Origin of the sequence: Nocardia sp. NPDC058480 (assembly GCF_042720495.1) — a bacterium.
In the GTDB taxonomy this organism is placed as follows: domain Bacteria; phylum Actinomycetota; class Actinomycetes; order Mycobacteriales; family Mycobacteriaceae; genus Nocardia.
This window is the reverse complement of the sequence record NZ_JBHXMN010000008.1, coordinates 112,468-227,810: the sequence shown is the minus strand read 5'-3', so window position 1 is coordinate 227,810 and position 115,343 is coordinate 112,468. Positions and strand designations below refer to the sequence as shown.

95 protein-coding genes and 1 pseudogene (2 of these 96 only partly in view) are annotated in these 115,343 nt (G+C 67.4%); 46 read left to right on the top strand and 50 right to left on the bottom strand.

All coding sequences use genetic code 11. From position 1 onward, the window contains the following. Positions 1–736 carry the 5' end (the start) of an aldehyde dehydrogenase family protein gene (locus tag ACFWO8_RS20815; protein WP_378953409.1) on the bottom strand. It extends 980 nt beyond the left edge of the window, so only the first 736 of its 1,716 coding nucleotides appear in the window; its start codon is at positions 734–736; its stop codon lies off the left edge, out of view. Between the two features lie 279 nt (positions 737–1,015). Here ACFWO8_RS20815 and ACFWO8_RS20810 point away from each other — a divergent pair, with 279 nt between their 5' ends. Then, the gene (locus ACFWO8_RS20810) at positions 1,016–2,203 is read left to right on the top strand and encodes a PucR family transcriptional regulator (protein ID WP_378953407.1); all 1,188 of its coding nucleotides are present in this window, start codon (positions 1,016–1,018) and stop codon (positions 2,201–2,203) included. Positions 2,204–2,298: 95 nt separating this feature from the next. Then, a complete protein-coding gene (locus tag ACFWO8_RS20805) occupies positions 2,299–2,877 on the top strand; it encodes a dihydrofolate reductase family protein (RefSeq protein ID WP_378953405.1) in 579 nt (192 codons plus the stop codon). A gap of 88 nt (positions 2,878–2,965) precedes the next feature. Here ACFWO8_RS20805 and ACFWO8_RS20800 read toward each other — a convergent pair whose 3' ends face one another. The 3 genes from ACFWO8_RS20800 to ACFWO8_RS20790 all read right to left on the bottom strand — a co-directional run bounded on the left by ACFWO8_RS20800 (position 2,966) and on the right by ACFWO8_RS20790 (position 5,627). Continuing rightward, positions 2,966–3,721, bottom strand: coding sequence for a phosphotransferase family protein (locus tag ACFWO8_RS20800; RefSeq protein WP_378953403.1), 756 nt, complete (start codon positions 3,719–3,721; stop codon positions 2,966–2,968). Positions 3,722–3,836: 115 nt separating this feature from the next. After that, the gene (locus ACFWO8_RS20795; protein ID WP_378953401.1) at positions 3,837–5,084 is read right to left on the bottom strand and encodes an MFS transporter; all 1,248 of its coding nucleotides are present in this window, start codon (positions 5,082–5,084) and stop codon (positions 3,837–3,839) included. A 69-nt stretch (positions 5,085–5,153) separates the two neighbouring features. After that, entirely contained in the window at positions 5,154–5,627 is a 474-nt protein-coding gene (locus tag ACFWO8_RS20790; RefSeq protein WP_378953399.1) for an RrF2 family transcriptional regulator, read from the bottom strand. A gap of 202 nt (positions 5,628–5,829) precedes the next feature. Here ACFWO8_RS20790 and ACFWO8_RS20785 point away from each other — a divergent pair, with 202 nt between their 5' ends. From ACFWO8_RS20785 to ACFWO8_RS20775, 3 genes are all read left to right on the top strand, one after another. Continuing rightward, the gene (locus tag ACFWO8_RS20785; protein ID WP_378953397.1) at positions 5,830–6,009 is read left to right on the top strand and encodes a hypothetical protein; all 180 of its coding nucleotides are present in this window, start codon (positions 5,830–5,832) and stop codon (positions 6,007–6,009) included. Between the two features lie 120 nt (positions 6,010–6,129). Continuing rightward, positions 6,130–6,819 (top strand): isochorismatase family protein, encoded by a 690-nt coding sequence (locus tag ACFWO8_RS20780; protein WP_378953395.1) that lies wholly within the window; start codon positions 6,130–6,132, stop codon positions 6,817–6,819. A gap of 79 nt (positions 6,820–6,898) precedes the next feature. Next, the gene (locus tag ACFWO8_RS20775) at positions 6,899–7,123 is read left to right on the top strand and encodes a hypothetical protein (protein WP_378953393.1); all 225 of its coding nucleotides are present in this window, start codon (positions 6,899–6,901) and stop codon (positions 7,121–7,123) included. Here ACFWO8_RS20775 and ACFWO8_RS20770 read toward each other — a convergent pair. Beyond that, a complete protein-coding gene (locus tag ACFWO8_RS20770; RefSeq protein ID WP_378953391.1) occupies positions 7,105–8,151 on the bottom strand; it encodes an NADPH:quinone reductase in 1,047 nt (348 codons plus the stop codon). The genes ACFWO8_RS20775 and ACFWO8_RS20770 overlap by 19 nt on opposite strands. After that, on the bottom strand, positions 8,148–9,086 hold the full coding sequence (locus ACFWO8_RS20765) for an aldo/keto reductase (RefSeq protein WP_378953389.1): 939 nt from the start codon (positions 9,084–9,086) through the stop codon (positions 8,148–8,150). The genes ACFWO8_RS20770 and ACFWO8_RS20765 overlap by 4 nt, the downstream gene beginning before the upstream one ends. Before the next feature lie 124 nt (positions 9,087–9,210). Between ACFWO8_RS20765 and ACFWO8_RS20760 the strand changes: the two genes are divergently transcribed. The 4 genes from ACFWO8_RS20760 (at position 9,211) to tnpB (ACFWO8_RS20745) (ending at position 16,138) form a co-directional block, all read left to right on the top strand. Next, positions 9,211–9,798, top strand: a complete 588-nt coding sequence (locus ACFWO8_RS20760; RefSeq protein WP_378953387.1) for a TetR family transcriptional regulator — start codon at positions 9,211–9,213, stop codon at positions 9,796–9,798. Between the two features lie 120 nt (positions 9,799–9,918). Next, positions 9,919–10,404, top strand: coding sequence for an Lrp/AsnC family transcriptional regulator (locus tag ACFWO8_RS20755; RefSeq protein WP_378953385.1), 486 nt, complete (start codon positions 9,919–9,921; stop codon positions 10,402–10,404). A gap of 157 nt (positions 10,405–10,561) precedes the next feature. Further along, entirely contained in the window at positions 10,562–14,035 is a 3,474-nt protein-coding gene (locus ACFWO8_RS20750) for an indolepyruvate ferredoxin oxidoreductase family protein (RefSeq protein WP_378953383.1), read from the top strand. A gap of 633 nt (positions 14,036–14,668) precedes the next feature. Further along, positions 14,669–16,138: an IS607 family element RNA-guided endonuclease TnpB gene (gene tnpB / locus ACFWO8_RS20745; protein WP_378953381.1), complete on the top strand. Its 1,470-nt coding sequence runs from the start codon at positions 14,669–14,671 to the stop codon at positions 16,136–16,138. 43 nt (positions 16,139–16,181) lie between these two features. Here the strand turns inward: tnpB (ACFWO8_RS20745) and ACFWO8_RS20740 are convergent, their stop codons facing one another. After that, positions 16,182–16,493, bottom strand: coding sequence for a hypothetical protein (locus ACFWO8_RS20740; protein ID WP_378953564.1), 312 nt, complete (start codon positions 16,491–16,493; stop codon positions 16,182–16,184). A 116-nt stretch (positions 16,494–16,609) separates the two neighbouring features. Between ACFWO8_RS20740 and ACFWO8_RS20735 the strand changes: the two are divergent. Together ACFWO8_RS20735 and ACFWO8_RS20730 are read left to right on the top strand one after the other, a co-directional pair. Next, positions 16,610–16,801: pseudogene (locus tag ACFWO8_RS20735) on the top strand (amino acid permease C-terminal domain-containing protein); the annotation flags it as partial. 154 nt (positions 16,802–16,955) lie between these two features. Beyond that, entirely contained in the window at positions 16,956–17,807 is an 852-nt protein-coding gene (locus ACFWO8_RS20730; protein ID WP_378953379.1) for a 3-hydroxybutyryl-CoA dehydrogenase, read from the top strand. A 49-nt stretch (positions 17,808–17,856) separates the two neighbouring features. Here the strand turns inward: ACFWO8_RS20730 and ACFWO8_RS20725 are convergent, their stop codons facing one another. From ACFWO8_RS20725 to ACFWO8_RS20710, 4 genes are all read right to left on the bottom strand, one after another. Next, a complete protein-coding gene (locus tag ACFWO8_RS20725) occupies positions 17,857–23,949 on the bottom strand; it encodes an amino acid adenylation domain-containing protein (RefSeq protein WP_378953377.1) in 6,093 nt (2,030 codons plus the stop codon). A 439-nt stretch (positions 23,950–24,388) separates the two neighbouring features. Next, positions 24,389–25,303, bottom strand: coding sequence for a lysophospholipid acyltransferase family protein (locus tag ACFWO8_RS20720; protein ID WP_378953375.1), 915 nt, complete (start codon positions 25,301–25,303; stop codon positions 24,389–24,391). Between the two features lie 46 nt (positions 25,304–25,349). Then, complete coding sequence (locus ACFWO8_RS20715; protein ID WP_378953373.1) at positions 25,350–26,168, bottom strand: GNAT family N-acetyltransferase; 819 nt, start codon at positions 26,166–26,168, stop codon at positions 25,350–25,352. Positions 26,169–26,416: 248 nt separating this feature from the next. Then, entirely contained in the window at positions 26,417–27,754 is a 1,338-nt protein-coding gene (locus ACFWO8_RS20710) for an NAD(P)/FAD-dependent oxidoreductase (RefSeq protein ID WP_378953371.1), read from the bottom strand. 145 nt (positions 27,755–27,899) lie between these two features. Between ACFWO8_RS20710 and ACFWO8_RS20705 the strand changes: the two genes are divergently transcribed. Then, positions 27,900–28,751: a LysR family transcriptional regulator gene (locus ACFWO8_RS20705; protein ID WP_378953369.1), complete on the top strand. Its 852-nt coding sequence runs from the start codon at positions 27,900–27,902 to the stop codon at positions 28,749–28,751. Between the two features lie 43 nt (positions 28,752–28,794). Here ACFWO8_RS20705 and ACFWO8_RS20700 read toward each other — a convergent pair whose 3' ends face one another. The 5 genes from ACFWO8_RS20700 to ACFWO8_RS20680 all read right to left on the bottom strand — a co-directional run bounded on the left by ACFWO8_RS20700 (position 28,795) and on the right by ACFWO8_RS20680 (position 34,153). Next, complete coding sequence (locus tag ACFWO8_RS20700; protein WP_378953366.1) at positions 28,795–30,399, bottom strand: protein kinase; 1,605 nt, start codon at positions 30,397–30,399, stop codon at positions 28,795–28,797. Between the two features lie 111 nt (positions 30,400–30,510). After that, positions 30,511–31,491, bottom strand: a complete 981-nt coding sequence (locus tag ACFWO8_RS20695) for an aminoglycoside phosphotransferase family protein (RefSeq protein ID WP_378953364.1) — start codon at positions 31,489–31,491, stop codon at positions 30,511–30,513. A gap of 39 nt (positions 31,492–31,530) precedes the next feature. Continuing rightward, on the bottom strand, positions 31,531–32,181 hold the full coding sequence (locus ACFWO8_RS20690; protein WP_378953362.1) for a hypothetical protein: 651 nt from the start codon (positions 32,179–32,181) through the stop codon (positions 31,531–31,533). 192 nt (positions 32,182–32,373) lie between these two features. Then, positions 32,374–33,330 (bottom strand): electron transfer flavoprotein subunit alpha/FixB family protein, encoded by a 957-nt coding sequence (locus tag ACFWO8_RS20685; protein ID WP_378953360.1) that lies wholly within the window; start codon positions 33,328–33,330, stop codon positions 32,374–32,376. A 37-nt stretch (positions 33,331–33,367) separates the two neighbouring features. Next, positions 33,368–34,153 carry an electron transfer flavoprotein subunit beta/FixA family protein gene (locus tag ACFWO8_RS20680; RefSeq protein ID WP_067449214.1) on the bottom strand — a complete coding sequence of 262 codons (786 nt, stop codon included), beginning with the start codon at positions 34,151–34,153 and terminating at the stop codon, positions 33,368–33,370. A 187-nt stretch (positions 34,154–34,340) separates the two neighbouring features. Between ACFWO8_RS20680 and ACFWO8_RS20675 the strand changes: the two genes are divergently transcribed. From ACFWO8_RS20675 to ACFWO8_RS20650, 6 genes are all read left to right on the top strand, one after another. Then, the gene (locus tag ACFWO8_RS20675) at positions 34,341–35,129 is read left to right on the top strand and encodes a class I SAM-dependent methyltransferase (RefSeq protein WP_378953358.1); all 789 of its coding nucleotides are present in this window, start codon (positions 34,341–34,343) and stop codon (positions 35,127–35,129) included. Continuing rightward, entirely contained in the window at positions 35,126–36,670 is a 1,545-nt protein-coding gene (locus ACFWO8_RS20670) for a 1,4-alpha-glucan branching protein domain-containing protein (protein ID WP_378953355.1), read from the top strand. Before ACFWO8_RS20675 ends, ACFWO8_RS20670 begins: the two co-directional genes overlap by 4 nt. Further along, on the top strand, positions 36,667–37,920 hold the full coding sequence (locus tag ACFWO8_RS20665) for a glycosyltransferase family 4 protein (RefSeq protein WP_378953353.1): 1,254 nt from the start codon (positions 36,667–36,669) through the stop codon (positions 37,918–37,920). The genes ACFWO8_RS20670 and ACFWO8_RS20665 overlap by 4 nt, the downstream gene beginning before the upstream one ends. Before the next feature lie 11 nt (positions 37,921–37,931). Beyond that, positions 37,932–38,477, top strand: coding sequence for a GNAT family N-acetyltransferase (locus ACFWO8_RS20660; protein ID WP_378953349.1), 546 nt, complete (start codon positions 37,932–37,934; stop codon positions 38,475–38,477). A gap of 155 nt (positions 38,478–38,632) precedes the next feature. Further along, complete coding sequence (locus ACFWO8_RS20655; RefSeq protein ID WP_378953347.1) at positions 38,633–40,570, top strand: TerD family protein; 1,938 nt, start codon at positions 38,633–38,635, stop codon at positions 40,568–40,570. A 124-nt stretch (positions 40,571–40,694) separates the two neighbouring features. After that, on the top strand, positions 40,695–41,057 hold the full coding sequence (locus ACFWO8_RS20650) for an STAS/SEC14 domain-containing protein (RefSeq protein ID WP_378953345.1): 363 nt from the start codon (positions 40,695–40,697) through the stop codon (positions 41,055–41,057). A gap of 48 nt (positions 41,058–41,105) precedes the next feature. Here the strand turns inward: ACFWO8_RS20650 and ACFWO8_RS20645 are convergent, their stop codons facing one another. After that, entirely contained in the window at positions 41,106–42,455 is a 1,350-nt protein-coding gene (locus ACFWO8_RS20645) for a putative glycoside hydrolase (RefSeq protein WP_378953343.1), read from the bottom strand. Between the two features lie 115 nt (positions 42,456–42,570). Here ACFWO8_RS20645 and ACFWO8_RS20640 point away from each other — a divergent pair, with 115 nt between their 5' ends. Further along, positions 42,571–43,584 carry a polysaccharide deacetylase family protein gene (locus ACFWO8_RS20640; protein ID WP_378953341.1) on the top strand — a complete coding sequence of 338 codons (1,014 nt, stop codon included), beginning with the start codon at positions 42,571–42,573 and terminating at the stop codon, positions 43,582–43,584. Between the two features lie 53 nt (positions 43,585–43,637). Here ACFWO8_RS20640 and ACFWO8_RS20635 read toward each other — a convergent pair whose 3' ends face one another. After that, on the bottom strand, positions 43,638–44,930 hold the full coding sequence (locus ACFWO8_RS20635; RefSeq protein ID WP_378953339.1) for a PQQ-binding-like beta-propeller repeat protein: 1,293 nt from the start codon (positions 44,928–44,930) through the stop codon (positions 43,638–43,640). 134 nt (positions 44,931–45,064) lie between these two features. Here ACFWO8_RS20635 and ACFWO8_RS20630 point away from each other — a divergent pair, with 134 nt between their 5' ends. The 3 genes from ACFWO8_RS20630 (at position 45,065) to ACFWO8_RS20620 (ending at position 47,802) form a co-directional block, all read left to right on the top strand. Beyond that, positions 45,065–45,811 (top strand): acyltransferase, encoded by a 747-nt coding sequence (locus ACFWO8_RS20630; RefSeq protein ID WP_378953337.1) that lies wholly within the window; start codon positions 45,065–45,067, stop codon positions 45,809–45,811. Between the two features lie 918 nt (positions 45,812–46,729). After that, the gene (locus ACFWO8_RS20625; protein WP_378953335.1) at positions 46,730–47,272 is read left to right on the top strand and encodes a DUF1697 domain-containing protein; all 543 of its coding nucleotides are present in this window, start codon (positions 46,730–46,732) and stop codon (positions 47,270–47,272) included. Between the two features lie 77 nt (positions 47,273–47,349). Then, positions 47,350–47,802 carry a Uma2 family endonuclease gene (locus tag ACFWO8_RS20620; protein ID WP_378953333.1) on the top strand — a complete coding sequence of 151 codons (453 nt, stop codon included), beginning with the start codon at positions 47,350–47,352 and terminating at the stop codon, positions 47,800–47,802. Positions 47,803–47,863: 61 nt separating this feature from the next. Here the strand turns inward: ACFWO8_RS20620 and ACFWO8_RS20615 are convergent, their stop codons facing one another. From ACFWO8_RS20615 to ctaD, 10 genes are all read right to left on the bottom strand, one after another. Then, positions 47,864–49,177 (bottom strand): class I SAM-dependent methyltransferase, encoded by a 1,314-nt coding sequence (locus ACFWO8_RS20615; protein ID WP_378953331.1) that lies wholly within the window; start codon positions 49,175–49,177, stop codon positions 47,864–47,866. Beyond that, positions 49,178–50,155, bottom strand: a complete 978-nt coding sequence (locus ACFWO8_RS20610; protein WP_378953329.1) for a class I SAM-dependent methyltransferase — start codon at positions 50,153–50,155, stop codon at positions 49,178–49,180. A 215-nt stretch (positions 50,156–50,370) separates the two neighbouring features. Then, on the bottom strand, positions 50,371–51,147 hold the full coding sequence (locus tag ACFWO8_RS20605; protein WP_378953327.1) for an enoyl-CoA hydratase-related protein: 777 nt from the start codon (positions 51,145–51,147) through the stop codon (positions 50,371–50,373). A 10-nt stretch (positions 51,148–51,157) separates the two neighbouring features. Beyond that, positions 51,158–51,964: an NUDIX hydrolase gene (locus ACFWO8_RS20600; protein WP_378953325.1), complete on the bottom strand. Its 807-nt coding sequence runs from the start codon at positions 51,962–51,964 to the stop codon at positions 51,158–51,160. A gap of 200 nt (positions 51,965–52,164) precedes the next feature. Then, on the bottom strand, positions 52,165–53,001 hold the full coding sequence (locus ACFWO8_RS20595; RefSeq protein ID WP_378912610.1) for an ABC transporter ATP-binding protein: 837 nt from the start codon (positions 52,999–53,001) through the stop codon (positions 52,165–52,167). 18 nt (positions 53,002–53,019) lie between these two features. Next, positions 53,020–53,178, bottom strand: a complete 159-nt coding sequence (locus ACFWO8_RS20590) for a hypothetical protein (RefSeq protein WP_378953323.1) — start codon at positions 53,176–53,178, stop codon at positions 53,020–53,022. 85 nt (positions 53,179–53,263) lie between these two features. Further along, positions 53,264–54,730 (bottom strand): IS607 family element RNA-guided endonuclease TnpB, encoded by a 1,467-nt coding sequence (gene tnpB, locus ACFWO8_RS20585; RefSeq protein ID WP_378953321.1) that lies wholly within the window; start codon positions 54,728–54,730, stop codon positions 53,264–53,266. Positions 54,731–54,985: 255 nt separating this feature from the next. Continuing rightward, positions 54,986–55,768, bottom strand: a complete 783-nt coding sequence (locus ACFWO8_RS20580; protein ID WP_378953319.1) for a peptidyl-tRNA hydrolase — start codon at positions 55,766–55,768, stop codon at positions 54,986–54,988. 110 nt (positions 55,769–55,878) lie between these two features. Beyond that, the gene (serB, locus tag ACFWO8_RS20575) at positions 55,879–57,108 is read right to left on the bottom strand and encodes a phosphoserine phosphatase SerB (RefSeq protein WP_378953558.1); all 1,230 of its coding nucleotides are present in this window, start codon (positions 57,106–57,108) and stop codon (positions 55,879–55,881) included. Positions 57,109–57,190: 82 nt separating this feature from the next. Beyond that, positions 57,191–58,933, bottom strand: coding sequence for a cytochrome c oxidase subunit I (gene ctaD / locus ACFWO8_RS20570; protein ID WP_378953317.1), 1,743 nt, complete (start codon positions 58,931–58,933; stop codon positions 57,191–57,193). A 295-nt stretch (positions 58,934–59,228) separates the two neighbouring features. On the opposite strand from ctaD, the gene ACFWO8_RS20565 reads away from it, so the two are divergent. The 8 genes from ACFWO8_RS20565 (at position 59,229) to ACFWO8_RS20530 (ending at position 79,261) form a co-directional block, all read left to right on the top strand. Continuing rightward, a complete protein-coding gene (locus ACFWO8_RS20565; protein ID WP_378953315.1) occupies positions 59,229–60,032 on the top strand; it encodes a VOC family protein in 804 nt (267 codons plus the stop codon). 144 nt (positions 60,033–60,176) lie between these two features. Continuing rightward, positions 60,177–60,599, top strand: coding sequence for an AMP-binding protein (locus tag ACFWO8_RS20560; protein WP_378953313.1), 423 nt, complete (start codon positions 60,177–60,179; stop codon positions 60,597–60,599). 144 nt (positions 60,600–60,743) lie between these two features. After that, positions 60,744–74,516, top strand: coding sequence for an amino acid adenylation domain-containing protein (locus tag ACFWO8_RS20555; protein ID WP_378953311.1), 13,773 nt, complete (start codon positions 60,744–60,746; stop codon positions 74,514–74,516). Next, positions 74,513–75,523: an ATP-binding cassette domain-containing protein gene (locus tag ACFWO8_RS20550; RefSeq protein WP_378953308.1), complete on the top strand. Its 1,011-nt coding sequence runs from the start codon at positions 74,513–74,515 to the stop codon at positions 75,521–75,523. The genes ACFWO8_RS20555 and ACFWO8_RS20550 overlap by 4 nt, the downstream gene beginning before the upstream one ends. Then, positions 75,520–76,338 (top strand): ABC transporter permease, encoded by an 819-nt coding sequence (locus ACFWO8_RS20545; RefSeq protein WP_378953306.1) that lies wholly within the window; start codon positions 75,520–75,522, stop codon positions 76,336–76,338. Before ACFWO8_RS20550 ends, ACFWO8_RS20545 begins: the two co-directional genes overlap by 4 nt. Further along, positions 76,338–77,126: an ABC transporter permease gene (locus ACFWO8_RS20540; RefSeq protein ID WP_378953304.1), complete on the top strand. Its 789-nt coding sequence runs from the start codon at positions 76,338–76,340 to the stop codon at positions 77,124–77,126. Before ACFWO8_RS20545 ends, ACFWO8_RS20540 begins: the two co-directional genes overlap by 1 nt. Before the next feature lie 48 nt (positions 77,127–77,174). Then, positions 77,175–78,269 (top strand): ABC transporter substrate-binding protein, encoded by a 1,095-nt coding sequence (locus tag ACFWO8_RS20535; RefSeq protein ID WP_378953302.1) that lies wholly within the window; start codon positions 77,175–77,177, stop codon positions 78,267–78,269. Between the two features lie 86 nt (positions 78,270–78,355). Further along, on the top strand, positions 78,356–79,261 hold the full coding sequence (locus ACFWO8_RS20530) for a dioxygenase (RefSeq protein ID WP_378953300.1): 906 nt from the start codon (positions 78,356–78,358) through the stop codon (positions 79,259–79,261). A gap of 31 nt (positions 79,262–79,292) precedes the next feature. On the opposite strand, the gene ACFWO8_RS20525 is transcribed toward ACFWO8_RS20530, so the two are convergent. From ACFWO8_RS20525 to ACFWO8_RS20510, 4 genes are all read right to left on the bottom strand, one after another. Continuing rightward, complete coding sequence (locus ACFWO8_RS20525; RefSeq protein ID WP_378953298.1) at positions 79,293–79,415, bottom strand: hypothetical protein; 123 nt, start codon at positions 79,413–79,415, stop codon at positions 79,293–79,295. A 41-nt stretch (positions 79,416–79,456) separates the two neighbouring features. Beyond that, positions 79,457–80,134: a TetR/AcrR family transcriptional regulator gene (locus ACFWO8_RS20520; RefSeq protein ID WP_378953296.1), complete on the bottom strand. Its 678-nt coding sequence runs from the start codon at positions 80,132–80,134 to the stop codon at positions 79,457–79,459. Between the two features lie 62 nt (positions 80,135–80,196). Next, the gene (locus tag ACFWO8_RS20515; protein ID WP_378953294.1) at positions 80,197–80,577 is read right to left on the bottom strand and encodes a hypothetical protein; all 381 of its coding nucleotides are present in this window, start codon (positions 80,575–80,577) and stop codon (positions 80,197–80,199) included. Between the two features lie 94 nt (positions 80,578–80,671). After that, positions 80,672–81,820, bottom strand: a complete 1,149-nt coding sequence (locus tag ACFWO8_RS20510; protein ID WP_378953292.1) for an RNA-guided endonuclease InsQ/TnpB family protein — start codon at positions 81,818–81,820, stop codon at positions 80,672–80,674. A gap of 25 nt (positions 81,821–81,845) precedes the next feature. Between ACFWO8_RS20510 and tnpA the strand changes: the two genes are divergently transcribed. Continuing rightward, positions 81,846–82,292 carry an IS200/IS605 family transposase gene (tnpA, locus tag ACFWO8_RS20505; protein ID WP_378953290.1) on the top strand — a complete coding sequence of 149 codons (447 nt, stop codon included), beginning with the start codon at positions 81,846–81,848 and terminating at the stop codon, positions 82,290–82,292. 96 nt (positions 82,293–82,388) lie between these two features. Next, positions 82,389–82,667 (top strand): hypothetical protein, encoded by a 279-nt coding sequence (locus ACFWO8_RS20500; RefSeq protein WP_378953288.1) that lies wholly within the window; start codon positions 82,389–82,391, stop codon positions 82,665–82,667. Positions 82,668–82,714: 47 nt separating this feature from the next. Here ACFWO8_RS20500 and nrdF read toward each other — a convergent pair whose 3' ends face one another. After that, positions 82,715–83,677 carry a class 1b ribonucleoside-diphosphate reductase subunit beta gene (nrdF, locus tag ACFWO8_RS20495; protein WP_378953286.1) on the bottom strand — a complete coding sequence of 321 codons (963 nt, stop codon included), beginning with the start codon at positions 83,675–83,677 and terminating at the stop codon, positions 82,715–82,717. A 379-nt stretch (positions 83,678–84,056) separates the two neighbouring features. Between nrdF and ACFWO8_RS20490 the strand changes: the two genes are divergently transcribed. From ACFWO8_RS20490 to ACFWO8_RS20480, 3 genes are all read left to right on the top strand, one after another. Then, a complete protein-coding gene (locus tag ACFWO8_RS20490) occupies positions 84,057–85,043 on the top strand; it encodes a hypothetical protein (RefSeq protein ID WP_378953283.1) in 987 nt (328 codons plus the stop codon). 20 nt (positions 85,044–85,063) lie between these two features. Continuing rightward, entirely contained in the window at positions 85,064–86,008 is a 945-nt protein-coding gene (locus ACFWO8_RS20485; RefSeq protein ID WP_378953281.1) for a hypothetical protein, read from the top strand. 159 nt (positions 86,009–86,167) lie between these two features. Next, the gene (locus ACFWO8_RS20480) at positions 86,168–87,148 is read left to right on the top strand and encodes a peptidase (RefSeq protein WP_378953279.1); all 981 of its coding nucleotides are present in this window, start codon (positions 86,168–86,170) and stop codon (positions 87,146–87,148) included. 16 nt (positions 87,149–87,164) lie between these two features. Here ACFWO8_RS20480 and mgtE read toward each other — a convergent pair whose 3' ends face one another. Further along, positions 87,165–88,613: a magnesium transporter gene (gene mgtE, locus ACFWO8_RS20475; protein WP_378953277.1), complete on the bottom strand. Its 1,449-nt coding sequence runs from the start codon at positions 88,611–88,613 to the stop codon at positions 87,165–87,167. Positions 88,614–88,970: 357 nt separating this feature from the next. Then, on the bottom strand, positions 88,971–89,546 hold the full coding sequence (locus ACFWO8_RS20470; protein WP_378953275.1) for a TetR/AcrR family transcriptional regulator: 576 nt from the start codon (positions 89,544–89,546) through the stop codon (positions 88,971–88,973). 80 nt (positions 89,547–89,626) lie between these two features. Between ACFWO8_RS20470 and ACFWO8_RS20465 the strand changes: the two genes are divergently transcribed. Then, positions 89,627–90,313 carry a DUF899 family protein gene (locus tag ACFWO8_RS20465; RefSeq protein ID WP_378953273.1) on the top strand — a complete coding sequence of 229 codons (687 nt, stop codon included), beginning with the start codon at positions 89,627–89,629 and terminating at the stop codon, positions 90,311–90,313. Here the strand turns inward: ACFWO8_RS20465 and ACFWO8_RS20460 are convergent. Then, positions 90,292–90,819 (bottom strand): hypothetical protein, encoded by a 528-nt coding sequence (locus ACFWO8_RS20460; RefSeq protein ID WP_378953271.1) that lies wholly within the window; start codon positions 90,817–90,819, stop codon positions 90,292–90,294. The genes ACFWO8_RS20465 and ACFWO8_RS20460 overlap by 22 nt on opposite strands. Before the next feature lie 188 nt (positions 90,820–91,007). On the opposite strand from ACFWO8_RS20460, the gene ACFWO8_RS20455 reads away from it, so the two are divergent. The 3 genes from ACFWO8_RS20455 (at position 91,008) to ACFWO8_RS20445 (ending at position 94,165) form a co-directional block, all read left to right on the top strand. Next, positions 91,008–92,000 (top strand): LLM class F420-dependent oxidoreductase, encoded by a 993-nt coding sequence (locus tag ACFWO8_RS20455; RefSeq protein WP_378953269.1) that lies wholly within the window; start codon positions 91,008–91,010, stop codon positions 91,998–92,000. 169 nt (positions 92,001–92,169) lie between these two features. Continuing rightward, positions 92,170–93,633 carry a cellulase family glycosylhydrolase gene (locus ACFWO8_RS20450; RefSeq protein ID WP_378953267.1) on the top strand — a complete coding sequence of 488 codons (1,464 nt, stop codon included), beginning with the start codon at positions 92,170–92,172 and terminating at the stop codon, positions 93,631–93,633. Between the two features lie 79 nt (positions 93,634–93,712). After that, positions 93,713–94,165, top strand: coding sequence for an RDD family protein (locus ACFWO8_RS20445; protein WP_378953265.1), 453 nt, complete (start codon positions 93,713–93,715; stop codon positions 94,163–94,165). Between the two features lie 50 nt (positions 94,166–94,215). On the opposite strand, the gene nrdE is transcribed toward ACFWO8_RS20445, so the two are convergent. The 4 genes from nrdE to ACFWO8_RS20425 all read right to left on the bottom strand — a co-directional run bounded on the left by nrdE (position 94,216) and on the right by ACFWO8_RS20425 (position 98,051). Beyond that, positions 94,216–96,321, bottom strand: coding sequence for a class 1b ribonucleoside-diphosphate reductase subunit alpha (nrdE, locus tag ACFWO8_RS20440; RefSeq protein WP_378953556.1), 2,106 nt, complete (start codon positions 96,319–96,321; stop codon positions 94,216–94,218). A gap of 35 nt (positions 96,322–96,356) precedes the next feature. Next, positions 96,357–96,830 carry a class Ib ribonucleoside-diphosphate reductase assembly flavoprotein NrdI gene (gene nrdI / locus ACFWO8_RS20435; protein ID WP_378953263.1) on the bottom strand — a complete coding sequence of 158 codons (474 nt, stop codon included), beginning with the start codon at positions 96,828–96,830 and terminating at the stop codon, positions 96,357–96,359. A 31-nt stretch (positions 96,831–96,861) separates the two neighbouring features. Continuing rightward, positions 96,862–97,095: a glutaredoxin-like protein NrdH gene (nrdH, locus tag ACFWO8_RS20430; protein WP_378953261.1), complete on the bottom strand. Its 234-nt coding sequence runs from the start codon at positions 97,093–97,095 to the stop codon at positions 96,862–96,864. Between the two features lie 386 nt (positions 97,096–97,481). After that, on the bottom strand, positions 97,482–98,051 hold the full coding sequence (locus tag ACFWO8_RS20425) for an NAD(P)H-dependent oxidoreductase (RefSeq protein ID WP_378953259.1): 570 nt from the start codon (positions 98,049–98,051) through the stop codon (positions 97,482–97,484). Between the two features lie 132 nt (positions 98,052–98,183). Here ACFWO8_RS20425 and ACFWO8_RS20420 point away from each other — a divergent pair, with 132 nt between their 5' ends. Together ACFWO8_RS20420 and nadE are read left to right on the top strand one after the other, a co-directional pair. Beyond that, entirely contained in the window at positions 98,184–98,795 is a 612-nt protein-coding gene (locus ACFWO8_RS20420; protein WP_378953554.1) for a TetR/AcrR family transcriptional regulator, read from the top strand. Between the two features lie 6 nt (positions 98,796–98,801). After that, positions 98,802–99,629 (top strand): ammonia-dependent NAD(+) synthetase, encoded by an 828-nt coding sequence (nadE, locus tag ACFWO8_RS20415; protein ID WP_378953257.1) that lies wholly within the window; start codon positions 98,802–98,804, stop codon positions 99,627–99,629. A gap of 23 nt (positions 99,630–99,652) precedes the next feature. Here the strand turns inward: nadE and ACFWO8_RS20410 are convergent, their stop codons facing one another. From ACFWO8_RS20410 to moaA, 3 genes are read right to left on the bottom strand one after another with little or no spacing between them, the layout of a single operon-like run. Then, on the bottom strand, positions 99,653–100,012 hold the full coding sequence (locus ACFWO8_RS20410; RefSeq protein ID WP_378953254.1) for an iron chaperone: 360 nt from the start codon (positions 100,010–100,012) through the stop codon (positions 99,653–99,655). 4 nt (positions 100,013–100,016) lie between these two features. Then, complete coding sequence (locus ACFWO8_RS20405) at positions 100,017–100,259, bottom strand: MoaD/ThiS family protein (protein ID WP_378953252.1); 243 nt, start codon at positions 100,257–100,259, stop codon at positions 100,017–100,019. After that, positions 100,252–101,310: a GTP 3',8-cyclase MoaA gene (gene moaA / locus ACFWO8_RS20400; RefSeq protein ID WP_378953250.1), complete on the bottom strand. Its 1,059-nt coding sequence runs from the start codon at positions 101,308–101,310 to the stop codon at positions 100,252–100,254. The genes ACFWO8_RS20405 and moaA overlap by 8 nt, the downstream gene beginning before the upstream one ends. 142 nt (positions 101,311–101,452) lie before the next feature. Here moaA and glp point away from each other — a divergent pair, with 142 nt between their 5' ends. From glp to ACFWO8_RS20385, 3 genes are read left to right on the top strand one after another with little or no spacing between them, the layout of a single operon-like run. Further along, on the top strand, positions 101,453–102,658 hold the full coding sequence (glp, locus tag ACFWO8_RS20395; protein ID WP_378953248.1) for a gephyrin-like molybdotransferase Glp: 1,206 nt from the start codon (positions 101,453–101,455) through the stop codon (positions 102,656–102,658). Beyond that, the gene (gene moaCB, locus ACFWO8_RS20390) at positions 102,655–103,749 is read left to right on the top strand and encodes a bifunctional molybdenum cofactor biosynthesis protein MoaC/MoaB (protein ID WP_378953246.1); all 1,095 of its coding nucleotides are present in this window, start codon (positions 102,655–102,657) and stop codon (positions 103,747–103,749) included. Before glp ends, moaCB begins: the two co-directional genes overlap by 4 nt. After that, a complete protein-coding gene (locus tag ACFWO8_RS20385; protein ID WP_378953244.1) occupies positions 103,742–104,173 on the top strand; it encodes a molybdenum cofactor biosynthesis protein MoaE in 432 nt (143 codons plus the stop codon). Before moaCB ends, ACFWO8_RS20385 begins: the two co-directional genes overlap by 8 nt. 3 nt (positions 104,174–104,176) lie before the next feature. On the opposite strand, the gene ACFWO8_RS20380 is transcribed toward ACFWO8_RS20385, so the two are convergent. The 3 genes from ACFWO8_RS20380 to ACFWO8_RS20370 form a co-directional block, all read right to left on the bottom strand. Then, complete coding sequence (locus ACFWO8_RS20380) at positions 104,177–105,208, bottom strand: CobW family GTP-binding protein (RefSeq protein ID WP_378953242.1); 1,032 nt, start codon at positions 105,206–105,208, stop codon at positions 104,177–104,179. A gap of 77 nt (positions 105,209–105,285) precedes the next feature. Then, the gene (locus ACFWO8_RS20375) at positions 105,286–106,743 is read right to left on the bottom strand and encodes an N-acetylmuramoyl-L-alanine amidase (RefSeq protein ID WP_378953240.1); all 1,458 of its coding nucleotides are present in this window, start codon (positions 106,741–106,743) and stop codon (positions 105,286–105,288) included. Positions 106,744–106,929: 186 nt separating this feature from the next. Next, on the bottom strand, positions 106,930–107,466 hold the full coding sequence (locus tag ACFWO8_RS20370) for a sigma-70 family RNA polymerase sigma factor (protein WP_378953238.1): 537 nt from the start codon (positions 107,464–107,466) through the stop codon (positions 106,930–106,932). A 226-nt stretch (positions 107,467–107,692) separates the two neighbouring features. Here ACFWO8_RS20370 and ACFWO8_RS20365 point away from each other — a divergent pair, with 226 nt between their 5' ends. Next, positions 107,693–108,028, top strand: a complete 336-nt coding sequence (locus ACFWO8_RS20365; protein ID WP_378953236.1) for a hypothetical protein — start codon at positions 107,693–107,695, stop codon at positions 108,026–108,028. On the opposite strand, the gene ACFWO8_RS20360 is transcribed toward ACFWO8_RS20365, so the two are convergent. The 3 genes from ACFWO8_RS20360 to ACFWO8_RS20350 form a co-directional block, all read right to left on the bottom strand. Beyond that, the gene (locus ACFWO8_RS20360) at positions 108,019–109,569 is read right to left on the bottom strand and encodes a nitrilase-related carbon-nitrogen hydrolase (protein ID WP_378953234.1); all 1,551 of its coding nucleotides are present in this window, start codon (positions 109,567–109,569) and stop codon (positions 108,019–108,021) included. The genes ACFWO8_RS20365 and ACFWO8_RS20360 overlap by 10 nt on opposite strands. Positions 109,570–109,645: 76 nt before the next feature. Beyond that, on the bottom strand, positions 109,646–110,326 hold the full coding sequence (locus tag ACFWO8_RS20355; protein WP_378953232.1) for a response regulator: 681 nt from the start codon (positions 110,324–110,326) through the stop codon (positions 109,646–109,648). Continuing rightward, positions 110,323–111,420: a sensor histidine kinase gene (locus tag ACFWO8_RS20350; RefSeq protein WP_378953230.1), complete on the bottom strand. Its 1,098-nt coding sequence runs from the start codon at positions 111,418–111,420 to the stop codon at positions 110,323–110,325. Before ACFWO8_RS20350 ends, ACFWO8_RS20355 begins: the two co-directional genes overlap by 4 nt. A 214-nt stretch (positions 111,421–111,634) precedes the next feature. Here ACFWO8_RS20350 and ACFWO8_RS20345 point away from each other — a divergent pair, with 214 nt between their 5' ends. Next, a complete protein-coding gene (locus ACFWO8_RS20345; protein ID WP_378953227.1) occupies positions 111,635–112,603 on the top strand; it encodes a cation diffusion facilitator family transporter in 969 nt (322 codons plus the stop codon). Positions 112,604–113,110: 507 nt separating this feature from the next. Here the strand turns inward: ACFWO8_RS20345 and ACFWO8_RS20340 are convergent. Next, positions 113,111–115,343: the 3' portion of a WD40 repeat domain-containing protein gene (locus ACFWO8_RS20340; protein WP_378953225.1), read on the bottom strand. Its footprint extends 1,130 nt past the window's final position; the window shows 2,233 of its 3,363 coding nt (coding positions 1,131–3,363); its start codon lies off the right edge, out of view — the gene reads right to left on this strand; the stop codon is at positions 113,111–113,113.

The window sequence follows — 115,343 nt, the reverse complement described above, 5'->3', positions numbered from 1 at the left end:
CGGTCATGTGCACGTGGTCGACGAGGTCGTTGTCGATCAGATAGCCGCCCACCTCGGCGCCACCGGTCAGCAGCCGCACCGCGCCGAGCTCGATCAGCGGGGCCAGGATCTTGGCGAACACCGGCAGCATCGGATCGGTGATCGGGTTGAGCTTGAGCGCGACGACCCGGTTGTGCGCGATCAGCTCGTAGAGCACGTCCAGCGGAGCGATCGAGGTGATGTTGCCCGCACCGAGTACCGCGCCGATCCCCTGTGTTCGGCTCGGATCCAATTGGGCCAAACCGGCATTCGCTTTCGCGGCGGCACTGCTGACGCCGCGCTGCAACCACACCTGCGCGCTGAACCCGTTGAGCAGCAACGCGTCGAACGGGCTCGCGGGCAGCACATCCACGGTGACCCGGTCGCCCGCGATGCCGAAAGTGCCCTTGTCGAGCGGACTCTCGCCGCGTGCCAGGACATCGAGCGTCTTCGACAGCGCGCCGAGTGCTGCGGCCATCACATGCGGTCCCGAGATCCACTCCTCACCTACCAACGGCGAGGTCGACGCGAGACCCTTGATGCCGACGGCCGCGTCGACCCACTCCTGAGCATGGCGCCCGGTGAGCTCGCGCACCCGATCCAGCAGCGCACGCCTGCCGGACAACGAGGTGGCCGCCCACCTCTTCTCGCCTGCGACGAGTTCGGACAACGCGACATCAACCGCGGCACGGGCGGGCTCTGCCTTCTTGGTGACCACTTGCGATCCTCCACGACTCTGGGACGGTCCGCGGCGCGCGGCGGACGAGATGACTTGATTCTGTCGCGGCGGACCAGGCGAGCACCATGTGCGCCCGTTGCGGATCAGCCCCCCTTCCGATTGTGCTCGAGCACAACAACGGCGTGACGTGGCTCATGCCGGTTTTCGGACGATCCGGTTATCGATACCGAATATCGACCACAGTCACCAGGAGGCAGAGTGTGCTCGTGCACAACATCGAGGTGGCATGGATCACGTCGGATCCTCTAGCCTGTAGGGGTGACCGCACCACCACCGACCACCGCCGCGCCGCCCCTCGGGCTGGCCGAGCTACTGCTCGACTCGGTCGAGACGATGGCCGGGGAACTCGTTCATCGCATCGCGGGCGCGGACCGTTCCTATGCCGATCCGGGACTGCTGACGGCCGAGGAACTCCAGCAGGCGTGCCTGGCGAACCTCACCGCGATCATCAGCGCCCTGGCCGGAATCGGGCCGACGCGGCTGCACTCGGCGCGCGCGGTCGGTCGGCTCAAGGCCGAGCGCGGGGTCCCGATCGCCGCGCTGCTGCACGCCTACCGGCTCGGTGGCCGTTTGACCTGGGAGGAGCTCACAGCCCGATCCGCCGGTCCGGGCGATCCGCGACTACCCGATCTCGCCACCGACCTGTGGGAACTCATCGACACCTTCTCCGACGCGGCGGTCGAGGCCTATCGCGAGACCGAGATCATGCTCGCGCACGTCGATGCACAGGCCCAGAGCCGTTTGATCCGTACGCTTTTCGACGATCACTCCGATAATCCCGCCCACACGCTGACCGCGCTGCGCACATTGGGCCTGCCCGAGAACGGCACGTTCGCTGTCGTGGCGATCGAGACCACCGACCCCGGCGCCACCCTCCCCGGCCGTCTGATCGGCGCCTTACGAGATCTCGGCGCCGGGTCGGTGTGGGATTCACAGATCGACTCGCACACCGGGTTGCTGTCCTCGACGACAGCGGCGGCGGTCGAACGGGCGGCCGCCGCGCTGGCCGAGCTCGTCGACGGACGGATCGGCCTCAGCGCCATCTTCACCAGCCCGACCGCCATACCCGGCGCGCTGACCGAAGCCCGCCTCGCCGCTCGCAGCGCGCGCCCTGGCACGCACACCGTCGTCCGGTTCGGGAGCGAGCCCGTCGCCCACCTGCTCGTCACCGTGCCCGAGGCCAGTCGGCGCGCCGCCGCCCAGATCCTCGGGCCCGTGCTTCGACTGCGCGCGCCCGAGCGAGACGATCTGATCGCCGCGCTCGACGCGTGGTATCGATGCCGCGGGTCGACCGCCGCTGCCGCCGAGCAGCTGCATTGTCACCGCAATACGGTGCGCTATCGCCTGCGCAAGATTCGCGACCTCACCGGACGCGACACCGCCGACCCGGTGCACTCCGCGGAGCTGCATCTCGCATTGCAAGCAGTCACACTCCTCGGGCTGTAGCGCCCGAATCCGTCGGTAGCCCGCCACCGAGCGATGAGTTTCCCCGTGTGACCTCGTCTGCATCGATACACCCAGCAGACGACAAGGAGAACATGATGGCGACCACCTACACCTTCGACGTTTTTTCCAGCCTGGACGGCTACGGCAGCGTCAGCGGCGGTGATTGGGGTGGGTACTGGGGTAAGCAGGGTCCCGAACTGCTCGACCACCGCTTGGCCCTGTTCGAGGTGGAGCAGCGAATGGTCTTCGGGCCCAACACTTATCGGGAATTCGCGGAGATGGTGGCTTCGGGCGACGTGGCGGAGGTGCGCGACCCATGGGTCACGCGGATGCGGAACCTCCCGGCGACGGTGGTGTCGACCACGCTGAAGGGGCCGCTCGACTGGCCGGACGCGACCATCGCCCACGGTGACGCCGTCGATGTCGTAGCCCGGCTCAAGGAGGAGTCCCCGGTGCCGTTGCGCTCACACGGCAGCCTGTCGATGAACCGGGCGCTGATGGCCGCGGGGCTCGTCGACCGTGTCCAGGTGACACTGTTCCCGGTGATCACCGGACAGACCGGTGACGCCCCGATCTTCCGGGGTGCCGCCGATTTCGACCTCGAGTTGCTCGAGAGCCGAACGCTCGACGGCAATATCCAGGAACTCGTCTACCGGCCGACCCTGCACGGCTGAGCCCTCGTGCTCACCCCTTCCTGACCGGGGCCGGAATCTCGATCGACGGGGAGGGGGCCGGGTGCAGATCGCGTTTGTTTCGTTCTTGTCAGTCTCGCATCGCCCCGGCTCTCAGCACGTCGCCCTCGCAGCCTGGCGAGTTCGGGTCGAAGCCGTGCTCAACCAGCCAGCGGATCCCACGCAGACTTCGCAACGACCACCATGCCCGGATCACGTCGAGGTCGACATCGGTGCCGTAGCCCGCGACGACCTCACCGAGGCGCTCCTCGTGTCCGAGTGTCAACGTGGCCAGGTCGTACAGTGCATCGCCAGGTGCCGCCTCGGACCAGTCGATCACGCCCGTGATCTCGTCCCCGGCGACGAAAACATGGGCGACCTGGAGGTCGCCGTGGGTGAATACCGGTGCCCAGGGCCGCAGCGCAGCCTCGGCAATCCGGCGGTTTCGCGTAACCATGTCGGCGGAAAGAATGCCGTTGCTGATAAGCCAAGCGCACGCGACATCGAGTTCCACTGCGAGTTCGTCGAGGCTCCGGCCGCGCCACGGCGGCAGCGCCGCGCTGTGCAGCTTCCGCACCGCGGCACCCGCCGCAGCCCACGCCCCCGACGGCGAGGTCGACGGCTCGCCGAGACGGCCGAGCGCGGTCCCCGGAAGAGCGGCAAGCGCGAGCACAGGCGGTGTACGCCACAGGATCTGCGGAGTCGGGATCGGAGCCAAAGCCATCGCCTCGATCTCGATATCGGTACGCCCCTGATCAATGTCAATTTTCAAGAACACGTCGCCGACGCGCAAGGTCGCGCGCTCGTGATGGGCAACGACAACCTCGACCGGTTCCACGTCGGCCATTATTGTGACTCGTAGCCATAGTTGGCGGTGTTCTCGTACTACCAGGTGGCGCAGCAGGTGGACGCCGGGTCCAGATCGACCACACCCCAGCGGATGTGATCCTGGTCGACGACTTTCACCGGCTGCCGATCGGGCGCCCGTTTCGGCCACGATGTTGCTGCTCGCCGCGGGCGGTGACGCGCAGGTAGATCAGTGCCACCAGTGCCAGGCCAGCGCCGACGGCGTACATGGTGGTCGCGCCGTGCTCGACGGTGAAGCCGCCGAGCAGGGTGCCGGCGCCGATGCCCAGGTAGATGCAGGAGGCGTTGAGTGCCACCACCAGTCCCGTGTCCTGCGGGGCCGCGTCGATGAGGCGGTGCTGCTGGGCCGGGGTCTGGCACCAGCTGGCCGCACCCCACGCCGCGGCGAGCGCGCCGACCAGCCACGCCGCGCTCGTGTGGGTGGCCGCCAGCGCGCCCATGAGTCCCAGCGCGATCGCCATCACGAGGTAGCCGCCGGTGAGCACTCGTGTCGCGTCCCACCGGTCGGTGGCATATCCGGATGCCAGATTGCCTGCCACCGCGCCGAACCCGTACAGTGCCAGCACCCAGGCCGTCGCGGGCGCGTCGATGCCAACAGCCGCCAGCGCGGGCACGCTGTAGGCGTAGACCACATAGGCCGCGCCCATGCCCAGTACCGTCAGCGGCAACACCTTCGCCACCGATCGATTCCGCACCACTGCCAGGCGCGTGGACAGCCGCACCGGTGGATTGCCGGGCAGGAACGGCACCCAGGCCACCACCCCGGCCGCGGACAGCACGCATACGATCGCGACCGCGACCAATGCCGAGCGCCAGCCCAGCCACTGCCCGATCGCATCACCGAGCGGCACACCCAGCGCGGTCGCGATCGTCAACCCGCCCACGACCACCGCCAACGCGCGCGCCCGCGCTTCGGGCCGCACCAGGGCCGAGGCCACCGCACCGGCATTCGGGGTGAACGCGGCCGCGCCGACCGCCGCCAGCACTCGGGTGACCAGCAGCACCGCGAAGCTCGGAGCCGCCGCCGACCCCAGATTGGCCAGGCCGAGCACGACCAGCGCTGTCACCAGCAGGGCACGGCGTGGCAGTTGTGCGGTGAGCGTGGCCAGCACCGGCGACAAGAGTGCGTAGGCCGCGGCGAACACCGTCACCGCCGCACCGGCGGCCCCCGTGGACACACTCAGCTCCGCGGCCATGTCGGGCAGGAATCCCGCCAGGATGAACGCATCGGTACCGACGGCGAAGGTGCCCAGCGCCAGAATCAACGTGCGCCGCAACCCATTCGGCGACCCGACCAGCTGGGGCGAGATCCCTTCCGGACGATCTTTAATCGGGACATTCATTATCCCTATTCTCCTTCCAAGAAACCCGGCCCGAAGGCCGGGTGGTTTTCGCGGGCGAGGTGCCCGCTGCTAGGCGGTAGGGCTCTCGTAGAAGCGGCGCGCCCGTGCCGCCGCGTTGACTGGAGCGTCGGCGATCAGATCGGCGATGGTCTGATTCGCCAACTCGCGCCGCCACGCCAACTCCGCGCGCCGCATTGCCGTGGCGATACCACACGGCTCGGCGAACTCCGACCTCGCCGCCGCCGCACCGGCGCCGCGGCGGCGGATCTCGGTGCACCGGAACGCGTCTGTCCTGCCCTCGACCGCGCCGACGACATCCATCAACGTGATGCGCTCCGGCATCCGCGCCAACCGGTACCCCCCACGTGATCCCGGAGCGGATTCGAGAATCCCCTCGCGCACCAGCGGCTGCAGCCGCTTCTTCAGATACTCCGGTGGCAACTCGAACATCTCCGCCAGCCTGGCCGTCGAGATCGGCGCCCGGTCATCGAGCCACGCCAGCACCATGCAGCAGTGCAAGCCCCACTCGACTCCCTCGCTCATCAACATGAACAGGGATACTACATATCCCGAATAATGCCGGATAGGGGTAGCCGTACGAATCGTGTCACCTGGTACATGAGCGCTGATGAGCTCGAGCAGCCGGACTGTTTCGGGGTGAAACGAATCCGCATGTTAGGAGCGCCGCACCCTCGAAGGCCACGAATCCGCCCGCCGGCGCGGCAAAACCATCGGCGGCGCCGCCGTGGTCGATGACGCCATGCTCTCCATGGCGCTGCACCTGCGCAGCAACAACCACAGCCTGCGCGACATCGCCGCCCGCTTGGTTATCACCAAGGGCAAGAAGAAAGGCCAGCACCCCTCACCGGCCACCGTCCTACGGCTGCTGCGCGAGCACGATCGGACCAGCGCACCGATTGGTTGATCACCTCCGAGTCGACACGGGATTCCGGCACTTCCCGTGCTGGCCCTTCCACACGAGGCGGGTTGTGCCTGCAATGATCGTTTGTCGACAACCGCCCAGGTCGTGACAGACTGTGCCCCCGTGGATACCGAGAACAGCATCCAAAGGATCGAAACGCACCGGTGGCGGATCGACTCCCGCGAGTACGCTCGCCACGAAGCACGCCGCGGGCGACGGTTCGCCTTTCCCGAACTCGACCCCTGCCGTACAGCGCTGGTGGTGATCGACATGGTGCCGTTCCATGTAGCGGACAGCGCCTACTGCCGCGCGATCGTGCCCAATCTCAACCTCATGGCCGAAGCCCTGCGCACCGCGGGTGGAGTGGTGGCCTGGGTTACACCCGCATTCACCACACCGACCCCTCGCGAGATCGAGTTCTTCGGCCCGCGGATTGCTGAGATCTACAGCAGTACAGGCGGTTCTGGTCCGGTTCACACGCGTATGTGGCCGGCGATGAGCACCCACAGCACCGATTTGTTCGTGGAGAAGTCGGCCTTCAGCGCCTTCTTTCCCGATCGGTGTGTGCTGCCGGATCTGCTCGTCCAGCGAGACATCGACACCGTACTGATCACCGGAACCGTCACCAACGTGTGCTGTGAGTCATCGGCGCGCGACGCCGCCACCCTCGGGTTCCGGGTCATCCTGGTCGCCGACGCCAATGCCGCCCGCCGCGACCAGGACCACAACGCCGCCCTACACACCATCTACCGCTCATTCGGTGACGTGCGGCCCACCGCGGACGTGCTCGAAATGCTCTCCACCACGACCTGACGGCTCTGCCACCAGCCCAAAGGCACCTATTCGCAGTGCAGTTAGGTTCGTTTCATGACCGCAACCGACAAGGTCCCACATGGCGTTGATGCTGATGGCTGATGTCGAACAAGTCCTGACCGAATCGGCACGAGTGCTGAAACCCGCTGGCGCGCTTGCTATCTCTGTCGGTCTGCGACCCGCGCCAGCAAGTGGACGCGGGTTGTTCCTGAAGCTGGCCCAACCGATCTTTGCCGCCGCCCAGCAGCAGGGGGCGATGCCCTCACTCGGCGACCGCTCGCACCATCAGATGGCGTGCCGATGACGAGGACCATCACGACGTGACGTGACGTCGACCAGGACCTTGCCGACCGCGCCGCCTTCGACCGCTCGGTGGGCATCCGCGGTGCGGTGAAGGGGAAAACGGACCAGGGGCAGGCCGTGCTCCTCGCCGACCGGCAGGGCGCCGTCACCGACAGCGGCGGCGACGTCTGCGACGGCCGCGGCGCGGACGTCAGGACCGGCGGTGTAGAGCACTATGAACTGCATGCGGGTGTTGCGCACCATGTGTTGCCCCACGTTCAATTCGACCGGATGACCGCCGTCGTTGGCGTAGGTCGAGATGGTGCCGGCAGGCCGCAGCACGGCCAGGTCCAGGGCGAGGTTCGCGCCGAGCGCCACCTCGGCGATGATGTCCACGCCGTCAGCAGCGATCGCGCGGATCTCGGCGCCAGGGTCGCCCTCGCGGTAGTTGACCACATGGTGGGCGCCGGCGGCGGTGGCGAGCCGCGCCTTCTCGGGGTTGCTGACCGTGGTGATCACGGTGGCACCAGCCCAGCGGGCGAGCTGGATCACCGCGTGCCCGACCGCCCCCGCCCCGCCGGCAGCGAGTACCACTTTGTCCGCCAGCGCACCGGGCCGCAGCCGGCGCGGCCCGTCTTCGGCGACGGTAAGTGCGCGGTGCGCGGTCAGTGCGGGAACACCGAGGGCGGCGCCAACGTCGAAACCGGCCTCGTCCGGCAGTGGCACGGCTTGCCCGGCCGGTACGACGGTGAACTCCGCGGCGGTGCCGGTGGGCCGTCCCGCGGCGGCCATGAACAGCCACACCCGCTGGCCGACCCGACGCTGATCGATTCCCGCGCCGACGGCGTCGATCACACCGGCGCCGTCCAGGTGCGGCGTGATCTCTGAGAACGCCATGGCCTGGCCGGCGCGGGCCTGCCAGTCGGTGGGGTTGACCCCGGACACGGCCACCCGGACGCGGACCTCGCCGGGGGCGGGCACGGGCGGTTTTCGGTCGACCAGTTGGAGTACGTCGGGACGGCCGTTGTCGCGGTAGACGACGGCCTTCACGACGCCGCGCCGATCGCGACGTTGCTGGTGCGGGACTCGACGGCGTCGAGAGTGGTCAGTGTGTGCGCGTCGAAGGTGATCTCGCCGACCGCGATATTGGCCGCCAGGTGGGTGGGGTCAACGGTGCCGGGGATGAGCAGAATATTCGGTGCGTGGTGCAGCAGCCAGGCCAGGCCGATCTGGGACGTGGTCACGTTCAGGGACTCGGCCACTGCGTGCACGGCCGACTCGTCGGTGACGTTGGGCAGGCTCGGGAATCCTCCGCCGAGCGGGAAGAACGGTACCCACGCGATGCCCTCGGCTGTGCATAGCCGCAGCGTGTCCTCATCGTCACGGGAGACGAGGCTGTAGGCGTTCTGCACGCAGACGATGTCGGCCGCCAGGGCGCGGCGCAGCACATCGAGGGTGACGCTGCTCAAGCCGATTGCGCCGATCTTGCCCTCGTCACGCAGGGCGGTCATGGTCGCCAGCTGGTCGTCGAGGTCGACCACCTGGTTGCCCTCCGGACGCAGTCCGGGGCCGGTATCCAGGCGTCGCAGATTGACAACGGGGAGTTGTTCGACGCCGAGGCTGCGCAGGTTGTCCTCGACGCTGGCCCGCAGCTGTTCGGGCCGCTGTGCGATCCGCAGCGGCACAGGCCCGCCCGGGTTGGCGTCGGCGCCGACCTTGGTGACGACCAGCACGTCGTCCCCGGTGCGCAGGGCCTGGCGGATCACCGCGTTGGCGAAGCCGAAGCCGTAGAACTCGGCGGTGTCGATGTGGTTGACGCCGAGCTCGACGGCACGTCGGAGCAGGGCGACGGCCTCGTCATGGCGGTCGTGTAGCCGGGGGAGTTGGGCCGCGCCGTAGCCGATCCGGGATACGGAGCGACCGGCGATGGAAGCGGTGGAGGTGTTGATGACGAGTCTCCTCGGTCGGTGGTGGTGCGATGCCATCACCCTATAGACTTGTGATGACAGATTTCAATAGTTGTCAGTCAGATGCCAGGGTTTGACCGCTGACTCGGTGGCGACATAGGTTCGCGTGGCCGATGACGTGACCAACAGGCAAGGAGGCTCGATGCGCGGGGAACCGCTCGACGCGGAGACGATCGTGTCGGCCACCGAGGAGATGCTGCGCCGACACGGTCCAGACAAGACCACGGTGCTCGACGTCGCACGGCAGCTGGGCGTAAGCCACGGCAGCGTGTACCGGCACTTCGCGTCCAAGGCCGCGCTCCGCGAGGCCGTGATCAGGCGCTGGCTCGACCAGGTGCGCAACGAACTCGCTACCGTGGCGCAGAACTCCGAACTACCCCCGGCCGAGCGGTTGCGAGCATTGCTCGTCACCATGTTCGCCATCAAATGGACGAAAGCCGGGGCGGACCCGGAGCTGTTCGCCACCTTCCGGGTGCTGGCGGCCGAGCACAGCGCCGTTTCTTCCGACCATGTCGGCTTCCTGGTCGCCCAACTGCGGGACATCATCATCGACGGTGTCGCCGCCGGCGACTTCGTTGCGGGCGAGCCGGAAGTGATTGCACGGGCCGTGCTGAACGCGACGAGCCGCTTCCATGACCCGACACACGCCGCGGAATGGCACTTCCCCGAGACCGAAGCGGACTCCACGGCGGTCGTCTCGCTCATCCTCGACGGCCTCCGGGCCCGGTGACGTCCTCGGCGTGACGCCGGGTCGAGCAAAGGGAGGATGAGCCGGCAACCGCGAGTACATCTTCTGCAGTCCGATTGGGGAGTGGCCGAGCAGGAGCGGGAGCCGTGTGAGAATTCGGCCATGACCATCAAGTTCGATGCGCTCGATGCCGCGTTGCTCGCTGAACTGGCCAGTGACCCGCGGCGGCCGATTCTCGAGCTGGCGCAGCGGCTCGGGGTTGCCCGCAATACCGTGCAGGCGCGGATGCGGCGGCTCGAGTCCTCGGGCGCGGTGCGGGGTTATCCGCCCGATATCGATGTGCAGGCGATCGGGTTCGCGGTGCACGCGTTCCTCGGCATCGAACTCGATCAGAACAAGATGGATCCGATCATCGAGACGCTGCGTGGGTTCCCGCACGTGCTCGAGGTGCACGCCACCACCGGACGCGCCGACCTGCTGGTCCGCATCGCCGCCCGATCCCAGCAGGATCTGCTCGAGATCATCCAGCGGGTTCACGCCATCGAAGGCGTGAAACACACCGAGACGATGCTCGCGCTGGCCACCCCGATCGGGTATCGGAGCCTGCCGCTGGTCGAGCATCTGACCAGCACTGGCGATGTGACCTAGGTCTCCGCGCCTCGAGCAGATTGACGCAATCCACTCAGTGGTCTAGATCACTTTTGAGCAGTCTGATCAACTTTTCGGCTGACTGTTGACACAGATCACCCCTCCCCGGCACATTTCGCGGCACCGATAGCAAGTTCCTTCGCGCAGTGAGGTGACCATGACCAGCGTCGTCTGTTCCACCGCCCGACCGCTGGCCGACCCGGCCGCTCCCTACGACCTCGCCGATCGCTACCGCTCCGGCGCGGGCCCGGTGCTGCTGACCGGGGTCCAGGCCATCGCCCGGCTGCTGGTCGAACAGCACGTGCGCGATATCCGCGCCGGTCGCCGCGTCGCGACGTTCGTCTCCGGCTACCAGGGCAGCCCGCTGGGCGGGGTGGACAAGATGCTGCTCGGCATGTCGGAGGTGCTCACCGAGCACGACATCACCTTCGTGCCCGGATTCAACGAGGAGCTGGCCGCCACCTCGGTCTGGGGCAGCCAGGCCGACCTGCCCGCCGGGCAGGCGACCCACGACGGCGTGGTCGGTGTCTGGTACGGCAAGGGTCCCGGCGTCGACCGCGCGACCGACGCCATCCGGCACGCCAACATGTACGGCGTGAACCCGCGTGGCGGCGTCCTGCTGCTGGTGGGCGATGATCCGGCCTCGAAATCGTCGACGGTGCCCGCGGTGAGCGAACGTTCGCTGGCCGCCATGGGCGTGCCGGTGCTGTTCCCGCGCAATGCCGAGGAGATCATCACCCTCGGTATGCAGGGCATCGCGATGTCGCGGGCCTCGGGCTGTGTGGTGGCGTTGAAGATCGTCGCCGATGTCGCCGACGGGGCATGGACGGTCGACGCCGCGGTCGCGGAACTCGCCGTGACCGTTCCCGAAATCCCGTGGGAGGGAACGCCTTTCGTCTACCGGCAGCGGCCGATGGCGGCACCGACCGACAGCGTGCTCGCCGAGGCCGACCTGTACGGGCCGCGCTGGGCGACGGTGCACGCCTACGGCGCGGCCAACGCCCTCGACGTGATCGAGGTGGACCCGGCCGAGGCGAAGGTGGGGATCGCGGCCACCGGCACCACCTTCGACGCCGTCCGGCAAGCACTGCTCGACCTCGGTGTCGACGAGGCGACCATGCACCGGGCCGGAATCCGTTTGCTGCGCATCGGTATGCCGTATCCGCTCGGCGCGACCGCGCTCACCGAGTTCGCCCGCGGGCTCGAGCAGTTGATCGTCGTCGAGGACAAGACCGCGTTCATCGAAACCCAGGTCCGCGAGATCCTCTACGGCACCCCGGACGCGCCGCGCGTGCTCGGCAAGCAGGACGAGCGCGGCGCGCGGCTGATGCCGGTCGACGGCGAACTCACCGCCGGACGCCTGCTGGCCCCACTGCGCCGGGTGCTGCGCGGGAAGGTGGAGCTGAAACGGGCAGCGCCACCGGCACTTGCGCTGGAAGTCCTCGCCGCCAAGCGGACGCCCTACTTCTGCAGCGGCTGCCCGCACAACCGCTCCACCGCGCTGCCCGACGGCTCGATCGGCGGCGGCGGCATCGGCTGCCACACCCTGGTCACCATGTCCGGGCGCACCGACAGCGCGGTCACCGGGCTCACCCAGATGGGCGGTGAGGGCAGCCAGTGGATCGGGCAGGCACCGTTCACCGATGTACCGCACCTGTTCCAGAACATCGGCGACGGCACCTTCTTCCATTCCGGGCAGCTGGCCATCCAGGCCTGTGTCGCGGCCGGGGTGAATATCACTTACAAGCTGCTCTGGAACGAGGTCGTCGCGATGACCGGTGCCCAGGATGTGGAGGGCGGGCTCACCGTCGCGCAGCTCACCCACAAGCTCACCACCGAAGGCGTGCGGCAGATCATCATCTGCGCCGACGAACCGAAACGCCACACCAAGCGCGCGCTGGCCAAGGGCACTCTGCTGTGGCACCGCGACCGGCTCGACGAGGCACAGCGGCTGCTGCGCGAGGTCGAGGGCGTCACCGTGCTGATCTACGACCAGCACTGCGCCGCCGACGCGCGCAGGCAGCGCAAGCGCGGCACACTGCCGGTCCGCAATACCCGGGTCGTGATCAACGAGGCCGTCTGTGAGGGCTGCGGTGATTGCGGCGCCAAGTCGAATTGCCTGTCGGTGCAGCCGGTCGAGACCGAGTTCGGGCGCAAGACCCGTATCGATCAGACCTCGTGCAATACCGATTACAGCTGCTTGGACGGCGACTGCCCGTCCTTCGTGACGGTGGAGGTGGATCCGGACAATAGCAAGGCGCAGCGGCGCACAGCTGTCGTGCCGCCCGGCGTGCCCGATCCGGGTGTGGACGCACCACTGCGCACCCAGAACGTGCTGATCGCCGGGATCGGTGGCACCGGCATCGTGACGGTGAACCAGGTGCTGGCCACCGCCGCGCTGCGCGCCGGGTACGAGGTCGAGAGCCTGGACCAGATCGGCCTGAGTCAGAAGGCCGGCCCTGTGCTGTCGCACCTGCGGTTCTCCGCAACGGAATTGGAGCCTGCCAATCGGCTCACCCCGGGCAGTGCGGACTGCCTGCTCGCCGTCGATCTCCTGACCGCAACCGATCCCAAATACCTGCAGTACGGCGATGCGGCGAGCACCGTGGCCGTGGCGTCGACGAGTCAGACCCCGACCGGCGACATGGTCTTCGACAAGTCGGTGGACTACCCCGCGACGGACACGCTGCTGGATCGGCTTGCCACGGTGACGAATTCGATCAGTCACTTCGACGCGCTCGCGGCGGCGCTGACACTGTTCGGGAACACGGCGGCGGCCAACTTCCTGATCGTAGGCGCGGCCGTACAGAACGGCGGGCTGCGCCTACCGGCCGCGGCGATCGAGGAGGCCATCGGGATCAACGGTGTCGCGGTGGATGCCACCATCGCGGCCTTCCGCTGGGGTCGGGTCGCCGTCGCCGATCCGGCGGCCTTCGCCGCGGCGGTCGATGAGGGGCAGCCGCGGCGTACTGCACCGGTTGCGCCCGCGGAGTTGCTGGCGCACACCGGTTTCGATGGTGAGGTGCGTCGGCTCGTGGAACTGCGAGCGGCTCAGCTGATCGGCTACCAGAACGTGAAGGTGGCACGTCGCTATATCGAGACGGTCGAATCCGTCTGGGCGGCAGAACGTTCCGTCACCGAGCGCACTGATTTCAGCGAGGCGGTCGCGCGCGGACTGTTCAAGTTCACGGCCTACAAGGACGAGTACGAGGTGGCCCGGCTACTCGTGGATCCGGACTTCCTCGCCGACGTGCAAGCCCAGGTGCCAGGCGGTGAGAAGCTCACCTACAAGCTGCATCCGCCGGTGCTGCGCGCGATGGGCCGGGACAAGAAGATCGGGCTCAGGCCGAAATCGCATGTCGCGCTGAAGGTTCTAGCCAAGGGCAAATTCCTGCGCGGCACCAAGCTCGACCCCTTCGGCTACGCCCACGTCCGCAAGGTCGAGCGCGAACTGCTGGCCCACTACACCGAACTCGTGCGCCGACTGGCCGACGATCTGACCGCCGAGAACTACGAAACAGCCACCGAGGCAGCCGCACTGACCGATGTGGTACGCGGCTACGAGGACATCAAACTCGGCAATGTCGAGTTGTACCGCGCCCGGCTGCGCGAGCTCGGTATCGATTACTGACCGTCACCCCGCCTGGTGCCCGACTGTGCGTCAGCGGCCCAACAAGCCTGTGCGCCTCGAGGCCGCGGTGCCCCACACCGCCGAATCTCGGCCGCGCCCTGGAGATTCAAACATCATCGCACTGTGCGACGCCACAGCACAAGAACACCGCCGCACCCCGCGGCACAACACCGCCGCGCATCCGCGGCACACCAACACCGCCGCATCCGGGCACAACCCTGGTGCGCGGAAACCGGAAAGGAATCGACAGTGACCGTTGTGCACACCGAGGCAGGAGTCTTCGGCCGATCGCACGAGTTGAGCGCCCGCGCCCACGAGCAAGTGGTGTTCTGCGAGGACGACATGTTCGGCTGAAGGCGATCACCGCGATCCACTCGGCCGCGTTCGGCCCGGGTATGGGCAGAACTCGTTTTACCCATACCCCAACAAATCCATCACCTTGCAAGACGTGCTGCGACTGTCGTGGGGTATTCAGCTGCCAGGTGTTTCGTGAACGTAGCTGATCGAGCGTAAGCAACCAACAACATGGACGAGGCTCGACTACCTCCGATGGGTCGAACATGTCATACGGCTATGGCATGGTGGCCTGTGTTGGTGAGCGACAACGAGATGCGGGGAAGGAGTTGATCGCTGATGGCGAGGTTCGATATCCCTGACGGATGGACGATGCAGGCCTACCGATTCGCGCTCGACCCCACCCCGCGACAACAACCGGTACTCCGATCACATTGCGGTGCATCCAGGTTCGCGTTCAACCACATGCTCGCCTTGGTCAAAGCGGTGATCGATCAACGCACCGCTGAACGCAGCTACGGGATCTCCGAGACCGAACTGACCCCGTCGATCGGCTGGTCACTACCCGGACTCCGCAAAATATGGAACCAGCGTAAACACGAGCACGCGCCGTGGTGGGCGGAGAACTCGAAAGAGGCCTACAACACCGGACTCGATGGCCTCGCCCGGTCGCTCGATAACTGGACTGCCTCCCGAACCGGCCGGCGGGCCGGTAAACCGGTCGGGTTCCCGAGATTAAAAACCGCGGCCCGGTCACGGCGGTCCGTTCGCTTCACCACGGGGACTATCCGGGTCGAGCCCGACCGCCATCACATCGTCCTTCCACGGGTCGGGCGGCTCAAAACACATGAGTCGACCCGCAAACTCGCCCGCCGGGTCGAGGCCGGAACCGCACGCATCCTCTCCGCCACCCTCGCCCAGGATTCGCGTCGCCGCTGGTACGTCTCATTCCAAACCCTCGTCACAGTCAAAGCCCGTCCCGGGCATGCCCGCCGGTCACCTCACCCGGTGGTCGGGGTCGATATCGGGGTCAAAGCCGACGCGCTGCTGGTGATCGCGACCCCTGACGGTCACGAAGTAGGCCGAATTCCGGCGCCCAAACCCCTGACTGCCGCACAAGCCCGGTTGCGGGTGTTGCAACGGAGGGCAGCACGTCAGCAGGGTTCGTATGACCCCGTCACGAAAAACCGGCGGCGGCCATCGAAGCGGTGGCAGGCCACCACGGCACGGATCGCCCGCACGCACGGGCGGGCCGCCGCAGTCCGCCGCGACGTTCTCCACAAGACCACCACTGAACTGGCCCAGCGGTACCAGGTGATCACCGTGGAAACTCTGAACGCGGCTGGGATGCGGTCCGCGGGCGGTGCCCGGAAGAAGGGGTTGAACCGGGCGCTCGCTGACGCGGCCCTCGCTCAGGTCCGGCAGATGTTGGCCTATAAGACTCGCTGGTACGGGTCGGTTCTGGTGGAAGCGGACCGGTGGTTTCCGAGTTCGAAGACGTGTTCGGGGTGTGGTGGGCGAAAGCCAAGCCTGACCCTCGCCGACCGTGTCTATAGCTGTGAGTCTTGTGGTCTGTCGATTGATCGTGACCGTAATGCCGCGATCAACCTCGCCCGACTCGGCGAGACCCGCCTGTCCAGGGTGGGTGAACAGGGTTGTGCCGACAGTGGGTCGGTGCCAGGACGTGGAGCCATCCGCAAGTCCGAGCCTGCGCGTGCGGGTGAGGCAGGAGGCTGTGAAACGTCTACCCCGTCGCAGCGTCAGCTGGGTTCGGCGGGGACCGCTTCACCGCAAGGTGAGGCTGCCTGATGGAGCACACGCACGGTCGCTCACCAAAAGGCAACGGCATGACCTACAAGGCCGCCACGGCAGGCGCCCGCATCGGTGGCGGCAAGGCCGTGATCATCGGCGACGCGCAACAGCGAGGGCCTTCCCGCCGCGTACGCGCGCCGTCGACACGCTCGGCGGGCGCTACATCACGGCGGGCGATGTGGGTACCGACACCGACGATCTGGATGTCATCGGCAGGCACGCCCGCCATCGCCGACGCCAGCACCGTCGCCGTCGGCGGCAATCGGCACAGTGCCGGGCGGACCGCACTCGGCATATTCCATGCCGATGCGCGCCAGGCCCAAATACGTTTGGGGCGCAACGACGCTGTCATACGGTCGCCGTCGAGTCGTAGGCAAGTCGGCCGCGAAAACTACCGCCCTACCCCGGCGGCGTCGACGTCTGCATGACCGATGGGAACGAGGCGGTGTTGCGGCGCATCGCCGACGACCCGTGGTTCCGATCCTGGCCGCCCTGGCTTGCATATGGCTGATGGTCAACCTCTCGATCGAGACCTGGCTGCGCTTCGTGATCTGGATGGCCCTCGGTGTCATCGTCTACTTCGCGTACGGTCGCCGACACTCGATCCTCGGCCGCGGGCAACCACAACCCGCGCAACCGGAGTTGACACCGGTCCGCTAGCTCGAAACCCACTGGGCCGCCGTCTGCTCGACCAGCGAGCAGGCGGCGGCCGACCCCGCGAGCACTCACTTTTCACAGCCTGTGGCACTCAGTGCCAGGTCAGGTGAAATAATCCCCGGGACAACCAGGGCAATGCGATGTTGGGAGTACGGCAGTGGAGTTGATCGGTGTAATCGGTGGCGGCACGATGGGCGCGGGGATCGCGGAGGTGTGCGCCAAGGCGGGCAGCTCGGTGCTCGTGCTCGAAACGAAGCCGGAGTTCGCCGAGGCGGCGCAGAACCGGATCGCCACCTCGATCGCCCGTGGCGTCGCCAAGGGCAAGATCACCCAGGACGAGGCCGACGCCGTGCTCGCGCGGGTGCGCGTCACCCTGGACATGGACGAGTTCGCCGATCGTGACCTGGTGATCGAGGCCGCGCCGGAGATCGAGGCGCTGAAGTACGAGATCTTCGGCAAGCTGGACAAGATCGTCAAGCCCGAGGGCATCCTCGCCACCAACACCTCCTCGATCCCCGTGATCAAGGTGGCCGGGGCGACCGAGCGGCCCGAGCGGGTCGTCGGCGTGCACTTCTTCAACCCCGTCCCGGTGATGCCGCTGGTCGAGATCATCTCGACGCTGGTGACCGCGCCGGAAGCGGCCGTGGCCGTCACCGACTACGTGAAGAACACCCTCGGCAAGATGGCCGTGCAGGCCGGTGACCGCTCCGGGTTCATCGTCAACGCGCTGCTCATCCCCTACCTCTGTTCCGCGATCCGGATGCTCGAGTCGGGCTACGCCACCGCCGAGGACATCGACGCGGCGATGAAGGGCGGCTGCGGCTACCCGATGGGCCCGCTGACGCTGCTCGACACCGTCGGCCTCGACATCGCCCTCGCGGCGTCGGAGTCGCTGTACGCGGAGTTCGCCGAGCCGCACCTCGCCCCGCCCGCGCTGCTGCGCCGGATGGTGGACGCGGGCCGGCTGGGCCGCAAGACCGGGCGTGGGTTCTACGACTACGCGAAGTGATGTTCTGTCCCGCAGGAGCTCGTGCTCCTGCGGGACGGCCCGCCCGACCTCACGCCGACGTCAGATTCTCCGCTTCGGGCTTCGGGAAGAAGCCGATGTCGATGTAGTGATCGAAGTAGCGGGTGATGACCGCGGCGTCGACGGCGGGGAACTCGATCGGCAGGCCGCGGAACGGTTCGGCGGGAGCCGACTCCACACCGGTCAGCACCGCGGCCGGGTTCGCCTGGGCGATGGCGGCCGCGTAGTTGCCGCTCAGCGCGGAAGCCCGAGCCAGGATCGGGTCGGCGTCCGGCCGTTCGGCGGCAGTGGACAGCTGGAGACCGAATTCCATCGGGTCGATGAAGTCGAAACGGTAACCGCGGCTGCGGATCTCCTCGTAGACGACATGCAGCGGCACCTGCGCACCGGCGGCCCGGAAGACGTTGCCGATGGCCGCGGTGTCGCGTGATCGGCTGACGATCCCCGCCGCGACATGGTCGACGGGCGCCATTTCGATGCCGATCGCGCGTACATCCACCGCCACACCGAGCACCAACATGGCACGCAGCATCGTCCACCAGGCGTCTTCGGCCGGGGCGACGCCCGTGCGGGAATCGCCGGTGATCAGGCCGGGGCGGTAGACGGCGATGGGAACGCCACGCTCGATCGCGGCGTGCACGAGCTGCTCGGCGACCCACTTGGTCATCGCGTAACCGGGTAGACCGGCGGGCACCCCGTTGTCCTGCGGGATCCCCGCGAGCACCGACAGTGTCGACACATAGTGGATCGGCTTGACCCGTGTGGTGGTCGCCAGGCGCAGCACCTCGGTGGTGCCGCAGACGTTGGCCGCCCGCATCCGCGCATACGGCTCGAGATGGTTCACCAGCGCACCGTTGTGATAGATCGCGTCGGCCCTGGCCGCGAGTTCGGCGAAGCGCAGTGGGTCCATACCGAGGTTCGGTTGCGCGAGATCGCCTGGGACACCGACGATTCGGTCGAGGTAGGGCGTCAGGTCGATGCGGTACTTCGCGGCTGTCGACACCACGCGATCCACGGCGCCCTGATCATCGGTGGCGCGGACCAGGCAGTGGATGGTCGCGGTGGTCTGCTCGAGCAGTTCGCGCAGCAGGAAGCTACCGAGGAACCCGGTGGCACCGGTGAGCAGCAGCGTGGCCGGTTCGCCGGTGCGCTGTGGCGCGCAGCCGGTGAGGTCGATCGACGGGTCGAGGATCGCGTCGAGCGCCGGATCGGGGCCTGCGGCCGAGGCCGATGACTCGTCGCGCAGAGCCAGTGCCAGGTCGCTGACCAGCGGATAGCTGAACAGCAGGCGCAACGGCACCTCGATGCCGAGTTGCTCAGCGAGGGTAGCGCGCACCCGGATCGCCGCGAGCGAGGTGCCACCGAGGACGAAGAAGTCGTCGTCGCGGCCGACCCGTTCGAGGTCGAGCACTTCGGCGATCGCGGTGGCGACGATCTGCTCATCGGCGGTGGCCGGTGCCTGGTACTCGCGGATCTCCACAGCGGGCGCGGGCAGCGCCTTGCGGTCGAGCTTTCCGGTCGCGCCGAGCGGGAATTCGTCGAGCACCAGTAGGCGGTGCGGAATCATGTACGGGGGCAACAGGGTTCGGATCGTCGCCAACACCTCGGCGGTGTCCACAGAAGTATCGAGAGGTGTCACGTAGCCGACGAGCTGTTCGTGGTGCACCGCGACCGCCGCACCAGCGACCGCCGGATGCGTGCGCAGCGCCGCCTCGATCTCACCGGGCTCGATGCGCAGGCCGTGCAGTTTGAGCTGAACGTCGGTGCGGCCCAGGTAGGTCAGGTCACCGGACGGGAGCCTGCGCACCAGATCGCCGGTGCGGTACATGCGTTCGCCGACGGGACCGTACGGGTCGGCGACGAATCGTTCCATCGTCTTGTCGGGGCTGCCGAGGTAACCCCGAGCCAGTTGCGCACCGGCCAGGTACAGCTCGCCGGGCGTGCCGGCGGGTACCGGCCGCAGCCGCGCATCGAGGACGTAGGCGCGAGAGTTCCAGTGCGGCAAGCCGATCGGGACGATACCGGCACCCACGTCGGTCACATCGGCGCCGGTGATCGACACGGTGGCCTCGGTGGGGCCGTACAGGTTGTGCAGACGGCCCGCGGTGACGGTGGTGAAGCGTTCGATGGTGGCGTTCGGCAGTGCTTCACCGCCGACCCACACCGCCCGCAGCGAACGCAGGGCGCCCGTCGGTGCGGAATCCAGGAGCATCTGGAGTACCGAGGGCACGATGGTGGTGCCGGTAACGCGGTGGCGGGCAATGAGTTCGGCGAGGTAGGCCGGATCGGTGAGTCGCTGCGAGGCGGCCACGATCATGTGCGCGCCTGCCCGCAACGGGGTGGCGAAGCCGATCATCGAGGCGTCGAAGGTGAACGGAATCGACTGCAGGACAGTGTCGGACTCCCTCACCCCGTACTCGCCGACCATGAACGCGGCCTGGTTGACGATCGCCGAATGCGGCACGCCGACACCCTTCGGCTTGCCCGTCGAGCCGGAAGTGAAGATCACATAGGCCAGGTCGAGAGTGTGCAGCGGGCGCAACCGGTCGGCGTCGGTCAGCCAGGCGTCCGAGAAGTCCGACAACGCGACCCGGTCCACCGAGACGACCGGCAGCCCATCGGCTTCGATCGCATCGCCGGTGGTGGTCAGCAGGCACACCGGCTGTGCGGCGGCGAGGATGTCGGCGCGACGCTCGGCGGGGGAATCGGGATCGAGTGGCACGTAGGCGCCACCGGCCGCGAAGACCGCGTACATGGCGACGACGAGATCGATCGAGGGCCGAATCGCCACGCCCACAGTGCTTCCGGGGCCGACACCGTCGGCGACGAGCAGCCTGGCCAGTCGGTTGACGCGACCGGCCAGCTCCCCGTAGCTCAGCGTGACCTCGCCGAAGGTGACCGCGGGCGCGTCGCGACGATGCTGTGCGCGGGCCCGGAATTCGTCGAGCAACGTCGAGTCCGCGACGAGGCGCAGCTCGCCCGACGGCTCGGTGAGCTCGGCCTCGGTGAGCAACGGCAGGTCACCGACGGGCCGGTGCGGTGCGGCGACGGCCGCGGTCAGCAGCCCGGCCAGGCGCTCGCCGAGCGTAGCCATGGTCGACGCGTCGAACAGGTCGGTGGCATAGCGCCAGGAGCAACGCAGGCCAGCGGGCCCGTCGCTGTCCTCGAGCGGAACGACGGTGAGCTGCAGGTCGACGGGTGCGGCTTCCTCGCCCAGATCGACCGCCGTTACCGTCAACTCAGGCAGTTCGAGGCGCGTGGCGCCGAAGTTCTGGAACGACAGCGCCACCTGGTACAGCGGGTGGTGGGCCTGGGTGCGCGGCGGATCCAGTTCGGCGACAAGACGTTCGAACGGCACATCCGCATGGGCGAAGGCGGCCAGATCGATATCGCGGACCCGATCCAGCAGGGCCGCGAAGGATTCGGCGGCGTGGATGCGGGTGCGCAGGACGACGGTGTTGACGAACATGCCGACGAGATCGTCGAGCTCGGGTTCACCACGACCGGCGACGGGAGCACCGACGGTGACATCCTCGGTACCGGCGACCCGCGCCAGCAGCACCGACAGCGCGGCGCGCACCACCATGAACAGCGAGGCATTGTGTTCGCGCGCGAGGGTTTCCAGCGCGGAATGCACCTGCGCGGAAACAGCGAAGTCCTGTGCCGCACCACGGGTGCCCGCGACCGGTGGCCGCGGTCGGTCGGTGGGTAGCTCGAGCAGGGCAGGGGCACCGGCGAGCGCGGTGCGCCAGAACGCGAGCTGCTCCGCCAGCAGCGAGCTGGGATCGTCTGCCGCGCCGAGCATTTCCTGCTGCCAGAGCGTGTAGTCCGCGTACTGCACGGGCAACGGCGCCCAGCTCGGCGCCGCACCGGCGGCACGCGCGGCATAGGCGGTCATCAGATCGCGCGTCAGCGGACCAAGCGAGAAGCCGTCGGTGGCGATGTGGTGCACGACCACCGCCAGCACGTGGTCGGTCGCGGAGAGCTGGAATATGGCCGCGCGCACGGGAACTCGCCGGCACACGTCGAACCCGCCGAGCGTCAGCCGGGCCAGTTCGCGCGGCAGCTCGGATTCCGCGATCGGGTCGACCACCACGTCGAGACCCGCCTGGGCCACGGGCAGGATCTGCTGGAAGCCCGCACCGCCGTGCTCGGGGTACACCGTGCGCAGCACCTCGTGCCGTTCGAGCACGTCATCGAGTGCGGCGGTGAGCGCTGCGGTGTCGAGCGGCCCGGACAGACGCAGTGCCACCGGGATGTTGTAGGCGCTGGATTCGGGATCCAGTCGCGCCATGAACCACATGCGCTGCTGGGCGAGCGAAAGCGGTACGTGCACACCACGTTCGCGCCGGGTCAGCGGCACACGCGCCGACGCGGCACCGACCAGCGCATCGAGGGCGCTCGCCAGCTCGGCCACCGTGCCGTGCTCGAAAACGGTGCGGGCGGGCACCCGCACACCGACCGCGGCACCGAGGCGACCGGCCAGCTGGGTGGCGAGCAACGAGTTGCCACCGAGGGCGAAGAAGTCGTCGCCGCGCCCGATCGGGTCGGCGCCGAGCAGCTCGGCGAAGACCGCCGCCACCGCGCTTTCGGTGTCACCGCGCGGCTGTTCGAACTCGCGCGCGACGAGTTCCGGTGCCGGCAGCGCCCGGTGATCGAGCTTGCCGACCGGCGTCAACGGCACCTCGTCGAGCACCACGATCGCGGCGGGCACCGCGTGCTGGGGCAGGTGCCGTTCGGCCAGCCGGGTCAGCGCCGCCGCGTCGATCGTGGCACCCGAGGCCGCGACGAGGTAGGAGACGAGCGCGCTCGCACCGCTGGGCAGCGTCCGGATGAGAGTGGCCGAGAAACGGACAGTGTCGTCGGCGGCGAACAGCGCGTCGATCTCGCCGAGTTCGATGCGGAAGCCACGCAGTTTCACCTGCGCGTCGGTGCGACCGAGGAATTTCAAGCCGAACCCGCCGGGTACCGGTACCCATTGCACGAGGTCACCGGTGCGGTAGAGCCTGCCGCGACCGAGTGGGTCGGCGACGAACCGGCTAGCGGTGAGCCCGGCCCGGTCGTGATAGCCACGAGCCAGGCCGACACCGGCGAGGTAGAGCTCACCGGGCACGCGGTCCGGCACCGGACGCAGCCGGGCATCGAGGACCAGTGCCGTCATCCCGGGGATCGTGTCGCCCATGGTGATCACGTCGTCGGCGGTCAGCCGATCGCTCATCGCGCAGACGATGGTGGTCTCGGTCGGGCCGTACACATTGAAGAACTCGCGGCCGGGCGCCCACTGTGCGATCAGCTCGGGCGGATACGCCTCGCCACCGACGGCGAGTGCGGCCAGTTCCGGCAGCGCCGCCGCGTCGAGCCCGGCCAGGGCCGCGGGCGTGATGAAGGCATGGGTCACCCGTTCGGCGCGCAACAGTTCGGTCAGTTCGTCGCCGCCGTAGACATCGGGCGGCACGATGACCATGGTCGCGCTCGCCCCGATCGCGAGGAGCATCTCCAGCATGCTGGCGTCGAAGCTGGGCGAGGCGAAGTGCAGCGTGCGCGAGTCGCCGGTGATGCCGAAGCGGCGGACCTGCTCGGCGCACAGACCGGCCAGGCCGGTGTGGGTGACCGCGACGCCCTTGGGGACGCCGGTCGAGCCGGAGGTGTAGATGATGTAGGCGAGATCGTCCGGGGAGAGCCCGCGAACGCGTTCGCCCGCGCTCACTGGTTCGTCCGACATCGCGGCCGACTCGACACCGAACTCGTCGGAATCGAGGCACAGCCACTGGATTCCGGCGTCCAGCCGGGCCGCGTCCGCCGCCTTGGCCAGCCCGAACGCGGCACCGGAATCGGCGAGCATGTAGGCAACGCGCTCGGCCGGGTAGCGCGGATCGACGGGGACGAAGGTGGCGCCGGTCTTGGCCGCCGCCCAGACCGCGACCACGGACTCGATCGAGCGGGTGAGCGCGAGGACGAAGCGGTCGCCGGGACCGAGGCCGCGCGCGATCAGCACCCTGGCCAGGCGCGAGGACCACTGGTCGAGTTCGGTGTAGGTGAGGGTCTGCCCGTCGAATCGCAGCGCGGGCGCCTCTGGGGCACGCTCGACGGCGGCCAGCAGGAGCCGCGGCAGCGTAGACGACACGGGCGCACGACGATGTCGGCGTGCGGCGCGGCGGCGGACGCCAGAAGCTTGCTCTGTCACCGGAAAGGCTTCCCTTCACCATGGATCACCCACGCGATCGCACATCTGGAACGTCGCCTGGACTCTCGGCTACACGGGGTATCGGAAAAATCCTGCGTGACGGTACCGCAAATATCTCATCAATTTCGGTGCAGTGGCAATTTCGTAGTTTCACCGTGCACACCATTGGTTATAGCCGACCGGCCAGTTTGTTACACAGCTCATACGCAGGTCATACGCAGGGCGAACAACATTCGGGCGGACGCGAGATTTTCAGATTCACCCGATACGTCACCCTCGATACCGAACTGCGCATCTGTGACGTTTCGCCCAACGCATACGACAAAACCGGAGGCCGCGAACGCGGCCTCCGGTAGTCGATGAGTGCGACCGAGATCGGTTACCAGGCGGTAGCCCTTGCCGGTCGGCGAACCTGCTCCTGCTCCCCCACCGAGGGGTCCTGCACGCGGGTGTTGCCCGCTTCGATCCACTGGGTGTCGGCCACGCCGTGACGGGAACGGTCGGTGCCGCGCACCGCCGTCTCGCAGCGCCGGGCCAGATCCCGGCGATCCGTTCCTGGACGCTCGAGCGGCTCGAGCACGATCTCGGCGATCATGCCCTTACTGCGCAGCACCCGCTTCGCGGAATCGGCGAAGGTGTCGGTGCCGACGAAACCCGGTACGGTGCATGGCATTCCGTCGCTGTCCAGGTAGCGCAGACGCACCGGCTGGACCGGGGTGGTGGTATCGACGGCGGCCTGGAACATGGCCGGCCGCATCGAACCGTAGGCCCGGCCACACCACGTGGTGCCCTCGGGAAAGACCACGATCCGGTTACCGGCGGACAGCCGGTCTGCCACCTGCCCGACTACGCCGGGCAGTTCGCGCAGTCGGGCCCGCTCGATCGGGATGACGCGCGTGAGCTCGGCGAGTTTGCCGAGCAGCGGCCATTCGACCATGTCGGCACGGGCGACGAAACTGACCGGCTGCACCGCGGCCAGCGCCACCACATCCGCCCAGCCGATGTGCCCGGCCACGATCATCACCGCGGTGCCCGGATCGGCGAAGCCCTCCGCCGATCCGCCCTGCTCAGGCGAGCGGTTGTCGATGATGCGCAACCGCATCCCGAGGCAACCCAGTGCCGCCCTGGCGTAGCGGCGCTGCACCTGCTCACGCCGCGACTTCGGAGTGGCCATGGTCAGCACCGGGAAGCTGAGCACCAGTCCGGCGATACCGGCCAGTCGCGCGAACATCCTGACGGTGCCGACCTCGTCGATCGGCTCGATGCAGCCGGACCCACAGGGGCTCGACGGCATCCACGAATGAGAGTGAGTTGCGAGCGGCGCGTCGAACACCATGGGTTTACTTCCCGTCGAAATTGGCGGCCGCGCTCTGCAGCCGCTCCAGGTACCGGGTGTTGATGGTTTCCATGCCGAGCAGCGCAACGAAGTCGGCGACGGCGAATTCGGGGTCGTGGGCCGGTTCACCGCAGATCTCGGCGCCCAGGCGCAGGTAGCCGCGCAGCAACGGCGGCATCTTGGGACGGCTCGGCGGGGTCAGCTGATCGAGGGAGAGTCCGTCGACGACGACCGGGTTGTACGGGTGCACACGACGCTCGGGGTCGCAGGCGTGGCGGCCGAGGAGCTGGTCGCGCACGCCGCGCACGTTCGCCCCGGCCGGATCGGTGGGTGAATCCCGCATCGGCACCGACACACAGCCCATCACCCAGTCGTAGCCGGTGAGCTGGATGTAGTGCAGGATGCCCGCCCACATGAGGGTGAGCACCGAGCCGTTGCGGTGATCGGGCACCACACAGGCGCGGCCCATCTCGACGATCCGGTTGCCCGTGGGATCGAGCTGGGTCAGATCGAACTCGGTGGCGGTGTAGTACCCGCCCGCCGCGTCGACCTTGTCCGGCGGCAGCATGCGGTAGCAGCCGACGAACTGTCCGGCGAACTCGTCGCGAACCAGCAGGTGGTCGCAGTGCAGGTCGAACTTGTCGGCATCGAGGCCGGTGGCGTTCGCCGGCATCTGAAAACCGGGTTCGGAGGCGAACACCTGATAGCGCAGTCGCTGCGCGGCCTCCCGGTGCTCGGCATCAGACGCGACGACCAAGGAGTACCGAGATTTCCCCACCCCGGAGTCCGGCGCCGGGGCGGTCAACACGGACGAAATTGTCATACTGCTGATGAAGCCAGTCCGAGCTGGCATCGGGGCGACGCGTCAGTGTCGTGTCGATGCCAGCTCGGTGAACGAGACGGGAGTCACACCGGACGTTCACCGAGGCGCTGCCAATCGTTCGCCCACCTGCGGGTTTCTAGCCGAACACCACCGATTTCGGCGCTGAACCCGGTTCGCGATCGGGCATTTCGAGCGTTGCGGAACGACAACGGCCCGCCGATTCCTCGGCGGGCCGTCGCAGGGGTGGATCAGGCGTGCACCCGCTCCTCGATGGCCGCTGCGGCGGTGTCATCCGTGCGATCGACGTCCGCCGGCTCAGCCTTCGTCGGCGCAGCCTTCGCACGCTCGGCTTCCGCGCGCTCGGCCTCGTCGAAGCCGGGACGCGCCGTCCCGATGAACGCGACCAGCCACCCTGCCACCGCGGCGAAGCGGTTACGGAAGCCGACCAGATACATCAGGTGGACCGCCAGCCACATCCCCCAGGCGATGGTGCCCTTGAAGGTGATGCGTTCATTGAGCTTCACCACCGCGCTGAAGCGGCTGATCACGGCCATGCTGCCCTTGTCCCAATAGACGAACGGCGTGCCCGCGTCCTTCTTGCGACGGATGATGTCGGCGGCGTGGCGGCCCTCCTGCATGGCGACCGGCGACTGGCCGGGGTAGCCGTTGAGCGAGGTCATGTCGCCGATGGCGAAGATGTCGGCGTGGCCGCCGACGGTGAGGTCGGGGTTGATCAGGAGGCGGCCCGCGCGGTCGGTCTCGGCGCCGGTGGCCTCGGCCAGCAGTGTCGCGAAGCCGCCGACCTGCACGCCCGCCGACCACACCACGGTCTCAGCGGCGATCCGGCGCTCGATGCCCTCTTTGTCCTTGACCGTCACCTTGCCCTCTTCGATGTCGGTGACGAAGGTGCCGAGCAGCACCTCGACGCCGCTGTCGGTGAGCGAGCGCTTCGCATATTCCGAGAGCCCACCGCCGAAGGGCGGCAACACCGCATCGGCACCCTCGACCAGGGTTACCGAAACCTGCTGGTGGAAGTGCCTCTTCGCGAGTTCCTTGATCTGGCCGGCCACCTCGACGCCGGTCGCGCCCGCGCCGACCACCACGAAGCTGAGCAGCTTGTGCTTGGTGACCTCGTCGGCGCCCTCGGCCAGGGCGAACACGTGGGCGATCTGATCGCGTAGTCGCTGGGCGTCGTCGATGGTCTTGAGCGAATAGGTCTTCTCGGCGAAGTCGTCGCGGCCGAAGTAGCTCTGGCTGGCGCCGGTGGCGGCGATCAGCGAGGCGTAGGCGATCTGGCGGGGGCCGTCGGCGGTCTCGTAGGTGAGGACCGCGGCGGCGGCGTCGATTCCGGTGACCTTGCCAAGGCGCACATCGATCTCGGGATGGCGGCGCAGTACGTTCTTGATCGGCGGTGCGATCTCTTCGGGCGCGAGCACGCCGGTCGCCACCTGGTAGAGCAGCGGCTGGAACAAGTGTTCGGGCGTGCTCGAGATCAGCACGACACCGACTCGTGACTTGGCCAGTTGCTTGGCTGCGGCCAGGCCACCGAAGCCCGAGCCGACGATGACGACATCTGTGTGTTCCATGATCACTCGCTCCAAGATCGCGTTCCAGATCGGTAATAAATCCTTTCCTATGAGTAAACGCGATGCGGAACGAAGATGTTTCCACTGCCTGGGCGCATAATAGAGATGACTCTTATCTGTATAACTAATCAATGGGAGGTACCTGGTGGAACTTCGACAGTTGGCCTACTTCGTGGCCGTCTGCGAGGAGCTCAGTTTCAGCCGCGCGGCCAACCGCTGCTTCATCTCGCAATCCGCGATCAGCCATCAGATCGCGAGACTGGAACGTGACCTGGGCGCGCAACTTTTCGAGCGCACCACGCGCGCCGTCGTCCCCACCGACGCGACCCTGCGGCTGCTGCCATTGGCCAAGCAGATGCTGAGCCTGGAATCGGCGATTCGTGCCGCCGTGCGCACCACCGGACCGCGCATTCGCTTGGCCGCCAACATGTCTTTCGCCGCACCGGCACTCTCGGCGATCGCCACCGCCAGGGCCGCGCACCCCGACGCCGAGATCGAATACGTGATCAAACCGTTCCGGCAGCGGATCACGGCGGTGGCCGACGGTGACTGCGATCTGGCGCTGATCCGCGGCAGCGTCGAGCAGCCCGGTCTCGCGGTGGAACAGCTGTGGGTCGAGGACCTGGTGATCGCGATCTCCAGCAACCATCCGCTGGCCGAACGCGGCGCGGTCACCCTCGCCGACCTGAGCCCCTATCCCCTGCTGCTCCCACCCGAACAGGAACAGGTGCTATTGCACACACTGATCCGCTCGGCCTTCGCCGACCTCCCGACCGGCCCCACCTTCGGCCCGCCGATCCCGCCCGATCACACCGCCACGATGGAACTGCTCAACCGCCCCGAATCCTGGACCATCCTCTACGAGGGACCGACCAAGGGCCTGCTCACCCTCGACCTCACCGACCACCGTCTGCGCATCCCGGTGTCGGCCGTCCTGCGCGAGGACGCCCGCGAGAATCCGATCGTGCGGACCCTGCTGGATGCCCTGCACCACTGACTCCGGGTCGGCTCCGGAAAGCCGCGACGCTACGGGTGCCCCGTCATCGCCAGCGGTTCGCGCGCAATGCCTTGCGATAGCGGATCCACTGCCCGGTCGACGAGGAGGCCGCGCAGCCGACCATTGCCGCCGCGAGGATGAACACCGCGCTCGCCGCCGCGGTCCCGGCGTAGACCCCGCCTATCGCGGAGCCGATGACCGCGAAGAGCGCGAAGAGCCCGATCAGCACCGCCGTGATGATCGCGATGACACGACCGGCGGTGCGCGCGCAGAGCAGCAAGACGCCGCCACTGCCGGTGAAGGCGACGACGACGGTGAGAATCGCGATCGCGATGAACGACCCGGTCGGGTCGTCACCCTTGCGGATCTCGTCGAGCGTTTCGGTGATGCCGAAGATCAGGAAGGCCAAGATCGAAAGACTGAGCAGCAGCGTCACACTGCCTGCGAGGATCGCGGCGCCGTTCGACGGCGCGGGGCCACCCACCGGCTGGTGCCACGGACTTCCCACCGCCATCGGCCGCCTGAGCGGATCACTCACCGGCGCACCGTATTCCGCTCGTCCCCAGACCGGCTGCTGCACGTGCCCACCGGAACCGTGCGCCTGTTGTGCGGGTCCGATCCACGCCTGCTGCGGATGTCCACCGGAACCGTGCGCCTGTTGCGCCGGTCCGATCCACGCCTGCGCCGGATGTCCACCGGAACCGTTCTCCGGTCGTGGGAGATCGGTCCACGGTCGCTGCGCATGTTCGCCGGATCCCGCTGCCTCTCGCACGGGATCGGTCCACGGCTGGTGCACGGTGAGTGCGGCGACATGTCTGCCTTCGAGCGCGTCGCGAACCGCATCGGTGAATTCTGTCGCGCTGCCGAACCTCTCGTCGCGACGCTTGGCCATCGCACGGGCGATGACACCGTCGACCGTGGGTGGCAGATCGGTTCTGACCGCACTGAGTCGCGGCACCGGCTGGGACAGATGTCCCGCGACCACCTGTCCGGGGTTGGTCGCGGTGTAAGGCGGGTGCCCGGCGTACATGGCGAACAGCGTGCAGGCCAGCGAGTACTGGTCGCTGCGGTGGTCGACGATCTCGCCGGAGAGTTGTTCGGGTGAGGCGTAGGCGAGGGTGGCGGTGAACGTGCCCGTCGCCGTGAGCTGAGTGTTCGCGGTGGCGACCCGCGCGATCCCGAAATCGGTGAGTACCGCGCGGATCTCGCGGCCGTGTTCGGGATCGGCGATCAGGATATTGCCCGGCTTCACGTCGCGGTGCAGGACGCCGTGCTGGTTGGCGTAGTCGAGTGCCGAGGCCGTCTCGCCGATCAGGCGCGCGGTGACCGCGGGCTCGTGCGCGTGCGAATCCCAAGTCGCGGCGTCGGTTCCGCGGATGACCTGCATCGCGATCCACAGGTACCCGTCGTCGCTGCCGCGGTCGTACACCCCGACGATGCTCGGATGGTCCAGTTGTGCAACGACATCGGCTTCCCGTTCGAACCGCCGCTGCAATTCCTGATCGGCCGTGAACTCCCGGTTCAGCAGTTTCAGGGCGACACTGCGCGGCAGCCGCGGATGCTTGGCGAGGTAGACCGTGCCCATCCCGCCTTGTCCCAGTACACCTTCCACCTGGTACCCAGCGAAATCAGCCCCCGCCTGCAGCACAACAACTCCTCACTATCCCCACTCGCAGCCCGCACGCTACCCGCGCACACAGATTTCGGCCATATGCCGACAAGCTTCCGAACCCCTCGACCGCGAAAGCCGGGGACACGGTCACTGGTGAGCGCGCCGTTCCAGCGGCGTGCCCACCAGTGCGTCCGCCACGGCGGCATGCAATGTGAGCATGTCGTGGTCCTCGTCCTCGATCGTCCACGCCATCTCTTCCACGGCTCGGACCAGGGCCCAGCCGCGGGCACGTTCGGGGTCGACGTCCAGAGCCGCGGCGGTGGCCGCGATGACGGTCTCCGCGTGTTCTCGCGTCGGTTTCGACTGGATCTGGATCATCAACAGGAAGCCCGCGTCGAAGGCCGCCTCGCCGAGGCAGGGCTTGGGGTCGATCAGTAGCCACGGTTCACGTTCGGCGGCAACGATATTGCCGAGGTGGGTGTCGCGGTTGACGATCAGCAGCGGGCCGTCGGGTTCGGCCAGTTCACCGCACCAATAGTCGACACGCTCACGCAGTTGCGACGAAAGCAGTTCGGCCAGTGCCGAATTCGGTGCGTTCAGCAGACTACGCAGGCCCGCGACAAGGTCGGTAGCCAAGGTGAAGGCCGGGAGACCTGCGGGCACCGTAGTGACCGGCCGCCGCAGTCGGCGATACAGCCCGCACGCGAACGCGACCTTCTCGGCGTTCTCCGGGCGGCCCTCGAGACTCGGAAACCCCGGCTGGTGCAGCAATTCCGTGCCAGGCCGCGCCCATTCGAGCAACAGCGCACCACTGTCCGGGTCGAAGTCGAGCAGCCGGACAGAACCGTCACCCGCGTAGACGTGCAGTGCGGTGGCCTCGGCAAGGTTCTCCTCGTCCACCATCGGCACCTTCAACACCGCCCACGACCCATCCGCACGTCGCGCGGCCGCCACGTAGGCATGAGTGCCACCCCGAAACGGCGCGGAGAACTCCGACAACCCCCAGCGCGCGGCCAAACCCACCACCACGCCGGGCAATCCATCGATCCACCGCGCCCCGGCTTGCCCGAACACCTCCCGGACCGTCTCCTCGACCTCCGCAGGCAACACCACACGTCCCAACGACATCAGCCCAGCCTGCCGACCCCGACTGCGCAGGTCAAACTCCTAGACAAACCCTTTCTCGACGAGTTCGAAACCGTCCGGACGCACCCGATGTCGCTCGCCCGAGCCGCCGACCACCCGACACCAGCTTTCGACGATCAGTTCATCAGCGTCGGGAGCGAAGGTGATCGAGAAGCCGCCGTACATCCCGGGGATCGGACACCACATGACCGCAGCTGGGTATTCGAGCAGAGGCCCGACCTGCGGCGTGCGGATGCGATGCTCCCGACACAGGTCAAGGACACGACCGTAGATCACCGCCTGCAGTTGACATTCGAGCTGGGCAATAGTGGCTTCGGAAGTCTCGCGCAGCAATTCGGGTACCAACAGCGCCGAGAGATGATCGTTGCCGCGAGCTGCCGCGATATCCGCAGCCGTCTCGCCATCGGCGGTACGGAGTGTGCGCCAGGCACCAAAAGCCAACAGTCGCTTCACAACAGACTCCGGCGCCCCTGCCCACGCGGCCTGGTGCAGCGGCGCGAACAGCGACGAGCCACCCACCCGGACCGCGTTGACGCGGTTGTCTCCCGCGATCAAGCCGATGACCGCCTCCCAATCACCGGCCTTCGCCGCATCGGCAAGCCTGTCCCGGAGCTCTAACCCGTTCTCGTTGAGGGATTTACGGTTGTTCGATCCCAGCCAGGTCAACTGCACGGCGTCAGCCTAGCGAGACCTGCCGCGCGATGCGTCACGTGCACCTCGCCGACAGCGCCGCGCACAATCAGAAGGTCAATGCAGATCAGGCGATCTCGATCGTCGGCACAAAACACCAACGGCCCGCGAAACCTGTCTGCGCTGGCGCAGGAACAGGTTTCGCGGACCGAGGTCAACTCAACCGGGTGGCGATCAGCCCTTGTGGGACTTCACGGCCTCGGTCAGCTGCGGGGAGACGTTGAACAGGTCGCCCACGATGCCGTAGTCGGCGATCTCGAAGATGGGTGCTTCTTCGTCCTTGTTGACAGCGACGATCGTCTTCGAGGTCTGCATGCCGGCGCGGTGCTGGATGGCGCCGGAGATGCCGAGGGCGATGTAGAGCTGGGGGGAGACGGTCTTGCCGGTCTGACCCACCTGGAACTGGCCCGGGTAGTAGCCCGAGTCGACGGCGGCACGCGAGGCGCCGACAGCGGCACCCAGCGAGTCCGCGAGGGCCTCGACGACCGCGAAGTTGTCGGCGGAACCGACACCGCGGCCACCGGAGACGACAATGCTCGCCTCGGTGAGTTCGGGGCGGTCGCCACCGACGATCGGGTCACGCGAGATGACCTTCACGACGCCGTCTTCCTGCGCCGGAACCTCGACGACGACCTGCTCGCCCGCGCCGGCCTGCGGAGCGGCCTCGATGGCGCCCGGACGGACCGAGATCACCGGCAGGTCGCCGGTGGCCTTGGCCTCGACGGTGAACGCGCCACCGAAGATGGAGTGCACGACCGAACCATCGGCGTTGACGCCGATGACGTCGACGAGCAGGCCGGAGCCGATGCGCGCGGCAAGGCGGCCCGACACCTCCTTGCCCTCGGCGGTGGCGGCGACCAGCACGGCGGCGGGTGCGGCGGACTCGGCCAGACCGGCGAGCACGTCGACCTTCGGGGTGACCAGGAAGCCCTCGATGTCGTCGGACTCGGCGACATAGATCTTCTCGGCGCCACCGGCGGCCAGCGCGGCGGCCAGCTTGTCGGCGGTACCGGCCGGGCCGGTGACGACGGCGGCGGGCTCGCCCAGCGTGCGGGCGGCGGTGAGCAGTTCGGTGCTGACCTTCTTCACGGCACCGTCGGCGTGCTCGATGAGCACAAGTACTTCAGCCATTAGTTCTTTCTCCTTAGAAGTCTCGGACGGCGCCGGATCAGATGATCTTCTGACCGATGAGGTAGGACGCGATCTGGTTGCCGCCCTCGCCCTCGTCCGCGATCTTCTCGCCCGCGGTGCGAGCCGGCTTCGGGGTGGCACCGGTGACCTGGGTGCCCGCGTTGGCGACACCGACGGTCTCCGGGTCGACGCCCAGATCAGCCAGGGTGAAGACCAGAACTTCCTTCTTCTTCGCGGCCATGATGCCCTTGAAGGAGGGGAAGCGAGGCTCGTTGATCTTCTCGGTGACCGAGACGATCGCGGGCAGCGACGCCTCGAGCTTGAAGACACCCTCGTCGGTCTCCCGCTCGCCGGTGATCTTGTCGCCGTCGACGGTGAGCTTGCGCAGGTGCGTCAGCTGCGGGATGCCGATGTACTCCGCGATGATCGCGGGCACGGCACCTGCGCGGCCGTCGGTGGCCTCGTTACCGGCGATGACCAGCTCGACACCCTCGACCTGGCCGAGCGCGGCGGCCAGCACGTAGGCGGTCTGCACGGCGTCGGAGCCGTGGATCGCCGGGTCGTTGATGTGGATGGCCTTGTCGGCGCCCATGGACAGCGCCTTGCGGATGGCCTCGTTGGCGCGGTCGGGACCGGCGGCCAGCACGGTAACCTCGCCGCCCTGGGCCTCCTTGATCAGCAGCGCTTCCTCGACGGCGCGCTCGTTGATCTCGTCGAGGACCGCGTCGGCAGCCTCGCGATCGAGGGTGTAGTCACCATCGGTCAGCTTGCGCTCGGACCAGGTGTCGGGGACCTGCTTGATGAGTACGACGATGTTCGGCATCGGTCTTCGTCGACCTCCTTCTGGGGACACGTATGTGGTGGGACCGCACGAGCTCAGCCGTACGTCCGTGTGAGATATCTAGCTCAGATCGGAACACTACCCTACGCTAAGTTACTCGTGGGTAACCTACCTGCGCAAGAGGTCCCTGACTCCTGCGTGAACCGGCGGTACCAGTAACCTCGGAGCAATGAGCGAGGCTGTGATCCCTGCCGCACCCGTGGCCGCAACACATGAACCACTGCCGTTGACCGGCGAGCGGACGGTGCCCGGCATCGCCGAGGAGAACTACTGGTTCCGTCGGCACGAGATCGCCTACGCCCGCCTGCTCGACCGATGCACCGACAAGGTAGTGCTGGAGGCGGGTTCGGGCGAGGGCTACGGCGCCGACATGATCGCGGGCGTCGCCCGGCGTGTCACCGGTCTGGACTACGACGAGGGCGCCGTCGCGCACGTCCGCGCGCGCTACCCCCGCGTGGAAATGATCCAGGGCAACCTCGCCGCGCTGCCCCTCGACGACGAATCCGTCGACGTCGTGGTGAATTTCCAGGTCATCGAACACCTCTGGGACCAGGGACAGTTCCTGCGCGAATGCCTGCGCGTGCTTCGCCCCGGCGGGGTGCTGCTGATCAGCACACCGAACCGGATCACCTTCTCCCCCGGTCGCGACACCCCCCTCAATCCGTTCCACACCCGCGAACTCAATGCGGCCGAGCTGACCGAACTGCTGGTCGATGCCGGGTTCACCGTCGCCGAGATGCTCGGCGTGCACCACGGCGCGAGCCTGACAGCGTTGGACGCCAAGCACGGTGGGTCGTTCATCGACGCCCAGATCGAGCGCGCGCTGGCCGGTGAGCCGTGGCCCGCCGACCTCACCGCCGACGTCGCCGCCGTCACCATCGACGATTTCGACCTGCGTGCAGGCGATATCGACGCGAGCCTGGACCTGGTCGCGATCGCTGAGAAGGCAACGCGTTGACCGATTCCCGCTCCGCCGTGCCGGGCCAATTCACCCTGGTTCTGCACTCCCACTTGCCCTGGCTCGCCCATCACGGGCGCTGGCCGGTCGGCGAGGAATGGCTATACCAGTCCTGGGCCGCGTCGTATCTGCCGCTGGTTCGGGTACTGAAAAATCTTGCCGCCGAAGGGCGTTCACATCTGCTGAGCCTTGGCATCACCCCCGTGCTCGCCGCGCAGCTCGACGATCCGCACAGCCTCGCCGGCATGCATCACTGGCTGGGCAACTGGCAGTTGCGCGCCGACGAAGCGTCGATGTCGGGGAACGTCGCGCTGGGCCGTCACGAACATCGGCTCGCGGCAACAGCTCTGGCCGATTTCGAACAGAACTGGCAACACGGCGGTTCACCGGTGTGGCGTTCGCTGATCGACGCCGACGCGATCGAACTGCTCGGCGGACCCCTCGCGCACCCGTTCCAGCCGCTGCTCGATCCGCGCCTGCGCCAGTTCCAGCTCACCGAGGGCCTGGCCGACGCGGGACTGCGCTGGGGCACCACGCCGACGGGCATCTGGGCACCCGAATGCGGCTACACCCCCGGCATGGAACGGGGTTACGACGCCGCGGGCATCACCCACTTCATGGTCGACGGTCCGTCACTACGCGGTGACACCTCGCTCGGCAGGCCGGTGCGCGATTCCGAGGTTGTCGCCTTCGGGCGCGACCTCGCCGTGAGTTACCGGGTCTGGTCGCCGAAACAGGGCTACCCCGGCCAGAGCGCCTACCGTGATTTCCATCACTACGACCACGCGACCGGGCTCAAACCCTCGCGCGTCACCGGCAAAACCGTCGACGGTCCTGACAAGGCCCCTTACGATCCGGAATTGGCGGCCGAGGCGGTCACCCGCGACGTCACCGACTTCGTCGAAACGGTCCGCACCCGGCTGATCGAGGAGTCCGCGCGAATCGGCAGGCCCGCCCTCGTGGTGGCCGCGTTCGACACCGAACTGTTCGGGCACTGGTGGCACGAGGGGCCGCAGTGGCTGGAGCAGGTCCTGCGCGCGCTGCCCGAAGCGGGCGTGAATGTGGGCACCCTCGCCGACGCCCGCGAAAACGGCTTCGTCGGCGAACCTGTGCAGCTCAACGACTCCTCGTGGGGTTCGGGCAAGGACTGGCGGGTGTGGGCGGGCGACCAGGTCGCCGACCTCGTCGAGCTCAACGCCGACATCGTTCGCCTGGCGCTGGACACCCTCGACAAGGTGCGCCGCGACGGCTCCCTGCGCGATCCGGTCGCCGATCAGTTGCTGCGTGAGGCGATTCTCACCGTGTCCAGCGACTGGGCGTTCATGGTCAGCAAGGACTCCGCCGCCGGGTACGCCCGCGACCGGGCACACGAACACGCGCACGCCGTCCGCGAGCTCGCCGAGGCGATCGGCGCCGGACAGTTCGCCAAAGCGACCCGTCTCGCGGCAGGATGGGCGATGGCCGACGGATTCTTCCCTGGTCTGGACGCGCGGCGGTTGCCGACCGCTGTCCCGTCGGCCGCCGCTGAAGGATCCGTATGAAGATTTTGATGGTGTCGTGGGAGTACCCGCCGGTTGTGGTCGGTGGGCTCGGTCGGCATGTGCATCACCTGGCCGTCGAGCTGGCCGCGGCCGGCCACGAGGTCGTCGTCCTGGCACGTCGACCTACGGGGACCGATTCGGTCACCCATCCCACGCACTCCTACATCGCCGACGGCGTGCTCGTCGTCGCGGTGGCCGAGGACCCGCCGTGCTTCGACTTCGGCGAGGACATGCTCGCCTGGACCCTTGCCATGGGGCACGCGATGGTGCGTGCCGGGGTGGCACTCGGTAAGCCCGGCGTCGGCGAGGGCTGGACGCCCGATGTGGTGCACGCGCACGACTGGCTCGTCGCGCACCCATCCATCGCGCTCGCGGAATATTACGACGTGCCGCTGGTCTCGACGATCCACGCCACCGAGGCCGGACGGCACAGCGGCTGGGTGTCGGGCCGGGTCAACAAGCAGGTCCACTCGGTCGAGTGGTGGCTTACCAACGAATCCGATCAGCTCATCACCTGCTCGACCTCCATGCAGGACGAAGTCGAACGACTCTACGGACCGGAACTGGCCCCGATCACGGTGATCCGCAACGGTATCGACGTCGGCTCGTGGACCTTCCGTCCGCGCGCGCCGCGCTCGGGCCCGCCGCGACTGCTCTATGTCGGCCGCCTCGAATACGAGAAGGGCGTGCAGGACGCGATCGCCGCACTCCCCCGCATCCGCCGGGCCCACCCCGGCACCACCCTCACCGTCGCCGGTGTGGGCACCCAGTTCGAGTGGCTGCGTGAGCGCGCCCGCGTGCACCGCGTCGCCCGCGCCGTCCACTTCGTCGGCAGCCTCGGCCACGAGGAACTCCTCGGCTGGCTGCACGGCGCCGACGCCATCGTCCTGCCCAGCCGCTACGAACCCTTCGGCATCGTCGCCCTCGAGGCCGCCGCCGCGGGCGTCCCCCTGATCGCCTCGACCGCGGGCGGCCTCGGCGAAGCCGTCATCGACGGCGTCACCGGCGCCTCCTTCGACCCCGCCGACATCGACGGCCTGGTAGACGCCACCCGAGCCGTCCTCGACGACCCCGCCACCGCCCAAGCCCGCGCCCGCACGGCCCGAGAACGCCTCACCGCCGACTTCGCCTGGGACGTAGTAGCCGCCGAAACCGCCCAGGTCTACACCGCCGCCAAACGCCGGGTCCGCACCTCCCTCGGCCGCCCCGACATCGTGGAAAGACCACTGCCGGAACGGGATCCGAAGTAGGGCCGATCCCGATGAGCGCCCGGTGGACTGTCGAACCCGCCGAACCGCACACGCCGGAGGCCGCCGCACTCCTCCGGCTCTATTTGGCCGAAATGATCAGTCGCTACTACGGGCGTCCAACCGATGAAGCCGAGATCGACCGGCACCTTGCAGACGGCCACGACAGCGATGATCTGGCCCCGCCCACCGGGCTGCTACTGATCGTCCGCCGACACGGCGAGGCCGTCGGCTGTATCGGTGTGCGCCGCCTCGACGCGGAATCGGTGGAACTGACACGTATGTTCGTCCGCTCCGATACGCGCGGCGCGGGCGGAGCTGCGGCATTGCTTCGCTCGGCCGAAGCCGCCGCCCGCGAGACCCACACCCGCAGGATCCGGCTCACTACGCGCAAGGATCTCGTGGAGGCACGGACCCTCTACGCGAAACACGGCTACACCGCGATCCCGCCGTATGGCGACGACCCGCTGGCCGACCACTGGTTCGAGAAGAGGCTGGACAACCGTGGAAAAACAACTGCCGGAACGGGGTCCGAAGTAGATCTCTTTACCATTCGGTGAACCACTCAAACGTGATCCGTGTAACAGAGTAGTCCCCACCGCCGACACCCCTCGGCACCGTCACGCAATCGCGGTGTGCGGCAAGGGGGTCAGCGAGCGGGTCGGCTGCATCAGCCTTGCGACTGAATGCCGACTTCGAAGGGTGAACCGCCACTGTGTCGTCTCCGCTGCTGTCCAAGGGCCAGAACATTCCGCTTCCCGAGGATGTCGACCGTGTCGACATCGTGATCGGCTGGCCGGAACCCGACATCGAGGTCGACGCTTCCGCGCTACTACTCGGCGCGGACCGGCGCGTCGGATCCGATGCCGATTTCGTCTTCTATAACCAGACCGAATCGCCCGATGGCTCAGTGTGTTTCCTCGGAACGAGCGCCACCGAGGAAGGTAAGCAGGCCAGGATCTCGATCGATCTGTCGGCGGTTCCCGCGCACGTGCGCACCATCGCGCTGGCGGGCAGCGTCGGCGAGGGCACCTTCGGGGCGCTGGGCAAACTCGCGTTCCACGTCATCGATCCCGCCGGGCACTCACTGGCCGAGTATCTCACCGCCGACGCGGACACGGAGTCGGCGTTCGTCTTCGGCGAGGTATATCGACGCGACGGCAACTGGAAGGTGCGAGCTGTCGGACAGGGCTGGGAGTCCGGATTGTCGGGGCTAGCAACGGATTTCGGGGTCACTGTCGAGGACGCCGAACCTGCGACCGTAGAGGCGGAAGTCGTTGCATCCGAGGCACCGACGGTACCGGCGCCGTCGCGCGGAGTAGCGACCACCAGGCGCGTAGTACGCAAAACCAAGCCGATCGAATTCAGACAGGCCGAATCGGATACCTGGCAGCCCGCTCGCTTGTTCTCGGTCATCGGGGTGGGCGCGGGCGAGGAACAGGAACGGCGCACCACCTCCGCGCTCATCGCTACCATGCAGGCCGTCCGCCCTTTTGCCCGCGCCATCTGCGCCCGGATGGGGGCGCCCGCAGGGGCTTTCGAGGGCTACCTCGAGGTGCAGTACGAATCGGGCGATACCAAAGTCATCCCGGATGCGGTGTTGAAGGTGAGCCGCGGTGCCAAGCAGTGGACCGGTCTGCTGGAGGTGAAGACGGGCAACGGCAAGCTCCGGCGGGACCAGCTGGAGAGCTACCTCGACGTCGCGCGGCGAAAGAAGTACGATGCCGTCGTCAGCCTGTCCAACGACATACCCGCCGGGCCGGGAGAGCTGCCCGTCCAAGTGGACCGTCGCAAGCTGACGAAGGTCGCACTGCGCCATCTGTCGTGGGCCGAAGTGGCCCACGAGGCGCGCATGCTCACCGCGCACGGCGGTATCGACGACGCACTGCAAGCGTGGATTCTCGCCGAGTTCCTGCGCTTTCTCGACCATCCCCGTTCGGGCGCAGCCGAATTCGTCGACATGGGCAGGCACTGGGTCGCCGTTCGTGACGCCGTCACCCAGGGAACGCTACGTGCCGGCGATGCGAAAGCGCTGACGGTCGCCGACACGTGGGTGGCGCTGTGCAGGCATCTCGCGCTACGGCTCACCGCCGAACTCGGTGTCGAGGTCAAGCATGTCCTCGCCCGCAAGTTCCACTCCGATCCGGCGGTCCGCGCCGCCGCCGTCGCCGAACGGCTGGCCACGGACGGTTCGTTCGAGGCCATCCTGCGCATCCCCGACACCGCGGGCGATCTCACCGTCATCGCTGACGTGCGGACGAACAAGGTCCGCTGCCGCACCACCATCGCCGCACCCGACGAGGGCACCCAGGCCCGCCGCGTGTCCTGGCTGACCAAACAGCTCACCGAGGCACCCGGCCGCGTCCAGGTCGAAGCCGTCTTCGCCGAACGCGGCAACGAAACGTGCGAATTCCTCGACACCGTCCGCACCACCCCCAAGTCACTTATCGACGGCCGCACCAGCCCGATCGTCTCGTTCACCCTCGAACAGACCTTCCCCATGGCCAGCAAACGGTCCGGCACCGCGGCCGGCTTCATCGCCGGCGTCACCACGGCCACCGACGCCTTCTATGGCGCGGTGATGCAGCCTCTGCGCGAATGGGTACCCGCGGCTCCGAAGCAGGCCGATGTCACTCCAGAGCCGGTCGAGTAGTCCGATGACCGCTCAGCGGATTGCAGGATTCCGGGCAGTTCACCCGTGATGGGCGAGGTGGGAGCGACGGTTCGGATCTAGGGTCGCGGGGTCTGGACAATTGCCTTCGATTCGAGGAGAGCCGATGCCTCTGCAGCCGATATCCGATCTGCCCGCCGCGACCATCGGGTTCCGGGCCAGTGGGACGGTGACCGCCGACGACTACGCGAATGTGCTCGATCCGGCGATCAGGAAGGCCGTCGAGCGCGAGGAACCGATCAATATGGTCTATGTGCTCGGCGAGGAATTCGACGGGTATTCGTTGGGGGCGATGGCGAAGGATCTGGAGTTGGTGAAGGTGCCGCGGGACATGTGGGGGCGGATCGCGTTGGTCACCGATCACCGGGTGTTGGGCGAGGCTGTGCATCTGCTGGGGTTTCTGATTCCGGCGCAGGTGCGGGTGTTTCCGGTGGACGACGAGGGTGATGCACTCGCCTGGGTTCGGTGAATCGAACAGCGGTCAGGCTGACCCAGCCCTTGCCGACGATCGATTCGGCTACTTCGCCTCCGGGGCCGGCGAGATGCCGCCGCCGTGGTAGCGGGTGGCGGCGTTCCAGAGGAAGAAGCTGTCTATGCCCGCGTCTCGGGTGGCGTCGATCTGGGCGCGGAGTTCGGCGTCGCCGTAGGTGATGCCGAGGCTGAAGTCCTGGAGCCACGGGACCACTTTCGCGCCGGTGCCCGCTGTGGCCACTTGGAAGTCTCGTAGGGAGCGGAAGATGATGTCGTAGGGCTGGGCGTTGGGGTTGGCGACGCCGTACTCGCCGGGGCCCCAATGCGATGGGTAGACCATGGGCGCCACGAAGTCGACGCTGCGCGACATCAGGGGGATGTCCTGGGCGATCTCGTCGGGGCGGGTGGACGCGATTCCGTAGACCGCGGCGCTCAGATGCGCGCCCGCGAGGTGTACCGGGTAGCGGCTCTGGGCGAGGAAGTCCGCGACCGCGGTGGCGGGGGTGCCGGTGAGTCCGGCGAAATTCATGCTGGTCAGGCTGCCGTCGGGGCGGCGGACGTAGTCGTACATGATGCCGTCGAAACCGAGCTGTGCGGCTTCCACGGCGAGGTCGATGTTGTAGCGGCGTACGTCGGGGTGCGCGACATTGGTGAAGGCGATCGGGCCGTAGTGGCTGGAATAGGGCTGGCCGGACGGGTTCTGGACGACCCAGTCCGGCCTGCCGTTGTGCCAGGCCCACGCGGCCACGGTCGGATCGCGGAACGCGACGATGCGGCCGACCACCTGCAAACCCAGGTCGTGCAATTGCCGCAGGGCCGACGGTGCGTCGTAGATCGAAGCGACGGCACCGGATTCGCGGGCGAGAGACACTTGGGAGTCGTAGCCGACGACGCCGTCCTCGTCCTTGATATCGAGCTGCACCGTGTCGATGCGACCTTCGCGAGCGAGATCGAGAACGGCTTCGCGCAAGCCATCGTGCGCCCATGCGTGCGCGGTGACGTGCACGGCCCGCATCCGCGGCAGCGCGAGCGTGGTGACGGCGACGCTGCTGCTCTGATTGCCCGCGGCGTCCACCGCGACGACCTCGACAGCGGGCGCCCACGGCACCGAGATCTCGAAGGCACCGTCCGGAGCCGGGGTCACCGCCGCCTCGCCGATGGACACCCGTACCGCGTCGACAGCGTTACCGCGCACCACAACCGGCTCGCGATACGAACGGTTGGGATCGGCCGGTGTCAGCTGAAGGGTCGGTGGCACGGTGTCCGCCGATGGCAGTTCGCCGGATCTGCTCAGCGCGAACCCGGCCACCAGAGAGACGACCAGCGCCGCGAGGGCGACACCGATAACGGGAGTCGTCCATCGCCGTCGATCGGCCGATCGGAGTTGCAATCCCAACGTCAACACCGCCTTCCAAAACCATTGACACGCCAACTATTTCGTAGTCCCGACACGGCGTACTCGGTATCGATGAATCGACTGTAATCCGTCGCCGCGGCGTAATATCGCATTGATGATGGGCGGTTCGAACACAATGTTCCGGCTCGCGTCAGCGACAGCGCTGGCAGCCGCACTCACGGCCTGTGCCGCCGTGGAAAAGGAAGCGGCTTCGGCGCACCCGGCGGAGTCGGTGACGACAATCGCGAGACCGGCACCACCGAATCCGGCCGAGATCGCCGCCAACGAACTGGGACTCGTCCCGGTCCTGATGTATCACCAGATCGCACCGAACCCGGCGGGCGAATACGACCAGACCCCGGCGGAGTTCCGCGACGAACTGGAACGGCTGTACCGCGAGGGCTACCGCCCGGTCACCGCCGCGCAATACATCTCCGGCGACCTCGACCTGCCTGCGGGCACACACCCGGTGGTGCTCACCTTCGACGACTCCACCGGCAGCCAACTCAGCTTCACCGATTCCGGCGCGGTGGCCCCGGACAGTGCCGCCGGCATCCTCGCCGAGTTCGGCGCCCGCTACCCGGACTTCCGGCCGGTGGCCACCTTCTACGTCAACAACGAGCCCTTCGGCGGCGACCAGCGCGCGCTGCCATGGCTGCTCGCCCACGGCCACGAAATAGGCGCGCACACCGCCGATCACGCGAATCTCGCGAGCCTGGACGCCGACAACGTGCAACGCGAACTGGTGCAGAACGTGCGCGCGGTGACCACGGCGGCGCCCGGAGTCACCGTGCGCACCATGGCACTGCCACTCGGCGTGTATCCCCGCGATCACGCGCTGGCCACGGCGGGCACCTGGGACGGCACCCCCTACCGCTTCGATGCCGTCATGCTGGTGGGCTCCAACCCCGCGCCCGCCCCGTACGGCGCGGTCGACCCCGGCGGGGTGCCGCGGATCCGATCGGGCCGGGGTGCGGTCCCGTTCGATTCGGCCTATTGGCTGGACTGGCTCGCCGCGAACCCGGAAGAGCGCTACACCGCCGACGGCGACCCGGCGCGTATCTCCTTCACCCAGCAGCGCGCGACGGAACTCGACGTGCGCTGGCTGGACCGAGCCAACCCGTACTGACGTACGGCGTACCCGGTCAGGCGTACCTGCGGCAGTGCGCAGCTGTCGCGCCGTCAGATGTCCGGTGTGAAGGCGAAGATCTCACCCAGGCGGGTAGCCACGACGACTTCACCTTCGGGGCCGATGGAGGTGCCCGTGGTGGTGCCGGTCGCGGCCGGCAGCGGGTCGGAATCGATGGTGTTGCCGGTGGTGGTGTCGAAGGTGATGAGGTTCAGGCCGGCGCCGATGGCGGCGACGGTGTAGCCGATGTCACCCGCGGTTTGGGCCGGGGTGCCGCGGAGGGCGAGATCCTTACGCTCCCAGACTATTTCGGCCTTGTCATCGCTGTCGTGCAGTGCCATCAGGTAGCCGTCGTCACCCGCGGGGATGATCAGATCGCCTGCGACGGAGATGCCGCCACGGGGCGCCCAGGACAGTGGCTGAACCCAGCGGGTGGCGCCGTCGGCGGTGTTCAGGGCGATGAGGCGCTTGCTGTTGTCGCCGACGTAGACGGTGTCGCCGTCGGCGGAGAGGGTGGGGCTGGTCGCGCTGCCGCCGGTGAGGACCTCGGCGCTCCACTCCTGGGTCACGGCGCCGTCGGCGTAGCGCATCGCGCGCAGGGCGGCGGCCGGCTTGCCCGGCTCCCAGACGGTGACGAAGAAGCGGCCGGTCGACGGGTCGACGGCGGTGGTGTTGGCGACGGCGCAGCGGGGGCCGCCGGTCTGGCAGTCGTCGAGGCCGTCGCCGGAGGCGGGACGGGTGAGACCGGGGTACTTCAGGAAGTCGGGTTCGCCGAGCAACTGCACCGTCGGCACCTCACGACCGCCGGTCTGACGGCTGAGCACGTCGACCTGGCCGGACTGGGTCACCGTCAGCACATTGCCGTCGCCGGTGAACTGGATCGCCACCGGCACGCCCGCCACGGGGGTGCGCCACCGGGGCTGACCGAGGTAGTTGAACGAATTCACCGCGCCGTCGTCACCGACGTAGACATTGCTGACCCCGTCGAGCACGGTCGGCGCCGCGATCGTCGACGGACCGAGCGGGTTGCAGAAGCGTTTGCGGCCGGTGAGCATCTGGAAGGAGAAGATCGCGCAGTTGCCGGTGTTCGAGGTGACGAACATCTGCCCCTCGGCGCCGATCGTCAACGGCTGGGCGATCGGGCCACCCACCGGACGTGACCAGCTCAGCGATACCGAGTCCGCACCCGACACCGGGCTGCTGCTCGCATTGCTGCCGTCGTGATGCGTTGCGGGCCAGCCTTTTCCGGCGCCGACCTTGATGTCGTCCACATCCGTGCCGCACCCGGCCAGCGCCACCACACCGGCGGCAGCGAGCGAGGCGACGACGCGAGTCCGAGTTCGCACCTGCAGATCTCCCTGTGTTATCGGGGTATGGCACGGTAAGTGTGCCCTGCGAAAGTACTCTGTGTAGCCGACGACCGAATCCCCGGGGCAGGCCCGGCGGATCATTGTCCTCGGTCAATGAGGGAGAGTAGTTCGTGACGAGCATGTGGGGCGCGCCGCTGAGCGCGCGCTGGCGTGGATCACGCCGCCGCGATCCGCAGCAGGCCCGATTTCTGACCAGGGATTCGCTGCGCTGGGTGCTCGCCAACCGGGCCTACACCCCCTGGTATCTGGTGCGGTACTACCGCCTGGCCAAGTTCCGCCTGGCCAACCCGCATATCGTGCTGCGCGGAATGGTCTTCCTCGGCCGCAATGTGGAGATCCACGCGACCCCGGAACTCGCGCGCATGGAAATCGGCCGCTGGGTGCACATCGGCGACGGCAATGCCCTGCGCTGCCACGAGGGCTCGCTGCGCATCGGCGACAAGGTGGTGTTCGGCAAGGACAACGTCGTCAACACCTACCTCGACATCGAGATCGGTGAGTCGACCCTGGTCGCCGACTGGTGCTACATCTGCGACTTCGACCATCGCATGGACGACATCAACATGCCCATCAAGGACCAGGGCATCGTGAAGAGCCCCGTGCGCATCGGCCCCGACACCTGGATCGCGGCCAAGGTGACCGTCCTGCGCGATACCAGGGTGGGGCGCGGGTGTGTGCTCGGCGCACACGCGGTGGTGCGCGGAGATGTCCCCGATTACAGCATCGCCGTCGGCGCGCCCGCCAAGGTCGTGAAGAACCGCAAGGTCGCGTGGGATGCGAGCGCCGAGGAGCGCGAGGCCTACATGGCGGCGCTGGCCGATATCGAGCGAAAGAAGAACGCCGCCGCCCAGGGATAAATCGCCGTGCTGCGTGCGTCGAGGTCTGATGGATTTCAGCCCCGGGATGATGATAAAAAGGTTTCATTGACCGAACTCGACGGCCACGACCGACAACCGTTGAATCTCACCGGCGGTGTTCACTTCGGTTGCACGAACGATGTCTTGTGTGATCCCGTCGAGCGCGGGATAATAGTGCTGTCCTGAGCCGGGTGGAGTCAGAATGCCATTATCCGGCGGTCGGACGTTTATCTGCGCCCGGGACACTGACACTGATCATCAATCCCAGGAGGTTCATCATGAACAATAGATTGCGTGCGGCGGCAGCGGCCTTCGCGATTGCCCCCGTCATCGCCCTCGGTTCGGGCGTGGCCACAGCAGACCCTGTACCCGGACCCTCTGCGGGGCAACTCCACGAAGTCGCCGGCGGCGGTTTTTGCGGCCCCATGCCCATGCCATGGTTGGTCGGCTCATTCATCCTTTGGGTGTTCTGCGTGTAGTCATTTCACGTCCGACCGCTCGCGATTCCCGGGCCGATACTATGTCAATTTCCTTGGGCGAGGCTTCCGCGCCTCGTCCAGATTGGTCGGCGCGATGGCCGAGTGCCGTTTTTCCAGTTCGCTGCCGTCACTAATTCCTCCAGGACGTATTCTGCGCGTCGGACATCGAATTCCAAAACATGCGCTGGTCGGAATATCGGCGATTGTTTCGCCGGTCCCGGTCATGCTTTCGGAAACGAACGCTGATTGCCCGAACTGAATCGCGTCACCGGAATTCATTTCGCCGCGACCGCCGACACGCTTCCCGTTGACAGATCCCCTTCGTCGGCAAACCGTCACGCTGCGCGCGCCCGGTCGAGGAAGATTTCAGGACGTCCCGCTGCAGGAGCTGACGACCCGTCCGATATGGCGGGCTGTCGGGGGTGGTGGGTACGGTCGCATGGTGGAGAGTTATGCGGCGCTGCTGCGGGGGATCATGCCGACCAACCCGAACATGCGCAACGAGAAGTTGCGTGGGGTGTTCGAGGGGCTCGGCTTCGAGAAGGTCGCCTCGGTGCTGACCAGCGGCAACGTCGTCTTCCGCACCGCCGACGACCCCGCCGAGCTGGAAGACCGCATTCAGCAGGCGCTCAACGCCGAACTCGGCATCCCGGGCGGCACCATCATCCGCAGTCACCCTGAACTGCGCGCGCTCCTCGACCGCGACCCGTTCGAAGGACTCCCCCACGAGCGCGGCTCCTACCTCACCGTCACCTTCTTCAAAACGAAGATGCGCGAAGCCGACACCAAGGCCTTCGACGACGACCCCCTCACCCGCGTCATCGGCTACGACCACAAGGCCCGTGCCTTCCTCACCGTCGTCGACAACAGCACCGGCAAGACCCCTGACTTCATGGCCCGCCTGGAGAAGACCTACGGCAAGGACATCACCACCCGCACCTGGCTCACGGTGCAGCGGGTGGTGAAGAAGATCGAGAGCTGAGCCCTTCATCACGCACCGAGCCTCGAACGTACAGCAGGCGCTTCGCCAATGCCTTCGAGCGGGAAGCCAAGCGCCACATGACAGCTGAACCAGGTTGTTGCTGGCAGGTTGACCTCGAGACCAATGTCTTCTTCCGGCCCGACAAGTCCAGCTTCCTCACGCCCGAGTTCATGATCTTCCGTTGCCTGCGAGACGAATTCGGCTGGGTCTTCGCCGAGGATGTTCTCCTGGCCGGCGAAGTGCTCTCGCCCGCGAACACGCCGAAGAAGATCGAAGAGAAGAAGCGCCGCTATGCCGAGGGCGGCATCTCCTGGTATTGGGAGGCAGAGCTCGCATCACAACCCCGTCGAATCAGCGCAGTCCGCGCCTATGCGTTGTCGACCGATGCGCTCCACCTCCCGCAGGGCGTTACACCGCTGCGGCGGGCCAACTACATCCTGACCGGCGAATGGTTCGCCGAAGATCACGGCGGAGTGCACACAACCCATCCCTTCCCCATCGATATCCCCTGGTCAGATCTGGCCTTCTGAACTGCGAGGGCTGAGGCGAACCGCATGCGGTCAGTGCCACGGCAGCCGTCTCCCTGGTCCGTCAGTGGGTGGCTGCGACGGCTCGGCAGAGGAAGACGACGCCGGCTCGACCGATTCGGGTGATCACCAGGGTGTACGGGGTGGAGCCTCGTTGTTTGAGTTTCTTGCGGAGGGCGTCGGGGTCGATATCGACGCCGCGAATGAGGATTTCCAGGGAGCCGCAGTCGCGCCGGGAGAGTTCCTGGCGGAGGGTTTTCTCGCGGAGTTCGAAGCGGTCTTCGACGCGGAAGCCGCGCATGCCCGGGGGGACCGTGTCGCCGGTGAGGTAGGCGATGTGGGGGTCGAGTTGCCAGAGGTCGTGTTTCGCGGCGTAGTGGCGGACCAGGCCCGCGCGGACGACGGCGCCGTCGGGGTCGATGATCCAGTCACCGGGGGCTCGGTCGGGGATGTCGTCGGGGGCGGCGTCGGTGAGAGTTGTTGTGCCGCCGCGGGAGTCCAGGACGGTGGCGCGGCGAGTGACGCCGGGCTCGGTGAGGCCGGGTGACCACAGGCAGGCTTCGCGCACAGCGCCGTCGAGGGAGACGATCTCCACTTCGCCGTCCCAGCCGAGGCGGTCGAAATCCAGGCCGGGGGCGGATTTCACGGCGATGTCGCGGCCCGTGTACGCGGCCAGCAGATCCGGAAGTGGGGGCTGGAGTTTCGCTGGGTCGTAGGTGCGGCGGCCGTCGGCTCTGCGCGCCGGATCCGCGATGATCACGGTGTCGCGAGTGATCGGCGTGAGCGCATCTGCCATGGCCAGCACAATGTTTCGCGTCCCGATCGCGACGTTCGACTGTTCACCCGGCACGCCGCGGCGGAGGTCGTCCGCACGATCGTGGGCTGAGCCGGCCCGCTCCGCGCGGTCGCTCGGACTCGAGGCAATGGTGCCGGGGTCTGCCACCGATGGCGGCGAGACCTCGAGGTTGTGGGCGGCCATGGCGAGCCGCACATCGTCGAGATCGCTGCCGATCACGGCCGGACACCTCGCGGCCAGCTCGGCCAACTCCGCCCCGATCGAACAGGTCACGTCGTGCACCGCGCGACCGGCCAAACGGGCCGCCCGATGTCGGGCGACGAGCGTGGGCGTCGCCTGCTGCAGCGCGTCGTCGGTGAACAACCACTCGGCGGCATCAGGCAGCTTCACCACGGCCTTGCGACGCAATCGCACGGTCTCGATCAGCGCGGCGGCACGATCACCGTGCGAACGACGCACCTGCTCGATATCGCGCAGGTGCGTCGCGGGGATCAGCTCCAGCCGGTCGACCTCGGCGAGCGCGGCACGGCCTGCCGCGCTGCCGAGGTAGGCGACATCGTCGCGGCCGAAGCGGTAGCCCACCTACTTCTTCGCCGCGCCCGGCTTCACGCCGGTGATCATCGCGTTGTAGAAGAACTCACGCGGCACGACCTTGCGCAGCACGTTCTCGTCCAGCCAGCTCAGACCCAGCCACGCGCGGTACTGCGCCAGGCGGTACGGCATGGTCAGCTTCTCGTCGGGGACGGCGGCCTCGAAGGTGCGCACCGGCCAGCCCCACAGGGCGGCGGCGAGTTCCTCGGTGGTGGCCTTCACATCGACGGCACCCGCGGACTTGGCCATCTTCTCGAGATCGCTCGGGTCGAAGGTGTGCAGGTCGACGACGGCCTCGAGCGCGGCCGCGCGGGAGGACTCGTCCAGCTCGGTCTGCGGACGACGCCAGCCGGCCAGGAACGGCAGTTTGGTGATCTCGGTGGTCACCTTCCAGGTGGCCTGGCCGAGGCGGCGAGCGTAGATGTTGCCGATGGTGGTCGGCTCACCGGCGAACACGAAGCGCCCGCCCGGCTTGAGCACGCGCAGGCACTCCTTGAGCGCCAGCTCCACGTCGGGGATGTGGTGCAGCACGGCGTGGCCGCAGACCAGATCGAAGGTGTCGTCGTCGTACGGGATGGTCTCGGCGTCGGCGACGCGACCGTCGACATCCAGGCCGAGGTGCTCGGCGTTGCGCAGCGCGACCTTCACCATGCCGGGCGAGAGGTCGGTGACCGAACCGGACTTGGCGATGCCACCCTGCATCAGGTTGAGCAGGAAGAATCCGGTGCCACAGCCCAGCTCGAGCGCGCGCTCGTACGGCAGCGGAGCCGGGCCGACGGCGAGGTCGAACCGGCCGCGCGCATACGCGATACAGCGTTCGTCATAGGAGATCGACCACTTGTCGTCGTAGGTCTCCGCTTCCCAGTCGTGGTACAGGACCTGGGCGAGTTTGGTGTCTTTGCGCGCTGCTTCGACCTGGGCCTCGGTGGCGTGGGGGTTCGGCGCCGGGTCGTCGGGATGGACCGTCATGCAGGCCAGCCTAATATGTGCGCCCGGGCACGCTGCTGCTGGGACAAGCGACGGGCCTTTCCACCGCGCGGGACCGACCGTCGCGCGCCCGCGAGCGCGAGCCGACCCCGGTCCGAACGGACGCTTCGCACCCCACCGCCGCGGAGTCGCTGAGAGTTGCCCAGGTTGTCGCACGATCGGTATGCGCGAAGTTAACAAGGGTTCCGAACCGGTTGCTAGCGGCCCGTGAAGGTGGCGGCGTTGGGCCCCTCGGCCGCGAAGGTGCGAGTGCCGGTGCGGGCGTCGTCGGTGTCGAAGAGCGCCGACCATTCGGTGACGGCAGTGGAGTGACCGTGCGGGCCGGACTCGAAAACCGCCTTGGCCGCGGCGAGGGCGCGGGGCGCGGCGGTGACGAACTGAGCGGCCCACGCGCGGGCGGCGGTGAGGACATCGTCGGGCGCGACGACCTCGTCGACCAGGCCGAGCTTCGCGGCCTCTTCGGCGTCGACGAAACGACCGGTGTAGACGAGGTCCTTGGCCCGGCTCGCACCGATCAGCAGCGAGAGCCGACGGATGCCCGAGAGCGGGATCAGGCCAGCTTTGATCTGCGGCAGACCGAGTTTCACGTTGTCACCGACGATCCGGTGGTCGGCGCCGAGTGCGAGTTCGAGACCGGCGCCGAGGCAGTAGCCGGTGATCGCGGCGACCGTCGGCTGCGGAACCCGGGTGAGGCAGCCGAGCGCGGCCTGTAGATCGGCGGCCATGGCGGCGGCCTGGCCGGCGTCGAGTTCGGCCAGCTCCGACATCTCGTCACCCGCGCTGAACACCCGCTCGTCGCCGTAGACGATCAGGGCGCAGACCCCGGGATGCTGGGCCACCGTGGCCGCCGCGGCCGCCACCTCGCGGGCCAGCTGGGCGTCGACGAGGTTCAGCGGCGGACGATCGACGCGCAGCAGCGCGACGCCACGGGTGGTCGGCTCGGCGGGCAGCTCGAGGGTCACGAATTCGGCCATGCGCCTCAACCTACCGGCCGCCGAGTGCACCCAACTCCGGCAGCTCGTCGAAATACCGTTCGATGTCAGGGAAGTTCGACAGCGGTCGACCGCCCGCTCCCGGCGAGTACTTCGGCATGATCGGCTCGACGACACGGTCGGCGGCCAGCACGGCCGCGGTGTCGGCGAACTCGCACAGCGCGTCGAGCTGCGACCACGTCGGTGGCATCAGCACGTGTTCACCTGCTCGCCAGCTCGCCAGCGCGTCTTGCGGGGTCCGCCAGGTCACCTGGGCGGCCTCGGAGGTGGCGCCGTCGGCGATCTGCCCCTCGGGGAGCACCGCGACGAAGAAGCGGGTGTCGTAGCGGCGGGGTTCGGCCTCGGGCGTGATCCAGTTCGACCACGGGCGCAGTAGGTCGGCGCGCAACACCAAGCCCTCGGCCGCGAGGAAATCGGCGAGCGATAATTCGCGGCGCTCGAGCTTGCCCCGCGCTTCGCGGTAGCGCGCCGAGTCGTCGACGACAGAATCCGCGGTCGGCCCGGCGAGCAGCACTCCGCATTCCTCGAAGGTTTCCCGCACGGCAGCGGCGACGAGGGCCTGCGCGGTCTGTTCGTCGGTGGCGAAACGCTCGGCCCACCAGGCAGGTTCGGGGCCCGTCCAGGAGATGTCGGCCGTGCCGTCGGCAGCGTCGACGCCGCCGCCGGGAAACACCGTCACCCCTGCCGCGAACGCCATCGCCTTGACCCGGCGCTGCAGGAACACCTCGATACCCGCCTCGCCGTCACGCACCAGCATCACGGTCGACGCGTCCCGCGCGGGGACCCCGGACTCACTCATACCGTTCCTCTCCACCACCGAACCGACGGCCCGGCGACCAACACCGCACCGGCCTACCGACCGGTCCCGGCTGCCTACTTCGAGTGCGGGCAACCTTTTCAGCACCCTAACGCCCGCTTGGTCGACGGTGCGTCGAGATCCCCGACTGACCGACCCCTGCCAGCTCGGACAGCCGGAATCGGCGCACACCGCGCGAACGGTCAGTTCCGGCGCCGATGCCCGCCTGAACGACGAGCCCGCCGCGCGAACCAGCGCCCGTCGACCCGGTCCAGGGCGATCGACTGGCTGAAGGCATTGCTCAAATTCTCGGCGGTGAGCACGTCGCCGAGGAGCCCTTGGCCGACCACCTCGCCCTCCTTGAGGAGCAGCGCATGGGTGAAGCCGGGCGGGATCTCCTCGACGTGATGGGTCACCAGCACCATCGCGGGCGCGTCGGGGTCGGCGGCGAGATCGCCGAGACGTTCGACGAGTTCCTCACGACCACCCAGGTCGAGGCCCGCGGCCGGTTCGTCGAGCAGCAGCAGTTCCGGATCGGTCATCAGGGCGCGCGCGATCAGCACCCGCTTGCGTTCGCCTTCGGACAGGGTGCCGTAGGTGCGGTCGGAAAGATGTTCGGCGCCGAGGGTTTCCAGCATGTCGACGGCGCGTTCGGTGTCGATGTCCTCGTAGCGTTCGCGCCAGCGGCCGAGCACCGCGTAGCCGGCCGAGACCACCAGGTCGCTGACCTTCTCGTCCACCGGGATCCGGCTGGCCACCGCCGCCGAGGACAGTCCGATGCGCGGGCGCAATTCGCTGACGTCGACGCGACCGAGCGTCTCCCCCAGCAGATTCGCGTCACCGGAGGTCGGATGGAGTTCGGCGGCAGCCATTCTCAGCAGCGAGGTCTTGCCCGCGCCGTTCGGGCCGAGCACCACCCAGCGTTCGTCGAGCTCTACTTGCCATGAGACAGGGCCGACCAGAGTTCGGCCCGAGCGACGGATGGTCACGTCGGAGAAGTCGATGAGCAGATCGGGATCGGGTTGCGACACGCGCTCCATCTTGGCCCACGCGGGCTCTCAGCGCAGCGACCGGCCCGTACGAGATTCGTCGGTCCTGGTCGTCGACGGGTCCCGCGCGTTGCGAACCTCGCTACGCAACATCCGCGCGGCGACAAAAGAGACAGGCACCGACAGCACGATCCAGACGAGCAGGATCACCACAATCGTCGTCGTCATCGCGGAACCTCCGTGTGCCTCGATGTGTTCGGCTGTCGGTTACGGATACCGTTGCCGTTCGCTGCGAAAAGCTGCATGCGCTCCATCAGGCAGCCTCACCTTGCGGTGAAGCGGTCCCCGCCTGCCCCAGCCGCAGCCGGTGCGGGGTAGACGCTTCGCAGCCTCCTGCCTCGTCCGCTCGCGCAGGCTCGGTCTTCTGGATGGCTCCACGTCCTGGCACCGACCCACTGCCGGCACAACTCTGTTCACCCAACATGTAATGGGTCTCGCCGAGTCGGGCGAGGTTGATCGCGGCATTTCGATCACGATCGATCAATAAACCACAGAACCCACACTCATAAACGCGGTCGGCGAGGGTCAGGTTTGGCTTTCGCCCACCACACCCCGAACACGTCTTCGAACTCGGAAACCACCGATCAGCTTCCACCAGAACCGATCCGTACCAGCGAGTTTTATACGCCAACTGCTGCCGGATCTGGGCGAGGGCCGCGTCAGCAAGCGCCCGGTTCAACCCCTTCTTTCGAGCACCACCGGCAGATCGCATCCCTGCCGCGTTCAGTTTTTCCACCGTGATCACCTGGTATTGCTGGGCAAGCACAGTGGTTGCCTTATGGAGAACGTCCCGACGGACCGCCCCAGACCGTCCGTGGATACGGGCAATCCGTGCCGTGGTGTCCTGCCACCGCTTCGACGGACGGCGTCGGCTTTTCGTGACCCGGTCATACGGACCCTGCTGACGTGCCGCCTTTCGTTGTAACACCCGCAACCGGGCTTGTGCGGCACTCAAAGATTTAGGCGCCGGAACACGCGCGACCTCACAACCTTCAGCGGTCGCGATCACCAGCAGCGCATCAGCTTTGACCCCGACGTCGACGCCGACTACTGGATGTGGCGATCGACGGGCATGTGCTGGACGGGTTTTGGCCGCGACAAGGGTTTGGAACGATACGTGCCATCGGCGTCTCGAGTCCTGAGCGAGGGTGGCTGACAAGATCCGTGCGGATCCGGCCTCGATCCGACGGGCGAGTTTGCGGGTGGATTCGTGCGTTTTGAGCCGCCCGACCCGCGGCAAGACAACGTGGTGGCGGTCGGGTTCGACGCGGATCGGGCCGGTGGTGAACCGGACCGATCGCCGGGATCGGACCGCGGTTTTGAATCTCGGGAATCCGACCGGTTTTCCCACCCGCACACCGGAACTGGAGCTCGCCCAGTTGTCCAGGCCACGCGCTAGCGCGTCGAGCCCGCTATTGTAAGCCTCTTTCGAGTTCTCCGCCCACCACGGTGCGTGCTCATATTTGCGCTGGTTCCAGATTTTGCGAAGCTTCGGCAGTGACCAACCGAGCGACGGGGTCAGATCGGTGTCAGTGATCCCGTAGCTGCGTTCGGCGGCACGCTGATCCAACACCGCTTTGACCAGGGCAAGCATGTGGTTGAACGCGAATCGGGATGCACCGCAATGCGAACCGAACATCGAAATTTGTTGTGGCGTGGGGTCGAGCGCGAATCGATAGGCCTGAACCGTCCACCCCTCGGGGATCTCGAACCTGGTCACCAGCGATCACTCCTTCCCCCGAGTTTCGTTGCGAGCAGCCAACACGGCCACTATTCCATAGCCATACGACATATCTCGATCCGTCGCCAGTAGTCGAGAGCATCCCTATCGATGATCGCTCACGGTCGATCACATTCGTTCGCGAAACACCGAACCGCTGAGTACCCCCTGGGCAGGGGCGCTACACACAGCGACCGCGGCGCCTCACGAAAACCTCAACCGAACCGTCGAATTCGGATGCTTGTGTCGAGGAGATCAACCGTGCGCGGGCACCGCGATCACCGTCATCGAGCCGGGCGCCACCTCGGTGAAACCGGCATCGCGCACAGCCACCGCACGACCCGCGGCCACCTCGGCCACCAAGCTCGCCCACCGCGCTTCGTCGGCGTCGCGCACAGCGCACCGGAACTCGCGGGCTGCCCACGCGGCCGCCGCGTCCACGGGCAGCGCACCCGCCAGCAACATGCTCGCATGCCCGACCTGTGCGGCCGCCTTGCCCACCGACATCGCCAATACCGTGTTCACCCACAGCACCGGCAACGCCGGATCCGCGGGCCCCGGCTCGTCGTGCTCTAGATCGGTACCGCCGATCTGGAGTTTGCGGATGCGCTGATCGATCTCCCCCACCGGGCCGGGGACGAACGCACGAGCCTGCGCGCCATCGACATCGACAGTCATTCCGTCGACGTCACCCGCGGCCACCCACTGCGCACCACGCGCCCGCCGGGCCACCTTCCTGATCCGTGACCGCTTCCACGCGAGATACCGAGGCTCCCACTCCCCGCCGGGCCCCGAACGCGGGTCGAGGCACACCGCCACCGCCGCGGCTGCCGCGGCCTCCAGCAGTGCGCTGCGGGCAGGCGGATCGATCTTGGGTATGTGCAGCACCATCTGCATCGCCTGGACCATCGCCGGGTCGTCGGGGTCACCGTTGCCGCCGTAACCCTGCGCCAATTCCGCATGCCGAGCGGCGAATTCGGCCGCCTCGTCGCGGACCGTCGCCTCGGCCTGCTCCTCGGTTTCCAGCCCACTACCCATGCCACAACACCCGTTCGATCGACACCAGTCCGCCCGCCAGCCTAATAGCGCGGTCGCGGAGTGTTCGTCGGTCTTCGCACCCGGCGCCGCCGTCGGCGATCAGGATGGCCCTACCGGCCGAGCAGCGGAACCCGTCGCACGCCACCGTCGCGCGCGTCGGCCGCTTCCACCTCGTCGCGGGTGACGCCGAGGATGAACAGCACCGCGTCCAGGTAGGGATGCGACAGTGCCGTGTCGGCCACCTCGCGCAGTGCGGGCTTGGCGTTGAACGCCACACCGAGACCGGCCGCGTTGAGCATGTCGATGTCGTTGGCGCCGTCGCCGACCGCGACGGTCTGCTCCATCGGCACCCCCGCCTCGGCCGCGAACTTGCGCAGCGCGGTCGCCTTGAACGCCCGGTCGACGATCTCGCCGACGACCCGTCCGGTGAGTTTGCCGTCGATGATCTCCAGGGTGTTGGCCTGCACGAAATCGAGTTCCAGCTCGTGTGCGAGCGGCTCGATCACCTGCCGGAACCCACCCGAGACCACACCGCAGCGGAACCCGAGCCTGCGCAGGGTGCGAATCGTGGTGCGTGCGCCCGGAGTGAGCTCGATCCGGTCGGCGACCTCCTCGATCACCGACTCGTCGAGACCTTCGAGGGTGGCCACGCGCTGACGCAGCGATTCGGCGAAGTCGAGTTCGCCGCGCATGGCCGCCTCGGTGACCTCGCGGACCTGGTCCTCGACGCCGGCGTGCGCGGCCAGCATCTCGATCACCTCGCCCGTGATCAGCGTGGAGTCCACATCGAACACGATGAGGCGCTTGGCACGGCGTGCCAGCCCGGCCCGTTCCACCGCGATGTCGACCTGTTCGGCGACGGCCACCTCGGCCAGTGCGGTGCGCAGCCGCGCGTCGCCTTCGTCGCTGGTGTCGGTCGCGGTGACCATCAGTTCCATGCCGGTCACCGGGTAGTCGGCGATGCCTCGGATGGAGTCGATATTGGCGCCACCGGTGGCCAGTTCCCGCGAGATCGCGCTGAACGCCTTCGCGGTGACCGGGGCGCCGAGCACCACGACGGCGTGCGTGGACATCGGCGGCTTGCCGATCTGCGCGTCCACGGACACGTCGACCTGCATGCCGACGGTGTTCATCGCCTCTTCGAGGTCGTCCTGCAACGCCTCCGCGTCGTTGGGGCACGACACCAGCACACCCAGGGTGAGCCTGCCCCTGATGACGACCTGTTCCACGTCCAGCAGGCTCACCTGGTGCCGCGACAGCGCCGCCAGCAGCACCGAGGTGACGCCTGGTCGGTCGGGGCCGGTGACGGTCACGAGAACTGTGGTGTCGGCCAAGTCGATCTGCTCCGTTCGATTACCCACAAAAAGAGTGTGCACCTGCTGGTTCACCCAGCAGGTGCACACCCTGTCGTTCGGTGGTGTCTTACTTCTTCGCGAGCGCGTCTTCGGACACGTGCGTGCTGTGCTTACCCGAGCCCCAGCCGACGTGCGCCTCGGCCTTCATACGCTCGACCATGTGCGGGTAGTGCAGCTCGAATGCCGGGCGCTCCGAGCGGATGCGCGGCAGCTCGTAGAAGTTGTGGCGCGGCGGCGGGCAGGTGGTGGCCCACTCGAGGGAGTTGCCGTAGCCCCACGGGTCGTCGACCGTGACGACCTCGCCGTAGCGGTAGCTCTTGAAGACGTTCCAGATGAACGGCAGCATCGACGAGCCGAGGATGAACGCACCGATCGTCGAGATCGTGTTCAGCGTGGTGAAACCGTCCGACGGCAGGTAGTCGGCGTAGCGACGCGGCATGCCCTCGGCACCCAGCCAGTGCTGCACCAGGAAGGTGGTGTGGAAGCCGACGAAGGTGGTCCAGAAGTGCCACTTGCCCAGACGCTCGTCCATCATGCGGCCGGTGATCTTCGGGAACCAGAAGTAGATACCCGCGAAGGTGGCGAACACGATGGTGCCGAAGAGCACGTAGTGGAAGTGCGCGACGACGAAGTACGAGTCGGTGACGTGGAAGTCCAGCGGCGGCGAGGCCAGGATGACACCCGACAGACCACCGAAGAGGAAGGTCACCAGGAAGCCGATCGACCACAGCATCGGTGTCTCGAAGGTCAACTGCCCCTTCCACATGGTGCCGATCCAGTTGAAGAACTTCACACCGGTCGGAACCGCGATGAGGAAGGTCATGAAGGAGAAGTACGGCAGCAGCACCGCGCCGGTGGCGTACATGTGGTGCGCCCACACCGCGATCGACAGCGCCGCGATACCCAGCGTCGCGTAGACCAGTGTGGTGTAACCGAAGATCGGCTTACGGCTGAACACCGGGAAGATCTCCGACACGATGCCGAAGAACGGCAGCGCGATGATGTAGACCTCGGGGTGGCCGAAGAACCAGAACAGGTGCTGGTAGAGCAGGATGCCGCCGGTGGCCGGGTCGTAGATGTGACCACCCAGGTGGCGGTCGTAGGCCAGACCGAACAGCGCCGCGGTGAGCAGCGGGAACGCGAGCAGCACCAGTACCGAGGTGACCGCGATGTTCCAGGTGAAGATCGGCATGCGGAACATGGTCATACCGGGTGCGCGCAGGCAGACCACGGTGGTGAGCATGTTGACGCCACCGAGGATGGTGCCCAGACCGGACACGGCCAGACCCAGGATCCACAGGTCGGTGCCGACACCGGGCGAGTGCAGGATGTCGGTGAGCGGCACGTACGCCGTCCAGCCGAAGTCCGCCGCGCCGCCGGGGGTCACGAAGCCCGCGGTCGCCATGGTGCCGCCGAACAGGTACAGCCAGTAGCTGAACGCGTTCAGTCGCGGGAAGGCGACGTCGGGGGCGCCGATCTGCAGCGGCAGGATGATGTTGGCGAAGCCGAACACGATCGCCGTCGCGTAGAACAGCAGCATGATCGTGCCGTGCATGGTGAACAGCTGGTTGAACTGTTCCGGCGAGAGGAACTGCAGACCCGGTCGGGCCAACTCGGCGCGCATGAGCAGCGCCATGAGTCCACCGACCAGGAAGAAGCTGATCGCCGTCACCAAGTACATGGTGCCGAGCACCTTGGGGTCGGTGGTGGTGACCGCCTTGTAGAGGAACGAGCCCTTCGGACCGGTCCGTGCCGGATACGGTCGAGTCGCTTCCAACTGAGGGACTGGCCTGGGCTCTACCGCAGTCACTGATCCTCCTGAAGATGCCTGTACGTCACTCGCAGGCCAGCCGCGTCTCGGGAACGAACAGCAGCAGACATGCGTTGGAGTGAATCGTAAACCGTGCTGCCGCAGCATTCCGCGCGGGTCCTACTCTGTGTCGTATTCGGCGCGCCGTAGTTCGCGATCCTGATCTTCCTCCGCAGGTCGCGTGGGTGCAACGGTTGTCGGCGATGACTTTTCGACGGTCGGCGCGTCATGATCGATGCGACGCACGAACGTGTCAGCGTCTCTATCGCGCTACCCCTTCAGCCGAGGAGAAGTCATGTCGATGCACCCGAAACCCGGCGATCCCACCTGGGTCGATCTCTACACCACCGATCTCGACCGCGCGATCGCCTTCTACGGCGAACTGTTCGGCTGGACCGCCGAACGCGGCGGCGAGGAATTCGGCGGCTACACCACCTTGCGCAAGGACGGTCGGGCGGTGGCGGGCGCGATGGGCCGTCACGACGATCCCGGCGACCCGTATCCCGACCGCTGGACCGTCTATCTGAACTCCCCCGATGCCCTCGCGACGACGGCCGAGGCGAGCCGGGCGGGCGGCACTGTGATCGTCGAGCCGATGGCGGTCGCCGATCTCGGAGCGATGGCGGTACTCGCCGATGTGGGCGGCATCGGGGTCGGCGTCTGGCAGGCCGACACCTTCGCCGGCTTCGAGGCGGTCGGCATGGTCGCCGATGGCACCTGGACCGACCACGTCGGCGTCCCGTCCTGGTTCGAGCTGATGACCCGCGCCTACGACGAGTCCCTGGTCTTCTACCGCGAGGCCTTCGACTGGCGCGACACCCTGACGATCGCCGACACCGCGGATTTCCGCTACACCACCATCCACGCCGCACCACCCATGGGCGGCGGCATCATGGACGCGGCGGGCCATCTCGCCGAGGGCGTACCCGGCTCGTGGACGGTCTATTTCGGCGCCGACGACGTCGACAAGTCCGCCGAACAAGCGGTGGCCCTCGGCGGCACCATCGCCTTCGAACCCATGGACACCCCCTACGGCCGCCTGGCCGGGCTGATCGACCCGACCGGCGCGCATTTCAGCATCGGCGGAAACGCCCGCTGATCGAGGTTCGCCCACCTAGGGGTGGTAATCGATCCACCTTGGAGTCGGCGCATCAACGCTGGGGTTGCTGTCGGATTCCCCTCCTGACGGCGAGATTGGAGGAGTAGGAAAAACACCCGCCGCCGAGCCTTCGAGGGGAACCCGATGAGCACCATGGTCACCGCGCCCGCCGACAACGTCATCCAGCTGCGCCGCCGGTCCGGCGCGCCGATCGCCGCCGGTCAGCTCGCCGACGCCGACCTGGACCGTTGGGCGAACCGCCTGGCCCGCATGCTGCTCGCCCGTGGTGCCGAGGCGGGCGACCACATCGCCCTTGCCGTCGACCCCCGGATCGAGGCGGTCGTCGCCGAGGCGGCGGTGCGCAAGATCGGTGCGATCCCGGTGTCGCTCACGAACGGTGCGTCCACCGCCCCCGGCGCCGGATTCGGAATTACCACCAAGGCCCGCAGGGCCGAGCTCACCGACGGCGTCGACTGGCTGGTGCTCGACGACCGTTCCACCCTGCAGCGCTATCTGGTCAGTTCCGACGCGCCGCTGGCGGCCGCCGAACTGCGGGCAGTCTCCTGAACCCTTTCCGATGCGGTCCGCGCTGGTCCAGAATGAACATAGAGCGCAGTACGCAACGGCGGGTACTACCAACCAGGTAGCTGCCCGACGCTCGGGGACACCTCGTGAACGCCCAGCTCGAGACATGAGAACGCAGGTTCGCTCATGATCGCACCAGACGGCCCTTTTCCTCTGTCCGCCGCCCAGCGCGGCATCTGGTTCGCCCAGCACATCGCGGGCGATACCCCCATCTCCATCGCCCAGTACGTCGAACTGTCCGGCGCGATCGACCACACGCTGCTCACCGAGGCGGCCCGGCAGACCGGCCGCGAGTTCGGCACCGGCTACCTGCGCCTGGTCGATGTCGAGGGCCAGCCGCAGCAGATCGTCGACCTGACCCTCGACGACGACATCGCCCACGTGGATCTCCGGGACCGCCCCGACCCGGAAGCGGCCGCGCACGCCTGGATGCGGGCCGAGTACACCGCACCACTGGATGTGATGCGCGACCGATTGGTCTGCCTGGCCATGCTGCGGGTCGCCGAGGATCGCTGGTTCTGGTACTCGCGCATGCACCACATCGTGTTGGACGGAATGGGCGCGCTTGCCCTGGTCCAGCGCACCGGCGAGCTCTACAACGCCGCCTTCGACGGTCGCGAGCCGCCGCCGGCCAAGGCCGAGCCGTTGCAGAAGATCGTCGACGCCGATCTGGCCTACCGGACCTCCGACCGCTTCGCGACCGACCGCGAGTACTGGCGCGATCACTTGGCCGACCTGGCCGATCCGGTCACCCTCGCCGGCCGGGCCGCCGAGGTCGACGGCCATCCGAACCGGGTCTCCGGCGCACTGCCCGCGGCGACGACCGCGCTGCTGGATTCCGTTGCCGCGGCGGTGAACTCGGGGGTGGCGCCCACGGTGGTCGCCGCGTTCGGCGCCTATCTCGCCGCGATGACCGGCGCGCCGGAAGTGGTCTTGAGCCTGCCGGTGTCCGCGCGGACCTCGGCGACACTACGGCGTTCGGGCGGCATGCTCGCCAATGTCGTGCCGCTGCGGGTCACCCTCGATCCCACGACGACCGTCGGCGCGGTGATCCGCGCGGTCCAGAGCGAGCTGACCGGCGCGTTGCGACGTCAGCGCTATCGCCAGGAGGACATCGTCCGCGATCTCGGCTGGGCGATGGACGAGGCCGCGTCGTTCGGTCCTGCCGTGAATCTGATGATGGTGGACACCAGGATTGCCCTCGGCCCGGTCGTCGGGCGGCTCAATGTGCTCACCTCGGGCCTGATCGACGATCTGTTCGTCAACGTGTACCCCGGCGTGGGCGGCGAGAGCACCCACATCGATCTCCAAGGCAACGGAAACCTCTACAGCGACGCCGATCTGGCGGCCCACCACGATCGCTTCCTGATGTTCCTGCACCGGTTCCTCGTCGCCGGGCCCGATGCTCCCTTGTCGACGGTGCCCGTGCTCTCGGTCACCGAACAGGCCGCTTCGGTGCCCGCTCGCGGTCCAGCCGGGGTCGAGACGAAGACCCTGCCCGAGATCCTCACCGCGGGCGCCACGCTCGACCCGGACGCGGTGGCCCTGCGCTGGGGCACCGACGACACGCTGAGCTACCGCGAGGTCGACGACTACACGAATCGACTGGCCCGGCTCCTGATCTCCGCGGGCGCGGGCCCCGAACACGGTGTCGCACTGTCTATTCCGCGCTCCGCGGAGTCGGTGCTCGCCACCATCGCGGTGGCCGAGACGGGCGCGCCGTTCGTCCCGATCGATCCGACCTATCCCGATGACCGGATCGAGCACATGATCGACGACAGCGGCGTCGTCATCGGCGTGACCGTCACCCAGGTACGTAAGTCCTTGCCCGACAAGGTCGATTGGCTCTCCCTCGACGACGGAGCCACCGTCGCGCACCTCGCCGCACAGGATGCCGCCCCGATCACCGACTCCGAGCGAACCGCCGCGATCGAGCCCGATCAGGTCGCCTACATCATCTACACCTCCGGGTCGACCGGACTACCCAAGGGCGTCCTGGTCTCGCACCGTGGCCTGGCGAATCTCGTCGCGAGTTCGGGAGCCGGCTTCGGCGTCGACTCCGACTCTGTTGTCGCCCATGCCGTTTCACCGAGCTTCGACATCTCCGTCGAGGAGATTCTGGTGACCCTGTCCGCAGGCGCGGCCCTCGCGGTGGTCCCGCCGTCGGCCTACGCGGGCGAGGAGATGGCGCAGGTGCTGCGCACGCATCACGTCACTCATCTCAATGTCACCCCGGCCGTCGTCGGTTCCCTCGACCCCACGACCTTGCCCGACCTGCGCACGATCGTTGTCGGTGGTGACGCGTGCCCGCCGGAGCTGGTGTCGAAGTGGGCCGGGCGCGCCCTGATCAACGGCTATGGACCCACCGAGACCACCATCACCACGACCCTGAGCGAACCGCTGGTTCCCGGCGCCCCGGTGACTATCGGCAGCCTCGTCCGTGGCGTGTCCGGCCTGGTACTCGACCCGTGGCTGCGACCGGTCTCGGCGGGCACCGTGGGCGAGCTGTACCTCGCGGGCCCCGGCGTCGCGCGTGGCTATCACCGGCGCAGCGGCTTGACCGCGAGCCGGTTCGTCGCGAATCCGCATGCACCGGGCGAGCGGATGTATCGCACCGGCGACCTGGTGCGGTGGACCGACCGCGACGGCACGCTCACCCTGGAATACCAGGGCCGCAGCGATTTCCAGGTGAAGGTGCGCGGCTACCGGATCGAGCTGGGCGAGATCGATGCCGCCCTGCAGCAGCTTCCCGAGATCGATTTCGCGATCACCCTCGGCGTCGAGACCGCCACCGGCACGACCGCGCTCGTCTCCTATGTCACGACCGAGCCGGGCGCCGAGGCCCATCCCGAAGCCGTGAAAGCCGCGGTCGGCGAACGACTTCCGGCCTACATGGTGCCCGCCGTGGTGATGGTGCTGGACGAAGTTCCGCTCACCCCGCTCGGCAAGGTGGACAGAAAGGCCTTGCCCGCACCGGATTTCAGCGCCCGCGCCGTCACGAGCCGGGCGCCGTCGACGCCACGCGAGCAGGCACTGGCAGCCCTTTTCGCCGAGGTACTCGGACTCGACGCGGTAGGAGTCGACGAGAGCTTCTTCGCTCTCGGTGGCGACAGCATCGTTTCCATCCAGCTGGTCTCGCGCGCGAAGGCCGCCGGTATCTCGCTGCGCGCCCGCGATGTCTTCGAACGCAAGACGGTCGCCGCGCTGGCCGCGGTCGCCGGCGAGACCGAGGTCCACGTGGTGGAGGAACTGCCCGGTGGCGGTGTGGGCGAGGTGGAACTCACTGCGATCGTGCACGAGATGATCGAGCACGGCGATACCTGGGGCCGCTACGGGCAGGCCGTCCTGATCGGGCTGCCCGCCGACATCGACCGCCCGAGGATCGCCGCCGCGCTACAGGTCCTGCTCGACCATCACGATCTGCTCCGTTCTTCGCTGCGACGAGTCCCGGACGGCTGGGAATGGGTTGTGGCCGAACGTGGTTCGATCGACGCCGAGACCCTGATCGACGTGGTCAGCGCCGACACCGCGAACGCGGCCGAACGCGCCTTGCAGGACGCCGCGGATCTGCTCGATCCCACCGCGGGCACCGTTGCCCGGCTCGTCCTGATCGATCGCGCCGACGCCGCCCCGCTGTGCTGGCTGGTCCTGCACCACCTGGTCACCGACGGTGTCTCCTGGCGAATCCTGCTGCCGGACTTCGCCACTGCGGCCTACGGCGGCGCGCTCGACCCCGTCGGCACGTCCTTCCGACGCTGGGCGCACAGCCAGGCCGGCAACGCCACGACACGCATCGACGAACTGCCGATCTGGCAGCGAATCCTGGCCACACCCGACCCGTCGTTCGCCCGGACCAACGGTCAGGACGCCAGCAGAGCGAAGACCTCGTCTCCCTCGGCCACCTCCGGTCAGGAAGCCGACACTGAGACCGCCTCGCCGTCTGCCACCTCCGATCAACCCGACGAGATGGCGGAGACCGGCTCATCCTCGGTCCCTGCCTCATTCGATCCAGCCCTCGACGTGGTCGCCACCATGGCGCAGTGGCAGACAACGGTGCCCGCGGACGTCGCACACACCGTCTTGCACACCGTGCCCGAGCAATTCCATTGCGGCGCGGACGATGTGCTGCTCACCGCACTCGCCATGGCAGTGTGCCGGTGGCGCGACCGCACCGGCGCCCTGGTGACGCTGGAAGGCCACGGCCGCAGTGAGTCCCTGCTGCCCGGTGCCGATCTCGCGCGCACCGTCGGCTGGTTCACCAGCGTGTACCCGGTCGCACTCGACCTGGCGGAGATCGATCTCGGCGAGGCTTTCACCGGTGGTCGCGCGGCGGGTTCGGCGATCAAGGCGACCAAGGAGCAGCTGCGGTCGGTCCCCGATCGCGGTGTCGGCTTCGGCCTACTGCGCTACCTGAACGACGAGACCGCCGCGGCGCTCGCGAACGCGCCGACACCCCAGTTGAGCTTCAACTATCTCGGCAGAGCGGTGACCGGCGACGATCCCTGGGTACCCCGGCGCTTCGCCGCGACCAACGACGACCGCGCTCCGCTGGCCGCCGTCGTGGACATCAACGCGGTGCTGACCGACGCCGGACTGGAAGTCACCTGGGCCTACGCGAGCAGGCTGCTCGGCGAGGCCGAGGTGCGCGAATTGGCCGACCTGTGGTCGCAGGCACTGCGTGCGCTCGTCATCCATGCCGGATCCGGCGACGCGGGTGGCCGGACCCCCTCGGACTTCGAGCTCGTCACGGTCGATCAGCCGCAGATCGAGCGCTGGGAGCACACCTATCCGAAGCTCACCGACGTCTGGCCGCTCTCGCCGCTGCAATACGGCCTGCTCTTCCACTCGCTCTACGACTCCGATACCGCCGATGGTTACACCGTCCAATCGCTGCTCACCCTGGCGGGCACCGTCGACGCCACCCGGCTGCGCGGCGCGGCACAGGCGCTGATCGATCGGCACGAGAACCTGCGCGTCGCCTTCGTCGAGACCGACGACGGCCCCCGCCAACTGGTCCTGTCTGCCGCCGAGATCCCTTGGCAGGAAATTGATCTCACCGATATCGCCGACGACGACCAACGCGCGCGCGAACTCGACCGGGCGATCGAATTGGACGCGCTGACCCGCTTCGACCTCACCCGTCCCCCGCTGCTGCGCTTCACCCTGATCAGGACCGCACCGGAGACGTTCCGGCTCGTCATGACCAATCACCATCTGGTGCTGGACGGTTGGTCGACGCCGCTGCTGGTGCGGGAACTGCTCACCCTGTACGTCACCGCGGGCGACGCGTCGATATTGCCGCCCGCCCGGTCCTACCGCGAATTCCTGTCCTGGCTCGAAGACCAGGACGCACCAGCCTCGCTGGCCGCGTGGAAACAGGCGCTGGCCGGAATCGACACGCCGACCCGCGCCGTCCCCACGCTCGCCGGGATCGAGTCGACCGAAACCGCGATGCTCTCGCAGGATCTGTCCGCCGCCACGGTCGCCGTACTCGAGTCGGCCGCCCGGGAAGCGGGCGCGACCGTGAACACCCTGGTCCAGGCGGGCTGGTCGATGCTGCTTGCCATGCTCACCGGCCGCACCGATGTGGTGTTCGGCGCCACGGTGTCCGGTCGGCCGCCGGAGCTGCCCGGTGTCGAGGAGATGGTCGGGCTGTTCATCAACACCGTTCCGGTCCGGGTGACACTGGATCCGTCGGAGAAGGTTTCCGACCTACTGGCCCGCGTGCAAGCCGAGCAGGCCCGGCTCATGGACCATCAGCATGTCGGCCTCGCCGCCATCCACCGAGCTGTCGGTCTGGCCGAATTATTCGACACCCTCACCGTTTTCGAGTCCTACCCGATCGATCGCGAGGCACTGTCCCAAGCCCTGGACATCGCGGGCATGCGGGTGCTCGATGTCGAAGGCACCGACGCCACGCCATACCCGTTGAACCTCATGGTGATTCCGCTGCGTGGCGAGGACGGCGCGGGCGATGCACTGCGCATCACCGTGAAATTCATGGCCGACCAGCTGGAACACACTGCGGCGCAGTCACTCCTGGACCGGTTCGTCCGTCTGCTCTCCCAACTCGCCGAGAATCCGCATGCTGTGGTGTCCCAGCTGCGGTACTGCAGCGATACCGAATTGGCCTCGCTCGCACCGGTTCACGGCCCGCCACCGCTGCCGATGCGCACGCTGGCCGACATCCTGACGGCGGGTGCGCGCATCGATCCCGATGCGATCGCGGTCAGCGCGGGCGAGCTGCGGATGAGTTACGGCGAACTCGACGCCTGGTCCAATCGATTCGCCCGGGTGCTGCTCGGGCGCGGGATCGGCCCCGAGATATTCGTCGTGCTCGCGCTGACCCGGTCGCTGGAATCCGTTGTCGCCGTGTGGGCGCTGGCCAAGACCGGTGCGGCGTTCGTCCCGCTCGATCCGAGCTATCCGGTGGAGCGGATCGAGCACATGCTCACCGATTCGAAGGCCCCGATCGGCGTGACTGTGACGGCCACCGGCGAAGACCTGCCCGGGTCCATCGACTGGCTGCTGCTCGACGATCTGAACACCATGCGCCGCGCCATGCTGGTCTCCGATGCGCCGATCACCGACGCCGAACGCGGCGGCCCCGTCGATATCGACCACACCGCCTACCTGATCTACACCTCCGGTTCCACCGGCAAGCCGAAAGCGGTGCTGCTCAGTCACCGCGGTATCGCCAATCTCGTTGCTGCCCAGCGCGAAACCCTGGCCCTCGATCCGTCGGCCAGCGCACTACAGGTCGCCTCCCCCAGCTTCGACGCCTCCGTCTTCGAGATGCTGACCGCGCACGCGGCGGGTGGACGGCTGGTCGTGTCACCGCCGGAGGTGTACGGCGGCGCCGAACTCGAGACGCTGCTGCGCACCGAGCGGGTCACCCACGCGGTGATCACCCCGTCGGCACTGGCGACGATGGAACCCACCGACCTCACCGATCTGCGGGTGCTCTCGGTGGCCGGTGAGGCGGCCACGCCCGAGCTCATCGAGAAGTGGGCAGCGGGCAGGCGGATGGTGAACCTGTACGGCCCCACCGAGTTCAGCATCTGGGCCACCGGACCGGCCGAGCTGGTCGCGGGCGAGCCGGTGACCATCGGCGGACCGATTCGCGGTGCGGCGCTGGTGGTGCTGGACAGCTGGTTGCGGCCGGTGCCGGTCGGTATCGCGGGCGAGCTGTATCTGGCCGGGCCCGCGCTGGCGCGTGGCTACTTCAACCGGTTCGAGATGACCGCGAGCCGGTTCGTCGCCAACCCCTTCGGCGTCGCCGGGGAACGCATGTACCGAACCGGTGACATGGTGCGCTGGGTTACCGGCGAGAATGCCGCGCTCACCCTGGAATACCTGGGCCGCAGCGACTTCCAGGTCAAGATCCGCGGCCTGCGGATCGAGCTCGGTGAGATCGACGCGGTGCTCTCGCGTGCCGAGGAGGTCGACTACGCGGTAACGATCGGGCGCGAGGGACCGGCGGGCGCCACCGTGCTCGTGTCCTACGTACTCCCCGTGCCGGACATCGAACTCGACACCGAAACACTGCGCGCGCAGGTCGCGGCGGAACTGCCCGGATACATGGTGCCGGCCTATGTCGTTGTCCTGGAAGATATCCCGCTCACCCCGGTCGGCAAGCTGGATCGCAAAGCCCTCCCGATACCGGACTTCTCGGCGACTCAGCAGTCCTATCTCGCGCCGCGCACGCCGATCGAACAGGCCGTCGCCGAGGTGTTCGCCGATGTGCTCGGCAGTGAACGGGTGAGCGTCGACCAGTCCTTCTTCGAGCTCGGCGGCAATTCGTTGAGCGCGACAAAGGTTGTCGCCCGGGTCAATTCGGCGCTCGGCTCCACGATCGCGCTGCGTGATCTGTTCGACGCACCGAGCGTTGCCCAGCTGGCGTCGCGTGTCGTCCCCGCCGCCGAAGGCACTGCGGGCCGACCGGCACTGGCCCCACGCCTGCGCCCCGACCGCATTCCCCTGTCTCCCGCCCAGCAGCGCATGTGGGTACTCAACCAGCTCGATCCGGAGTCGTCGGCCTACAACATCGCGATCGCCCTTCGCCTCACCGGAACCCTGGATGTGGCTGCCATGCGCCGAGCACTCGCCGACGTGGTCGAACGCCAGGAAAGCCTGCGCACGCGCTACCCCGCCGATGTCGAAGGCCCACGCCAGGTCATCGTCGGCATCGACATCGCCATCCCCGCAATGCCCCTGATCGACACCGAAGACGGTGCGCCACTGCGGGATCAGATCAATGGCCTGGCGGCAACCGGATTCGACCTCACCCGCGAGCCCCCGCTTCGGGTCGGTCTTTTCCGCCTCAACGGCGGCCCACCCGACGGTTCGCGGGCCATCGACACTCGCCCGAGCCACAACGGCGCACGCAGCACGCCGGCCTCCGACGGTCACCCGGGTACCGAGGACACCAACAGCCCCAATGGCGGTGCCCCAGTGCATGTTGTCGTCCTCGTGGTGCACCACATCAGCGCGGACGGTGCGTCGATGGCACCATTGGCGGCCGACCTGGTGGCCGCCTACTCGGCACGGGTGGCGGGTGCGGCGCCCACTCAGCCCCCGCTCGCCGTGCAGTACGCCGACTTCGCGCAGTGGCATCGCGAGCTACTCGGCAGCGGGTCGGATGCGGAATCTGTTGCGGCACAGCAAATCAAATACTGGAGCGAGACACTCGCCGATGCACCGGACGCCCTGGAACTCCCCACCGATCGTCCCCGCCCCGCGGTACAGACGATGCGCAGCGACGACGTCGACTTCAGCATCGACGAACAGACGCACCGCGCGTTGATCGACTTCGCCGCCGCGAACAATGTCAGCGTTTTCATGGTGGTCCACGCCGCCCTCGCGGTACTACTGGCCCGGCTCGGCGGCACCGGCGATGTTGTCATCGGTACCCCGATCGCGGGGCGTGGTGAGGCCGCTCTCGACGACCTCGTCGGCATGTTCGTCAATACTCTCGCCCTGCGCACACCAGTCGATCCCGGCACCGGCTTCCGGCAGCTGCTAGCCACAGTCCGCACCACCGACCTCGACGCCTTCGCCCACGCCGACGTGCCGTTCGAGCAGCTCGTCGGCGCACTCGACCCCACCCGATCGACCGCCCACCACCCACTGTTCCAGGTGTCGCTCTCGCTGCAGAACTTCATCGAGCCAGTGCTCGAACTGCCCGGACTGCGCTTCGAAGTGGAGGATTTCGACCGCCGCTCCTCGGCCTTCGACCTCACCCTCGACCTGCGCGAACGGTTCGGCGAAGCAGGACCCGACGGCATCGAAGGCGTCCTGACCTACGCGACGGACCTGTTCGACGCGAGCACGGTCACCACCTTCGCGACCCGGTGGCGACAGGTGCTCACCACCGTCCTCACCGACATCGACATTCGCCTCGCCGATATCGACATCCTCGCCGAAGACGAACGCGCGGAACTGATCCCGGTCCGCGGCCCCGCCACCGCCGGAACGACCACCTTGGCCGACCTGATCACCACCACCGCTGCAACCTTCCCAGACCGGCCCGCGCTGGTCACCGACACCACGACCGCCTCGGCGACTCGACCCAGGCCTTTCACTCACACCACCGCGGTCCTGCTCGAACAACCCGCGCCGGTCACCGGCACCATCGCGACACCTACGAACCAGGACACCCCGCCAACCGATACCGGCGCGCGCCATCGCGGACAACCGGCATCGATCATCCACGCCGCCGCAGCGTCCCCGGACCAGCCCGCACCGGCAACTACCAGCGGGCCGCGCCCGGAACACAGCGCGCAGGAATCCGTTACGACCACCTACGGCGCCCTGAATGCCCGGTCGAACCAGCTGGCCAGGTTGCTGATCGAGGCGGGGGCGCACACGGAATCTGTTGTAGCCCTAGGCCTCCCACGTTGCGCCGAACTCCACGTCGGCATCTGGGCCGCCGCGAAGGTCGGCGCGGCGTTCCTGCCGGTCGACCCCAAGCATCCGGCAGACCGCATCGACCACATGCTCACCGATTCCGGCGCAGAGGTCGGGATCACCCTCGCCGAATACCGGCCGACGCTGTCCGGCACCACCCGCTGGCTGGTCCTCGATGACCCCGACTTCGCCACCCGTCTCGACACCACCGACGCCGCCGATATCACCCCCGAGGAACTCCCGGTCCCGATCAGGCTCGAGAACCCGGCCTGGATGATCTACACCTCCGGCTCCACCGGCACCCCGAAGGGCGTCACCGTCACCCACCGCGGCCTGGCCGACCTGGTCGCCTCCCAGCGAACTGACCTCGCGCTGGACGAACATTCCCGAGTGCTCCAGGTCGCCTCCCCCAGCTTCGACGCGTCGATCTTCGAGGCACTCATGGCATTCGGCTGCGGTGGCGCCTCTGTGATCGCCCCGCCGGATGTCTTCGGTGGTGCACCGCTCGCGGAGCTGATCGCCGCAGAGTCGGTTACCCACATGGTGATCACGCCGTCGGCACTGGCCACCATCGATCCCGCCGAGGTGTCGAGCCTGCGCGTGCTCGCGGTCGCGGGTGAGATGGTCGGCCCCGATCTGGTCGCGCGCTGGTGCGGCGGAGCCGGCGGGCGGACGATGGTCAACCTCTACGGCCCGACCGAATACACCATCTGGGCAACAGGTTCCGAGCCGTTGTCCGCGACGGAGCCGGTCACCATCGGCTCACCCGTTCGAGGTGCGGCGGCACTCGTCCTCGACGACCGCCTATGCCCGGTACCGGTCGGTGTCGCAGGCGAGCTGTACCTCGCGGGCACCGCCCTCGCACGGGGTTACCACGCCCGGCCAGGCTTGACTGCGACCAGATTTGTCGCCGACCCGTTCGGCGGAGCCGGTGAATGCCTTTATCGCACTGGTGATCTGGTGCGGTGGTCTCGCACCGGCAGCCCCGCTCGCAGCGACAACCCGGCCGTGTCCGACAACCCCGCTCGGTTCGGCAACCGCGCTCGCGCCGACGCCGCCGCTCGGCCCGAAAGCATTTCCGGTGCACCTGCCGGCCTCGTATTGGAATACCTCGGCCGCACCGACTTCCAGGTGAAGGTCCGCGGCCAGCGCATCGAACTCGGCGAGATCGACGCGGTCCTCGGCGCCATCGACGGCATCGATCTCGCTGTGACACTAGGTGTTCCGGGACCCACCGGCTCCACCGCGTTGGCCGCGTACCTAGTGCGCATGCCCGGCGCCGACCTCGACATCGCACACGTCCGAGCACTCGCCGCCGACACACTGCCCGCCTATATGGTGCCCGCCGCCTTCGTCGTCCTGAACGAGATTCCCATCAACGCAGTCGGCAAGCTCGACCGAAAAGCCCTGCCGGACCCGGTGTTCGTCACCGACGACACCCCGTACCGCGCACCGGAAACACCGACCGAACAGGTGCTCGCCGAGGTCTACGCCGAACTGCTCGGCCGCGCACAGGTCGGCATCGACGATTCGTTCTTCGCCCTCGGCGGCGACAGCATCCTCGCCATCCAGCTGGTCACCCAGGCGAAGCTGCGCGGCGTGCACTGCACACCGCTGCAGGTCTTCGAACACCGCACGGTCGCGGCGCTGGGCGCTGCCGTCGATGCCGCCGAGACGGTGGAGGCGCTCGCGGAACTGCCCGGCGGCGGGACAGGTGACCTGCCGCTCACCCCGATCGTCCGATACATGATCGAACGCGGCGGCGATTTCGACCGTTTCGCCCAAACCGCGGTATTGGAACTGCCTGTCGGCATCGACCGCGCACAACTCGTCACCACCCTCACCGCCGCGATCGACCGGCACGACATGCTGCGGGCGCGCCTGTGGGCGGGCGAGGACGACTGGCGGCTGTGCGTGGCCGACCCCGGTTCGATCGACGTCGACGCACTCGTGCACCGCACGGCCTTCGACGCCGCCACCGACCCGGTCGAGCTGCGTGAATACGCGCAGACCGAGCTCGACTCCGCGATGAACCGCCTGCACCCGGCCGACGGCGTGGTACTTCAATTCGTGTGGCTCGATCCGGTCGGTGACGCCGGTTCGCACACCCGGCCCGGACGCCTGATCGTCGTGGCGCACCACCTCGCGATCGACAGCGTGTCGTGGCGAATCCTGGTGCAGGACTTGATCGCCGCCTGGGCCCAGGTATCCGCGGGCGCCGTGCCGGCCCTGCCCGATATCGGCACCTCGATGCGGCGCTGGTCGTATGCCCTGACCGAGCAGGCACATTCCGAGCGGCGCCTGGCCGAACTTCCGTACTGGCAGCAGGTGGTGAACGGCCCCGACCCGCTGCTCGGTACCCGCCACCTCGAACCGGCCACAGATCAGGCGAAGACGGTCCGCCGCCTCGATATCGAGATCGATGAAGACACCACGACGGCCCTGCTCACCACCCTGCCCCGCCTGTTCCACGGCAGCGTCACCGACGCGCTGTTCGTCACCCTGGCACTGGCGCTGGTGCGCTGGCGTGCCCGCAGAGGCGTGGACGAACCCTCGGCGCTGTTGCGCCTGGAGGGCCATGGCAGACAGGAAGAAGTCGTGCCCGGCGCCGACCTGTCGCGGACCATCGGCTGGTTCACCAACCTGTACCCGGTGCGGCTCGATCTCGCCGACATCGATATCGAGGCCGCGCTGGCGGGTGGCCCGGCGATGGGCACGGCTATCCGCCGGGTCAAGCACGACCTGGCCGCGGTCCCGGACAAGGGCATCGGATTCGGGCTACTGCGTTATCTGAATCCCGCAGCAGCCGAACAATTCCCGACGCGACTGCCCGGCCAGATCTGCGTGAACTACCTCGGCAGGCACACCTCCGTCGACACACCCACCGGCCTCGAAGGTCTCGGCTGGCTACCCACCGACGCGCTAGGCGATCTCGAGGCGGCCGAGTATCCGGAGATACCGATCATGTCGGCGATCGATATCAACGCCATGGTGGTCGGCAACCGGCTACAGGCCGACTTCGGTTACGCCGCACAGCTTTTAGCCCGCGACGATGTCGCCGAACTCGCGAATCTGTGGGTCGAGGCACTCGGCGCGGCAGCACGATTCGCCGAAACCCCTGCGGCCCAGACCGCTTCGGCCGACGAAGCCGCCGCCATGACAGCCCACACGGCAGCGCTCGTGGAGCCGGGGCCGACCGGTCTCGGACTCGATGTGCTGCTACCGATCCGCCCCGATGGGGATCGACCCGCGCTGTTCTGCGTCCACTCCTCCTCCGGAATGTCGTGGAGCTACCTGGGATTGGCCGAACAGCTACGGCAAGGGCGGCCGATCTACGGACTCCAGGCACCCGACCTCAGTGGTCGCGAACCGTCGGCCCGCTCGATCGAGGAATTCGCCCAGCGCTACGTGCGCGAGATCCGCGCGGTGCAGCCGAGTGGCCCCTATCACCTGCTCGGCTGGTCCTTCGGCGGCCTCATCGCCCAAGCGATGGCGGTGGAACTGGCCGCCGCGGGTGAACGAGTCGGGGTTGTCGCGCTCCTGGACACCGACACCGCCGACATCGACGGCGACACCATCGAGCGGCTCTCGGCGGGCGCCTTCATCAACACCTTCGGCGCCATCTTCGGCATCGATGACGTCCCCGCCGAATCGACCGCCGAGGAAGCGGCCGAGCTCATCACCGCCCGGCTCGGCGGAGTCGAGCTCATCGACGCGTCGACTATCGAGCGAATGGCGGGCTCCTACAACGCCTCCGCGGGCACGCGGACCGGATATCAGCGCCCGGTCTACGACGGCGACGTCGTCTATTTCAGCGCCACGGTCGATCCCCCCGAATGGATGGGGCCCGACGGCTGGCGGCCCTTCATCACCGGCGACATCACCAACCACGACGTCGACGTGACCCACGACGACATGACCAATCCGTATGCACTGTCAGTCATCTCGCCACTGCTCGACGACCACTTGGAAGCAGGAGACCGGATATGAGCGTCGAACACACTCTCGTGCAGAGCAACCCGCGCACCGGTGGTGTCGTGGTCGAAGGGATCGCGAAGTCCTTCGGCGACGTCCACGCCCTGCGCGGCGTCGATTTCGAGGCCGCCCCCGGTGAGGTGCTCGGCATCCTCGGTCCCAACGGCGCGGGCAAGACGACCATGGTGAACATCCTGTCCACCCTCGTCACACCCGACCGAGGGCGGGCGGTGGTCGCCGGGCACGACGTCGTCGCCGACCCGGCCGCGGTCCGCAAACGCATCATGCTGACCGGGCAGTACGCCGCGCTCGACGACATGCTCAGCGGCTACGAGAACCTCGTCATGTTCGGCAGGCTGATGGGCCTGCGCAAGCCGGCGGCACAGGCAAGGGCCAGAGAACTGCTCGGCGAATTCGATCTGGAGAAGGCGGCGAATCGGCGCGTCGGCACCTACTCGGGCGGCATGCGGCGCCGCATCGACATCGCCTGCGGGCTGGTGGTGCGGCCCGATGTGGTCTTCCTCGACGAGCCGACCACCGGCCTCGACCCCCGCAGCCGACAGGGCGTCTGGGACCTGGTGCGCAGCTTCAAGACCTCGGGTATCACCACCCTGCTCACCACCCAGTACCTGGAGGAAGCCGATGCGCTCAGCGATCAGATCATCGTGATCGACCACGGCGTGGTGATCGCTTCCGGCACCGCGGACGAGCTGAAACAACACATCGGCGGCAGCTACTGCGAGATCGTGCCCTTGGATCTCGAAGAGCTGCCCGCCATCGTCGCCGCGCTCGGCTCGCTGCTGCCCGCGGAGAACCTGGCGGCGCTGACCCCTGAGTCGGACCGCATCACCATCCCCGCGCCCGACGGCGCCAAGACTCTCGCCGAGGCCCTGCGACGACTCGACAACGCCTCGGTCGAACTCGTCGACATCGCCCTGCGGCGGCCCTCGCTCGACGATGTGTTCCTGCAGCTCACCGGCCATCTCGCCTCGACGGAGACGGAATCGAGAGTCTCCTCATGACGGCCGCCACGTGGCAGACCAATGCCCGTGCCATGCCCGACACCCTCCAGCAGTGGTGGGTGCTGACCACCCGGGTGATCGTGCCCTCGGTCAAATCCGGCGAGTTCCTGGCATCGGTATTCGCACCCGCGGCCTTCACTGCCAGCTTCTACATCCCGCTGAAGACCGTGATGACGTTCTCCGGCAACGGTTTCAGCAGCTACGCCCAGTACATGATGCCGCTGGTGATCCTGCAGGCCGCGGCGTTCACCGCTATCTCGGCGGCCTTCCGCTCGGCCAGCGATTCCGTCGCCGGCCTCAACCGCCGGTTCGGTGCGATGCCGCTGCGCCCGCTGGTCCCGGTCGCGGCGCGGATGTCGGCCAACCTGTTCCGGCTGCTGGTCTCCCTGGCGGCGGCGGTCGCCGCGGGGTATGTCATCGGCTTCCGATTCCGGCTCGACGCCGCGCACACCCTCGGCTTCTTGGCGTTCTCGCTGCTCATCGGTCTCGCGTTCACGCTCGGCGCGGACGTGATCGGCACGCTGTCCAAGAGCCCGGAAGCCACCTCGCAGGCGCTGGTGCTGCCGCCGTTGATCTTCGGCATGCTCTCGACCGGTCTCGCACCGGCGAGCCAGTTCCCACAGTGGATCCAGTGGTTCGTCCGCAATCAACCGGTCTCCCAGTTCGCGACGGTATTGCGCGCGCTGGCCGGTGACACCTTGGGCAATGCGGGGACGGCGAGCTGGGCGCTGATGGGCCCGTCGCTGCTCTGGCTCGCCGCCATCGTGGCGATCTGCGCACCGGTGGCCATCCGGCTGAGTTCGAGGAGGGCTTGATGGCAGAGCAACTGGAGACCTCGGCGGGGTCGCTGGTCCGGCACACGCTGATCCAGACCGAACGGCTGCTGGTGCGCTGGGCCCGCAATCCGATCACGCTGCTCGAGACCCTGCTCATCCCGTGCCTGCTGCTGGTGATGCTCGACATCGTGGTCGGCGGTCAGATCGAGAAGTTCACCGGTGGCGATGCCCTGTACGGCTCGGTCCCGATGGTCGCCATCGTCGGCGCGCTGTCCGGTGCCGTCGCGAGCGGTGTGCTGCTCGGCCGCGAACGCGACGCGGGCCTGCTGGCCCGATTCTGGGTGCTGCCCGTGCATCGGGCCTCCGGCCTGGTCTCGCGCATCCTCGCCGAGGGCTGCCGCATCGTGCTCGGCACCGTGGCGGTGGTGCTCGTCGGCTTCCTGCTCGGCTTCCGCTTCCACCAGGGGCTACTGGCTGCCGTCGTGTTCCTGCTGGTCCCCGTGGTGTTCGGGCTCGCCTTCGCCACCATCGTCACCGCCGTGGCGGTCTATACCGCGAAGGCCTCGCTGGTCGAGGGCATCACGATCCTCACCTCGCTGATGATGTTCTTCAGCACCGGATTCGTGCCGCTCGTGGCCTTCCCGACCTGGATTCAGCCGGTGGTGCGCAACCAGCCGATGTCGGTCGCCGTCGATGCCATGCGCGGGTTGTCCGATCAGGGTCCGATCGCCCGGCCACTGTTGCTCACCCTCGCCTGGTCCGGCGCCGCCGTGCTGTTGTTCGCCGTGCCCGCCGCCATCGGCTTCCGGCGCGCGAGCCGCCGGTAGATCGGCCCGCGGCACTCACACCGGCGGCCACGCAGTACCCTCGTGCGCATGCTGGCGAGCGCCCGAAACCGCACCCGATTCCGTCGCACCGCCGAGCCGGGCGGGCGCGTCCGCTCGCGCGGCTTCGTTGTGGCCGCCGCGTTGCTGTGCGCCGCCGTGCTCACCGCGGGGTGCGCGGAGAAAACCGATGACGCGAGCACGATCATCCGCACCACCACGAATATCGCGGGCGCGGGCGTGGTCGGCGCTGCCCGCGACACCGCGACCGCGTGCCCGTTGCCGAGCGCGCCCGACGCGGGCTCCGGCGCGACCCGCACGGTCACCCACACCGCCGGGGTCTCGCAGGTTCCCGCCGACCCGCAACGCATCGTGGTACTCACCACCTCGGCACTCGACGCGGCCTGCGCGCTCGGCCTGTGGGAGCGGGTCGCGGGCGCGGTCACCCTCGACGGCGATCGTTCGCAGCCGATGTACCTGGGTTACGGCGTGCTGAAGGTGCCGAGCGTCGGCCCGATCGGTCAGGCCGATCCGGCACGGATCGCCGAGCTGAAGCCCGACCTGATCCTCGGCGACGTTGCCCCGGCCGCAGGCGGTTATGACGCACTGAGCAAGATCGCCCCCACGGTCCTGATCGGTGCGGGCGGTAGCTGGCAGTCCGATTTCGCCGCCTACTCCGCGGGTATGAACCGCGACGGCGCCGCCGAAATCGCCCTGCAGAACTACCTCACCGAGGCCCACGACCTCGGCCCCGCGCTGAACGCGCGCCAGTCCCAGGCCTCGGTGCTGCGCTTCACCGCCGGCACCACTCAGGTCCAAGGTTCGGAAACCTTTGCGGCCCAAGTCCTTTCCGACGTGGGCGTGCAACGCCCGACCGCCCAGCGCGGTCCGTCCTTCGACATCACCGAAGCCGACCTCGCCACCAAGGCCGAGGGCGACCTCATCTACGTGATGTTCGACGGCCCCGACGGCGAGCAGCACGGCAAACAGGTCCTGCGCTCGGACCAGTTCGAAGAACTCGGCGCCTCGACCGACAAGCGCGTCTTCGCGGTCGACGACAAGATCTGGCACACAACAGGTATCACCGCCGCCCGCGCCATCCTCACCGACCTGCGCAACAGCCTCAACGGCTACGTCACCGACTGACTCCCAGCTACCTCCCAGCGTGTTCGCAGCTCCGACGCAGTCCACGTGCTTAACGTGGTCGACAACACGGCAGCGAAGGAGCAGCGATGGGCGAGCACGACCTGGGACTAGGGCACGATCTTCGAGTGATGTCACGTCGGCGAGCGCTGAGTTTTCTCGGCGTGGCCGGGATCGCGGCGGCGGCGGGCTGCGCGACTTCGACCGACAGCACCGGCTCTAGCACGAGTTCGCCCGATGGCACCACTTCCGCGTCAGCGGAAACCCCCGCCGCGGCACCGCAGGAGACGGCGGGCCCCTACCCGGGTGACGGTTCCAACGGACCCAATGTCCTGATCGAATCCGGCGTGGTGCGCTCCGATATCACCACCAGCTTCGGCACGTATTCCGGTACCGCCCAGGGTGTTCCGATGACGCTCACGCTGAACCTGCGCGACCTCGTCGGGAACGCCGCGGGCACCGGGATGGCGGTATACGTGTGGCATTGCGACCGCGAGGGCCGGTACTCCCTCTATACCGAGGGCGCCACCGAACAGAACTATCTGCGCGGCGTCCAAGTGGCCGACGACAACGGCACCGTACGCTTCACCTCGATCTTCCCGGCCTGCTACGCCGGTCGCTGGCCACACATCCACTTCGAGGTCTACGACTCCCTGTCGACCGCGGTCGCGGGCGACAACGCCCGCCTCACCTCCCAGATCGCCCTCCCCCAAGACGCCTGCACCTCGGTCTTCGACGCCGACCCCGGCTATGTGAACAGCACCCGCAACATGTCCGGCGTGACCCTGTCCTCCGACGGCGTCTTCGGCGACGGCTGGGACGCCGAACTGGCCACGGTCACCTGCACCCCCACCACCGGCCTGTCCGTCTCACTCACCATCGGCGTAGCAGCCAAATCCCAGAACATCCAGTCCGACAACGGTTTTCCGGGCGCCCCGCCCTCTAGCAACGGCGCACCCGGCGGCCCACCCCCCGGCGGCCCCGCACCCCGCTGACAGGCGTCGTCAGTGGTGACTCATTCACACGTCATCGCGATCGGCGGGACAATCGGTCCACGATCAGCCAAGTTCCGCCGATCACCAGCAGCGCGAACAGGGCCAGGCCGCCGCCGAGCACGGCGAAGACCGACACCAGTTCGACCGCGCGCACCACCGAACCGCGGACCGATTCGGCTAGGCGACCGGGCGCCCTCAGCGCGCTGAACGGTCCGCGGCAACGGCCAAGCCGAGATGCACGATCTCGATAAAAGCCATCAGATCCCTGATCAGCACATCGATCTCGCCCGTCGCACCGGCGTCGGTGTGGAGCCAGTCGGCGACGTTCTCGAACAGACCGCCGATTGTGGAGACGGCCAGGGCGTGCAGGTCTACGCCGATTTCCTCGGGGGGCACGAATCCGTTTTCCCGCCACAGGATTTCGAGGAACTGAGCGGCCCAGCGGCGGTTGACGCGCCGCTGCTGTTCGACCTTTGCCGAAATGCCGCTCGCCTCACCGAAAGTCACCTTCGCCACGCGCGGGTCGTCGACCATCGAATGGGCGAAGGCGCCGATGACGGCGGCGACCACGTTGTCGCGGTCGCCCGAGGATTCGGACAGCGCGGTGGCGACCATGTCCTGTGCGCGTTCGCTCTGCTGCTGTAGCAGCGCCAGGTAGCAGTCTTCTTTGCTCTCGAAGAGTTCGTAGAAGGCTTTGTTGCCGACGAACGCGGTCTGGCAGATCTGCTCGATCGCGGTGTTGACGTAGCCCTCGGCGGCGATCAGGTCGAAGGCGGCGGCGAGGATCTGTTCACGCCTGCGCGCACGGCGCTGTTCGGCGTCCAGACCCTGGATGCGCCGGGAGGGGACTTGGCTCTTGTCGGTCGACGTCACGCAGCTCAGCCTACCGATTGCCGCATGTCAGCAGATCCGTTTGTTCTCAACAAGGCCACTTGCTAGAATTGGACCCGCCGCGGCCCGGCCGCGCTCGGCTGAGCGAACTCGGCGGCGCCGACGCGGGGTCGGCGCCGCCTGCTCTGCCGAGAAACCGCTGATTCGGCGCAGTCCACGGAAGAACGTACGCACATCGGCGACGAACAAGTCCGGTATTTCCATCGCCCCGAAGTGGCCACCCGGTCGAACTCCGACCAGTGCACGATGTCGGTATCCGCATCGGCGTAGCGCCGGATCGCGATGTCCTCGGCGAAGACCGCGACGCCGGTGGGTGTGGTCAGCGGCGTGGTCTCCCAGGAGCGAACGTGGGTGGCCTCGTAATACAGCGCGGCTGACGAAGCCGCGGTGCCGGTGAGTGCCAGAGCGAGCGAGTAGAGCATCACGTTGTTGACATCCTCCCGGCCCTGAAGGGCCGGGATTCCTCCTGAACCTCGCGGTTCTCCGGCGGGTTCCTGTTTCACAGGGACGTGCCTTCCGCTAGGCGGCAGGACTTACAGCCCCTCCGCAGACGTTTAGCCTCTCCGCCTGTCCGGCGGCGAGGATGTTGATCGCGGCGTTCAGATCGCGATCGTGGACCGCACCACACCCGCACGTCCATTCCCGGACATGCAACGGCTTCTTCTCGCCCACGACTCCACACTCGGAACACAGGCGGGTCGACGGGAACCAGCGATCCACCTTGGCGAACGTCCGCCCGTACCGCGCGGCCTTCTCCTCCAACATGGAAGTGAACATGCCCCACCCGGCATCGTGCACCGACTTCGCCAACCGGGTCCGGGCCAAGCCCTTCACACACAGGTCCTCGACGTAGACCGCTTGGTTGTCGCGGATGATCGTCGTGGACTGTTTGTGCGCCCAATCCCGGCGCGTATCGGCCACCCTCGCATGAGCCTTCGCGACCCGCAGCCGCGCCTTGGCCCGATTCTTCGAGCCTTTGTCCTTGCGGGACAACGACTGCTGCGCCTTCCGCAACCGGCGTTCCGCCTGCCGCAGGAACCTTGGCGAGGTGATCATCTTCCCGTCCGACAGGACCGCGAACGTGGTCAAGCCCAGGTCGATTCCGACCTCGGAATCGACCAGCGCAAGCGGCTGCGCGTCGACCTCGACAACGAACGACGCGAAATAGCGGCCCGCCGCGTCCTTGACGACAGTCACCGACGACGGGTCGGCGGGCAGTTCCCGCGACCACGCGACCTTCAGTTCGCCGATCTTCGCGATATACAGCCGCCGGTTCGGGCGCAGCGAGAAACCGTTGCGGGTGAACCGGATCGCCTGCCGGTTGTCCTTGCGGGACCGAAACCTCGGAGCCGCGACCCTCGCGCCCTTGCGTTTCCCAGTGACGGAGGCGAAGAAGTTGCGGTAGGCGGTGTGCAGGTCGCCCAACGCTTGAACCAGTGCCACCGATGACACTTCGGCGAGCCACGCCCGTTCCGGTGTCCGCTTGGCCTCGGTGATCACCCTGGTTTGCAACGCCGAGTCCTTGATGTACGGGAGCCCTGCGGCGTGAGCATCGCGGCGGGCGCGTAGTGCGTCGTTGTACACCACGCGCGCGCAACCGAACACCCGAGCCAACGAATCCTGTTGGCCCGGCGTCGGATACACGCGATAGTTGTACCGGAGCTGCACAAGATCGAGAGTACCGTATTGGCCTATGATTTCTACTGACGATTATCGGCGTGGCCGCAGCGTTGTTTCCGCCATGCATGTCCACTTGGTCTTCGTCACGAAATATCGGCGCGGGCTGCTCACCGACGACATGCTCACCACCTGCGAGCGGGTAATGCGCGAGGTGTGCACCGACTTCGAAGCGACCCTCGTCGAATTCAACGGCGAAACCGACCATGTGCACCTGCTCGTCGAGTACGCGCCCAAGGTCGCGGTGTCGAGGCTGGTGAACAGCCTCAAGGGGGTGTCGGCTCGCCGCCTTCGTGACGAGTACCGGCACTGGGTGAACCAGCACAGCATGAACGGACACCTGTGGAGTCCCAGTTACCTCGCCGCGTCCTGCGGTGGCGCGCCGATCTCCATCGTGAGGCAGTACATCGAGCAACAGCAACGGCCGCCCCGTGCCCCAGGAAGGCCGAAATTGATGCGCTAACCCAGCCCTGAAGGACCGGGCTCGCGCGCGCCCAAAATCCCCGTTGGCCCGCGCTTTTCGCCGCGCCAGATCCCCGGTGGCGGCGCCGCGGCGCACGTGGCGAAAGGTGTCGCCCAGCTCTGGCCCTACCGCGCCACCGTGCGACTGCACGTGCCCGCCGACTCCGAACAGGCCCGCTCCGCGGCCACCTACGCCACCGTCGAACCGATCGACGCCCACTCCTGCCGCCTAGAGATCGGCGCCGACACCCCCCGCGGACTGACCTTCCTCCTCGGCGCCCTCGACACCGACTTCGACATCGAGCACGGCCCGGAACTGACCGACCATCTACGCCTGATCGCCGCGCGATACACCCGGGCGACCGCCCCGGAGTAGCAGAACGGCGGCGGAATACGCTCCGCCGCCGTTGCCGTCGAGTTCGCTCAGAACTCCCAGTCCGCGTCTTCGGTGTTGATCGCCTTGCCGATGACGTAGCTGGAACCCGAACCCGAGAAGAAGTCGTGGTTCTCGTCGGCGTTGGGCGACAGCGCCGACAGGATCGCCGGGTTCACCTCGCACTCGTCCTTCGGGAACAGACCCTCGTAGCCGAGGTTCATCAGCGCCTTGTTGGCGTTGTAGCGCAGGAACTTCTTGACGTCCTCGGTGAGGCCGACCTCGTCGTAGAGGTCCTGGGTGTAGTCGACCTCGTTGTCGTAGAGCTCGAAGAGCAACTCGAAGGTGTAGTTCTTCAGCTCGTCGCGCTCGGCCTGGGAGACCAGCTCGAGGCCCTTCTGGTACTTGTAGCCGATGTAGTACCCGTGCACGGCCTCGTCGCGAATGATCAGGCGGATCATGTCGGCGGTGTTGGTGAGCTTGGCCCGCGAGGACCAGTGCATCGGCAGGTAGAAGCCGGAGTAGAACAGGAAACTCTCCAGCAGCGTGGAGGCGACCTTGCGCTTGAGCGGGTCGTCGCCGTTGTAGTACGACAGGACGATCTCGGCCTTGCGCTGCAGGTTGCGATTCTCCTCCGACCAGCGGAACGCCTCGTCGATCTCCTTGGTGGAGCACAGGGTGGAGAAGATGGAGCTGTAGCTCTTGGCGTGCACCGACTCCATGAACGCGATGTTGGTGTACACCGCCTGCTCGTGCGGGGTGATCGCATCCGGGATCAGGCTGACCGCGCCGACGGTGCCCTGGATGGTGTCGAGCAGCGTCAGGCCGGTGAAGACCCGCATGGTGAGCTGCTTCTCGTCCGGGGTGAGGGTGTTCCAGGACGGGATGTCGTTGGACACCGGGACCTTCTCGGGCAACCAGAAGTTGCCGGTCAGCCGATCCCAGACCTCGGCATCCTTCTCATCGGGCACCCGATTCCAGTTGATGGCCGACGCCCGATCGATGAGCTTCATTCCGCTTCCACACCTTTCCGCCAGACCTGATGACCCGCACTCGCCGCCGTGCACGAGGTCCTTCACCCAGAACACTACTCGTAGTGGGTGACAACCTCTGGGAGCACTACAGCTTGTGTTGCGGCGCGTAGAACTCGACCTGACCGGCCGAACACCCACACCACCCACGCGGCCACCATTGTGCGGCACGATCGCGCGCACACCACCATCGCATCGCCAGTGATTCGCCACATGCGTGTGAGCGGTGGCCGCCGCCGGTGAGGGCGGCCACTACCCGGCACCTCCCCACGTGTGCCGATCCGGCAGACTGGACATTCGATAGGGCTCGATCGCGGGCCGGCGGCAAGCGGGAGTCGTCCCGCGCGAGGGGGAATTATCGATGCTGTTGCGTCGTTGCGCGGCGGCCGCCGCGGTCATGATCGGGCTCACTGCCTGCCAGGAGAACCTGCCCAAGCATCGGCCCGCCACACCGATCGAAGCCGCTTCCGCGATGCCCGCGTACTGGAAGACCGCGCCGACCACCGATGAGCAGCGCCTCGAACTGCTGCGACGCCTTCGCGCGATCGACCCGTGCGCGCTCATCCCCCGGACCGACCTGGCGAAACTCGGCACGTTGATCGAGGTCGAGAACGATGGCCCGAACAGGTGCGAAGCGAAGTTCGACTCCACCGAGAGCGGCAAGGGCACCTCGGTCAGTTGGGCGATCGGTGTCGCGCCGAGCGGGTACGGCTGGGGAGAGTCCAAGCGTGAAGAGGTGGACGGCATCACCGTCGGGGTTCTGGGCGATCTCGATAACTCCCCCCTGGTCGAAGGACAGCTGGACCGAAGTTGCGTCGCCACCGTAGCTTTCGCTAATACAGCCACCCTCCCGGTCCATGTGCGAACACCACTCGGCACCGAACCGTGCCCGGCCGCGGAGTCCGCGCTGGCCCGCGCGATGGGCGGACTCGCCACCGAACCGCCGCAGGGCACCTCCCCAGATACCCCGCGGACCGCGCTGCAGGGCAAAGACCCGTGCGAGGTCGCCGCCGTACTCAACGCCGCGGTCACGGTTCTCGATCTACGAATGTGGTCGTGCCAGTTCACTTTCCGCGATGCTTCCGTCGATGTGGACTACCGCTATCAAGCCCGAGATATCTCCGCCGTCGGCGAGCCCATCTTCGTCATCAACGGTCACCGAGGCTACGGCTCCAGTTCCAACGCGGGCGAATATGCCTCTTACACAGCCGTTGTCGGCCCAGCGCTGCCGGGACCCGGTTCCACACTCCTCGGGCCGAATGTCCCCGTCGTCCAAGTCTTCGGCAAGGACCGCGCGGCCCTCGAATCCGCCCTTCGCGCAACCGTCGAACTCTTCCCCGCCGCCTGAACCGGACAAGGAGAACCCCTGTGCGCCAGCTGATCCTGCTCGCCGCCGCGGTGCTGACGATGGTCGCCTGCGGGAGCGAATCCGCGCCGGACTCCCTGCCCAAGGGTGGATTCTGGTCCACCGCAGCGGTTTCCGATCAGGACAAGCTCGCCGTCCTGCGCAAGGTCAGGGCGATCGATGTGTGCGCGCTGCTCCCCCGCGCGTCGCTCGGCGCCCTCGGCACCGTGCGTGACATCGAGAACGTCCATCCGAATCAGTGCCGGCTCAGCATCGCCGTCGAGGGCCATCTCACCGGGATCGATGCGACCTGGAGTACCGGGGTGATGTTCGAGGGTGAGCCGAGCATGGACGGCCCGGTGGACGAGGAATCGATGGGGGATGTGCGGGCGCTGTTGCATGCCGAGCCCGCGGCGTCGGCCGATCCGCAGGTTCGTGGAGCGTGTCAGGCGTGGGCGCGGTTCGTGGCGGGGGCCGATCTGTCGTTGAGTGTGCGGGCACCCCAGGATGCGTGCGTGTCGGCGAAGGCACTGTTGCGGATCGCGTTGACCGAGTGGCGAAAGGAGCCGCCGCAGGGCTACTCGCCGGATTCGGATCGGGCGGTGGTCACCGGGGCCGATCCGTGTGCGGTCGCGCCGTTGCTCGGTGTCCGGGTGCCGGTGGCCGATCAGCGCGTCACCACGTGCAAGTTGAGCGTCGACGGGCACGATGCGATCGTCACCTACGACTACAACGAGGAACGCTCGATCATCGACGACACCCCCGCCTTCACCGTTGGCACCCGCCAGGTGTACCGGTTCGACACCGCCCAGCCCGACCTGGCGTCGCTCACTGCCGTCGTCGGCCCCGGCCTCGCACCAGGGCCGACCGACGCGCTGCTCGGTCGGCGCGTGCCGACTGTCTCGGTCACGGCCCACTCGGCGATCGCGGAGAAGGTCATGCGCGAAACCCTGCCACTGGTGCGCTGACACCCCGGCGCTGGTGCGCTGGCACCCCGGCGCTGGTGCGCTGACGACAACGTTCTGAGAACGACCTGGCGTGATGTTTGCGCGAGGGTTGCCGCCACAGGCAGACTCGGTGGGTCGGGCGCGGGTCCGGGCCCGGATCCGCCGAGGACAGGGGTACCGATGTATCGCAGGATGGCGCTGGCCGCTGCCGCGTTGCTCGTGTGCGCCGGATGCGGGAGTGACGACGCGGGCAATCCACCCGATTACGGGAAGTTGCCGCCGCCGCCCGCACCGGTGATTCCCGCCCAGCCCGCCGAGTTCTGGTCGAAGGTCCCCCAGGATGCGAACCAGCGCGCCGAGGTAGCCCAGGCGACACGCCAGATCGATGTCTGCGCGCTGCTCCCCCGCGACACCCTGGCAAAGCTCGGCGAGGTCAAGAGCGTGACCGTCGGCCTGGATTCGTGCCGGGCCATTATCGGCAGTGACAAAGACGGCGCGGATTCCACCTTGACCTGGCACGCCACCCTGCTGAGCAGCCTCGGCGCGAGCGGCAGAGGTGTCACCACGCAGGTCGGCGAGGCGAGCGTACGCACAGTTCCCGACCGCGATACGGGCGAACCACGCGCCTGCGGTGCGACCGCCCGGTTCCCGTCGAGCGCGGCCTTCTACCTCGGCCTTTCCACACCGGGCAAGAACCCGTGCACGGTCGCCGGCGAACTGATGCCCGGCATGATCGAACGCTGGCTTCAGTCACCGAAACAGGGCACCTCCCCCGATACCGCACCGACCGTGCTGCTCGGCGCCGATCCGTGCACGGTCCGCGGCAAGCTGGCAGGCGCCGTCCCCGACGACGAACAGCGGCTCACCCAGTGCCTGTTCGGTTATCGCGGCGAGAAGATCACCGTGAGCTACGAGTACCGCGTGCCCGACTATCTGGCCGCCAACAGCACCGAGGACAAGATCGACGGCCGCACCGTGCACCGTTCGGTCTCGGTCTACGACAGCTCGATCCCGATCTACACCGCGGCCGTCGGCCCGGAACTGCCCGCCGAATCCACCGCGTTCGGCAGGCGCATCCCGGTTGTCGAGGTGGTCGCCGCCACCGACGACGTCGCCAAGGACGTCATGGCACAGGCGCTCACGCTCTTCCCAGCGCGTTAGATCCCCAGCACCAGCTTCAGATCCCCAGCACCAGCTTCGCGGTGGTGAAGTAGATGATCAGCCCGGTCGCATCGACCAGCGTGGTCACCATCGGCGCCGACACGACCGCGGGGTCGATGCGGAACTTCTTGGCCAGCAACGGCATCGTGCCGCCGATGGTCGCCGCCCAGCCGCAGATGACCACCAAGGTGATGGCCACGACAATGGCGATCCTCGGGCCGACGAACACCGTGCCGATCAGCAGCCCGGCGGCTGCCAGCATGCTGCCGAGCACCAGCCCCACCCGGCATTCGCGCCAGATCACCTTGAACAGATCCGAGACGCGCACCTCGCCGACCGCCAGCGCTCGCACGCATGCCGTCGCGGCCTGCGCACCGGCGTTGCCGCCCGCCCCGATCAGCAACGGGATGAACAGCGCCAGGCTCGCCGCCTGCTCGAGTGTCGTGGCGAACATGTCGGTGACACTTACCGTCAGGGTGGCCGCGAACAACAGCAGCGTCAACCACAGCGCCCGGTAGCGCGCCAGCTGGAACACCTTGGCGGCCATGTAGTGGCCCTCCCACGGCGCCGAACCAGCCTGCTTGGCGACGTCCTCACTGTCGGCGGCCTCGAGCACCTCCATCGCGTCGTCGATGGTGAGCAGCCCGACCACCCGGTCCTCGCTGTCGACGACCACCAGGTTGATGAGGTTGGTGGAACTCATCAGCCGGGCGGCCTTCTCCGCGGAATCGGTGGCCCGCACGAACGGCGGTTCGGTGACGACGAGTTCGGACACCATCGCGTCCGGCGAATGCAGCACCAGCTCACGCAGTTCGACGATGCCGGTGAGGCGGCGGCCGCGGTCGACCACGGGCAGCGTGTAGACAGTTTCGGCGTTGCTGCCCTTGGCGCGCACACAACCCAGCGCCTGGGCGACGGTCAGATTGTCCGGCAGCGCAACAACTTCCGGTGTCATGTACAGCCCGACCGAGCCCTCGGGGTAGCCGAGCAGCGTGGCCGTCATCCGGCGCTCGCGCGGGCTCAGCCCGGCGAGTACCTTCTTGGCGACCTTGGCGGGTGCTTCGTGCAGCATGCGGGCGCGGTCGTCGGGGTCCATCGCCTCGACGAGATCGCGAAAGCTCTTCTCGCGCAGGCCCTGCAGGATCTGCTGCTGGTCCACCGGCTCGAGCTCTTCGAACACGCTGAGGGCGCGCTCCTTGTCGAGCAGCCGGAACACGACACCGGCTTGCACGGCGTCCATGCGGGCCAGCGCGTCGGCGATGACGTGCGGCGGACGGTTGTCGAGCCAGTCGAGACCGCCACAGACCCGGTGGGTCTCGACGATGTCGCGCACCGATTCGGACAGGATTTCGAGCGCCTCGGTGACCGCGTGATCTTCGACGGTGGTCCGGCGCGGCGAAACCACCTCGGGCACAACGGTTTCGGTGGGTACATGACGGGTAGTGACGAGATCGACGTTCGACATGATCGAGTCCTCTGGCGTTACAGCGCACACGCCTGCGGCACAGCTACAGGATGTGCGAAAAGTGGAACGAGTGACGGTGGTTCACACCGCGGGGCGTCCACCGCCGAGGCCGACACGCACAGACCGGACCGAGCAGGTCAGGATTTGCCGTGCGAAGACGAAGGGGCGACGCCGCGCGGCCTTCGACTGGGAGGTTCGTTGCGCATGGCAACCCCACCTCCTCGCAGTCGCCGCGGGTATTCGCTCCGCGGATCGCTTGGAGTACCCACCCGGGCACACCCTTCCACCTATGAGAATACATGCGGAGCCCACCCGTTTCACCTCGAGCTTGCGTACCACTGGTCACAGTGGCGTCGATCACACCACTGGCGGCAGTCCGGCGATGACGGTGTCGACGGCCTGCTCGGCGAGAGGCCACAGCTGCGCACGGTCCAGATGCCGCAACGGCCCGCGCAACGCCAGTTCCGCGAATCCGTGCACGGTGGACCAGCAACTCCAGGTCGCACCCGGACGCGCCGCGGGAGCGAGGTCGCCGACGTGCACCATCATGTCGAGCGCGTCGGCGAGGGCGAGGTAGGCGGGCGAGTCGACGACCGAATCGGGCGAGGTGTCGCCGGCGCCGAAGAACGCGACCGCGAACCAGCCCGGCTCGAGCAGCGCGAAGCCGATATAGCCGAGGCCGACCGCGCGCAGGCTCGCACGCGGCGCCGCCGGGCTGCGCTCCATCCCCTCGGCCATCCGGGACTCGATCGCGGCCGAGACCGCGCGCAGCAGGGCTTGCCGGTCGGGAAAGTGCCGGTAGGCGGCGTTCGGCGTGACGCCGACCCGGCGGGTGACTTCGCGGATCGTCAGCGCGTCGGGGCCACCGGATCTGGTGAGTTCCAGTCCGGCCTCGACCAACGCAGCCGCGAGGTCACCGTGGTGATAGGCCAACCCTTGAACTCCCTTTCAATGAAGTATACGGTGTGAACATATCAAATGTGCACACCGTATACATCGAAGGGTGGCCCATCATGACCGCATTGCCAACCATCGTCGATCGCGACGCCTGGCAGGCCGAACTCGACAAGCTCAGAATCCGGGAGAAGGCCGCGACGCGCGAACTGGACGCCGTCGCCGCCCAGCGCCGCCGCATGCCAGCCGTCCGGCTGCCCCACTACACGCTGAAAGCCGAAGACGGCAGCGATGTTTCGCTCGCCGACATCTTCGACGGACACTCGCAGCTGATCACCTATCACCACATGTGGACGCCGGGGAACACCTGGCAGTGCGCCGGCTGCACCGGCCTCACTGCGCAGTACGCACGGCTGGATTTCCTCGACGGCTACGACGCGCGATTCGTCATCGTGACGCAGGGGCCGATGGACGAGGTGCTCGCCTACAAGAAGCGCGTCGGCAACACGATGACCTGGTATTCGACCGCCGACAGTCCGTTCGGCGCCGACATGGGCGCAGGCCCCGGCGAGGGCTTCGCCGTGAACACCTTCCTGCGCGACGGCGACACCGTCTACCGCAGCTGGCACACCGACGGCCGTGGCACCGAACAACTCGCCTACAGCTTCGGCCTCATCGACGCGCTGCCCTACGGGCGTCAAGAGCAATGGCAGGACAGTCCCGAGGGCTGGCCGCAGTCGCCGACCTACAGCGGCTGGCCGAGCAGCAAGGATATCGCCGCCTCCTACGGCGACCCGAGCGCCTGACCTGCGAGATCCTCACCGACCGCACGCTCGGCCGTATGCCAGTCGGGCGTGTGGGTCACCCAATCGGGGACCTGCCCGGTCTGCGCGCCGAACAGATACAGCCGTGGCACCAGATCGCGCAGGATCCGGTGCACGTCGAGCCGGTCGTCGATCATGTGGGTGATGCCGAGGTCGGTGCAGTGCGGCGCCTTGCCCGCGCGAGTTCGGCAGAAACGCAAGTGTTCTCGGGGAATGCCGGTGCGGGCGGCGAAGTTGTGGTGGTCGAGCCATTGCCTGGTGCGTTGCTCGATGCGCGGGCCGCATTTCGAGATCACCCAGGCGTTGCCGTCGAAGCGGGTCACCAGCCGGTTGAGCACTTCGAACGCGTCGGGGCTCGGCGGAGTGCTCATCGCTTCGTCGATGCCGCCGGAGAGGAATACGGTGTCCGCGGCGCCCGGAGTGAGCGCCGCCCCCTGGATCACTCGGCCGAAGTCGATGCCGAGACGGGGTGGGGAAATATTGTTCATACGACTGCAAGCATGCCGGGGTTTTCCCCGCGTGCCAAGTGAATTTCGGTGCATAACGGCCGGTCCAGGGTTCAGCGCGGTGCGCGCACAATAGTTGCCTGAGCGCGGAGAAGTGGAACAGTGGATCTCGACAGCCGCGGCGTGTGGCGCCGCTCGAGTTCCACCCTTCTCACTCCAGGAGAAAACCTGTGCGCTTCGGCATCTTCGTTCCCCAGGGCTGGCGGCTGGATCTGGTCGGTATCGAACCGGCCGATCAGTGGTCGGTGATGCGCGAGCTGGCCCAGCGGTTCGACGCGGGCACCGATTGGGAGTCGATCTGGGTTTACGACCACTTCCACACCACGCCCGTTCCCACCGACGAGGCGACCCATGAGGCGTGGTCGTTGATGGCGGCGTTCGCGGCCACCACATCCCGCGTGCGCCTGGGCCAGATGTGTACCGCCGTGAGCTACCGCAACCCCGCCTATCTCGCCAAGGTGGCCGCCACCGTCGACCTCATCTCGGGCGGTCGGGTGGAGATGGGCATCGGCGGTGGCTGGTACGAACACGAGTGGCGCGCTTACGGTTACGGCTTCCCGTCCGCCGGTGAGCGGCTTGGCCGCCTGGACGAAGGCGTGCAGATCTTCCGCCAGGCGTGGCAGACCGGCCGGGCGACGCTAGACGGCAAGTACTACCAGGTCGACGACGCTATCGTGCACCCACGACCGTTGCAGGAGAACGGTATTCCGATCTGGATCGCCGGTGGCGGCGAGAAGAAGACCCTCCGCATCGCCGCCCGATACGCCGACTACACCAACTTCAGCGGCAATCCCGAAGAGTTCACCCGCAAGTCCGACATCCTGCGCCAACACTGCTCCGAGGTCGGCACAGACTTTTCCGCGATCACCCGCAGCTCCAACTTCAATGCCATCGTCGGCACCACTGAAACCGAAGTACAAGAACGCCTTTCGGCCGTCATCGACCGTTTCACGCCCTTCCTCGGCGCCGATGAGGCGAAATCCTATGTACACGAACAATTCGCGACCAGCGCAGCCGTCGGCACCCCCGAACAGATCATCGAACGCCTCACCGAGGTAAAGAATCTCGGCCTCACCTACGCCATCCTCAACTTCCCCGAAGCCGCCTACGACACCTCCGGCATCGAACTGTTCGAACGCGAGGTGATCCCAGCATTGGCCTAACCCACGGCCGGTCTCGAGTCAGGCGGTTTCGTGAATGTGGTCTCCACATCAAGAACTTCCGGCTATGTTCTCTCGCCAACGGACTTGGACATTCGTTCAGTTGATCTGAGTGTCCGCCTGGGGATCGAGGACGTAGATGTTGAGGACGATGAGGCGACCGGTGCGCTGGATGACGGCACTCGCACTCGCGGCCGGGCTGGCCGTGAGCAGTGCCCCGGTGACCGCCGATCCAGCGGTGCCGCTGACACCGTTGCGGGCGCAGGGATCCGCGTTGATCGACGGCTACGGACGCACAGTCCTGCTGCACGGCGTGAACACCGTCGACAAGGACGCGCCCTATCTGCAACCCGATGACGGCTTCACTCTCACCGATGCGTCGGCGGCGATGTTGGCTCGGCACGGGTTCTCAACCGTGCGGCTCGGGGTGTCGTTCGACGGCTTGATGCCGACGGAGGGCCTCGTCGACACCGCCTATCTGGATCGGGTCGAGAATGTGGTGGATACCCTTGCCGCGCACGGGATCTACACCTTGCTCGACAATCATCAGGACGGATTGTCGAAGATCTGGGACGGCAACGGCTTTCCCGAGTGGGCGATCCGGGCCCGGCCTGCCGAGGGCGAGCCGAATCCCGGGTTCCCGCTGTTCTATCTGATGCCGAGCATGAACGTTGGATGGGACGAGGTGTGGAACAACACCTATGGGGTGCTGAATCATCTCGGGGTGGCGCTCGGCGCGCTCGCCGAGCGGATGAACGGGCGAGCGAGCGTGCTCGGGATCGAGTTGCTCAACGAACCGTGGCCCGGCTCACCGTTTCTCACCTGCTATCCGAACGGTTGTCCCGAATTCGACGTGAAATACCAACGGGCGCTGCAACAGCTGACCGATGCGGTCCGGGCGCGCAACGCCACGGTGCCCGTGTTCTGGGAACCGAATGTCACCTGGAACGAGTCGATGCCGAGCCACCTGGGCAAGAATCCACCGATCACCAGCCCGAATATCGTGTTCTCCCCGCACGACTACTGCATCCCCAGTCAGCTCGCGATCTACCTCGGCCTGCCCGAGGAACTGCGCGCGCTGTGCCCCGCGCAGCAGGACCTGACCTGGTCGAACATCGATTCGTTCGCCGATCGCACCGACATTCCCACCATGGTCACCGAATTCGGCGACGGTGATCCGACGGTATTGCGCAACACCACCATTCGGGCCGATGAACGGTTCATCGGCTGGCACTACTGGCACTACCGCTCCGGCGACGGGGATCCCTTCCGCGGTGACCTCGGCCGCGAACTGGTCCGCACCTATCCACGGGCGACAGCAGGTACGCCGGACAGCATGGTCTTCGATTCCGGCACAGGCGATTTCGCCTATCGCTACCGTCCACATCCAGCCTCCGCGCCGACCGAGATCTACGTCTCGGACCTGTTCCATCCGGACGACTACGAGGTGAAAGTCACCGGCGGACAGGTCACCTCGTCACCTGGCGCGCGCATCGTCACCGTGGAAGCCGACGGCACCGACCCGGTCACCGTCCGCATCCACCGCCCCGGTTCGGCAGGCGCCAACCTGCCCGCCGGCGGTGGCACCGGATCAGCTTCCGGATTCCCGTGGCTGTCTTCCGGTTCCGCGGGCTGACGATCACCGAAAGCCGGTGATCAGGTCGGCAAGGTCGGCACCGGGTGCTTGTTAAGCGGTGTCGACCACTCTGAGCCACATGAGCTACGCAGCACCGCCCCGGCACACGGCAAGGAAGAGCGGATACGAGCGCGGCGCCGACGAGCGACCGAGGTCGGTCGCACCCGAAACGCGGAACTCGCAGCACTCGAAGGACGAATTCCCGCTCACCGGACGCACTTCCAGCGGCGACGAGACCGGCGTGATCCCCGCGTTCCTCATCGACATGGCGCTGCACGCCGCGATCGGCGCCACCGCCTGGTACGTCGCGCCCGGCACGACAGCCGTCCTGTACGGCATCATCGCCTGGCTCGGCGTGTCCTTCCTGCACCGCACGGTCGTCCAACGACTCACCGGGACGACGGTCGGCAAGTGTTCCTACGGCCTCCGCCTGCGCTACGCCGACGGCACCTATCCGTCGTTCTGGCAGCTGACCGGCCAGTGGTTCCGCGGCGGCTGGTCCTGCTTCGACCTCTTCGGCAGTGCCCCGTGATGCGAAAGGGGCGGCCCCCTACGGAGACCGCCCCAAATCGTTAGCTCAGCTCACAACATGCAGCTGACGCAACCCTCCACCTCAGTCCCCTCGAGTGCCATCTGGCGCAAGCGGATGTAGTAGAGCGTCTTGATGCCCTTGCGCCATGCGTAGATCTGCGCCTTGTTCAGGTCGCGAGTGGTGGCGGTGTCCTTGAAGAACAGTGTCAGCGACAGGCCCTGGTCCACGTGCTGGGTGGCCGCGGCGTAGGTGTCGATGATCTTCTCGTAGCCGATTTCGTAGGCGTCGTCGTAGTACTCGAGATTGTCGTTGTCCAGGTAAGGGGCCGGGTAGTAGACGCGGCCGATCTTGCCTTCCTTGCGGATCTCGATCTTCGACGCCACCGGGTGGATCGAGCTGGTGGAGTGGTTGATGTAGGAGATCGAACCCGTCGGCGGGACGGCCTGCAGGTTCTGGTTGTAGATGCCGTATTCCTGCACCGAGGCCTTCAGCAGACGCCAGTCGTCCTGGGTGGGGATGCGCACGCCGGCCTCGGCGAACATCTGAGCCACCTTGTCGGTCTTGGGCTCCCACGCCTGATCGGTGTACTTGTCGAAGTACTCACCGCTGGCGTACTTGGAGTCGGCGAACCCACCGAAGGCGCTACCGCGCTCCTTGGCGATCAGGTTCGAGGACCGAATCGCGTGGTAGACAACGGTATAGAAGTAGATGTTGGTGAAATCCACACCTTCTTCGGAGCCGTAGTGGACCCGCTCACGCGCCAGATACCCGTGCAGGTTCATCTGACCGAGGCCGATGGCGTGGGACTCGTTGTTGCCCTGCTCGATCGAGGGCACCGAGTAGATGTGGGTCTGATCCGACACCGCGGTCAGCGCGCGAATCGAGGTCTCGATGGTCTGACCGAAGTCGGGCGAGTCCATTGCCTTGGCGATATTGAGCGAGCCGAGGTTGCAGGAGATGTCCTTGCCGACCTTCGAGTAGGACAGGTCGTCGTTGAACTCCGAGGGGGTGGAGACCTGCAGGATCTCCGAGCACAGGTTCGAGTGGGTGATCTTGCCCTTGATCGGGTTGGCCCGGTTCACCGTGTCCTCGAACATGATGTAGGGGTAGCCCGACTCGAACTGCAGCTCGGCGATGGTCTGGAAGAACTCGCGCGCCTTGATCTTCGACTTGCGGATGCGCTTGTCGTCGACCATCTCGTAGTACTTCTCGGTGACGTCGACATCGGCGAACGGCTTGCCGTAGATGCGCTCGACGTCGTACGGCGAGAACAGGTACATGTCCTCGTTCTTCTTCGCCAGCTCGAAGGTGATGTCGGGGATCACCACACCCAGCGAGAGCGTCTTGATACGGATCTTCTCGTCGGCGTTCTCGCGCTTGGTGTCGAGGAAGCGGTAGATGTCGGGGTGGTGGGCGTGCAGGTACACCGCGCCCGCGCCCTGACGCGCGCCCAGCTGGTTGGCGTAGGAGAACGAGTCCTCCAGCAGCTTCATGATCGGAATGACACCCGAGCTCTGGTTCTCGATCTTCTTGATCGGGGCACCGTGCTCACGAATGTTGCTGAGCAGCAAGGCGACACCGCCGCCGCGCTTGGACAGCTGCAGCGCGGAGTTGATGGAGCGCCCGATGGACTCCATGTTGTCCTCGATGCGCAGCAGGAAGCAGGACACGGGCTCGCCGCGCTGCTTCTTGCCGGAGTTGAGGAAGGTGGGGGTGGCGGGCTGGAAGCGGCCGTCGATGATCTCGTCGACCAGGTTGCGCGCGAGCACCTCGTCGCCGGCGGCCAGCGTCAGCGCGACCATGCAGACGCGGTCCTCGAACCGCTCCAGGTAGCGCTTACCGTCGAAGGTCTTGAGCGTGTACGAGGTGTAGTACTTGAACGCGCCGAGGAAGGTCGGGAACCGGAACTTCTTGGCGTACGCCTGCTGGAACAGCTGCTTGACGAAGGGGCGACCGTACTGGTCGAGCACCTCGGTCTCGTAGTAGTTCTCCTTGACCAGGTAGTCCAGCTTCTCGTCCAGGTTGTGGAAGAAGACGGTGTTCTGGTTCACGTGCTGCAGGAAGTACTGGTGTGCGGCCTCGCGATCCTTGTCGAACTGGATCTCACCATTGGGGCCGTACAGGTTCAGCATGGCGTTGAGGGCGTGGAAGTCCATGACCTCGCCGGTCTCGCCGCGCACCGCCGACTGCTCTAGGCGTGCTGACTTGCCTGCCGGTGCTGTGGTTGCTGTTGCCAAAACAATCCCAATCCCTCTCGGACGCGCGCGACGTCCTCAGCGGTTCCCATGAGTTCGAAGCGATACAGATACGGCACCCCGCATTTTTGCGAGATGATGTCTCCTGCAACGCAATAGGTATCGCCGAAGTTCGTGTTTCCGGCCGCGATCACCCCGCGCAGCAACGCGCGGTTGTGTGGGTCGTTGAGGAACTTGGCGACTTGCCGTGGAACGAGGTCCTTGTCGGGACGTTGTCCGCCCATGACGTGCCGACCACCACCATAGGTGGGGGTGATCAGCACGTAGGGTTCGTCGATCCGCGGCGATTCAGCGGTGGTATGTAGTGGAAGTCGAGTTGCCGGGAGACCGAGCTTCTCGACGAAACGATGGGTGTTCTCCGAAGCGCTGGAGAAGTAGACCAGCCCGCCCGGAGTCATCTGCTCGGGCATGGCGCCTCCTTACCGGCGAACCGGCGCGAACTCAGGCAGCCGCGACGGCGAGCGACTTGATGCGGTCGGGACGGAAGCCCGACCAGTGATCCTCACCCGCGACGACGACCGGCGCCTGCAGGTAGCCCAGCGCCATGACGAAGTCACGCGCCTCGTCGTTCTCCGAGATGTCGATGATGTCGTAGTCGACGCCGACCTTGTCGAGAGCCTTGTAGGTGGCGTTGCACTGCACGCAAGCGGGCTTGGTGTACACGGTGATGGTCATGATGGAAGTCCCTCTCTCCTATGCCTGATCCACAGCCTGTGATCCGTATGCAAACCACGATCGGGTGATGCTGCGCAAACTCCTGGATCTGACGAAGAAAGCCCTGCTCGAAACCCCTTCCCTTGGGCCCGATCAGTGGTGGCTCCACACCGTCTTCCAGTACGACAGACACTACACCTAGTGTCCGACAGATGGGAACAACACAAGGTGTTGCGAGTCGCACGGATGTAATTCCCACGCGGTAAGTCCCAGGACGGGCCACCAGCCAGCAGGGAAAACAGTGGTTCAGATCACGATTTCATGTACCGGCGAGTCTTCAGCAAACTCGGTGGACACCCAAAAGGCGCCGCATCCATCACGGATGCGGCGCCTGCCGAACGACCAGCTTACGCCGAGATCAACGTGCCGTTCACCGCGGCGACCAACTGGTGCACGGTCGCGCCGAGCTGGGTCAGCGCCTCGGCATCCTCGGCCGGATGAGTCTGCGCGAAACGCTCGCCGATGGTCGCGAACTGCGCGTGCGCCGACTCGACGACGACGCCGCCCGCCACGCCGACGGACTTGACGGTGTCGCCGTGCGCCCACGCCGCGGCGTTCGGGCTGATCGAGGCGCTCACCACGGCGACCGGCTTACCCTTGATCGCGCCGGCGCCATACGGGCGCGAGGCCCAGTCGATGGCGTTCTTCAGCACGGCGGGCAGGGTGCCGTTGTATTCGGGGGTGACCAGCAGAACGGCGTCGGCCGCGGCGACGGCGGCACGCAGCGCCTCGGCCTGCGCGGGCACCGCGCCGGGCACGTCCAGGTCTTCGTTGTAGAACGGGATCTCGCCGAGACCCTCGTAGATGGCGATATCGACACCGGCGGGCGCGGTCTGCGCGGCGGCCTCGGCCAGGCGGCGATTGATGGAGCCCGCGCGCAGGCTTCCGACGAGAGTAAGGATGCGGGTCTCGCTCATGGCAACTCCTGGTGTACTCAGTGGAATGATCCAAGTTTCATCCGACATTAACCGGACCTCAGTCCGATTACTTCCCGCGGAGGATGTGTGAGCGCCGTGAGCTATGGCACACCCAGGTCCGACGAGCCGCCCCTGCTCGGCATCGGGCGGCCACTGCCCGGTAGCGCGGAGCCGGTCGAACGTGCCGACGCCGCCCGCAATCGCGCGCTGCTGCTCGACGCGGCCCAGCGATTGGTGCGCGAGCACGGCGTCGACGGTCTCACAATGGACGCGCTCGCCAAGCGCGCGGGTGTCGGCAAGGGCACGGTCTTTCGCCGATTCGGCAATCGCACCGGGTTGATGCTGGCCCTGTTGGATCACTCCGAGCAGAAGTTCCAGGCTGCGTTCATGTTCGGGCCCGCACCGCTGGGTCCCACGGCGAAACCGGCCGAACGGCTGATCGCGTTCGGGCGCACCCGGCTGCTCGATATCGAGGTCGAGGGCGATCTGCACCAGGCCGCGGAGAAGAACGGGCGCTTCGGCGACGGACCGTATGCCCTGCACAAGGCGCACGTCACGCTGCTACTGCGCGCGGCCGGGGTCGACGGTGAAGTCCCGCTGATCGCCGACACCCTGCTGTCCACACTGTCGGCGGCCCTGGTCATCCACCAGGTCGAGGTGCTCGGCTACACGCGCGAGCAGATCGGCGACAACTGGGAATGGCTCGTTCGCCGGGTCATTTCCCCTGCACCGCAAGTAGAGTGAGACGCCATGGGGACACTGCGTGAACAGATCATTGCCGAATTGGGTGTGCTGCCCGAGATCGAGCCGAAGAAGGAGGTCCGGCGGCGCGTCGACTTCCTGAAGGACTACCTGGCCACCACCCCGGCCAAGGGGTTCGCCCTGGGAATCAGTGGCGGGCAGGACAGCGCGCTGGCCGGTCGGCTGTGCCAGCTGGCCGTCGAGGAGCTGCGTGCCGACGGTGTCGAGGCGAAGTTCCTGGCGGTGCGGTTGCCCTACGGCGTACAGGCCGACGAGCACGACGCGCAGATCGCACTGAACTTCGTCGACCCCGATCGCACGGTCGTGGTGAACATTCGCCCCAGCGCCGACGCGGTGGGCATCGAGGTCGCGGGCGCGCTCGATCACGAGCGGTTGCGCGACTTCGTACGCGGCAACATCAAGGCGCGTGAGCGGATGGTCGCCCAGTACGCCCTCGCGGGCCAGGAAAGCCTGCTGGTGGTCGGCACCGATCACGCGGCCGAAGCGGTCACCGGGTTCTTCACCAAGTTCGGTGACGGCGGTGTCGACCTGACGCCCCTCACCGGTCTCACCAAGCGCCAGGGCGCGGCCCTGCTGCAAGAACTCGGCGCCCCGTCGAGCATCTGGTCCAAGGTCCCCACCGCCGACCTCGAGGACGACCGTCCCGCCCTGCCCGATGAGGAAGCCCTCGGCCTGCGCTACAGCGAGCTCGACGACTACCTCGAAGGCAAGAACGTCACCCCCGAGGTGGCCGCACGCGTGGAGTCGATCTTCACCAACACCCGCCACAAGCGCACCGTCCCGGTAACCCCTCTCGACACCTGGTGGCGCCAGTAGGTGTTGCCTGTCGGTCCGCTAGATCAGCAGATTGCACCTTCGCTGGATGCCGTGGCGCGCAAGAGGTCTCGGACCAAGACGTAGTCCGGTTCTTTGCGGAAGCGTAGGCAGCCTTTGCCCTTGTCGTGGTCTGCGAGGCGGTCGGCGAAGGCCGCTCGGACGTCGGAGCGGAGTAGGTAGAAGGAGATGTACTGCTTCTGGCCGGCGAAGGCGACTTCGCCGGTGCCGTCGCGTTCGTAGGCGGGCATGCCGTAGGACATGACCTCGGTGAAGCCGACGAGTTCCCGCAGGCAGAGATCACGCAGTCTGGTGAGGGCCTCGCGGCGATCTTCCGGGAGTTCGGCGAGGTAGGTCGCCACGTCCGGGGCCTTGCTCTGGACCATGCGCTCAGCCGCCGGCGAAGGGCGGTAGGACGTCGACGCGGTCTCGGAGCATGGCGGACGGGTCGCGGGTGAGTTCGTCGCCGATGAGGAAAGCGCAGACGCCGACCAGGCCGTCGACATCCGAGCCGTAGGTGGCGGCGAGGGTGGCGCGTAGGTCGGCGACGGTGGCGCCTTCGGGGAGATCGAGTGATTCGGTGTTCTTGCCGACCGCGTCGGCGATCGCGGCGAAATAGCGGACCTCAACCACCGATGGCTCCCATCGTGCGTTCCGGGGGGACGAAACCGGCGGCGTCGATACCGTGACCGGCCCATTTCTGCCACATCGCACCGCGCCACAGCTCGGCGACCTCGTCGTCGTCGGCGCCTGCGCGCAGCGCGGTGCGCACGTCGAACTCCTGGTCGCTGAACAGGCACGAACGCAGCATGCCGTCGGCGGTGAGGCGGGTGCGGTCGCAGCTGTCGCAGAACTTGCGGGTGACGGTGGCGATGATGCCGACGGTCGCCGGTCCGCCGTCGACCAGCCATTTCTCGGCCGGAGCCGAGGGATCGGCGCGGGTGGTCGGGGTCAGGGTGAAGCGCTCGCCGAGGACGTCGAGGAGGTCGGCGGCGGTCACCATGTGATCGCGGGCCCACTCGTGGTCGGCGTCGAGTGGCATTTCCTCGATGAATCGCAGTTCGCACTGTTCGGCCAGGCACCATGCGAGCAGGTCGGCCGCGCCCGCCAGGTTCTGGCGCATCAGCACGGCGTTGACCTTCACCGGCGCCATGCCCGCGTCACGCGCGGCACGGATGCCGTTGAGAACCGATTCCAGGCGGTCGCGGCGGGTGAGGCGGGTGAAATCGGCGCGGTCGACGGTATCGAGGGAGACGTTGACCCTGGTCAGACCGGCCGCGGCGAGCCCGCGGATGCGGTGTTCCAGGCCCACACCGTTGGTGGTCATGGCCAGTGGGGTGCCGGGCACCGCCGCGTGACAGCCCGCGATGATCTGCTCCAGCTCGCGGCGCATCAGCGGTTCGCCGCCGGTGAACCGCACTTCGCGCACACCCAGCTCGCGCACGGCCAGCGAAACCAGCCGCACGATCTCGTCGGCGGTGAGCAGTTCCTGGCGCGGAATCGGCGGCAGGCCTTCCTCGGGCATGCAATAGGTGCAGCGCAGCGAGCATTTCTCCGTGATGGACACGCGCAGATCGCGGGCGATCCGGCCGAAGCGGTCGACGAGGAACGGCGTCTCGGGCCTGCCGTCCAGGGACGGCCGCTCCGATCGCACGGCGGGTATCCCCATCTCGACCAGCGTCATCTCTACAGTATGACTCGTAAGGCCCGTCACACTCCGTGCGCCGGGCCGATTCTTCGCGAACTCGTCAGCTCACCGCCGACGCCCCGCCACCGTGAGCAACGCGACCCTGACCGGCCCCGACAGCGGCGATTAAGCTGGCAGCATGACTCCCCGGCCCGCTACCGCGTCGGCACGCAGCGTCGACGAGTACCGCGACACCGTCGCCGCGCTGCTGGCCCACCTCGCCGACCGCCCCGATGAACGGGTGGCGGTGCCCGATGCGCTCGGCCGCACCCTGTCGGCCGATGTGGTGTCGCCGATCGACCTGCCGGTGTTCCGTAACTCGGCGATGGATGGATACGCGGTGCGCGCGGCCGATGTGGCCGTCACGCCGGTCACGCTGCCGGTGGTCGGCGTGGTGGCGGCGGGCAAGCCGGGCACCGACGCGCTGCCTGCGGGCTCGGCGATGAAGGTGATGACCGGTGCGCCGATCCCGGCCGGTGCCGATTGTGTGGTTCCGGTCGAGGACGTGCAGGCCGGTGACCACCGGATCGTCGTCGAACGTGGCCGTGGGTGTGGCGAATTCGTGCGCGAAGCCGGTACCGATGTGCGCACCGGCGAGCTCGTCGCACGGGCGGGCACGGTGCTCGCCCCCCGGCATATCGCGGCGTTGGCCGCCGTCGGCCTCCCGACCGTGCCGGTGCTCACTCGATTACGCGCGGTCTGCATCACGACCGGTGACGAGCTGCAGCCCGCCGGGAGCACGCTCGCTCCCGGGCAGATCTACAACTCGAACGGCATCGCGCTGGCCGCGGCATTGCGGGCCGACGGTGTCGACGTGGTCGAGATCGCGCACAGCACCGACGACCCCGCGGCGTTCACCTCGGTGCTGAACGCGGCAACCGATGTCGCCGACCTGGTCTTCACTTCCGGTGGTGTGTCCAAGGGTGACTTCGAGGTCGTCAAGGACGTGCTGGGTCCGCTCGGCGGGACTTTCGGCTCGGTCGCGGTGCAACCCGGCGGACCGCAGGGCTACACGGTGGTCGACGAGGTGCCCGTGCTCAGTTTCCCTGGCAATCCGGTGAGCACGATGGTGTCGTACGCGGTGTTCGCGCGCCCCGCCGTGCGCGCGCTGGCCGGACTGCCAGAGGTCGCGACCAGCGAAACGACCCTGCTGACGCCGCTGCGCTCCCCTGCCGGACGTCGCCAATACCTGCGCGGCCTGTTGACCGAGGACGGGGTCGAAGTGATCTCGGGCCCCGGCTCGCATCTCATCGCGGGGATGGCCTGGGCCGATGTGCTCGTCGACGTTCCCGCCGAGGTCACCTCGCTGACCGCCGGTGTCCCTGTGCGAATCTTAGCGTTATGAGCGAGTTGTCCCACGTCGACCGCGAGGGTCGGGCGCGCATGGTCGATGTCAGCGCGAAAGCCGACACCACCCGGATCGCCGTCGCCGCAGGCGAATTGCAGACCACCCCCGAGGTGATCGCGTTGGTTCGGGCCGAGGGCATGCCCAAAGCGGATGTGCTGTCGACGGCCCGGTTGGCCGGAATCGCTGGTGCGAAAAGGACTTCCGAGCTGATTCCGCTGTGTCATCAGCTGGCGTTGTCATCGGTGAAGGTGGAGTTCGGGTTCACCGAGACCACCATCACCGTCGAGGCGACGGCCAAGACTAAGGGCCCGACCGGGGTCGAGATGGAAGCGCTCACGGCTGTCGCCGTCGCGGGGCTCACCTTGCACGACATGGTGAAAGCGGTGGATCCCGCCGCGGTGATGAACGGGGTCCGGCTGGTCACCAAAGAGGGTGGAAAGCACGGGCATTGGGTGCGGCCGGAGGGTCGGTCCGACACCGGCGCACCGGCGCTCGACCGGCTGGCGCAGGTGAACACTGGTGCCGGTGTCGAGTCCGCGCCGCCGCCGACCACCGAAGCTCGCGGCGATGCGGCAGAGAGCGCTGAGGCGGAATCAGCTGATACCAAGAGCTTTTCGCGGACCGCCGTCGTGGTCGTCGCGTCTACCGGCACCGCAGCGGGAACCCGCACCGACACCACCGGGCCCGCCATCGTCGATTGGCTGACCGCACAAGGGTTTTCGGTGCGCGGGCCGCTGGTCTACGCCGATGCCGAGATCGCCGCTGGACTGAGCGATGCGCTGAGTGGAGTTCCCGCGCTCGTCATCACCACCGGTGGCACCGGTGCCTCCCCGACCGACTCGACGCCCGAGGCCACCCGTGCCGTGCTCACCAAGGAGCTGCCCGGCGTCGCCGATGCCATCCGGCAGCGTGGGACCGCGAAGTTCCCCCTGGCGGCGCTGAGTCGTGGTGTTGCCGGGCTGGCCGGTCGCTCCGTTGTCGTCAATCTGCCCGGTTCGCCGGGTGGGGTGAAGGACGGCATCGCCGTGCTGGAACCCTTGTTGGATCATCTGCTCGCGCAAGTAGCCGGAGGCGGCGCCCATGAATGACGTCGGTGCGGTCCGGCTGGCCACGATCAGCGATCGGGATCTCGATCCCCTGGCTGTCGAAAAGGCCGTCGACGGGCCGGAATTCGGAGCGATCGTGGTGTTCACCGGCAAGGTGCGCAACCACGACGGCGGCCAAGCGGTGGCATCGCTGGAGTACTCCGCGCACCCCCAGGCCGAGCGTTTCCTGCACGCGATCTGCGCGGAAGTCGCGCAGGCGAGCGGGCTTCCGGTCGCGGCGACGCATCGCATCGGGTCGCTCACGATCGGCGGGTTGGCGATCGTGGTGGCGGTGGCCGCGCCGCATCGGGCCGAGGCGTTCACGGTGTGTGCCGAGCTGGTCGACCGGATCAAACACGAAGTGCCGATCTGGAAGCGGCAGTTGTTCGCCGACGGACTGTCGGAGTGGGTCAACGCCTGTGGCTGATGGTCACTGCACGGCGTAACGCCATACGCCGAGCATCTCTTGCTCGTCCAAGGGCATCTCACCATCGAAAATGGTGTCGCGCAAGCGTTTCAGCGCCGTGTCCGCGTCGAGTCCGGCGCCGATCAGCACCAGGTTCGAGACGCGCTGCTCGCCGCGTGCCCAGCTGCCGGGGGTGAAGACCACATGCCTGCCCACCAGGTGGACTTCGAACTTGCGTCGCTCCCCCGCCACCGCGAATGCCACACATCCCTTGGCGCGGAACAGACCTGACGGTGGGTCTTCCAGAAAGCCCACCAGCGCACGGGGATTCAAGGCGCGCTCGCTCGTGAACGATACCGAGACGTAGTCATCGTGGAGATGCCGGTGGTCGGGGTCGGTGTGGTCATGGTCGTCGAACAGTGTGTCGAAACTCAGCTGCTCGGCCACTGTCGGCTGATCGGGTACCCGATCGTCGAACAGCAGGCCCGGATCGATCCGGCCGTGCGTTGTCGCATAGACCGGCACCTGCCCGACCCAGTCGGCCAGCTGCGCGCGTAAACCGGCCAGCGCCGCGGCCTCGACGCGATCCGCCTTGTTCACCAGCACCAGATCCGCCATCCGCAGATGGGTCACCAGCTCAGGATGTTGGGTGCTGGTGGACGTGAACTGCTCGGCATCGACCACTTCGACCAAACCGCCGTAACCGATGCGTGGGTTCGGGTTGGCGATCACCATCCGGATCAGGTTGCGCGGCTCAGCGAGTCCGCTGGCTTCCACCACGATCACGTCCACCGCACTGCGCGGTTGCGCCAGCTGTCCGAACAGATCGTCGAGTTCGGACACGTCCACCGCGCAGCACACGCACCCGTTGCCGAGCGAGACCATCGCGTCGACCTGCCCCGCCACCAGCATCGCGTCGATGTTGACCGCCCCGAAATCGTTGACGACCACCCCGATCCGGGTCCCCCGATTGTTGCGCAACAGGTAGTTGAGCAGGGTCGTCTTCCCCGAACCGAGAAACCCAGCAACGATCACGACAGGAATCACCGCACCCATGGTGCCACCTCCCCGCGGCCGCACAGCACGCCGCCCACCCCTGGATCAGGAGTGGGCGGCGTGGGTGCGCGAAGCCGTCAGGACGGGCCGAAAACCATACCTACCAGGGTGTACGCGAGATTGATCAGCTGGCCGGGAATGGTTGATTCGTCCATACCGAGCGCCTGAGCCAGTGGCATGAGCAGCGTCATGACCGTGGTGATCGGGCCGCCGAGGGTGCTCAGATCGAGCTCGGATTTGTCGGGCGTCGCCTCGGATTCGGGTGTGGTGCCGCGCTTCTTCGGGGCGGGCGCGGCGGGAGCCTCCGGTGACGCCGTACGGGCCGGGGCGCCGGGGGCCGCGGTGCGCACGGGAGCTACCGGAACCGGATCCGCGATCGGGGCACGTGCGGGGATCGCCGCGGCCGAGGGACCGTTGGCACCGCCCGGTGCCGGATCCTCGCCGGGTGCCGTCAGATCGCTCGAGCCACTGGGAAGCGGCAGCGGATCAGCCGGTGCCTGGTCGGGCGCGGGAACCGGCGCGGGGGCTGCCGGTTTGGCAGTTGTCGAGGTCGGCGCCTTGGCCGGTGCGGTCCCGTCGGATTCCGGAGTCGACGCGGTGGCCCCTCCGGGCTTCTTCGACGGCTGCGAGGGTTCGACCGGATCGGTGCTGGGGGTCTCGACCGGGTCGGCCGCGGGTGCGCGCTTCGGCTCCTGAGCGGTGGTCGCGACCGGCACCCGACCCGGTGCGGCGGCGAAGGCGGGGATCGGCTTGTTCAGCAGGAACCCGACCACGCCGGTCGCGATGGCGACCGCGTGCTCGAGCTGACCTTCGCGCGATTCCAGCCGGGCGGCGTCGGCGACGTTGGCGCCGTTGCCCATCTCGACGAACACCAGCGGCACCTGCGTCAGCGCCGGGCCTGCCACGTCCTCGCGGGTCTGCAGACCTGCGAGGACGCCCGCATAGTTGGCGGGCGAGAAGCCGGCCGCCAGGTAGGCGTCACGGACCGCGCTCGATACGAGTCGCCCACCGCCGGACTGCGCCTGGTCGGCGACCGTGTCGGGGATGGGGAGCTGCGGCACGATCATGTGGAATCCGTGCTGGTCGGGGCCCGCGCTGTCGGCGTGGATGCTCACCGCCACGTCGGCGCCGGACTGGTTGGCGGCGCGGGCGCGATCGTCGACGCAGCCGCCCCACCCGGTGTCGTCGGCGCGGCTCAGCACCACGTCGGCACCCAGTGCCTCCAGGGACGCCCGCACGAGCTGGGCGACGTCCCAGTTGATGGTGTGTTCGGGGATGCCGTTCAGCGAGGTCATGCCGGTGGTCTGGCAGTCCTTGGTGCCGCCGCGGCCGTTGTCGACCTGGCGGCTCAGGTCCTCCGAATGTGCCGACCCCTGGTGACCGGGGTCGAGGAAGATCGTTTTACCGGCGAGCTGCTCGCTGGTCGCTGGTTCAGGGGCGGCGTGGGCGGTCACGGGGACCAACCCCGCCAGCGACACCACCACCGCGGCGGAGACGGTAGAGCAGATTCCGGCCTTGATGATGTTTGGTTGCATGTTCGGTCGGTGCTCCGGGACGGAGCACCCCTCCCTTCCCATTGGTAACACCTGGTAACACCAAACCCAGTGGTTAACTCTTGCAACGTTGGCAACCACAGAGCAAGCACAGTTACCGAAATGCAACTGGAAGGAAGTACAAAAAGAGGCTGGTCACATGCCCAGATAGGCGATCAGAAGTCGATGTCAGGCAACTTCTGGCAATTGCCGCAGGGATCGCAGCGCATAGTGCACCCGGGTCTTCACGGTGCCGACCGGTACACCGAAATCCGCGGCGACTTCCCGGTACCCACGGTCGTGCAGGATCACCTCGGTCACCGCCGCGCGCTGCGGTTCCGGGAGTCTGGCCAGCAGTTGGTCGACGAGCAGCCCGTCGACCAGTCCGTCGGCGAAATCAGGTCTGCCACAGACGGATACCTCGGTGATGTCGTCCCAGCCCACATCACCGGGCCGAACGGCTCGGGCCCGCACGATGTCGATGATGACATTGCGCTCGATCGCCAGCAGCCAGGTCCGCACGCTGCCTTTGCGACCGTCGAAATCCTGACAAGAACGCCAGCCGCGCAGCAGGGTCTCCTGCACCGCGTGCTCGGCCAGGCCCGCATCGCTGAGACTGCGCATCGCCCGCCAGTGCAGCAGGCCGCGATCGGTGGTCAGCACCTCGGCCAGCCCGTCCCTGGTACACAGGCGCGCGCAGTGCGCACCGCAGGAGTTGTCCGTCATATGGGGATATCGCGGTGGACCACGCCGATGACAACGCGCCTTAAGTAACTCTTCAGGATCCTGCTGGGCCCGTGCCGGAAAGTAGTTCTTGCGAGCCCGGCAGGGCCTGCTCCAGGAGGGGGGAGCAGGGACGCCGGGCTCGTTCATTTTCCGGACTCGCGCATTTGCGCGAAGTCCTCCCACGATCGCGTCGGGGCGACGACAATCGCCGCGAGGAGCGAACAACGTGGACATCCATGCATATCCGACCGACGCGCAGACGCCGGTCAACCGGGCCGAGGCCACTCGCGTGGCGGCCGAACACCTACCCGCTGACCTACCAGGGCACGATCGGCAGATCATCGAATTCGCCGACGGCTTCGCCGTTTTCGCTGTTCAGCCGTTGCATGCGCCACCGGATCGGCCGATACCGATCGGCGGCTCGGTGTACGTGATCGACAAGGCGACCGGGGCGGTGTCGTTCTGGCCGACCTATCCGTCCGGCGTGATCGCCGAGCACTACGCGCTGCTGCTGGCGGCGGGCCGGTTGGTCGTCGCCGATGCCTGGCCCGATCAGGACTGATCGAGTAATTCACCAGGTCTCCTCGGTCGCGCGGCCGGGCGAGGTAGAGCAGCGAGTCCACAGGCCACAGTGAGTGTGATCGACAGTGCGCCGAACCAGTCGCCCCAGCGGACGTAGGGAGTGCGATCGCCGGCGGTGCGGATTTCGGCGAGCGCCATGTGGGTTTCGGTGATGTCGGTGCGGACCGAAGCTCGAACGGTGCCCTGTGCGTCGATGGCGGTCAACTCGCCGAGTTGGGCGGGGCGGGCGATGGCGATGCCCGATTCGGCGGCCCGAATGACGGCCATCCGGCTGTGTAACCAGTGGTCGACGCTGAAATCCAGTGCGGGCGCGAGGATGAGGGTCGCGCCGTTGGCGCGGTTCTGGCGAACGAGGGTGGGGCGGTCGAGGTCGGCGCAGATCGCGAGTGCCCAGGAGCGGCCGGGAATCTGGACCGGGACCGAGCCGCGCTGTAGTCCGGATTCGAGTCCGGGGACGAGATATCGCTTGGCATAAACGGTTTCGCCCGGATAGGCGATCGCGGCGTTGACGGTGCCGCCGGGCTGCTCGAGTTCCAAGCCTACGACCACCTGAACGCCGCGGCGAAGAGCGACGGCGGTGAGCGGGTCGCGCAGCAGGAAGAGGTCGGATCGGCTCGCATGCCAGGCCTTCTCGGAGAACACGACAACTTCCGCGCCCTGATCTGCGAGCTGGTCGACGGCGGTGATCGCTTCGGCGATCATCCGCGCACCGTCTGGCGAAGCGACGGGGACGTACATCGGTGGCTGCGCTAGAGCGACCAATCCGACCCGCACCACCGGACCGTCACTTGCCGCGGCGGAGCACCACAGACCGGCCCCGGTCGCGACGATCAACGCAAGGGCCGCCATACCCGCCACCGCCCACCTCGAGAACCAGGAATGGTCTGAGTCGCCCGGGACGCGGTGCCGCATCCGGCTACTTCGCAGGCCGGGCGCGATCGATACGGCCACTGCGGCGGGCACCCCCAGCACGAGAAAGCTGATGCCCCACACCCCGGTCACGGAAGCGATGCGCACGATCGGATCCACCCCGGCCTGGGAGTACCCGATGCTCCACCACGCGCCGATCCCGCCGACCAGACCGAACAGGAACTCAGCGGCGGTCCACGCGGCGGGGAGCGCGAGCGCGGCCCACCCGAACCTGGCCCGCATCAGCAGTTTTCGGAAGAGCGCCACGCACGCCCCGAAGGTGAGTGCGCTGCCGACCAGCAGGGCGACGGCGGTCGATGGTGGTTGTTCCAGAGTCTCGGTGAAGTAGGACCAGTATCTGGCGTTGCCGCCGAGCCAGGACAGCACCGCCGCCGCGTATACCGCCGCAGCAGAGTGCCGCGGGGCCAGCCACAGCACCGGGAGCGGGGCGAGCAGGGCGATTCCGGGGATCGGTTGCAGACCGGTACCGATACTCCACATCACCGCCGAGCTCACCGTGGCGGCCAACCACATCGTCGATGCCCGACCGGGCGTTCGTCGACCGGGTCGCCCGGAGAACCTCTCGCGCACAGCCTCTTCAGTAGGAGTCACCCGTTGATCGTCGCGGTGGAGGAGGCTCTGGCACATCGCCCATGCGAGCGGACTCGCCTCCCTCACGCGAGTGAGATCACCTCGCACCGCCCGGCAGTTGGTTGTCGCCTCGCGCCACCATCCCGGATTCATACGCGAATACCACCGCTTGAGCCCGATCGCGCAGTCCCAGCTTCGAAAGAACCGAACTGACATGGGTTTTCACGGTGTGTTCGGTGACGACCAGCCGGGCCGCGAGTTCGGTGTTGGAACGGCCAGCGGCGAGTTCTCGCAGAATGTCGCGTTCCCGTGGGGTCAGCATGGCCAAGTGCGCCGCCGCTTCCGGATGCGGACATGCCCGTGCGGCGACCTCGGCGATCAGCCGCCGCGTCACCGAGGGGGCCAGCAGCGCGTCGCCGGCGGCGACAACTCTTACCCCACCGATCAGTTCGGCCCTGCGCGCGTCTTTGAGCAAGAACCCGCTCGCACCCGCCCGCAATGCGGCGTAAACGTACTCATCGATATCGAACATGGTGAGTACCAGCACTTTTGCCGTGGTCTCCGCGCAGATCCGAGCAGTGGCGGCTACGCCGTCCAGCCGCGGCATCCGCACGTCCATCACCACCACATCGGGCGTGAGCCGCCGGGCCGCCGTCACCGCTTCCACGCCATCGCAAGCCTCCCCCACCACCTCGATATCCGGTTCGGATTCCAGGATGAGGCGGAACCCGGTGCGGAACAATTCCTGGTCGTCGACGACGAGCACTCGCATCGTCAACTCCCTTGCACCAGCGGCAGATCAGCGGATACCACGAACCCCGAGCGCGTCGGCTCCACCCGCAGCAAGCCACCGCACGCGTGCACCCGTTCCCGCATCCCGACCAAACCGAAGCCCGTCACGCCGGTGTCAGCCGGCCGACCGCCGTCCACCGCGGCGCCGTCGTCGGCGATTCGCACCCCGAGCCGACCCGATGACCAGCTCAGCGCCACCTCGACCCGCGTCGCCTTCGCGTGCTTGCCGGTGTTGGTCAGCGCCTCCTGCACGATCCGATACGCGGCGGCATCGGCTTGCGGTGAGATCGGCGCGCGGGCTCCGTGTTCGGTGAAATGCGCGGCCAGACCACGATGTTCGGCGAGCGCGACGAGATCAGCGATGGCGGCCACTCCTGGCTGGTGCGGTGGATCGTCCTCGCGGAGCGCACCGATACTGTGGCGCAGTTCCCGCAAGGCGTCACGCCCACCGTCGGCGATGGCAGCGAAGGCCGCGTGGGCATCGGCCTGATCGAGCAGCGGACCGGTCTCGGCACGCACGATCATCGCACCCACCGTGTGCGCGAGCCCATCGTGCATATCGCGGGCGATCCGCAGCCGCTCGCGGACCACGGCGGCGTCGCGTTCGTCGTCGAGGCGTCGGGTCCGTTCGGCGAGTGCGTCGATCTGCGCCTGCTTGGCGCGGACCCCCGACCCGAGTGCCCATGCCGTCATGAACGACATCGTGGCATAGGCGTAGGAGTCAGCGGTCTCGCGTGGTACCAGCAGCGACACCAGGATTCCCACCGCGACCAGGACAAACGTCATCCGCCGCTGCCGCGCGGAGCAGTACGCCGCGATCGTGTACACGCAGACAACCGTGCCGAACGGCAGCACCGGCAACGCGTGCACGCAGCCGAGCGTGGTGATCGCCGGGCCGACCACGCACAGCGCTCCCACCGGAGCCCGGCGCCGCCACAACACCGGCACCGAGGCGAGGACCGACAGCGCGACAACCCACCACGACGCACCGACAACGACCGCGGGCACGACGGTCGCGGCCGTCACGACGGCGGCGATCAGCGCATCCAGCGGCGACGGATGTTCCCGGAGTAGTCCCACGACGTCCCAGTGTGTCCGGAAATTGTCCACCGCACCTCACTCTCGGGAGTGATTCGGTGCGCAGCACCGCGACCGTACGCTCAGGCATAGGGTGGCTTCCGGCGCGGCGACATCCGATGACCAGCAAAGATCATGCTCGACCAAGAACGAATTGCATACATAGCGATGTGTGCATATGATTGCGACCGATCGAACCGCAGAAGAGGGGAACACGATGGGCGCAGGGCACGGGCACGACCACGGGGTATCGGCCGACAGCGATCGGCGCTGGCTGGCCGGCGCGCTGGCGGTGATCGTCACCTTCCTGATCGGCGAAGTGATCGTCGGCATCATCGCCGATTCGCTCGCTCTGCTCTCCGACGCGGCGCACATGACCACCGACGCCGCCTCGATCGCGCTGGCACTGTGGGCGATCCGGCTCGCGGCGCGACCGGCGACCGGGCGGATGACGTTCGGCTGGAAGCGAGCCGAGATCCTGTCGGCCCAGGCCAACGGGCTCACCTTGCTACTGCTGGCGCTCTGGCTCGGCTACGAGGCGATTCGCAGGCTGTTCGAGCCGCCGGAGGTACACGGTTGGCTGGTGCTGATCACCGCGCTGGTCGGCATCGTCGTGAACGTGCTGGCCACCTGGATGATCAGCCGCGCCGATCGCACCAGCCTCAATATCGAGGGCGCCTACCAGCACATCCTCAATGACCTGTTCGCGTTCATCGCCACCGCCGTCGCCGGCCTGGTCATCATCCTCACCGGCTGGGTACAGGCCGACGTGGTCGCCACGCTGATCGTGGTGGCGCTGATGATCAAGGCCGGAATCGGGCTGATCAAGGCGTCGAGCCGGATCTTCCTCGAGGCCGCGCCCGAACACCTCGACCCCGCGCAGATCGGCCGCGATATGGCCGCGCGCGACGGCGTCACCGAGGTGCACGACCTGCACATCTGGGAAATCACCTCCGGCTCCCCCGCGCTGTCGGCCCACGTTCTCGTGCAGCCCGCCCACGATTGCCATGCGGTCCGCGAGGACATCGCGCACATGCTCGACCACGACCACCACATCGAGCACGTCACCCTGCAGGTCGACCACGCCAGTCCGAAGCTCCTCGACATCGGCAACCGCGACTCCCACCCGTGCGCCGACTCGCACGGCCCGAAGCACGTCTCCGAGAAGGCCCCGCACACTCACTGACGAGGGAAGGCCCCACACCGTCAGGTGCGGGGCCTTCTCGTCGGTCACGCGCTAGCGAGGACCAGGTCGTTTGATCGACCTATGAGGCTGTGTCAGCCGCCGAAGGAACCGGTCCACAGGGTGTCGACCAGCCCGCCCAGTGCGGCGCCGAGGGTGTTGAAGAGGCCGCCGAGGGCAGCGCTACCGGTGTCGATGATAACGGGGATCATGGTAATTCCTCTGTTTCTCGCATAGGCCCAGCCGAAGCTGGCTTACGAATGGCGTATCGACGCCCAAACCCCACGAGTTACGGTTTTCCCGATTTAGTGACGCTGGTAACAGTTCAGCCACAACGCTATACCTACCTGGCATTTTCGCGCGATACCCGATCTTCCTCAAATAATTCTGAGAACTCCATAAGATTCATATTGCGACATCCGATAAGGCCGGGTTTCCATTGCCCCGAGAAATAGGGGCACCGCTACACACCGACACATATAAATGCGAAATCCGCCGGTCAGTCACTGATCAGCGGGCCGGGCAGGTGTTCACATACGCGTGACCGGGCAGGGCGACTGCCCATTCCTCGCGGGTGATCGGGGTAGTGCCACTGGCACAGATCCGGTCAGCTCGGACGGCAGCGTCGGTGCGCCACTGGCGCAGGGTGCCGTCGACGGCGGATTCGGTGAGGATGGCACCGTCCGCGGCGAAGGCCAACATGGTGGGTTGACGATGGCGCTGGCCCCGAGCGATGGTGGCGTACGCGGTGGGGTTCGCCGGATCGGTGTAGTCCCAGAGCAGAATGGTGCCGCTGACGATGTCGTCGACGGCGAGCCGGGTTCCGTCCGGGTCGAAGGCGACCGAACCCGCGGAGCCGTTGGCGCCCACCGGGACGGGCAGGGCGCGTAGCGGCGTACCCGGCTTGCCGATCTCGTAGACGAAGGCACCTGCGAGGGTGCCGACCGCGAGGGTGTTGCGCGAGCTCACGGCCAGCGACATGGCCTGTCCCGGGGTTCGCAGATCGGACAGTTCAGCGATCGGCGACGCGGCGGACGCGGTCGCGAAGACGCTGACATTGCCGGTGCGGTGGCTGCCGACGGCGAGCATGCTGCCGTCCGGGCTGAAGGCGAGCGAGGTCGGGTAGCCGCGGCCGAATCGGATACTCGACAGCGCCCGGGGTTCGCCGGAGACGTCGAACATTTCGACGGTCTGGGTCATGCTGCGGCCGATGGCCAAGGTGCCGTCGGGGCTGAACGTGATGGCGCGGATGTCGACACCGGCCGCGCTGAGTGGCGCGCCGACGCGACGCGGATTCACCGGGTCGGTGATGTCCCAGACCTGGATCGTGGATTCGGTTCTGGTCACCGCTCTGGTCGTGTCCGGGGCGATCGCGACGACGTCGATCAGGCCGGCGGGGTCGCCGTCGAGCAATGTTCGATCGGCGGCGAAGGTCGTTCTGGCCAGCATTCGCAGGTGTGGGAACAGCTCATGCGGCAGGACCGGCTGGTCGAGCGGAAACCGGAACAGCGTCAGCGAGCTGGTCGACACGACCGGACCCGGCAGCTCGAAAACATGCACCGCGTGGTCGAAACTCGTTGTCACCAAAGATTTCCCACCACGCAGAAAGCGCGCACGCGCGACCATCTCGATCGGGAGCGTGACCAGCTCCACCCCGGTGTCGAGGTCGCGGATGCGGGCCCGGGTGTCGCCGCCGACGATCACGGCGGATCGACCGTCCTCGGTCAGCGACACATCGAGGTATTCGTTGGCGCCCCTCGTCACCGCGGGCATCGGCTCGAAGGTGCTCGCGCCTACCCGCCAGCGCGCGACCTCGCCCGGATTGAGTCCGACGGCCAGCACGGTGCCGTCGGCGGTGAACTCGACCGATCTCGCCTCCGCACCGGCGGGTCGTTCGATGCGACGGTCGAACACCGGTGTCTGATCGCGGTCGAGGATCGCGGTGTTCCAGGCGCGCAGCGTGGTCGTCCAGATTCCGCCGAACAACGACGGCGCCGCGGCGACCAGGGTGCGATCGCTCAGGGCGACCTCCACCCGCTGGCCGGAGAACGACAGCGTCGGCAAGGCGACCGGGTGCGCGGGATCGGCGCCGAGCCGCCAGCTCGAAATCGTCGCACTGTGCGTGCCGATGGCGACGAACTCGAGGTCGGGACTCAGCGCGACCGACGACGGCATCCGGCCGCCGAGGGGTAGCTGGGTCACCACGCGCGGTGCGCCGGGGTCGGCGATGTTCCACAACGCCGATCGCAGGTCACCCGCGACCACCAGCCACCGGTGATCCGGGCTGATCGCGATGCCGCGGATGTGTCCGCTGCCGGTGTCGAACCGTGGCCACCGGTCGACGCCGGCCTCGGTCACCCGCACCAATTCCACGGAGCCGTCGCCTTCGCCGATCGCGATCACATCGCCCCGCGCGGTGGTCGCGACACGCGGTGCGTCGGGATCGAAGACGACGCCGCGGCCGAGCACGACACCCGGGCTGATCCGGATAGGCGCGTTCGTCGCGGTGTTCTCCAACAGTGCCGAGCGCGCTTCCTCGGTCGGGGCGGTGCGATAGGCGGCGAGCGCGATCTGCTGGGACAGTGCGGGATTGAGATTGCCACCGCCGCGGGCGACGCCGGCGAACAGGCGCGAATTCGATTCCGCTCGCGCGGCCGTGTTCTCGATTCGCATCTGCACGAGGTTGGTCACCGACACCACCGCCAGCAGCACGGCGAGCCCGGCCGCGAGGGAAACCATCCAC

Bases quoted from the DNA above. Each gene is read 5' to 3' on its own strand.
- ACFWO8_RS20695 (WP_378953364.1), bottom strand. From the start codon at position 31,491: ATGTCGTTGGGACGTGTGGTGTTGCCTGCGGAGGTCGAGGAGACGGTC.
- ACFWO8_RS20760 (WP_378953387.1), top strand. From the start codon at position 9,211: ATGCGCGGGGAACCGCTCGACGCGGAGACGATCGTGTCGGCCACCGAG.
- ACFWO8_RS20775 (WP_378953393.1), top strand. From the start codon at position 6,899: ATGGCGTTGATGCTGATGGCTGATGTCGAACAAGTCCTGACCGAATCG.
- nrdH (WP_378953261.1), bottom strand. From the start codon at position 97,095: ATGACCATCACCGTGTACACCAAGCCCGCTTGCGTGCAGTGCAACGCC.
- ACFWO8_RS20740 (WP_378953564.1), bottom strand. From the start codon at position 16,493: ATGACAGCGTCGTTGCGCCCCAAACGTATTTGGGCCTGGCGCGCATCG.
- ACFWO8_RS20765 (WP_378953389.1), bottom strand. From the start codon at position 9,086: ATGGCATCGCACCACCACCGACCGAGGAGACTCGTCATCAACACCTCC.
- ACFWO8_RS20720 (WP_378953375.1), bottom strand. From the start codon at position 25,303: ATGCCGTCGAGCCCCTGTGGGTCCGGCTGCATCGAGCCGATCGACGAG.
- ACFWO8_RS20790 (WP_378953399.1), bottom strand. From the start codon at position 5,627: ATGAGCGAGGGAGTCGAGTGGGGCTTGCACTGCTGCATGGTGCTGGCG.
- ACFWO8_RS20715 (WP_378953373.1), bottom strand. From the start codon at position 26,168: ATGACAATTTCGTCCGTGTTGACCGCCCCGGCGCCGGACTCCGGGGTG.
- ACFWO8_RS20555 (WP_378953311.1), top strand. From the start codon at position 60,744: ATGATCGCACCAGACGGCCCTTTTCCTCTGTCCGCCGCCCAGCGCGGC.
- ACFWO8_RS20530 (WP_378953300.1), top strand. From the start codon at position 78,356: ATGGGCGAGCACGACCTGGGACTAGGGCACGATCTTCGAGTGATGTCA.
- ACFWO8_RS20590 (WP_378953323.1), bottom strand. From the start codon at position 53,178: ATGACGACGACGATTGTGGTGATCCTGCTCGTCTGGATCGTGCTGTCG.
- ACFWO8_RS20425 (WP_378953259.1), bottom strand. From the start codon at position 98,051: ATGAGCGAGACCCGCATCCTTACTCTCGTCGGAAGCCTGCGCGCGGGC.
- ACFWO8_RS20600 (WP_378953325.1), bottom strand. From the start codon at position 51,964: ATGAGTGAGTCCGGGGTCCCCGCGCGGGACGCGTCGACCGTGATGCTG.
- ACFWO8_RS20605 (WP_378953327.1), bottom strand. From the start codon at position 51,147: ATGGCCGAATTCGTGACCCTCGAGCTGCCCGCCGAGCCGACCACCCGT.
- ACFWO8_RS20480 (WP_378953279.1), top strand. From the start codon at position 86,168: ATGTATCGCAGGATGGCGCTGGCCGCTGCCGCGTTGCTCGTGTGCGCC.
- ACFWO8_RS20545 (WP_378953306.1), top strand. From the start codon at position 75,520: ATGACGGCCGCCACGTGGCAGACCAATGCCCGTGCCATGCCCGACACC.
- ACFWO8_RS20385 (WP_378953244.1), top strand. From the start codon at position 103,742: ATGAATGACGTCGGTGCGGTCCGGCTGGCCACGATCAGCGATCGGGAT.
- ACFWO8_RS20710 (WP_378953371.1), bottom strand. From the start codon at position 27,754: ATGGAACACACAGATGTCGTCATCGTCGGCTCGGGCTTCGGTGGCCTG.
- ACFWO8_RS20450 (WP_378953267.1), top strand. From the start codon at position 92,170: ATGACGGCACTCGCACTCGCGGCCGGGCTGGCCGTGAGCAGTGCCCCG.
- ACFWO8_RS20375 (WP_378953240.1), bottom strand. From the start codon at position 106,743: ATGCAACCAAACATCATCAAGGCCGGAATCTGCTCTACCGTCTCCGCC.
- nrdI (WP_378953263.1), bottom strand. From the start codon at position 96,830: ATGCCCGAGCAGATGACTCCGGGCGGGCTGGTCTACTTCTCCAGCGCT.
- tnpA (WP_378953290.1), top strand. From the start codon at position 81,846: ATGATTTCTACTGACGATTATCGGCGTGGCCGCAGCGTTGTTTCCGCC.
- ACFWO8_RS20380 (WP_378953242.1), bottom strand. From the start codon at position 105,208: ATGGGTGCGGTGATTCCTGTCGTGATCGTTGCTGGGTTTCTCGGTTCG.
- ACFWO8_RS20490 (WP_378953283.1), top strand. From the start codon at position 84,057: ATGCTGTTGCGTCGTTGCGCGGCGGCCGCCGCGGTCATGATCGGGCTC.
- ACFWO8_RS20685 (WP_378953360.1), bottom strand. From the start codon at position 33,330: ATGGCTGAAGTACTTGTGCTCATCGAGCACGCCGACGGTGCCGTGAAG.
- ACFWO8_RS20650 (WP_378953345.1), top strand. From the start codon at position 40,695: ATGCCTCTGCAGCCGATATCCGATCTGCCCGCCGCGACCATCGGGTTC.
- ACFWO8_RS20680 (WP_067449214.1), bottom strand. From the start codon at position 34,153: ATGCCGAACATCGTCGTACTCATCAAGCAGGTCCCCGACACCTGGTCC.
- ACFWO8_RS20800 (WP_378953403.1), bottom strand. From the start codon at position 3,721: ATGGCCGACGTGGAACCGGTCGAGGTTGTCGTTGCCCATCACGAGCGC.
- ACFWO8_RS20665 (WP_378953353.1), top strand. From the start codon at position 36,667: ATGAAGATTTTGATGGTGTCGTGGGAGTACCCGCCGGTTGTGGTCGGT.
- ACFWO8_RS20640 (WP_378953341.1), top strand. From the start codon at position 42,571: ATGATGGGCGGTTCGAACACAATGTTCCGGCTCGCGTCAGCGACAGCG.
- mgtE (WP_378953277.1), bottom strand. From the start codon at position 88,613: ATGTCGAACGTCGATCTCGTCACTACCCGTCATGTACCCACCGAAACC.
- ACFWO8_RS20460 (WP_378953271.1), bottom strand. From the start codon at position 90,819: ATGAACAATATTTCCCCACCCCGTCTCGGCATCGACTTCGGCCGAGTG.
- tnpB (WP_378953381.1), top strand. From the start codon at position 14,669: ATGGCGAGGTTCGATATCCCTGACGGATGGACGATGCAGGCCTACCGA.
- ACFWO8_RS20465 (WP_378953273.1), top strand. From the start codon at position 89,627: ATGACCGCATTGCCAACCATCGTCGATCGCGACGCCTGGCAGGCCGAA.
- ACFWO8_RS20345 (WP_378953227.1), top strand. From the start codon at position 111,635: ATGGGCGCAGGGCACGGGCACGACCACGGGGTATCGGCCGACAGCGAT.
- ACFWO8_RS20755 (WP_378953385.1), top strand. From the start codon at position 9,919: ATGACCATCAAGTTCGATGCGCTCGATGCCGCGTTGCTCGCTGAACTG.
- ACFWO8_RS20410 (WP_378953254.1), bottom strand. From the start codon at position 100,012: ATGGTCCAGAGCAAGGCCCCGGACGTGGCGACCTACCTCGCCGAACTC.
- ACFWO8_RS20370 (WP_378953238.1), bottom strand. From the start codon at position 107,466: ATGACGGACAACTCCTGCGGTGCGCACTGCGCGCGCCTGTGTACCAGG.
- ACFWO8_RS20750 (WP_378953383.1), top strand. From the start codon at position 10,562: ATGACCAGCGTCGTCTGTTCCACCGCCCGACCGCTGGCCGACCCGGCC.
- moaCB (WP_378953246.1), top strand. From the start codon at position 102,655: ATGAGCGAGTTGTCCCACGTCGACCGCGAGGGTCGGGCGCGCATGGTC.
- ACFWO8_RS20610 (WP_378953329.1), bottom strand. From the start codon at position 50,155: ATGACGGTCCATCCCGACGACCCGGCGCCGAACCCCCACGCCACCGAG.
- moaA (WP_378953250.1), bottom strand. From the start codon at position 101,310: ATGACGCTGGTCGAGATGGGGATACCCGCCGTGCGATCGGAGCGGCCG.
- ACFWO8_RS20540 (WP_378953304.1), top strand. From the start codon at position 76,338: ATGGCAGAGCAACTGGAGACCTCGGCGGGGTCGCTGGTCCGGCACACG.
- nrdF (WP_378953286.1), bottom strand. From the start codon at position 83,677: ATGAAGCTCATCGATCGGGCGTCGGCCATCAACTGGAATCGGGTGCCC.
- ACFWO8_RS20535 (WP_378953302.1), top strand. From the start codon at position 77,175: ATGCTGGCGAGCGCCCGAAACCGCACCCGATTCCGTCGCACCGCCGAG.
- ACFWO8_RS20560 (WP_378953313.1), top strand. From the start codon at position 60,177: ATGAGCACCATGGTCACCGCGCCCGCCGACAACGTCATCCAGCTGCGC.
- ACFWO8_RS20660 (WP_378953349.1), top strand. From the start codon at position 37,932: ATGAGCGCCCGGTGGACTGTCGAACCCGCCGAACCGCACACGCCGGAG.
- ACFWO8_RS20445 (WP_378953265.1), top strand. From the start codon at position 93,713: ATGAGCTACGCAGCACCGCCCCGGCACACGGCAAGGAAGAGCGGATAC.
- ACFWO8_RS20595 (WP_378912610.1), bottom strand. From the start codon at position 53,001: ATGGAGCGCGTGTCGCAACCCGATCCCGATCTGCTCATCGACTTCTCC.
- ACFWO8_RS20565 (WP_378953315.1), top strand. From the start codon at position 59,229: ATGTCGATGCACCCGAAACCCGGCGATCCCACCTGGGTCGATCTCTAC.
- nrdE (WP_378953556.1), bottom strand. From the start codon at position 96,321: ATGGACTTCCACGCCCTCAACGCCATGCTGAACCTGTACGGCCCCAAT.
- ACFWO8_RS20550 (WP_378953308.1), top strand. From the start codon at position 74,513: ATGAGCGTCGAACACACTCTCGTGCAGAGCAACCCGCGCACCGGTGGT.
- glp (WP_378953248.1), top strand. From the start codon at position 101,453: ATGACTCCCCGGCCCGCTACCGCGTCGGCACGCAGCGTCGACGAGTAC.
- ACFWO8_RS20620 (WP_378953333.1), top strand. From the start codon at position 47,350: ATGACAGCTGAACCAGGTTGTTGCTGGCAGGTTGACCTCGAGACCAAT.
- nadE (WP_378953257.1), top strand. From the start codon at position 98,802: ATGGGGACACTGCGTGAACAGATCATTGCCGAATTGGGTGTGCTGCCC.
- ACFWO8_RS20580 (WP_378953319.1), bottom strand. From the start codon at position 55,768: ATGGGTAGTGGGCTGGAAACCGAGGAGCAGGCCGAGGCGACGGTCCGC.
- ACFWO8_RS20675 (WP_378953358.1), top strand. From the start codon at position 34,341: ATGAGCGAGGCTGTGATCCCTGCCGCACCCGTGGCCGCAACACATGAA.
- ACFWO8_RS20795 (WP_378953401.1), bottom strand. From the start codon at position 5,084: ATGAATGTCCCGATTAAAGATCGTCCGGAAGGGATCTCGCCCCAGCTG.
- ACFWO8_RS20805 (WP_378953405.1), top strand. From the start codon at position 2,299: ATGGCGACCACCTACACCTTCGACGTTTTTTCCAGCCTGGACGGCTAC.
- ACFWO8_RS20625 (WP_378953335.1), top strand. From the start codon at position 46,730: ATGGTGGAGAGTTATGCGGCGCTGCTGCGGGGGATCATGCCGACCAAC.